Here is a 113,667-nt window from a genome sequence, read left to right as displayed (position 1 = left end):
CGATCCTGTAGCCCGGCTTCAGCTTGTCGCGGATGTCCTGGAGCTTCGGCCAGACCGCGTTGGTCACGTCCGGCGCCTGCACGCCGTCGACGATGTCGGCACGCACGGTGACGACCATGTCGCGGTTGCGCCGCCACAGGATCGGCTCCTCGTGGCCGTAGTCGAGCCGCGCCACCTGGGACAAGGGCACCACCACGCCGTTGCGCGAGACGATGCTGAGATCGGCGATGCGGCCGAGATCCAGCCGCTCCTCCGGCACGATGCGCGCCACCACGTCGACCTTCTCGATGCCGTCGCGCACGGTGGTGACGGTCGCCCCGGAGATCAGCGTCTGCAGGGCCTGCGCCATGTCCTGTGGCGTCAGCCCGAGCGCCCGAGCGCGCTCCTGGTCGATCTCCAGCTTGACGTTCGGCGTCTGCTCGTTCCAGTCGAGGTGGGGATCGAGCACCTTGTCGTTGGCGCGCATCACGTCGCGCACCTCGTAGGCGATCTTGCGGACTTCGCCGGTGTCCGGGCCGATCACCCGGAACTGCACGGGGAAGCCCACCGGCGGCCCGAAGTTGAAGCGGTCGACGCGCACGCGCGCCTCCGAGATGGCCCCGTCGGCGATGGCCTTCTCCAGCCGCGCCTTGATCCGCTCGCGCCCCTCCACGTCCTTGGCGACGATGACGATCTCGGCGAAGGCCTCGTTCGGCAGCTGCGGGTTGAGGCCCAGCCAGAAGCGCGGGCTGCCCTGGCCGATGTAGGCGGTGAAGGTGGCGATGTCCTTGTCGCCCTCCAGCAGCTTCTCGCCCTTCTTGGCCGCCGCCGTGGTGGCGCCGATGCCGGTGCCTTCGGGCAGCCGCATCTGGAAGAACAGCTCCGGCCGCTCCGACAGCGGGAAGAACTGCTGCTGGACGTGGCCGAAGCCGACGATGGACAGCGCGAAGATGGCGACGGTGGAGACGACCACGACGATCCGATGGCGCACGCACCAGGTGACGACGGCGCGCAGGCCCCGGTACAGCCGGGTCTCGTAGATGGCATGCGGATCGCCGTGGGCGTGCGCCTTGGCCAGGTTCGGCAACAGCTTCACGCCGAGGTAGGGCGTGAAGGTCACGGCCACGATCCACGACGCCACCAGCGCGATGGCGACCACCCAGAAGATGCCGCCGGCGTATTCGCCGGTGGCCGAGTTGTTGAAGCCGATCGGCAGGAAGCCTGCCGCCGTCACCAGCGTGCCGGTGAGCATGGGGAAGGCGGTCGACGTCCAGGCGAAGGCGGCCGCTTTCATGCGGTCCATGCCCTGCTCCATCTTCACCACCATCATCTCGACGGCGATGATGGCGTCGTCGACCAGCAGCCCCAGCGCGATGATCAGCGCGCCGAGCGTGATGCGGTGCAGGTCGAGCCCCATGGCGCCCATGACGATGAAGACGATGGCGAGCACCAGCGGTACCGAGAGGGCGACGACGATGCCGGTGCGCCAGCCCAGCGAGATGAAGCTCACGACGAGCACGATGCCGAGCGCTTCCATGAAGGAGCGCACGAACTCGCCGACCGCATGGTCCACGACGAGCGGTTGATCGGCCACCTGCTCGATGTCGATGCCCTGCGGCACGGCGGCCATGAACTCCTCGGTCGCGGCCGCCACCTCCTTGCCGAGCTCGATGATGTTGGCGCCCTTGGCCATGACCACGCCGATGCCCAGCGCCGGCTGCTCGCGCTGGCGCACCACGTAGTCGGTCGGATCCTTGAAGCCGCGCGTGACGGTGGCGATGTCGCCGAGGCGGAAGACGCGGCCGTTCGCCTCTACCGGCGTCTCCGCCACCGCCTTGGCGCCGTCGAAGGCGCCGCTCACCCGCAGCGGGACGCGCTGGGCGTCGGTCTCGACCACGCCGGCGGGCACCACCGCGTTCTGCTTGGCCAGGCTGTCGAACAGCGCCTGCGGCGTGATGCCGAGCGTCGCCAGCTTGGCGTGCGAGAACTCGACGAAGATCTTCTGATCCTGGACGCCGTAGAGGTTGACCTTGGTGACGTCGGGCACCTTGAGCAGGCGTTGGCGCAGGCCTTCGGCCACCTTCTTCAGCTGGGCGTAGTCGGCGCCGCCGCCGGTGAGCATGTAGAGGATGGAATCGACGTCGCCGTATTCGTCGTTGACGTTGGGCCCGATCAGGTTCGTCGGCAGGCTGGCGCGGACGTCGTCCAGCTTCTTGCGCAGCTGGTAGAACAGCTCCGGCACCTCCTTGGGTGGCGTCGTGTCCTTGAACGACATCTGCATGGCCGTGAACGACGGCTTCACGTAGGTGACGACCTTGTCGAAGTAGGGCAGCTCCTGCAGCTTCTTCTCGATCGGGTCGGCGACCTGGTCCTGCATCTCCTGCGCCGTGGCGCCGGGCCACATGGCGGTGACGACCACCACCTTGATGGTGAAGGACGGGTCCTCGGCGCGGCCGAGGCGCTGATACGAGATCAGGCCGCCCACGCCCAGGATGACGATCAGGAAGAGGATGAGCGCCTGATGGCGGACCGCCCAGGCGGAGAGGTTGAAGCTCTTCATGGCCCCGCCTCAGAAGGAGAGGGCGTCGACGACCCGGACCTTCTGGACCGGATCGAGCTTCTGCACCCCGACGGCGACCACCTTGTCGCCCTCCTCGACGCCTGACGTGACGACCACGTCGCGGCTGTCGTAGCTCTTGACCGTGACCGGCTTCAGCGCCAGGGCGCCGGTCGCCGGATCGACGACGTAGACCGAAGGCCCGCCGTTCTGGTTGAACAGCGCCGAGAGCGGCAGGCGGGCGACGCGGGCGGACTTGGCGTCGACCAGCGACAGCGTGCCGGTCATGCCGATCTCGGCATCGTTGCCGACATTGGGCAGCGAGAACTTGGCGAGGAAGGTCCGCGTCGTCGCATCGGCCGTCGGCGACAGCTCGCGCAGCTTGGCCTCGTAGCTCTTGCCCGGCTTCGACCACAGCACCAGCGTCGCCTTGCCGGTGCGCGCCCGGTCGATCATCGTCTCGGGCACGGCGACGACCGCCTCCTTCTCGCCGGTGCGGGCGACGCGGATGGCGGTCTGGCCGGCCGAGACGACCTGCCCGGGCTCGATCAGGGTGGCGGTGACGATGCCCGGCGCGTCGGCTGTGAGCTTGGCGTAGGAGAAGCTGTTCTTGGTGAGCTCGACTGCGCGGTCGGCACGGGTGACGCGGCCGCGGGCCTCGTCCGCCGCCGCATGGCTCGAGTCGAGCGCGGCGTCGGTCGACCAGCCCTTCTTGCGCAGCTCCAGCGAGCGCTGTTCGGCAGCGGTGGCCTGGGTCAAGGCGCCTTTCGCCGCCCGCTGCTCGGCTTCCGCCTGCTCGGCCTGGAGCCTGAGGTCGACGTCGTCGAGCACCGCGAGCGTCTGGCCGGCGGCCACGCGGTCGCCCACTTCCACCAGGCGCTTGGCCACCTTGCCGTTCACCCGGAAGCCGATGTCGCTCTCGATGCGCGGGCGGATGGTGGCCACCAGCGTCCGCGACGGCGTCTCGCTCTCGTAGCGGACCGGCGCCACCAGGACGGGCCGGTTCTGCTTGGCCTCGGCAGGCGCTTTCTCGTTGCAGGCGGCGAGCGGCAGGGTCGCGGCGAGCGTGAGAATCGCCAGCGCGCGGGCAGGATATGTGACGGCAACGCGAGGTTGGCGCATGGGCCCGATGTCTCCGCTCGATCAACGGTACGGCGCCGCTGCCCCCGCCCGGCGTTTTCCCTGCGGCACAACGTATGTGACGACTGACGAATGTCAACTTTCGTCAGTTGCCGAATCGTAAGCAAGATCAAATGGTCATCGGACGCTCACCGTCGGGCCGTTCTGCACAGGGCACAGGGCCGCCGCGAGTTGACGACCTTCCCCAAGTGTCCGTACAGATGGATGGATTGGGGTTGCATGAGCCGATGCTCGGGTGTCCGTCAGGGTGCCCGCGGCCCCGGGGGGAGATGACATGACGATCAGCCGGAGGCAGTTTGTCGCGGGCGGTTCGGTGATGGCGGCGGCGGGTTTCGCCGCGCCGGCGCTCGCCCAGCAGGACCAGTCGGCTGTTTATTTCTCAGGCGAGGTCCCCGACAACGGCCAATACTACCGCAAGACGAACTTCACCAAGATCGACCCGGCGTGGCGCCGGCAGCTGGTGAAATACTACTCCGAGGAGCCGCAGGGCACCGTCGTCATCGATACGCGCAACCACTTCATGTACATCATCTTCGAGAACAAGACGGCGTTGCGCTATGGTGTCGGTGTCGGCAAGGAAGGCTTCCAGTGGTTCGGCCGGGCCCAGATCGACCGCAAGCAGATCTGGCCGAGCTGGGTGCCGCCGCCGGAGATGCTGAAGCGGCGACCGGACCTGCCGACCTTCATGGCCGGCGGCCCCGACAATCCGCTCGGACCGCGCGCGTTGTACCTCTACCGCGACGGTCGCGACCTGGGCTATCGGCTGCACGGCACCACGGAGCCGTGGTCGATCGGCGGTGACGTCTCCAGCGGCTGCATCCGCATGTTCCCGGAGGACGTGGTCGATCTCTATCAGCGCTGCCCGATGGGAACCAAGGTGCTCGTCCTGAAGCACCTGGGCTCGGGCGACGCGACCTGAGGCTTGAGCGCTTGGCGATCGGGCCCGCTCGCCCGATCGCCAAGAAGCGCTCGAGGTGGCGCGGCGCTGGAGAGGTTCGCTCCCGCGCCGCGTGCAATGCCAGTGAACGATAATCGGCGAACTCCAAGAATGTGATCGGCCGCTCGACCCGGATCGGGTCCCGCGTGGCGGACATCGAGTGCGGGGGCATTCATGCGTATCGGCAATTGGGCGGCCAAGGCGGCGCTGCTTGCGGCCGCCCTGGTCTTGGCGGGCTGCGCGAGCGAGACCGTGCGGGCTCCGAGCCCCAACGTGACCAACGCGCCCGTGGGCAGTGGCGCCGACGTGCCTCCCGGCAGCAACGAGGACTTCATCGTCAACGTCGGCCGGCGCGTGTTCTTCAAGGATGGCTCGGCCGAGCTCGACGATACCGCCAAGGTGACGCTCGACGGCCAGGCGGCGTGGCTCGCCAAATATCCGCGCTGGAACGCCAAGGTCCAGGGCTTCGCCGACGACTCCGGCTCCGACGAGCAGAACCGGGCGCTGGGTCTGCGTCGCGCCGATGCCGTCAAGGCCTATCTGGTGGCTCACGGCGTATCGGCTGGTCGTCTGCGGACCAAGACCTACGGGCGAGAGAAGGAGCGCATCGTCCGCGACTGCTCTGACATCTCCTGCAAGGCGCAGAACCGCCGCGTCATCACCAACCTGGAAGGCGACCGCGACCTCTGAGGGGGCGTCGCGGCCGCGCCAGGGAACGATAGGGCGCCACAGGCATTAGGCAGTGTCCCCGGCCGAACGGCCGCGGCAACGCCTCCTTTGCCTGTGATGATGCGCCCATGAAGCTCTTCGAATGCCAGCACTGCGGCCAGCCGCTCTATTTCGAGAACAGTTCCTGCGAAAGCTGCGGCCGTAGGCTGGGCTACGTCGCCACGAGCGGCGAGCTCTCGGCGCTCGAGCCGGCGGGCCAGGGCTGGACCGCACTCGCCGAGCCGAGCCGCCCCTACCGCTTCTGCGCCAACGCGGTCTACGGCAGCTGCAACTGGCTGGTCCCTTCCGACAGCGCCGACGGCTATTGCGCGGCCTGCCGGCACAACCGCACCATTCCGGACCTCTCCGGTCACGCCAACCTGGAGCGCTGGCGGCGCATCGAGATCGCCAAGCACCGGCTGTTCTACACCCTGCTGCGGCTGCGCCTGCCGCTTCAGACGCGGGCGGAAGGGCCCGAAGGGCTGGCCTTCGACTTCCTGGCCGACCCGAGCGAGCCGTCGCAGCCGACCGTTCTCACCGGCCACGACAGGGGCCTGATCACCATCAATCTGGCCGAGGCCGACGATGTCGAGCGCGAGCGCCGGCGCCACGACATGGGCGAGGCCTACCGCACGCTGCTCGGCCACTTCCGTCACGAGGTCGGGCACTATTTCTGGGACCGGCTGGTCGCCGACGGTGGCTTCCTCGAGCCGTTCCGGCAGATTTTCGGTGACGAGCGCGACGACTACGGCGAGGCGCTGAAGCGGCACTATGCCAACGGCGCGCCCGCGGACTGGCAGGAGCGGTTCGTCACGCCCTACGCCAGTTCCCACCCCTGGGAGGACTTCGCCGAGACCTGGGCGCACTACCTGCACATCATCGATACGCTCGAGACGGCGGGCGCCTTCGGCCTCAAGGTCGGGCCGCACCGCCGGGGGGCGCCGGGGCTGGTGGCAAGCGTGGATTTCGATCCGCACGAGGCCGTCGACATGGAGCGGCTGATCGCGGCCTGGCTGCCGTTGACCTTCGCCGTCAACTCGCTGAACCGCAGCATGGGCCAGCCCGACCTCTACCCCTTCGTGCTGTCGCCGGCGGCCATCGTGAAGGTGTCGTTCGTGCACGACATGGTGCGCCCAAACCGCTGATTGCCCTCCATAGCCGCCGATAACCGCCGACACTACGCTGGCGCCAAGAGCGGAGGTAGGCGTGGCAAAAGGCGTAGCAACGGCTGCGCTGGGCGGTGAAAAGTTCGAATCGCTTCGGGATGGAATAGTGGATTTTGGTCCCGGCCGACGTTGTGGTGTCAACTTCAGGGCAACAGACCCGGCACGTCCGGCTTTACCCCGGCGGGCGTCTGATCGCCGACCATTCAACTGCCCCTGGAAGACCGACGTCGAAGGACCCGCCAGCGGTCGGAGAGGTCATGATGAACGATTGGAGCAACGAAAAAAAACGATCGGAATCTCCGCCACGCCCGATCATCTCGCCTCTCGGTCCAAGGCATTTTGACACCGCTAGATTCTTTTATGACTCCGCCTTCGTTGCTGGTGATGACCGAAACTGCGGGATTGGCATTGGCCCTGTGAGCATCGTCAAGCAAAACGGGGCCGCATTCGCGGCCTCGTCCTGCGCTTTCGAATACGGAGCCTTAGCTCACTCTAACCACCGGCGCGGGCTTCCAGCTCCCATCAATAATCGAAGGCGAAGTCTCCGATGGATAGTACATCCGCATCATGAGAAGGAAGTCGCCTTTCGGAGCGGGCAGCCAATTCGACTCCTTGTCGGCGCCGGGTGACTCGTTTTGGAAGTAGAGCGTCGTTGAACCGTCAGAGTTGGCCTTTAGCTTGTCTCGGGTACTGACGGTAAACTTGTTCAGGGGATTGGGGGTGAACCACCAACCCTTGTCGATCATATACATCGTGATTGACCAGAACCCCTCGACGGGGGGCATCTCGCCCTTTGCGAAGGTCACGGTGTATTTGTTTGAACCTGTCAGTTTTTGGCCCGAAGTATCGATGTCCGTGATGGGATAGACCGCGTCTTTTTCCTGGTTTGCTGGCCAACCAAACGCAGCAACCGTCGCGCGTTTCAAATAGTCACCAGGGCCATAAGTGCCGAGTCCCTTCGAGATCGCCCACCCGTTCACAATAGAGCCAAGGTTATCCTTGTTGGCCTCGATCTTCTTCAGCGCTGTCTGCGGGATATCCTTCAGCGCCGCCTGAACTTCTGGGTCGAGGTTGCTCTGTACGAACGCTTTGCCGGGCTCGACGCCGATTTTGGCCATACGGGCGAGGATTGGCCCGTCTGTCGGGGCCGGTGGTGCATCCGCCGCCATCAGCTTGGCCAGGAGGTTGAAGTAGCCCTCGGTTCCCATAGCGAGAATGACCGATTGGGGCGCATCAGTCATGCTGAAGCCAGGGTTTGGATTCACCGGCGCGGCCACAGGAGTGTAGGGTTTACCCCATGCGGACAGCGGTGTGATCTTGTTCTGGGCCTGCAACGCATTGACGGTTTTGTAATCCTGCTCACTCCCGTCGGCGTAGATGCGGCCTGCAATGATCATGTAGCGCGTTGCAGACGGAAAGTGCTTCATCCCTGCTGGAACTTCGCCTTTCCATCCCGGCGCGGTGAACAGGTAGTTGGCCGCCTTCCCATCGGCCGTGCGCGGGCTCGGCGAAGACTCCGAGTCCGACATCCAAAGATCGACGACCTCGAAGATATAGTAGCGGTCACCCATATCGGGGTGACTGAACACTTGCGGTTCAGCGAGGTCGAGCCATGCAAATGAATAGAGGGTGTCGGCGTTGGGCGCCGAAATGAGGCGAAAGTCGGCGGGAGGATACTTCTCGACATTACCAAACTGGCCGAGTGGCGCCTTTATCCCATCAGGCTTGGCGCGGTTGGTGCTCTGTACGCACGTGATCTCGGACGTGATGAGCGAGTAGCCGTAAATGTAGGCATCCTCAGCGATTTGCCGCGCCTCCGATGGCGAGATCGATTGAGCATTTGCAGGCATCAGCGCGGATATGCTAGCGGCCACACCGGCGCTCAAGCCACCTAAGGTAACCGCACGACGGGTAATCTTCATCAATTCTCTCCAATGCGATTGCTAATTTTGCTTGGCCGTATCATCCTGTGGATGCCGAGATCGCCGATGACGATCATATCGCCGAGCCGCTCTTCTATTACTACTTAGGTCTGGAAGGCGCTTCAGTTGATCGGATCATCGAGCATAACAAGGGGCTCCCCTCCACATGAGCAAGCACTTCAAGAAATCGTTTCTGTCCCCCGCGATTGTCCCCCAATCAGCGGGACGAAACTTGCCATTTTGCGCCAATCATCGCGCGGCTTTTTAGGAACGGGTCGACGAACGGGCCTTCACGCGCCCTATCCGCCTTTGGGGAAAAGGAAAGTCAGCGTCGTTTGCAAGCCCCATCGCGGCACGCCGTCGGGTGCAGTGAGGTTGTAAATTCCGCCCATCTGGAGCTGTATCGGCTGATTACCAACGTTGAAGAGCTTCGCGACGCCAACGTTCAGCGGCACCGTCCATTTATGCGTATTCCAGTCATATGATGTCTGCGACGTGGCTGAGACGGACCAACCGTCTTGCAGTTCGTAGGTCGCCCAAGGCTGGATGAAGCTCTTGTTGATGTCGTTGCCGTCGAAGGTCCACATCTGATTGGCGAGTGCACCAATTGTCCAGGAACCTTTCTGTACGAGTGCCACCGCAGTCGGACCGGCGCCCCATTTGCGTGTTCCTAGAAGCGGATCCGTTGCGGTTGGAATGTTGATGACTGTTCCGGCGCCCCAGATAAGCCCGCCGGGGCCCGCTTTCTCCGGTGACAGAAAGAGGCTCATTTGCGTATCGCCAAGGCCGCGCGCGTCACCCAGACCATTCAGAATGTTGTTGGTCGCGGCGATCGGGAGGATGGTCCGCGTGATCAAATTCCAATCGTCGTTCAGCTTGATCGGAATAACGGGCTGGACATCGAGGACCGATATGGTCCCTTTCTTGTCACGGCCCGCGCCGAACAGCATGTTGTACTGGATCGGCAGGCTGGCGAGATTGGCGATCGGATTGGCGAGCTGCTGCGACAACGAGGGTTTTTCATCGTCTGCTGAGGCTTGTACGCAGCCCATGACCGATGCCGCCGCAGCGGCGGCGCATAAAGTCACTACCGTCGAAAACCTTGTCACCGGGCGTTCCTTTGGTCATTCTTATTGATGGCGTCCTGCGGGGCGCGGTGCTTTCCGACCCCGTGTCGCTCCCCACGCAATCCGGCCATCTGCTGCCTTCGATAAACAGCCGGCTGGATTTTCATCCAACGCATGAAGGAGCGGCTGAAGCTGCTTGGGCCGCTATATCCGAGCCGATTGGCGATGGCTGCGAGGCTCAGATCGGATTGGGTGAGTAGATGACAGGCCGTGTCGAGCCGAACCTCCGCGACCATCTCGCTGAAGTTTGTGCCACTGGCGGTAAGTTGGCGCTGCAGCGAGCGAGGGCTCACCCCGAGCTGCCGCGCGGCCCGCGGCAGGGACGCGTCGCCATCGCGCATCAATGTTGCAATCGTCTCGCGCACCGAGAATGGCGACGGAACGGGAACGGTCTTCATCATCGACGTATGACGCTAAAGCTCCTGTTGCTTCAGGCATATAAGCGGATCGGCGGAAATTCTTGCCAAAAGCCGCCAAAGAGGGGCAGATGGGCGATCGCGCGGCGCGACAACGTAACGCATTTGCTAAGACAGGAGATCAGAGCATCTCGGGAACCGGCCTGAGAAATTCTTCGGTCTCAATCGTAGGGACAAAAGCAACATTCCGCAGGATGTCGCACCTGATGCAGGCGACGATTTGCGGATAGGATTTCTCTAATGAGTGGCCTTTCTTTAACGCGTTGCCAGTTCGTCATCCCCTTCACGGACATTCTCGACCAGATTGGGGCCCCGACAGGCACTCTTCTGTCCAGGCTTAGACTTCCCACGTCGTTGGTCGAGAAGGCCGATAGCTACGTACCAATTCTTCCAGCAATCCGCTTTGTGGGGGCCGCCCAGCGAGCGCAGGGCATTGTCGATTTCGGGTTCCATGCTGCGAGAGATCTGCATTTTGAGCACCTGAGCGAGAAAGTACGGACTGTGATCGGCCACTCGCCGACGCTGCTCGTGGCGCTTCGGCAGGCCTGCAAGTGGGCTTCCGTCGAAGATACGAACTTGCGCATGTGGCTTGAACGCTGCGGCGATCAGGTGCGGATTTGCAGCAAGCTTACCGGAACGCAGAGGCTCTCGCACCTCGAGCATTCGCAGTGGTTGCAGCTCATCTTCCCGATCCATATCGTTCGGCGGTTTACCGGATCGCATTGGAATCCGGCGACGATAGCCTTCGAAGCCCACTATACGCCCAGCCTTGACACCCAATCCTTCTGGCCACACTCGCGCTTCCTGTCGGGTCAGCACGCTTCGTGGATTGATGTGCCGGTCTCGCATTTGAGCATCCCCAATCGCCCGAACGCCATTCCGGCTCCTTTGCTCGCTGACGATGATGGCACCTCGGACTATGAAATCGTTGGACTGATCAAGATGATGTTGCCGTCCTACCTGGATGATGGAACTCCACGTCTTGCTGAAGTCGCGGAGATGGCCGGCCTCAGCTCACGAAGTCTTCAACGCAAGCTTTCGCACGCTGGCCTCAGTTATTCGGATATCGTCGGTGCAGCCCGCTTCGAGAACGCCAGCAAGCTTTTGCGCGACACAAACGCGAGAATTGTCGAAATCGCGCAGTCGTCCGGCTACGCCGACCACGCGCACTTTACGCGAGCCTTTCGGAAAATGGCGGGTGTGAGTCCCAGACGGTTTCGCGAGCAGGTCCGGCAGGAACCGGAGCGTTCGACGATCGGCCCGACCTGATTCGAAGCCGCATCGCGTGAGTTCGCTCCCTGTTTGGTCGCGGCCTTGAACTGCCCCAGATCGAAGATTGCTGCTTCCCGGCTCGTTGGTGCGAAATGACAATTATCAGGCTGAGCCTGCCTTTATCATTTTAATCGAGCTTCAGCCATTCGGCTGACGATGCACCGCCAACGGAGCGCTCCTGATCGTGTGGAAAATCCAAACGGAGAACTCGCAGGCCAATGCCGTTACCAGCGGGCAGCGAACCTCGGTTTTTGCAAACAGAGGGCCTTAGAGGACTATGGAGTAGACATAGTTCTCATCATCACCCGAGACGGTGCACCAGGTGACCGGACGGGCGCGCGAGCAGGCCAGCGGTAGTGAGGCGCTGAGGGCCGTGATCGCCGGCCTGCGCAACCACTATGCGGCGGCGCCGGGCCGGTGACGGCAGGCGGCGTCAGTCGACGCCGGCGTCCGGGTTGGTCGGCCGCTTGGGCTTGATGCGCTTGATCGTGGCGGAGAAGCTCAGTACCGGCTGCCCACCGGTGGTCAGCAGGCCGCGCACGAAGATCATCGAGGCGCCGGCCCGTACGACCTCGCCGGTCGCCTCGATCAGGTCACCTGCGGCGCATGCGCCGACGAACTCGCTGTTCAGGGTCACGGTGACCGACGGCACGCCTTCGATCTCGCGCGAGGCGATCATGAAGATGGCATGATCGGCGAAGGTGAGGAGAGCGCCGCCGTGCACCATGCCCAGCCCGTTCAGGTGGCGCTTGTCGGCGCGGAAGGCGCAGCGCATCGAGCCGTCGGGGTCGCGGCGGTGGTAATACGGGCCCGAGCGCGCGTCGAAGGTGTCCCGGTCCGGCGTGCGCCAGCCCGCGAACTCGCCGTCTTCCACGATGCGCGCCCGGCGCGGCTTCGGCTCCTCCGTCACGCTCCGCCTCCTCGTCTCATGCGTCGATCTCTCCATCCGCGAATCGGGGGGTGCGATCAAGAGTCTATCAGGGCTTGTTGGCGAGGCCGCCGTCGATGGTCAGGATGGTCCCCGTGGTGAAGGCGGAACGGTCGCTCGCCAGGAACGCCACGGCGGCGGCGATCTCCTCGGGCTTGCCCGGGCGGCCGAACGGCATGCCTGCCGTCAGCTCGCGCCAGCGGTCGGCATCGCCCAGCGTCTGTGCCGCCTGGGTCCTGAGCCGCGTCTCCATGCGGTCGGTGGCGATCGGCCCGGGGTTGATGCCGACGACACGCACGCCGTGGGCCGGGCTCGCCCCGCCCAGTGCCCGGGTGAAGGCCATGAGGGCGGCGTTGCCGGCGGCCCCGGCGATGTAGGCGGCGTCGACCTTCTCGCCGCCCATGCCGATGATGTTGACGACGACGCCGGCGCGGCGCGCCGCCATGAGGGCGTAAAACGCGCGCGTCACCCCGATGAAGCCGAAGACCTTGAGGTCCCAGGCCTCGCGCCACCGCGCCTGGTCGACGCTGGCGATGTCGCCCAGCGGAATGGCGCCGGCATTGTTGACGAGGACGTCGGCGTCGCCGTGGGCGGCCGCCAGCGCGCCGGCCGATTCGTCGCGCGAGACATCCACGGCATCGATGGCGACGTCGGCGCCGGTGACCTCCGCCAGAATCGCGCCCCGTGCGACTTCGAGCCGGTCACGGTCCCGCGACACCAGGACGACCCGGCAGCCCTCCTGCGCCAGCAGCTTGGCGGCGGCAAAGCCGATGCCCTTCGAGGCGCCCGTCACCAGGGCCTTGCGGCCCGCCAGTCCCAAATCCATGGCTGTCCCTCCGCGCGGTATGAAGGGCTCGGCGCCGCGGCCGGTCAAGCCCGGGGGGGCGGAGCAGCCTATCGGGGCCCGGGCCACGCCGCGAGGAGCGTGCGCAGGGAGGAGACGAACGCCAACGGCTGGTCGACCATGATGTGGTGGTGGGCTTCGGCGATCATCATGATGGGCGTGCCGGGCGGGGCGATGGAGCGCGTGTAGTCGACGATGCCATCCGCCAGGAACGAGGATTTCGCACCGTACATCATCGCCACCGGGCAGCGGACGCCGGGCAGATCGATGGTCGGGTTGCCGCTGCGGTAGTCCTTCCACATGAACGGATCGAAGCGCCAGCTGTAGCCGCCGCATGGCTGCTGCCGAAGCGACGTCCGGCCGATGTGGTCGGCAATGTAGAGGTGCTCGCACGGCTGCGACGGCTGGAAGCGGAAGCGCGTGAGCGCCGCCTCCAGCGTCGGATAGATCTGGTGGTCGCGCGGCTCACGCGGCTCGCCGCGACGGGCGCGCCGCTCGCGCCGCACCTCGGGCGACATGATCGGCGTATCCACCACCACCGCCGCCTTCAGGCGCTCGCCGTGCCGTGCCGCGCAAGCGATCAGCGGCGTGCCGCCGAAGGAGTGGCCGACGACGATCGGCGCCCCGTGGTCGAACAGCCCGGCCGCCTGCGCGACCTCGAGAATTTCTTGGACGAACAGATCGAGGGTGTAGTGCGGCCGCCGGTCGGAGCCGCCCATGCCGGACCACGACATGGCCGCGACGCGGTAGTCGTCGGCGAAGAAGGGCGCGATGAAGCTCCACCAGTCCGCGTGGGCGCCGTTGCCGTGCAGGAACAGCAGGCCGGGCCGGTCGCGCTCGCCCCAGATCAGCGTCTCGATGCGGGCGCCGGCGACCGGCACGAGGACGCGCTCGGGCGTCCGTGCCAGGGCCGCCGCGAACCAATCCGGTGCGGGTGGCCTGGCGCCGCCGAGATCGGCAAGCGGGCCCCGCGGCTTCTCAAGCTCCATGATGCGGCCTTCAGACAAACAAGCGCTAGGTTGATAATCTCGACGTTCCAGAGCAAGGAGCTTGTGTCAAGCGCTGGAGGCCGTAGGTTGCTGCTGACGAGGCGCCGCCTGGGCAGGTGGCCCACGGCTCGGCTGGGGCGTCGGCAGGCGCTGGCCCGGATCGGCCGGCGGCGCATCCGAGATAAAAAATTTGGTTCTCAGGGCGCGTGCGGCCTGATAACCGTGTCGCCAACATCGATCAAAGGCGCGCCTCGCCCCAGGGCTCGAGGTGCCACTAATGTGACCGAGGAGAGGAAAGCGATCATGGACTTCACCACATCCGAACGGCAGAAGTATTGGCGCGATCGCGTCCGCAAGTTCATGGACGACAACGTCTATCCGGCCGAGGCGGCCTATGCCGAAGAGATGAACGTGGTCGGCGAGGAGCGCTGGAAGGTTATCAAGGTCCTCGAGGATCTCAAGGCCAAGGCCAAGGCTGAAGGCCTGTGGAACCTCTTCCTGGCGCCGAACGCCGAGCACGACGAGGACGACTACCGCGGCGCCGGCCTGACCAACCTCGAATACGCCATGTGCGCCGAGGAGATGGGCAAGGTCACCTTCGGCTCCGAGGCGTTCAACTGCTCCGCGCCCGATACCGGCAACATGGAAGTGCTGCACCGCTACGGCACGCGCAAGCAGAAGGATCAGTGGCTGCGTCCGCTGATGGCGGGCGAGATCCGCTCGGTCTTCCTGATGACGGAGCCGCTGGTCGCCTCCTCCGACGCCACCAATATCGAGACCTCGATCCGCCGCGAGGGCGATCACTACGTCATCAACGGCCGCAAGTGGTGGTCGTCCGGCGTCGGCGATCCGCGCTGCAAGATCGGCATCCTGATGGGCAAGACCGACCCTGAGGCGGCCCGCCACCAGCAGCAGTCGCAGATCCTGGTGCCGCTCGACACGCCCGGCGTGAAGATCCTGCGCATGCTGCCGGTATTCGGCTTCGACGACGCCCCCCATGGCCACGGCGAAGTTCTGTTCGAGAATGTCCGCGTGCCGGCCGACAACCTCATCCTCGGCGAGGGCCGCGGCTTCGAGATCGCCCAGGGCCGCCTGGGCCCGGGCCGCATCCATCATTGCATGCGCACGGTCGGCGTCGCCGAGCGGGCGCTGGAGAAGATGGTGAAGCGGCTCCAGTCCCGCACTGCCTTCGGCAAGAAGGTCGCCGAGCAGTCGATCTGGGAGCAGCGCGTGGCCGAGGCGCGCACCGACATCGAGATGACCCGGCTGCTCTGCCTCAAGGCCGCCGACATGATGGACAAGGTCGGCAACAAGGCGGCTCAGCTCGAGATCGCCATGATCAAGGTGGCGGGCCCGCGCATCGCGCTGAAGATCATCGACGACGCCATCCAGGCGCACGGCGGCGGCGGCGTCACCACCGATTTCGGCCTGGCCAAGATGTATGCGGGGATTCGCAGCCTGCGCATCGCCGACGGCCCGGACGAGGTTCACAACCGGGCGATCGCGCGCCTGGAGTTCGCCCGTTACTCGAACGCGGAGCATCGCGCCCAGTGAGTGCAGAGAGCGCAAGCGCGGAGGAGATCTTCGCCGGTACCAAGCCCGTCGAGGAGCGCCATCGGTTCGACCAGGCGCTTCTCGAAGGCTGGATGAAGGACAATGTCGAGGGCTACAAGGGCCCTCTGACGGTCGAGCAGTTCAAGGGCGGTCAGTCGAACCCGACCTACTGCCTGCGGACGCCGGCGCAGTCCTACGTCCTGCGGCGGAAGCCTCCGGGCAAGCTCTTGCCGTCTGCTCACGCGGTCGACCGCGAGTTCAAGGTGATCTCGGCGCTTCACGGCGCCGGGTTCCCCGTCGCGCGGCCTTACGGCTTGTGCATGGACGAGAGCATCATCGGCACGATCTTCTACATCATGTCGATGGAGGAAGGCCGGGTGCTGTGGGACGGCGGCTTGCCCTCGCTCAGCAAGGAAGATCGCGGCCGCCTCTACCGCTCGGAGATCGAGACGCTGGCGCAACTGCACCAGTTCGATCCGCAGGCCATCGGCCTCGGCGACTTCGGCCGCCCGGGCAACTACTTCTCCCGGCAGATCGACCGCTGGACCAAGCAGTACCGGGCGTCCGAGACGCGCCGCATGGAGGCGGTCGAGAACCTGATCGAGTGGCTGCCGCGCACGGTGCCGGAGCAGACACGCACCTCCGTCGTGCATGGCGACTACCGCCTCGACAACATCATGTTCCACAAGACGGAGCCGCGCGTGCTCGCGGTGCTGGATTGGGAGCTGTCGACGCTCGGTGACCCGCTGGCGGACTTCACCTATGTGATCCAGGGCTGGGTCATGCCCTACGACGGGCGCGCCTCGCTCGGCGGCATCGACTTCAAGGCGCTGGGCATTCCCGACGTCGACGAGGTCATCGACATCTACTGCAAGGCCACCGGCCGCGACGGCATCCCCGACGTGAACTGGTACTTCGCCTACAACCTGTTCCGGTTGTCGGCGATCTCCCAGGGCATCGCCGGGCGCGTCCGTGACGGCACCGCGGCCAGCCCGCGGGCGATCGAGGCCGGCGAGCGGGCCGAGCCGCTGGCGGTCATGGCCTGGGATTACGCCAAGAAGGCTGGGGCCTGACGCTGGCCCGAGCGCGATCGGCAGTGGCCGGGCCACTGCCGTCGCCGATGTACGCAAGAAGCAACGCAGGCGAGGGAATCAGCGCGATGTCCACACTGTTCGATCTGACAGGCAAGGTTGCGATCGTCACCGGTTCGTCCCGCGGCATCGGCCGGGCGATCGCCGAGCGCATGGCGGAGCATGGCGCCAAGGTCGTCATCTCGTCGCGCAAGGCAGGGCCCTGCGAGGAGGTGGCCAAGGTCATCAACGACCGGCACGGCGAGGAGCGTGCCATCGTGGCGCCGGCCAACATCTCCGAGAAGGAGGATCTGCAGCGCCTCGTCGACACCACCATGGCCAAATGGGGCCGGGTCGACAGCCTCGTCTGCAACGCGGCATCGAACCCCTATTACGGGCCGATGGCCGGCATCAAGGACGACCAGTTCCGCAAGATCCTCGACAACAACATCGTCTCCAACCATTGGCTGATCAGCATGGTGGCGCCGCAGATGCTGGAGCGGAAGGACGGCTCCATCACCATCGTGTCGTCCATCGGCGGCCTGCGCGCCTCGACGGTGATAGGCGCCTATTGCATTTCCAAGGCCGCCGACCTGCAGCTGGCCCGCAACCTGGCGGCCGAGTTCGGGCCGAGCAACGTGCGCGTCAACTGCATCGCGCCCGGCCTGATCAAGACCGATTTCGCCAAGGCGCTGTGGGACGATCCCGCCACGCTGGAGCGCAGCACATCGACGGCGCCGCTCAAGCGTATCGGCACGCCGGACGAGATCGCGGGCGCAGCGGTGTTCCTGGCTTCCCCTGCAGGCAACTTCATGACCGGCCAGGTGATGGTCATCGACGGCGGCGTGACCATCAATTAGCGCATGGCGGGACACCCATAGCTTCCAACGTCGTAGCCGGGCTCGACCTGGCCACGACGCGGCAGGTCCGGAACGGGATCTGGTCCAACAATAGCGAACGGATACGGAGCGGCGCACATGAAGGCGATCTTGAGCAAGGCGGTCGGCGGACCGGAGACCCTCGTTCTGGAGGAGGTCGCCGATCCGAAGCCGGGCCCGGGCAAGGTGCTGCTCAACATCAAGGCGTGCGGCGTCAACTATCCCGACACGCTGATGATCGTCGACAAGTACCAGTTCAAGCCCGAGCGTCCCTACTCGCCGGGCGGCGAGGTCGCCGGCATCGTCGAGGCGGTCGGCGACAACGTAACCAAGGTCAAGGTCGGCGACCGCGTCATCGGCTCGACCGGCCATGGCGGCATGGCCGAGAAGGTCGTCGTCGACGAGTTCCGCTGCATTCCCATGCCGGACAGCATGCCGTTCGACGAGGCCTCCGCCTTCATCCTCACCTACGGCACCTCGCACTACGCGCTCAAGGAGCGCGGTGAGCTCAAGCCCGGTGAGACGTTGCTGGTGCTGGGTGCGGCCGGCGGCGTCGGCCTGGCGGCGGTCGAGCTCGGCAAGGCCATGGGCGCCCGCGTCATCGCCGGCGTGTCGTCCCAGGACAAGGCCGACTTCGTCAGGAAGCACGGCGCCGACGACGTCGTCGTCTATCCGCGCGGGCCGTTCGACAAGGACGGCAAGAAGGCGCTGGCCGACCTGTTCAAGCAGGCATGCGGCGAAAAGGGCGCCGACGTGGTCTACGACGGCGTCGGCGGCGACTATGCCGAGGCGTCGCTTCGGGCGATCGGCTGGGAGGGCCGCTTCCTGGTGGTGGGCTTCCCCGCCGGCATCCCCGCCATTCCGCTCAATCTCACGCTGCTCAAGTCGTGCCAGATCGTCGGCGTGTTCTGGGGGGCCTGGGTGGCGCGCAACAACAAGGGCTTCGGCGAAAGCATCGCCGAGCTGATGGACTTCTACAAGAAGGGACTGGTCAAGCCGCACGTCTCCGAGCGCTTTCCCCTGGCCAGGGCCGGCGACGCCATCGCCCATCTCGCCGCCCGCAAGGCCATGGGCAAGGTCGTGGTGACGATGGACTGACGGCCGGCCGGGCGGCACGCCCGGCCCATGAGACGACGTGGAGGGAGGGGACGATGGCCGATCTGGACAAATTCCGCACCGAGACCCGGGCCTGGCTCGAAGCCAATTGTCCCGCCGACATGCGCACGCCGACGGAGGACGAGGACGACGTCGTCTGGGGCGGCCGCCATCCGAGCTACAAGTCGGACGGGCAGCGCCTCTGGCTCGAGCGGATGGCTGCCAAGGGCTGGACCACGCCGGAATGGCCGACCGAATACGGCGGCGGCGGGCTCTCGCGCGAGGAGGCCAAGATCCTGGCGGCCGAGATGCGGGCGCTCGGCTGCCGCTCGCCGCTCTCGTCCTTCGGCATCTGGATGCTCGGGCCGGCGCTGCTGAAGTACGGCAGCGACGAACAGAAGCGCCGCTTCCTGCCCGAGATCGTGCGGGGCGAGATCCGCTGGTGCCAGGGCTATTCGGAGCCGGGGTCCGGATCGGACCTGGCCTCGCTGCAGACCAAGGCCGAGGACAAGGGCGACCACTACCTCGTCAACGGCGCCAAGATCTGGACGAGCTACGCCGACAAGGCCGATTGGATCTTCTGCCTGGTCCGCACCGACCTGACGGCGCCCAAGCACGAAGGCATCAGCTTCCTGCTCTTCGACATGGCCTCGCCCGGGGTCTCGACCAAGCCGATCCTGCTGATCTCCGGCAAGTCGCCGTTCTGCCAGACCTTCTTCGACGACGTGAAGGTGCCCAAGGAGCAACTCGTCGGCACCCTCAACAAGGGCTGGGAGATCGCCAAGTATTTGCTGACGCACGAGCGCAACTCGATCAGCAGCATGGGCGGCCGGGCTCACCGCCCGGTGCATCAGGTCGCCGCCGACAGCGTCGGCCTCGACGATCGCGGCGAGCTGGCCGACCCGCTGCTGCGGGGCGAGGTCGCCAACCTGGAGATCGACGAGATCGCCTTCGAGCTGGCCATGGAGCGCGCGGGCGATCTCGCCAAGCGCCGGCAGATCCACCCAGCCTATTCGTCGGTGCTCAAATATTACGGCTCCGAGCTCAACAAGCGCCGCCACGAGGTGCTGATGTCGGCCGGCGGCTCCGACGCCCTGGAGTGGGAGAGCGAGCGGTCCGACCATGGTGCGGCGGCGCGCGCGTGGCTGCGCACCAAGGCCAACTCGATCGAGGGCGGCACCTCGGAGGTGCAGCTCAACATCGTGGCCAAGCGCATCCTGGAGCTGCCGGGCGCCTGAGGCAGCACCTCTGCCCGGACGCACCCAGGCTTTGAGAACGTGGGGCATGTCCACCCGCTCGGATCATCGCATCCGATCGGGGCATGCCCAGCCCTTCACCCCTTCGTCGGGACCCGATCATGCCGCTCGTGCTGAATGACGAACAAGCCATGCTGCGCGACAGCGCGCGCAGCTTCATCAGTGAACAGGCGCCGATCGCCTATCTGCGCCGGCTGCGCGACGGCCGCGACGAGACGGGCTTCTCGCGCGACCTGTGGAAGCAGTTCGCCGAAATGGGATTTGCCGGCATCCTGGTGCCGGAGGCCCATGGCGGCCTGGGGCTCGGCCACGTCGAGGCCGGGATCGTCGCCGAAGAGATCGGCCGCACGCTCGCTCCGACGCCGTTCCTGTCGACGGCCGTGCTCGCGGCGACCGCGCTCGCCCGCGGCGGCAACGACGAGCAGAAGGGCGCCTATCTGCCGAAGATCGCGGCGGGCGAACTGATCGCCACGCTCGCCGTGGACGAGGGCCCCAAGCACGGGCCGGCCAGGATCGCGCTCACCGCCACGCGCGCCGGCAACGGCTTCCGGCTCAAGGGTGCCAAGACCTTCGTGCTCGACGGCCACGTCGCCGATCTCCTGATCGTCGCGGCCCGCACCGCAGGCAGCGCCGGCGCGCCTGACGGCATCACGCTGTTCCTGGTGAAGCCGGGCGCCAAGGGGCTGGCGACCGAGCGGACCGTCATGGTCGACAGCCACAACGCCGCCCGCATCGATTTCGACGACGTCGAGGTCGACGCCGATTCGGTGCTCGGGGAGATCGACGGCGGCTACGGCCTGCTGGAGACCACGCTCAACGTCGGCCGCGCCGTGGTGGCGGCCGAGCTCGTCGGCGTCGGCGAAGAGGCGTTCACGCGCACCATGGGCTACCTCAAGGAACGCAAGCAGTTCGGCAAGTTCATCGGCGAGTTCCAGGGGCTGCAGCATCGCGCCGCGCACCTGTTCAGCGAGCTGGAGGTCACCAAGGCGGCCGTGCTCAAGGCGCTGCAGGTGCTCGATGAGAATGTCGACGGCGCCGGTCAGATCGTCTCCGTGGCGAAGGCGCGCGCCGGCTCGAGCGCCGGCCTCGCGGTCCGCGAGGCGGTCCAGATGCACGGCGGCATGGGCATGACCGACGAGTTCGATCTCGGCTTGTTCATGAAGCGCGCGCGCGTCGGCCAGGAGCTGTTCGGCGACGCCAATTTCCACGCCGACCGGCTCGCCCGCCGCAACGCCTATTGACCCGGCCGTGCCGTCCGGCGGGAGCGGCGATTCGAAACGAGAGGACTGAGCGATGAAGATCGCGGACAAGGTCATCGTGGTCACCGGCGGCGCCGACGGCATCGGCCGCGCGCTCGCCGAGCGCTTCCTGAAGGAGGGCGCCAAGGCGGTGGTGATCGCCGACATCGACAAGCCCAAGGTGGAGGGCGTCGGCAAGGCCATCGGCGCCACGGCCTTCGGCTGCGACGTGTCCAAAGAGGAAGAGGTCATCGGCCTCATCGACAAGACCGAGGCCCTGCACGGGCCGATCGACCTGTTCTGCTCCAATGCCGGCATCGGCGACTTCACCGGCTCCGATCCGAACTTCGTCGGCGCCGCGGCCAACGCCGTCTGGCAGCGCAGCTGGGACGTCAACGTCATGGCGCACGTCTACGCGGCGCGGGCGCTGGTGCCGCGCATGGCGGCGCGCGGCGGCGGCTACTTCCTCAACACGGCATCCGCCGCCGGCCTGCTGTCGCAGATCGGCAGCGCCGTCTATGCCACCACCAAGCACGCGGCCGTGGGCTTCGCCGAAATCCTGGCGATCACCCACCGCGACCAGGGCATCCGCGTGTCGGTGCTGGCGCCCCAGGCGGTGGACACGCCGATGCTGCGCGCGGGCGGCGAAGGACCGCAGCACGTCGACGGCGTGCTGACGCCGGCCCAGCTGGCCGAGGTCGTGGTTGAGGGGCTGGACAAGGAGACCTTCCTGATCCTGCCGCACCCGCAAGTCGCCGGCTATATGAAGAAGAAGACCGACAATTACGACCGCTGGATCGGCGGCATGGCCAAGTTCAGACGGTCGTTCGCCGGCAGCGCCTGAAGCATACGCACCTGCGGAGCCTTGCGCGCCGGCGCTAGAGCGGGATGATTTATCTTCGAATCATCATCCCGCTCTAAGTCTTTGTTTTGAGCATGATCTTATCCAAAAACCGGCGTCCACTTTTTGGGATCATGCTCTAGCCGATCACCCCCGATCGGGAAAGGCCTTGGGACCGAGCTGCTCGACCGGCGGCGATGCGGCTATGATCCGGGCGAGCGGCAGGCGGATGGTGCAGCGCAGCCCGTCCGCCGCATAGTCCAGGGCGATCTCCGCCGCCAGTTCGCGGCGCAAGCCGCGCTCCAGCAGCTTCGAGCCGAAGCCCTGCCGCGACGGCGGGGCGACCGTGGGGCCGCCGCTTTCGCGCCAGTCGATCACCAGCGTCGATCCCGCTTCGCCTTCGACCTCGCGCCAGGAGACCTCGACGCGGCCTGCCGGCACCGAGAGCGCGCCGTACTTCGCTGCGTTGGTCGCAAGCTCATGGACGCAGAGGCCGAGGGTCAGCGTCGCCCGCGCGTTGAGGCGCGTCGGATCGCCCTTGAGGGTGACGCGCGTGCGATTCACGTCCTGGTAGGGGTCGAGCTCGTTGGCGAAGACGCTGGCCAGCGAGGCGCCGTTCCAGCTTTCCGCGGTGAGCAGGTCGTGGGTCTTGGCGAGCCCGATCAGCCGTCGCTCGAAGGCGTCCCAGACGTCCTCGCTCTTGTCGTCCGAGCGTCTGGTCAGCAGGGCGATGGACTGCACCGTCGCGAGCGAATTCTTGACGCGGTGATTGAGCTCGCGGACCAGCAGCTGCTGGCGGTTCTCGGCGGTCTTGCGCTCGGTGATGTTCTGCACCATGCCGATCAGCAGCGGCGGCACGTCGCCACGCGCCACCGGCAGCCCTCTGACGTCGACCCAGTGCACGCTCCGGTCCGGCCACACCACCCGCAAGTCCATGGCGAACGAGCGGCCCGAGACCGTGGCCCGCTCGATGGCCGCCTGCAGCCGGTCGCGATCATCCGGGTGGGCGACGGCAATCAGGTCCGCCAGCGTCAGGCCGGTATCGACGGGCAGGCCGATGATGGCCCGCGCGCGGTCCGAGCCCGTCAGCACGCCGTGGCGGGGATCGTAGGCCCACGTCCCGAGCTCTCCCGCCTCCAGGGCGAATTCGAGCCGTTGCTCGTTCTCGCGCAACAGGCCGAGCACGCGGTCACGCTCCGCATTGCGCATATGCAGCTGGCCGGCCGTGTCGGCGAAGGCCCGCTGGACCGCGTCGAACTCGACGACGCCGGTCGGTTTGAGCACCGCCTGCATGCCGGTCCCCAGCGCGCCGGCCGTCCCCTGCAGCCGACGGACGGATCCCAGGAGCGAGTGCAGCAGGACAGCCGCGTAGGCGAGCCCGAGGCCGATCGCCAGGGCGAGGGCCCCGAACCAGGCGAGTGACCGCAGCAGCGAGCCGCTCAGCTCGGAGAGCGGATAGCCGACGACGAAGTACCAGCCGTAGCGGGGAGTGCGGCTGAAGAAGGACCGTACCGGCACGCCATCCAGGGTCGTTGAGCTCACCGCGCCCTCCGGCGCCGATTTGAGCGCGAGGCTGAGCGAGGCGGATGCCTGCTGGCCGACGAAGTCTTCGCCCCCGCGCGAGCGCATGACCACCCGGCCGGTGTCGTCGAGGACGGCGGCGACCCAACTGCTCTGATAGAGGCCCTGCTCGCCCATCAGCCGTTCGAACGTCTGCGGTGGAATGAGGGCGGAGAGGATATAGGCGACCTTGCCGTGCGCCAGGACGGGAAGGTGGACCTTGACGATCCACAGTCCCGGGGTCGGCGACAGCTGGCCGAAGGCTAGGTCGGTCGCCTGCGTGCGGGCCAGGGTGGCGGCCTCGCCTGCGCTCAGGTCGGGCGGCACGGCCTCGCCGAAAGGTTGCTTGGAGCTGAGCAGCGGAGTGCCTGCCGGATCGGACAGGACGAGCCAGGAGCCTTCCAGCGGAGCCGCCTTCGCGGCGAGATCGTGAAAGGCGCGGAGATCGCCGTCGACGAGTTGCCGCGACAGCGCCAGCGTCCTGAGCGACGCCTCGGCGACCGCCAGATCCCGGTCGACGCTGAGCGCCAGGGCACGGGTGGTGCGTGTCAGCAGCGTCTCGGTGGCCCGCCGCTGGGTGATGTAGGCCGAATAGAAGCCGCCCGCCGCCAAGGCCAGTGCCGGGGCCGTGAGTGCCAGGACGAGCAGCAGGACGCGTCGCCGGAACGACGCGCTCTTGCGCGACCGTTGCGCACCCCACAGGTGCGAGAACCGCCGGGGGCTATGGCGATCAAGTCCGGCAGAAGGACCCGGCTGGGGTTCGTTCACACAGCACCTTCGTGACCCGGTGGGCGTCCCGGTCGAGCCGGCTCCGTCCGGCTGGGCCGATCAAGTTCGCGTCCGCAGCCATAGCATAGGCGACGCCAGGCGCCCCGTGGCAACACCGGGCCGGCCCGCCGCGGCTTGGCGGATTGTCCGGTCCGATGTGATCATGCGATCGGGTCGAAACGCCGAAATGTCTTGAAGCTGAGGCGCTTCCCTCCGATCGGTCGATTCCCGTCGATCGGACGGAGGCGCTCAGGTCAGCTTGCGGAAGGAGCCTGCGTGGATAGGGCCAATGCAGCGACGCTCAAGTCCCCCGAGGCGCACGTCCTCCTCGTCGAGGACGACGACGGCATGCGTATGCTCGTCAGCCGGGCGCTGCGCGAAAGCGGCTACCGGGTGACGGGTTGTCGCAGTGGCGCCGAGATGTGGAGCCTCTTTCCCGAGGCGGGGGTCGACCTCGTCCTACTCGACGTGATGTTGCCGGGAGCGTCGGGGCTCGAGCTGCTGAGGGCGATTCGGACGACGAGCACGGTTCCCGTCATCATGCTCAGCGCACGCAACGAGGAAGCCGATCGGGTGCTCGGTCTCGAGCTGGGCGCCGACGACTACATCGCAAAGCCCTTCGGCCGCCCGGAGCTGCTGGCGCGCATCCGGGCCGTGCTGCGGCGCGCCTTTATCGCGCCCCAGCCCGGCGCCGCATCGCGCTCCGAGGTGTTGACCTTCTCGGGCTGGCGGCTGGAGCTGCGCGCCCGCACGCTGCTCGACCCGGAGGGAGCCAGCGTTGACTTGTCCGGCGCGGAGTATGACCTCCTCCTGGTCTTCCTCGAACATCCCGGGCGCGTGCTTGGCCGGGAGCAGATCCTCGAGATGAGCCGTGCGCGGATGGGATCGCCATCCGACCGTAGCGTCGACACCCTCGTCAGCCGCCTGCGGCGGAAGCTCGAGCCGCCGGAAGGGTCGCCTGCCGTGATCAAGACGGTGCGCGGCTCCGGCTATATGCTGGCCGCCAAGGTCGAGCGGGCATGAAACGCCTGGCCATCCTGGCGCGCAGCTTGGAAGGCCGTACCGTTGCGGTTCTCCTGCTGGCCGTCCTCGTCATCCATGCCGGCGCGTTGCTGCTGTACCGCCAGTCGGCCGTAGCGGCCTCCGACGAGGCGTTCGCCCATCAGGTCGCGACGCAGCTCGTTCTCGCCCGGGAAGCCGTGCTGCGGCGCGCCCCCGCCGAGCGCGGCGCCGAGGCGCGGGCGCTGTCGTCGCCACATTTCGAAATCAGTTGGGCCAACACATCCCCCCTCCGTGAGCGCGGCGACCCGGCGTTGTGGGCCTTGCGCAGCCGCGTCCTGGCCCTCGAGCCAGGCCTCGGCGTCGGGCTCGCTCTCTCCATGGAAGGGCCGGCCGATCCGCTGCACCAGCAGGACCTGCGCGGCGCCCTTCCCCTACCGGACGGCAGCTTTCTGACGTTCCGGTCCGCTCACGCGCCGAGCCTCGCCCTGCTGGTGCCATGGGCGCTCCTGTCGACGTTGATGACCATGCTCGTCGGGCTTGCCGCGGTCGTGCTGATGCATCGCATTGCGGGGCCACTGCGCGAACTCAATCTCGCCACCGATCGGATCGGACGCAGCGACATGGTGCCCGTCCCCGAGATCGGTCCCGACGAGACGCGCAACATCGGGCGCTCGCTCAACGCGATGCAGGAGCGCATCCAGCGCCTGGTCGTCGAGCGCACGCAGGCCCTGGCAGCCGTCTCTCACGACCTGCGCACGCCGCTGGCGCGCCTGCGGCTCCAGCTCGACAGCCTGACGGACGAGGAGCAGCGCAGAGCACTGGTCGGCGACCTCGACGACATGCAGACAATGGTCGATTCGACGTTGGCCTATCTGCGCGGCGACGCCGATCCCGAGCCGCGCCGCGTCACCAACGTCGCCAGTCTCCTCATGAGCGTGGCAGATGCAGCCGCCGATGACGGCAAGGACGCGGCCTACAGGGGGCCTGACCGTGCGCTGGCCACGGTGCGGCCGGTGGCCCTGCGGCGAGCCGTGGAGAACCTGGTCGACAATGCGGTCCGCTACGGCGCGAGGGCGCGTCTTTCGCTCGAGATTTGCGGTTCCATGTTGATGATCAGGGTGGACGACGGCGGCGCGGGCATCGCGCCCGCAGATATCGATCGCGTCTTCGAGCCGTTCGTGCGCCTCGACGCCTCGCGCAACCGCGGCACGGGGGGCACCGGCCTCGGGCTGACCATCGCCCGCCGGGCCATCGAGGCGGAAGGCGGCACGCTCGGCCTGGCCAACCGGCCGGGGGGCGGGCTGCGGGCGGAGTTTTCGCTGCCCCGCGCCGGCACGGCCACCGGCTGACACACTTCGTCACAAACGCGGCGTCCACGCGACAAACAGCTTCGATATCTCGTGCTCCGACGCGGCCGTCGGCCGCCAAGCGCAGGAGCCGGATTGATGAAGCGAACATTCGCCGTCGCACTTGCCGCCAGCATGCTCGCCGCGACGGCCGCTCCGGCGCTGGCCAACGACGGGCACGGCAACACCTCGACCCCCACCCTCGAGGTTCCCAACGATGGGGACATTGCCGGCGGGCCGCTGCATCGCAACGACCCACGCGTCCGGGAAGCGCAGGAGGTCGGCCGCGACGGCAAGCCCGCCCATTACGAGAACGATGGTCATGCTCACGGCCACAGCCTCGGCAAGAAGCTGTGAGCCCATGAGCGGATCGACGCCGCTTTCGCGGGCTGGCCGATGCCGACACTGCCGCTCCTCTTCATCTTCGTCGTGCTAGAGCGCTTTGCGATTGGGTGGACTCACCCGATCGCAAAAAAGCGCTCCAGATTCAAAACACTATGAGCATTTCTCTGCCATTGGATGGGTCCATCCAATGGCGAAATGCTCTAGCGGCCGCCATCGGCTTCGGGCTCGGATAGCCGTCAGCGGTCATCGCACTCACCGCCCTTCGCGGTGCGATTACGGCCCCCTTCGCACCGTGACTTGCCCGCTCCGGACCTCCAGCCGGAGCGGGCAACCGCTTGGCCCCGGTCGCGCGGGGCCGCGCCCCGTCATCCCCACGACCAGGCCGCCGTCGCGACGCCCCGAGCGCTCGGGGTCCGTTGCCTGCGTGAGTTCGATTCCATGCGATTCCTCATTGTTCTTTTCCTGGTGGTCACCGTTGCCGCCGCGTCGGCTGACAATGCCTGGGCGCACGCCTCCTCCGCCAAAGCTCCTGCCCCCGCCGCCGTGGGATCCCCCGTGGCGGACACGCCCGGGCCGACGAGCGCGGAGACGGGCACCGGCGCCGCAACCGGCGGGCATGGGGCGGCGCCCGCACCCGACGGCGGCCACGCCCACTCGGAGGCAGAAGGCGAGGAAGGACATATCAAGATGACCGCCGAGCAGGTGGCCAGCGAGGGGATCGTGGTTGCCCGCGTGGAAGGGGGGGCCATCGACCGGCATATCCAGGTGCCGGGCACCGTCACGCCGGATGCCGACCGGATCGCGCGGGTGCCGGCACGGGTCGTCGGCACGGTCGCCGACATGCGCAAGCGCCTCGGGGATCGTGTCGAGAAGGGCGAGATCGTCGCCGTGCTCGACAGCCGCGAGGTCGCCGATGCCAAGAGCGAATACCTGACGGCGTCGGTGAAGGCCGACCTGGAAAAGACGAACTTCGATCGCCAGCAGGCGCTCTGGGACAAGCGCATCGCGGCGGAGTCCACCCTCCTCAACGCCAGGGCGGTCTACTTCGAAGCCAAGCTGCGTCAGGACCTGGCGCGGCAGAAGCTGTCGGCGCTCGGGCTCGATGCCAACACGGTGGCGAGGCTGGCAAAGCAGGACGAGGCGACGCCGAACACGTCCACCCTGCGCCAGTATGAGCTGCGCTCGCCGCTCTCCGGGCGAATCGTCGAGCGGAAGGTCGACGTCGGGACCGCGGTCGGCAAGGAAGGCGATCCGCCCGACATCTACACCGTCGCCGACCTGTCGACCGTCTGGGTCGAGCTCGCGGTGCCGACGGCGGATCTCGGCAAGGTCAAGGAGGGCGCACGCGTCGTCGTCACCCCGAGCCAGGGCGACGACGAGGGCAGGCGCGCGGAAGGCAAGGTCGTTTTCGTCAGCCCGCTCCTGAACGCCGAAACCCGCTCGGCCCGCGTGATCGTGGCGCTGCCCAACCCGGATTTCGCCTGGCGCCCGGGGACCTTCGTCACCGCCGAAGTACAAACCGGCACGGACAGGGTGAAGGCGCGCGTGCCCAGGCAGGCGCTCCAGACCGTCGGGGGCAAGAAGGTCGCCTTCGTCCGCACCGATACGGGCTTCGAGATGCGGGAGGTCCAACCGGGCAAGGCCGATGACGGCACCGTCGAGGTTGCCGCCGGACTGAAGCCCGGGGAAGAGATCGCGGTGGCCAACACCTTCCTGCTCAAGGCCGAGCTCGGCAAGAGCGAAGCCGAGCATGCACACTGAGCGGGTGGCACCGACATGATCTCGCGCGTCATCGCCTTCTCGGTGGAACAGCGTTGGCTTGTTCTGCTCCTGTCGCTGCTGGCGGCCGCCTTCGGCCTCTATGCGCTGACCAGGTTGCCCATCGACGCGGTCCCGGACATCACCAACAACCAGGTGCAGATCAATACGCTCGCGCCCTCCCTCTCGCCCTTCGACATCGAGAAGCAGGTCACCTATCCGATCGAGATGGCGCTCGCGGGCATCAAGGGGCTCGAGTACACGCGCTCGCTGTCGCGCAACGGCTTCTCGCAGGTCACGGCGGTCTTCGACGAGAAGCTCGACATCTATTTCGCACGCCAGCAGGTCGCCGAGCGGCTGCAGAACGCCAAGGCATCGATGCCGCCGGGTGTCGAGCCGCATATGGGCCCGATCTCGACGGGCCTGGGCGAGATCTACATGTGGTCGGTGCGCTACGCCGGCCGTGACCCTGACGCCAAGGGCGAGGACGGGCAGCCGGGCTGGCAGTCGAACGGCAGCTACCTGACGCCGGAGGGGCAGCTGCTGCGCACCGGGCTCGAGCAGACGGCCTATCTGCGCACGATCGAGGACTGGATCATCAATCCGCAGATCCGCACCGTACCCGGCATCGCCAGCGTCGACACCATCGGCGGCTACGAGAAGCAATACCACGTCCAGCCCAACCCGGCGACGCTGGCCTCCCTCGACCTGTCGTTCGGCGACATCGCCCGTGCGCTCGAAGCCAACAATGCCAATCAGGGCGCCCGCTATCTCGAGGACAACGGCGAAGGTTACGTCGTGCGCTCGCCCGGGCGCCTGGAGAGCATGGACGAGATCGGCAACGTCGTCGTCGCGACGAGGGGCGGCGTGCCGGTGCGCGTCAAGGATGTGGCCGAGGTCCGCATCGGGCGGGACCTGCGGACCGGCGCGGCCAGCGAGAACGGCAAGGAGGCGGTCATCGGCACCGCCCTGATGCTGATCGGCTCGAACAGCCGCACCGTCGCGGCGGCGGTCGACGCCAAGATGAACGAGATCCGCAAGTCGCTGCCGCCCGGCATCGAAGTCCAGACGTTGCTCGACCGCACCCGCCTCGTCGAGGCGACGGTGAAGACGGTGGCCAAGAATCTGATCGAGGGCGCGGCCCTCGTCATCCTGATCCTCTTCCTCCTCCTCGGGAATATCCGTGCGGCGATCATCACCGCGATGGTCATCCCCCTGGCCATGCTGATGACCATGACCGGCATGGTGGAGGCGCAGATCTCCGCCAACCTGATGAGCCTCGGCGCCCTCGATTTCGGCCTCATCGTCGACGGTGCCGTCATCATCGCCGAGAACTCGCTTCGCCACCTGGCGGAGAAGCAGCAGGAGCTCGGGCGAAGACTGGACGACGAGGAGCGGCTGTGGACGGTCAGAGCCTCCGCCGAGGAGATGATCAAGCCATCGCTCTACGGACAGGCCATCATCATCCTGGTCTACGTGCCGCTCCTCACCTTCACGGGCGTCGAGGGCAAGATGTTCCAGCCGATGGCGCTGACCGTCATCATCGCGCTGGCGGCTGCCTTCATCCTGTCGCTGACCTTCGTGCCGGCGGCCATCGCCATCGTCATCACGGGGCGCGTGGACGAGAAGGACAACCTGTTCGTGCGCGCCCTCAAGGCCGCTTACCGGCCGGCCCTGACGCGCGCCGTCACCTCGCCCGTGAGCTTCATCCTTGCGGCGATCCTCCTCCTCGTCGGGGCCGGCTGGCTGTCCACCCGCCTCGGGGCGGAGTTCATTCCGACGCTGGACGAAAAGAACATCGCGATGAACGCGCTGCGCATCCCCTCCACATCGCTGTCCCAGTCGACGACGATGCAGCTCAAGGTCGAGCAGGCGATCGCCAAGTTCCCGCAGGTCGCCCACGTCTTCTCCAAGACCGGCACGGCCGAGGTTGCGTCCGACCCGATGCCTCCCAACGCGTCCGACACCTTCGTTATCCTCAAGCCGCAGGAGGAGTGGCCGGACCCCAAGCTGACCAAGGCCGACCTGCAGGAGCAGATCGAAGCCACCGTCTCGAAGCTCTCCGGCAACGTCTTCGAGTTCTCTCAGCCGATCCAGCTGCGCTTCAACGAGCTCATCGCGGGATCGCGCGGCGACCTCGCCGTGAAGGTGTTCGGCGACGAATTCGAGCCCATGCTGAAGGCCGCCAACCAGGTCGCCGCGATCCTTCGCGGCATCGAGGGGGCGGAAGACGTCAAGGTCGAGCAGACCTCGGGCCTGCCTTTCCTGGAGATCAAGCTCAACAAGGTCGAGGCGGCGCGGCTGGGGCTGAGCACGGCGGCGATCCAGGAGGTCATCGGGGCGGCCATCGGCGGCCGGGAGGCCGGCGTCGTGTTCGAGGGTGATCGACGGTTCCCGATCGTCGTACGCCTGAACGACCAGGTGCGCGAGAGCCGCGAGGAGCTCGAGAATATCCCCGTCCCCCTGCCGCCCGGGCCCAGCGGACGTGCCGCCTCCGTGCCGCTGAAGCAGGTGGCGAGCTTCGTGGTAGCGGAGGGCCCCAACCAGATCAGCCGGGAGAACGGCAGGCGGCGCGTGGTCGTCACCGCCAACGTCCGCGGCGGCCGCGATATCGGCTCCCTGGTCGCCGAGGCCCAGGCCAAGACGGCGGAGCAGGTGAAGCTGCCGCCCGGCTACTTCCTCTCCTGGGGTGGGCAGTTCGAGAACCTCGCATCCGCCCGCCAGCGGCTCATGATCGTGGTGCCGGTCTGCTTCTTCCTGATCTTCTTGCTGCTCTACTCCGCCCTCGGCTCGCCGCGGGACGCGCTGCTCGTGTTCAGCGCGGTGCCGCTGGCGCTGACCGGCGGCATCGCCGCGCTGTGGCTGCGCGACATGCCGATGTCGGTCCCGGCCGCCGTCGGCTTCATCGCGCTCTCGGGCGTGGCGGTGCTCAACGGCCTCGTCATGCTGACCTTCATCAAGCAGCTCCTCGCCGAAGGCAGATCCAAACGGGAGGCGATCTTCGAGGGCGCCATGACCAGGTTGAGGCCGGTGGCGATGACCGCCCTGGTGGCCTCGCTCGGCTTCGTGCCGATGGCCCTGGCGACGGCGACGGGCGCCGAGGTGCAGCGGCCACTGGCGACCGTCGTCATCGGCGGCCTGATCAGCGCAACGCTGCTGACCCTCCTGGTGCTGCCCGCTCTCTACGTGCGGTTCGGCAAGGCCGAGGTCTCGAAGCCGGTCGCCCGCCGGTTGGAGGCGGCACCCCGCTCGCTCGGGGCAGCCGAATAGACGCCCGGGCTTACGGTGATGCAGGCTTCGACGAGCAGGCGGAGCCGCCTCATCAGCCCGATCCGATGCTCGGGAGTGGGTTTCGATCAAACGAGGAGTTTCAAGATTGACCGAAAAGCTCCGCCTGGACATTCCGATCCTGCTGCCGGAGGTCGCCGACGCGGCCGATGGCTGCGTGGCGCGGCTGATCACCGAGCTGCGCGGCCGCGACGGCATCGGCGAGGTCCATGTCGCCGCCGCCGGCGCCGGCGAGCCGGCACAATTGTGCGTTCACTACGATCCCGCGGTCGTGTCGCTCGCGCGCATCCGTGCGCTCGCCGTAAGCGCCGGGGCCGGGCTCACCGAGCGCTTCGGACATGCGCTGTGGCAGGTCGATCGGATCACCCATGAACGCCGCGCACGCGCGGTCGCCGGGCGCCTCCGGGCACTGCCGGGCGTCCTGGAAGCCGAGGCCAGCGCCGCCGGGCTGGTGCGCGTGGAGTTCGATCGCGCGCGTGGGTCCGAGCGGGCGATCCGCGATGCGCTCTCCCAGATGGGCATCACGTCGGTCGAGGCCGTTGCCGAGCCGCGAGCGGTGGCGAAAGACGACCATGGCTCCCGCGACCGCGTCAGCCGCGAGCCCGGGCACGTCGGCGAGGACGAGGATCACGACCACGCCCATGGCGGCATCCTCGGACCCAACACCGAGTTGATCTTCTCGCTTGCCTGCGGTGGGATGCTGGCGATCGGCGTCGCCATCGAACAATTGTTCGCGGCAGCGCCCGGCTGGCTGCCGACGGCGTGCTTCATCACGGCGTATGTCTTCGGCGGCTTCTACACGGTGCGCGAGGCGATCGACAACCTCCGCCTCAGGACGTTCGAGATCGACACGCTGATGCTGGTCGCCGCCGCCGGCGCTGCATCCCTCGGCGCCTGGGCGGAAGGCGCTCTGCTCCTCTTCCTGTTCAGCCTCGGCCACGCTCTGGAGCACTACGCGATGGGCCGCGCCCGCCAGGCCATTGCGGCCCTGGCGGAGCTCGCCCCGCGCACCGCCACGGTGCGCCGTGACGGCGAGACCAGGGAGGTGCCGGTCGAAGAGCTGCGCATCGGCGACATCGTCGTCGTGCGCCCCAACGAGCGGCTGTCTGCCGACGGCTTTCTGGTGAAGGGTGCATCCAGCATCAATCAGGCGCCGGTCACCGGCGAGAGCATTCCCGTCGACAAGCGCCCGGTCGCGGACGTGACGGGCGCGCGCGCCAGGCCTGATGCGGTCGATGCCGCCTCGCGCGTCTTTGCCGGGACCATCAACGGCGCCGGTGCGATCGAGGTGGAGGTGACGCGCCTCTCCATCGACTCCGCGCTCGCCAAGGTCGTGAAGATGGTGAGCGAGGCCGAGACCCAGAAATCCCCGACGCAGCGCTTCACCGACAGGTTCGAGCGCCTTTTCGTGCCCGCCGTGCTGGCGCTTGCCGTCGTGATGCTGTTCGCCTGGGTGGTGGTCGACGAGCCGTTCAGCGCCAGCTTCTACCGCGCCATGGCGGTGCTGGTGGCGGCCAGCCCCTGTGCGCTCGCCATCGCGACCCCAAGCGCCGTGCTGTCCGGCGTGGCGCGGGCAGCGCGCGGCGGCGTGCTGGTCAAAGGCGGCGCGCCGCTCGAGAATCTGGGCTCGTTGAGCGCCATTGCCTTCGACAAGACGGGCACGCTGACGGAAGGCCGTCCGCGCATCACCGATGTCGTGCCGGCCGAAGGGGTGACCGAGCAGGAATTGCTCGCCGTGGCCGTCGCCGTGGAAGCGCTCAGCGATCATCCGCTGGCCGCGGCCATCGCACGCGACGGCCGCCAGCGGCTGGGCGGCGGCGACGTTGCCGAGGCTAGCGACCTCCAGAGCCTGACCGGGCGCGGCGTGACCGCGACGCTCGCCGGCGAGACGGTCTGGATCGGCAAGGCCGAGATGTTCGGCACCGACGGCATCGCGCCGCTGGGGCAGGCAACCGCGACGGCGATCGAGACACTGCGTGAGGGCGGCCGGACGACGATGGTGGTGCGCCGCGGCCAGCAGGATCTCGGCGCCATCGGCTTGATGGACACGCCGCGCGCAGCGGCGCGCGAAGCGCTCCAGCGACTGCGCGGGCTCGGCATCACGCGCATGACCATGATCTCCGGCGATCACCAGAAGGTGGCCGACGCGATCGCCAGGGACGTCGGCCTCGACGAGGCCTGGGGCGACCTGATGCCCGAGGACAAGGTGGCGGCGATCAGGACGCTGCGGGACCAGGACAAGGTCGCCATGGTTGGCGACGGCGTGAACGACGCCCCCGCCATGGCCAACGCCACGGTCGGCATCGCCATGGGCGCGGCGGGCTCCGACGTCGCGCTGGAGACCGCAGATGTCGCACTCATGGCGGATGATTTGAGGCATTTGCCTTTCGCCGTAGGCCTCAGCCGGAGTACCCGCTCGATCATCCTCCAGAACGTGTTCGTCAGCCTCGGCGTGGTCGCGTTGCTGGTGCCGGCCACGATCCTGGGCTTGGGCATCGGGCCTGCGGTCGCGGTGCATGAAGGCTCGACGTTGATCGTCGTCTTCAACGCGCTGCGCCTGCTCGCCTACCGCGACCGCGTATGATTCGCAGGGACCTGTCGTGCGCCCTCCATGCGACTTGTTCCAGGCGCCGCGAGGCTCCGAGGGAGGGCGCCCAAACGCCTCCCGTGCGCGGCAGGGCCATACAATACGAGTGCATGCCCAGATGAAGGATCTCGAATTGACGCCAGTGCAGTGTAGAGCCGCTCGTGTGCTTCTGGGCCGCAGTCAGGATGCAGTGGCGCGAGCAGCCGGCGTATCTCTCCGGACGCTGATCGATTTCGAGCGTGGGCTGCGAAAGCCTCATCGATCGACGTTGAAAGCGATCCGGTCGGCGTTCGGTCGCTTGGGCGTCGAGATCATTGACGAGAACGGGGGAGGTGTGGGCGTTCGCCTCATGCTGCCTGGGACGGAACATGTCCCCAAGCCGCGTCGCTTGAGGTGAAAGGATTATCGCCTTCGATTGCTCTTGCGCGGTTGGATCGCTCAGAGCGCTTTGCGATTGGGTGGACTCATCCAATGGCAGAGAAATGCTCAGAACCTTTTGAAACTGGAGCGCTTTTCTGCGATTGGGTGAGTCCACCCAATCGTAAAGCGCTCTAGGACACGCCGTCGATGATCGTGTCGGTGGAGAGGGCCAGGATCCGCGGATCCGGCGGGAATTCCACGAATTCGGCACGCCGAAGGTAGAAATTCTGGGCATCGTCGTCAGTGGCCTGCACCAGGATGCCGCGAGCATTCGTGAGCCTCGATGCGGCTGCCAACTGTACCAACGCATAGGCCAGCAGGTCCGATCCAAGCCCGTTTCTCCTGGAGGTCTCGCAGACCGCAAGGCGTGCTATCAGCAGGACGGGAACTTGCTCCGGGGATCGGTGAGCAAGCTTGGATCTCAAATGAATGTGCCTTACGGCCCCTGTCGAGAGCGTATAGTAGCCGACGACACGGTGGCCTGAGGTAACGACATACGTCCGAGTGCTGCCGCCCATGTTGGACATGGCTTTTGTTCGTAGCCATTCATTTAGAAATGGCTTCCCGCAGTCAAAACGAGAGGTGTCGTGATGTTCGTTGATGGGGACGGGCACCGAGCATATGAGCCCTGGCGCGGTGTGGCTTACTCGTCCCATCTCGGCGCGCGTCTCATCAGCCTCTTCAGCCGCGGGCCCGCAGGCGGTGGTTTGTCGAGAGCATCGATGAATCTCTCGAATTGAACGCTTTGCGCAGTAAATAGTCGTTGATCCAATAGCACGTTCACAGCCTCTCTGCTGGCACTTTCAATCACAAACGATGTAACGGTCTTGCCAGCCACTTGAGCAGCTCTCGTGATAAGTTCGCGCTCCTCATTGGTCGTGCGGAGATTCAGATTAGTTTCGCGGGTACGTGTTATGGGGAGCTCATCGGGCGTGACCATACAATAAGCCTCTCAAGGCTCGGCGAGCCGATAACCGGTGTACAACGAAAAATCTATCAAGTCGGGGCGCTTCTATAGCTCATATCTACACAAATATCAAATTGGCATAGTATATATGCATATATACAATATATATGTATATATTGCACATACGTTGGATATGTAGCGAATTGGTGACAGAAATGTTCCTGATATTTCAGTGCTATATCTCATACTTTGTGTCGATATGTAGTTGTGTATCGATCGATTTGTGTGATATTTATTCAACATGTAGCTTATTTGGCCGATTTTGACGCGATGATCGTGTTGACCAAAATCGTCATGCGCGCCTAGCTTGCGGCGCTTTCAACAACGCACGGGGATCACGGTGACATACGCGAGAGCAATTCTGCTTGGAACAGCGGCAAGCCTATCAATGACAGCAGGCGCGAACGCTGCAGACTTGCCCATGACAAAGGCTGCGCCCGTGGAATACGTGCGGGTCTGCACCGCCTATGGACCAGGGTTCTTCTACATCCCCGGCACCGATACCTGCATCCGGGTCGGCGGCCGCGCCCGCTTCGAATACCAGTACACGGCGCCGCTGAAGAACGTCGGCTCCGACGCGTCGGGCTATCGCGGCCTCGGCCGCCTGCAGGTCGACGCCCGCACCGCCTCCGAATGGGGTGTGGTGCGCACCTTCGTGCGCTTCGAGATCGCCAGCCGCACCGGCGGCTGGCCGCTGCGCTCCGGCACTGCCGAGCGCCAGGCGCAGGCGTTCTCAGCCACCGGCATCGACACCTTCGGCCGCGCCCAGAAGTATGTCGAGGCCGACAAGGCCTTCATCCAGTTCGCCGGTCTCACCGCCGGCCGCTTCAGCTCGTTCTATGACTTCTACGGCCACGAACTGGAGTTCATCGGCCAAACCGCCAGCTCCGAGGTGCAGAGCACCAACGGCCTTGCCTACACCGCCAAGCTCGGCGGCGGCTTCTCGGCGACGCTGGCGGCGGAAGACCCGACCTTCCGGCGGCAGCCGATCTACACCGCCGGCGGCATCTATCCCAACAACCCCACGGCCAACTCGACCCTGCCGAGCAGCCTGCGCAATCTGCCCTACAACGGCACCACCTTCCCCGGCGGTGTCGGCCTGACCTTCGATCCGGTGACCGGGCTGCCGACGTCCTACTCCTATCTCGACATCGCCCAGCGCAACCAGCTGCCCGACTTCGTGGGCGTGCTGCGCTACGACGGCGGCTGGGGCTCGGCCCAGCTGTCGGCCGCCACGCACCAGATCAGCCTGGGCTCGTTCGTCCAGAACAGCATCTCCGGCGTCCGCGCCACCCAGCGCCCCGACGCCGCCTACGGCTACGCGGTCCAGGGTGGCGTGAAGGTCAAGCTGGACATGATCGCGCCCGGCGATCAGCTCTGGCTGCAAGCGGCGTTTGCAAAAGGCGCCATGTCCTACACCGGCATTACCGCCCTGTGCAGCGGCGCGAATCGCACCTGCCAGAGCTGGGGCCGGATGAACCTCGACACGTTCGACGGCTACATCAACGCTTACGGCGACATCAAGCTGACGGACAGCTGGTCGGTCATGGCGTCGTACCTCCACTATTGGACGCCGTCCGTTCGCCAGGCCATCTTCGGCAGCTACGCCGGGGTCAGCTACGGCAGCGGCGCCCGCAGCGCGCAAGGTCCGCTCTACGCCGGCCTCGGCGGCACGCTCATCCCTGCCAACCTGAACTTCACCCCGTCGCAGGCCGTCGCCTATGCCTACTCGCCGGCCCTGAAGGACTACAATCTCTTCGTCGTCGGCTCCAATCTGGTGTGGTCGCCGGTCAAGGGGCTCGATATCGGCGCCGAGGTGCTCTACGCCCAGAAGAACACGTCGGGTCGCGTCATAGATACGAACAAGCCGATCTCCTACACGATCAACGGCGTGACCTATCCCAAGACGACCAGCATGGACTACATCTGGGAAACGCGCCTGCGCATTCAGCGCGACTTTTGATCGATTTCAGCTGACCCGTCACACGGTCAAAAGAGGAGCGATGTGCCGGCGCGCCAACGCGCGCCGGCGGGCCGAACAGAACACCATCGAGCTCAACAAGGCCGATGGCGGCGCGATCGGGGCGGCGCACGGCGGCGGTCCCGGATCCGCCCGCCAGCGACTCATGATCGTGGTTCAATGTTGGATCATGGGCCGCGGTGTCGGGCCGGAGGCGAAGAGGGTCGCGACGCCGCACCAGCCGAGCACGCCCGCGAGGAGATAGGGCACCAGATAGCCGCCGCTGGCGTCGTACAGCAGGCCGACGATCAGCGGCCCGGCGGCGACGCCCAGCACCGAGATCAACTGACCGGTCGCATAGATGCGGCCATAGTCACGCGTGCCGAAGGCCTCGGCGAGCAGCAGCGGCTGCATCATCAGCAGGTTGCCGACGGGCAGGCCGAGGAGCGCGATCGCGATCAGCATCAGCACCGGATTCTGTGCGAAGGCGAGGATCATCAGCGCCGCGGCATGGAAGACCATCCAGAACAGCGCATAGCTGCGGCTCTTGACCTTGAGCAGAATCCAGCCGCCGCTCAGCCGTCCGGTAATGCTGGCCAGGGCGAGAACCGAAACGCCGAGCGCCGCGATGTCCGGACCGTTGCGCGTCGTGACCAGCCGGAACAGATGGGCCAGCGCGCCGACCTGCGCGGCCATGGTGAAGACGTAGGCGATGGACACGGCGATGAAGAAGCGGCTGCGCCTTGCCTCTTCGTAGGGCGTGCCGCCGCGCAGCGATGGGCCGGACTGGGTCGCCGGCCGGACGTCCCCGTCCGGGGTGAGGCCCTTCGATTCGGGCGTCGGATACAGCAGCAGGAGCGTGGCCGGCACCACGCCGAGAAAGAACGTTGCCCCGAGCCAAGGCCCGGCGCCCGCCAGCCCCACCTGCCGGATCGCCCAGGCGGTCACCGGGGTGATGAGCGCCCCGCCGAGGGACAACCCGGTCATCGCGATCGAGAGGGCGAGCGCCCGCCTCCGGTCGAACCAGCGCGCCAGGATGGTCATGGCCGGCACCAGGCCGCAGCCGCCGTAGGCGAGGCCGAAGATGATGTGGAAGGCGTAGAGGTGCCACAGTTTCTCGACCAGGCCGATCGCCGACAGCGCCAGCGCGCTAAGCACGGCGCTGGTGACGATGATGATGCGGCCGTCGATGCGGTCGAGAAGGCGCCCGGCGACCAGTCCGGCCAGGCCCGACGAAATGAAGAAGGCGGCAGTGGCGCCGCTCGCGGCTGCCACCGGGAAGCGCCGCTCGGCGACGAAGGCCTCCAGCAGCACCGATAGATTGTAGAACGCCAAGCCGCCCGTCGTCGCCAGGACGAGCACCATAGCGCCGACGATGTACCAGCCGTAGAAGGTCTTGGCGCCCTGGGCAGGCGCACGCATGGGCGCTTCCGTCACCCACCGTGCATAGCTCCAGTTGCCGAGGACTCCTAGCTCGCACGACGCATTCTCAGGCATGCGGCCCCGCGCCCGGCACATGCCGGCGATGCGGCGCCCGCGCCGCCCGGGGGCTGAACATCAGAAAGGCCCCGGCGAACCGGGGCCTTTTCGCGTTCAGCTCGTTGGCCCAAGCCGCGACGCAGGCTTGGGGTCAGCGAGTCTTGGGGTCAGCGAGTTTGGGATCAGAAGTCGCGCTGGACGCGCAGGCGCGTCTCCCAGACGTAATCCATGCTGGTGGTCTTCGGCGTCGGCACGCCGTTGATCGTGTAGGTGACCGGCTTGTTCTGGTCGACCACGCGGCTCGACGGGGTGTTCTGGGCGTAGCTCACCTCGGCGCCGATATCGAGGTCCTTGACCGGGGACCAGACCACATTGGTGCCGACGTAGAAGAGGTTGTAGTCCTTCAGGGCCGGCGAGTAGGCGTAAGCGACGGCCTGCGCCGGGGTGAAGTTCAGGTTGGCGGGAATCAGCGAGCCGCCGAGGCCGGCATAGAGCGGACCCAGCGGGCCGCGAGCACCCTTGCCGTAGTCGACGCCGGCATAGCTGGCGAACACCGCCTGCCGGACGGTCGGGGTCCAGTAGTGCAGGTACGAGGCCAGCACCGACCAGCTCTGGGTGAGCTTGATGTCGCCATAGGCGTCGACGTAGCCGTCGAAGGTGTCGGTGGAGAAGCGACCCCAGCTGATGCAGGTGCGGTTCTGGCCGCTGCAAGGGGTCAGGATGCCCGTGTAGGACAGGGCGCCCTTGCCGATGGCCGCCTGCAGCCACAACTGGTCGCCGGGCGAGATCATGTCCAGCTTGACCTTCACGCCACCCTGGACCGCGTAGCCGTAGGCGGCGTCGGGGCGCTGGGTGGCGCGGACGCCGGAGATGCTGTTCTGGACGAACGAGCCCAGGCTGATCTGGTGCGTGGCGGCCGACAGCTGGGCCGAGCCCCAGCCGCCGTCGTAGCGCAGCACGCCCACGAAGTCGGGCACGCTGTTGCGCTGGGCGATGTCGATAGAGGCGTACGAGGTCGGCAGCCCGGTCACCGGGTCGAAGGTCAGGCCGACGCCGCCGGGGAAGGTGGTGCCGTTGTAGGGCAGGTTGCGCAGGCTGCTCGGCAGGGTCGAGTTGGCCGTGGGGTTGTTGGGATAGATGCCGCCGGCGGTGTAGATCGGCTGGCGCCGGGCCGTCGGATCCTCGATCGACAGGGTGGCGGTGAAGCCGCCGCCGAGCTTGGCGGTGTAGGCGAGGCCGTTGGTGCTCTGCACCTCGGAGCTGGAGGAGTTGCCGATCAGCTCCAGTTCGTGGCCGTAGAAATCGTAGAACGAGCTGAAGCGACCGGCCGTGAGGCCGGCGAACTGGATGAAGGCCTTGTCGGCCTCGACGTACTTCTGGGCACGGCCGAAGGTGTCGATGCCGGTGGCGTAGAAGGCCTGCGCCGTCCGCTCGGTGGTGCCGGAGCGCAGCGGCCAGCCGCCGGTGCGGCTGGCGATCTCGAAGCGCACGAAGGTGCGCACCACACCCCATTCGGAGGCGGTGCGGGCGTCGACCTGCAGGCGGCCGAGGCCGCGATAGCTCGACACGTCCGAACCGATGTTCTTCAGCGGCGCGCTGTACTGGTACTCGAAGCGGGCGCGGCCGCCGATCTTGATGCAGGTATCGGTGCCGGGGATGTAGAAGAAGCCAGGCCCATAGGCGGTGCAGACCCGCACGTACTCAACTGGCGCAGCTTTCGTCATCGGCAAGTCCGCTGCTTCGGCCCCCGTCAGCATCGACAGGCTCGCCGCCGAGCCGAGCGCAATACCCTTCAGCGTATTCAAGATCGCCCCCGCAATTTCGCTATATCCATATGTATATAACGGTAGCGAGGTTGCTCCCGACTGTCACGTTGTTGTCATGATTGGCGGCCGCGGAAAGCCCTGCTGTGTCGCCAAGGACACAGTTGGGTCGTCCCGCCTCAGCTTATGGCGCACGGCGGGTGGTCATTGGACGTCAAACGCAAAAAGGCCCCGGAGAACCGGGGCCTCTCGCTTGGATCAGCCGAAGCTGAGCGTGGGATCAGAAGTCGCGCTGGATGCGCAGGCGCGTTTCCCAGACGTAGTCCATGCTGGTGGTCTTCGGCGTCGGCACGCCGTTGATCGTGTAGGTGACCGGCTTGTTCATGTCGACCACGCGGCCAGACGGGGTGTTCTGGGCGTAGCTGACCTCGGCGCCGATATCGAGGTCCTTGACCGGCGACCACACGACGTTGGTGCCGACGTAGAAGAGGTTGTAGTCCTTCATGGCCGGCGAGTAGGCGTAAGCGATGGCCTGCGCCGGGGTGAAGTTCAGGTTGGCGGGGATGAGCGAGCCGCCGACGCCGGCGTAGAGCGGGCCCAGCGGACCGCGGGCGCCCTTGCCGTATTCGACGCCAGCATAGCTGCCGAAGATGGCCTGACGGACGGTCGGGGTCCAGTAGTGCAGGTACGAAGCGACGAACGACCAGCTCTGGGTGAGCTTGATGTCGCCGTAGGCGTTCAGGTAGCCGTCGAAGGTGTCGGTGTTGAAGCGACCCCAGCTCTGGCAGGTACGGTTCTCGCCGCCGCACAGCGCGGTGACGCCGGTGTAGGAGAGGGCGCCCTTGCCGTAGGCCGCCTGCAGCCACAGCTGATCGCCGGGCGAGATCATGTCCAGCTTGAACTTCACACCACCCTGGATCGCGTAGCCGTAGGCGGCGTCGGGACGCTGGGTCGTGTAGAGGTTCCCCGGGGTGTTGGCGATGCTGTTCTGGACGATCGTCCCGACGCTGATCTGGTGCGTCGCCGCCGACAACTGGGCCGAACCCCAGCCGCCGTCGTAGCGCAGCACGCCGACGAAGTCAGGCAGCTGGTTGCGCTGGGCGATGTCGACCAGCGAGTACGAGGTCGGCAGGCCGGTGGCCGGGTTGAAGGTCAGGCCGATGCCGCTGGTGAAGGTGGTGCCGTTGTAGGGCAGGTTGCGCAGGCTGCTCGGCAGGGTCGAGTTGGCCGTGGCGTTGTTGGGGTAGATGCCGCCGGAGGTGTACAGCGGCTGCCGGCGGGCGGTCGGATCCTCGATCGACAGGGTGGCGGTGAAGCCGCCGCCGAGCTTGGCGGTGTAGGCGATGCCGTTGGTGCTCTGCACCTCGGAGCTGGCCGAGTTGCCGATCAGCTCGAGCTCGTGACCGTAGAAGTCATAGAACGAGCTGTAGCGGCCGGCGGTGAGACCGGCGAACTGGATGAAGGCCTTATCGACCTCGACGTACTTCTGGGCGCGACCGAAGGTGTCGATGCCGGTGGCGTAGAAGGCCTGAGCCTGACGCTCGGAGGTGCCCGAACGGAGCGGCCAGCCGCCGGTGCGGCTTGCGATCTCAAAGCGCACGAAGGTGCGCACCACGCCCCATTCGGAGGCCGTGCGGGCATCGACCTGCAGGCGGCCGAGGCCGCGATAGCTCGACACGTCCGAGCCGATGTTCTTCAGCGGCGCCGTGTACTGGTATTCGAAGCGGGCACGGCCGCCGATCTTGATGCAGGTATCGGTGCCGGGGATGTAGAAGAACCCTGGCCCATAGGCGGTGCAGACCCGCACGTATTCAACTGGCGCAGCTTTCGTCATCGGCAAGTCCGCGGCTTCGGCGCCCGTCAGCATCGACAAGCTTGCAGCGGAGCCGAGCAGGATTGCTCTCACGATGTTCACGATCAACCTCCAGAGTCTAAAAGATGGACACCCCTGCCACCCGGCAAGGTGTTCAAAGTGCGACCAAATTTTGTTCTTGTGCGATGCGTCACATGCCTAGCGGCGCATCATGACAGTGGCGTTACGGGCTGCGGCCCCCACGCTGCCCAGGAAAATCGCAGTCAGCACCTCGTCAGCCGTGCCGCCGCGTCAATTCTCCAACGACAGGAACGTGTTCGAAGCACCTCCGCCTAGAGCGGAACCTAGGCGCCGGGTCCGCGCACGGTCAATGCGGGTGTCGCGTATGACACACCTCGAAGGGCCCAGTGTGGTCTTGCCGCCACAGCTTTCGGGGGCAAAATTGCGGTTTCTGGACGCTCTTTCCCTGTCCTGAGGGATGCGCGAGCCACAAATGGCTGTCACATAAGTGTCGTAATTTCGTCGGCTTTCAAATACTCGACTTCGCTGTTCCAGCGGTCGGGGCAGTTAATTCTCTCGTTCGTGCAGTCGAGAGAAGATTGATCGCGAATCACGTCGATCTGCCGGACGCGGGCCACGCGCTGGCGGCAGAGCTGCGATGGCTCGCATGGCCTTGTCTGCCGGGTTCACCTTCGCTCAAAGTCCCGCAGATAATCGATTGGGGAGGCCCGTGTTTCCATGGCGGCAGCGACATCGGCCGAGGCGAGAGCGATCCTGACGGCGCCCGGCGCACCCTACGAAGTCGACGAAGCCGTCATCCGCGGCCTTCGCACACGCATATGGAAGAACGCGGCGCCCCATCTTCGGTCCTTCCTCGACAGCAGCCGCCGCTACGGCGATGCCGTCTATATCGTCCACGAGGATGAGCGGCTGACCTACGCGGAGCATTTCCGCGCCTGCGCCAGGCTGGCCCAGGAGCTCTCGTCGCGTTTCGGCGTCCGCAAGGGCGACCGCGTCGCCGTGGCCATGCGCAACTACCCGGAATGGTCGGTGGCCTTCTGGGCCACCGTCGCCATCGGCGCCATCGTGGTGCCCCTCAACGCCTGGATGAGCGGCCCGGAGCTGGAGTACTGCCTCGCCGATTCCGGCTCGGTCGTGTTCATCGCCGATGGCGAGCGTCTGGAGCGGATCGCTCCGTACCTGGATGGCCTGGGGCTGCGCGGCCTCGTGGTGACCCGTGCCGGCGGGCCGTTGCCGGACGGCGCCTGGGCCTGGACCGATCTCGTCACCGCCGAGCAGGAGCTCGAGCTTCCGGCCGTCCGGCTGGCGCCGGACGACGACGCCACGATCTTCTACACCTCCGGCACGACGGGTAAGCCCAAGGGCGCGCTCGGCACCCATCGCAACATCTGCACCAACCAGTGGACGATCGCTTACAACCGGGCGAAGACGGCGCTCGTCGCCGGCGTTGCGCTGCCCGATCCGGCGACTGCGCCGCAGCGGGCCTTCCTGCTGCCGGTGCCGCTGTTCCACGTCACCGGCTGCCACTCCGGCATGCTGCCCACTTTCGCCGCCGGGAATACGCTGGTGCTGATGTACCGCTGGGACCCGGCCCGCGGCTTGCAGCTGATCGAGCGGGAGAAGGTCAGCGCCTTCACCGGCGTGCCCGCCATCGCCTGGCAGATCATGGAGCACCCGGACTTCGACAAGTACGACCTGTCGAGCCTGGAGGGCGTGAGCTATGGCGGTGCGCCGGCCTCGGCCGAGCTGTTGCGGCGGGTGAAGAGCACCTTTCCGGCCGCCGTGGCAGGCAACGGCTACGGCCTGACCGAGACCTCGTCTGTGGTGGCGCAGAATCAGGGACCGGAATACGTCGAGCGGCCCGACAGCGTCGGCCAGCCGATTCCCGTCTGCGACATCCGCGTCGTCGATCCGGACGGGCGCGACCTGCCGGCCGGCGAGATCGGCGAGCTCTGGGTGAAGGGCCCCAACGTGGTGAAGGGCTATTGGAACAAGCCCGAGGAGACCGCCAAGAGCTTCACCGAGGGCTGGCTGCACACGGGCGACGTCGTGCGCCGCGATGCCGACGGCTACATCTATATCCTCGACCGGGCCAAGGACATGCTGATCCGCGGCGGCGAGAACATCTACTGCACCGAGGTCGAGGACGCCTTGTACAGCCATCCCGCCGTCATGGATGCGGCCGTCGTCGGCATTCCGCATCGGGTGCTCGGCGAGGAGGTCGGCGCCGTCGTCCAGGTCAAGCCGGGGTTCGAGCTCGACGAGGACGAGCTGAAGCGGCACGTGGCCGGGCGCCTTGCCGCCTTCAAGGTGCCGATCCGTATCGACATCCGCCGCGAGCCGTTGCCACGCAATGCCAACGGCAAGATCCTGAAGCGCGATCTGCGAAGTCTATTCGCTGGCTAAGTTCGGTCCTCGCAGGCGCACGATGCACATGGCTCAGCGGCCTGACGAAGCCGTTGCCGGCTCGTCGAGCATGCTGACGAGCCCGGCGCTGAGCAGTGCGGCCAATCCGGCAGCCGCAATCGGCAGCGCGTAGCTGCCGCTGACGTCGAAGGCGTATCCGGCGAGCGGCGGGCCGAGCAGGGTGCCCAGGGCGCCTGCGGTGTAGGCCAGCCCGATGATGCCGCTGGCGTTGCGCGGCCCGAAATAGTCGACCAGCAGGGCGGGGGCGAGCGCCACGTAACCGCCGTAGCAGACGCCGAACACCAGCGCGAAGACCGCCAGCCCGAGGGCGCTGCCGGCGACCAGCCACCAGCCCATCATCACCGCGATGCCGGCGAACATCATCATCAGCGACCGCTTGCGGCCGAGGCGGTCGGCGACGCCGCCGATCAGGAACCGGCCCGCCGTCGAGCCGACGCCGATCAGCGCGAAGAGCGTCACCGCGGTCGAGTGCTCGACGCCGCGATCCTCGGCCGACGGCGTCAGATGCACGAAGGGCATGAACAGGCCGATCGAGGCCAGGACAGACGCGATATAGAGCAGGCGGAAGGGCTTGGAGCGCAGGGCCTGCCCGACGCTCAGGCCCGGCAATTCGCCTCGCGCCGGCGGCGCGCCGGCCAGCACGCCGCCGTCGGGCAGGAGGCCGCGCCGCTCGGGCGAGTTGTCGACGAAGAGGGAGGCGAGCCCGCCACCGGCGAGGGCGAGGAGACCGAGCGTCAGATAGGCGCCACGCCACCCCAGGTGATCGATGAGCGCCTCGGCGATCTTGGGCATCACCAGCGTGCCGACGCCGATGCCGGAGACGGCGATGCCTGAGGCGAAGCCGCGGCGCAGCACGAACCACCGCTGCACGGCGCTGATGGCCGGCACGTAGGAGAAGCCGACGCCGAGGCCGACCCCCAGCCCGATGCCGAGGTAGAGCACCCACAGGCTGGCCGCCTGCGCCGCGACGATGAGGCCCGCGCCGACCAGGAGCATGCCCGTGAACACCACCCAGCGCGCGCCGAACCGATCCGTCAGCGGCCCGCTCAAGGCGCCGACGGCGAAATAGATCGCCACGCCGAACGAGAAGGCCCAGGAGAGCGCCGCGCGCGGCGCGCCGAACTCCTGCTGCAAGGACGCGAAGAAGGCAGGGAACGTGTACGTGCTGCCGAGACCGATGAACATCACCGTGAAGGCGGCGGCGACGACGATCCAGCCCCATCTGGCCGATTCGCGTCGTCTGGCGGCGTCGACCAGCGCCGTCATGGTCGCGATGCTCCGCGCATGATCACTCCTCGGCCCGCTCCAGGGGGCTCCCGGCAGGCTCTCTCAGCGTTTCCGTCCCGTATTGGCGGCTCATCGTTCCCGAACGCGCGATCGGGTGGCCACCGCCCCGTGACCACCATCTCTTGATTTGGCGCGCGAGGAAAGGCCCGCCGGCTCACCCGTCAGGCGACGCCGTAGGTCTTGAACCAGGCGAGCATGCGCTGCCAGCCGTCTTCCGCCGCCTGCTTGTTGTAGCTCGGGCGATAGTCGGCGTGGAAGGCGTGCCCCGCCTCGGGGTAAATGACGATCTCGACGGTCTTGCCCGCGGCTTTGGCCTTGTCGCGCTGGGCTTCCACCGCCGCCACCGGGATGCCGGGGTCCGCGCCGCCGTAGAGGCCGAGCACCGGCGCCTTGATGTCGGCGGCCACGTCGGCCGCGGTCTTGGGCTGGATCGGCGTCGGCTGGCCGCCGAGCGGCCCGTACCAGGCGACGGCGGCCTTCACGTCCGGGTTGTGGGCGGCGTAGAGCCACACCGCCCGGCCGCCGCGGCAGAAGCCGGTGATGGCGAGCCGCTTGGGGTCGCCCTTGCTGTCGGTCACGGCCCATTTGGCGGTCGCGTCGAGATCGGAGAGCACCTCCGCGTCCGGGGTCTTGGCGATGAAGTCGCGCAGGATCACCTGCACGTCGCTGACCTTGGAGATGTCGCCGCGGCGGGCGTAGAGCTCGGGCGCGACGGCAAGGTAGCCTTGCTTGGCCAAGCGCCGGCAGACGTCCGCGATGTATTCGTGCACGCCGAAGATCTCCTCGACCACGAGCACGATGGGGAACGGCCCGGCGCCTTCCGGCATGGCGCGGTAGGCCGGCATCTCGCCGTCGGCGACCTTGATCTTCACCTCGCCGGCGACGAGCCCGGCGGCCGGCGTGTTGATCGTCTGGCCGGGCTGGGCATGGGCGGTGGCGACGGTGAAGCCGCTCATCAGCGCGGTCATGACGAAGCCGCGGCGGGACAGCGGCTCGTTGATGAGGCCTCGGAGGCCTTCGAGATCGTCCATTTGCGTCATCTTTGCTCCCTTCCCGTCGCCCGCCCCGATTTCCAGCTCACGCGACAGCTCACCTGGCCGCCTGGCGCCAATCATATAGGCGTGAGCGCGGACGGTGCACGCCCGAGTCCTGCCAAGGCTGCGTGACAACCGTAGAACGAGCATCCCTGGCTTGCCGCGTCCGCCTTGCAGGGCCGGGGAGCGAACGCTAGATAGGGCGCCAATCATTCCCCTAGAGCGCTTCGCGATCGGGCGGAATCACCCGATCGTGAAAAAGGCGCTCCAGAATTCAAAACCTGGAGCATTTCCCGGTCAGATGATCCCATCCGATCGGGAATTGTTCTGGCGGCCGGTGGCGCCATCCGGCGTGCCGATCCTGAGCACCCAAACCGGGTGGAGCCCGTTTCATGTCCCGTCAATTCATCTACCACATGCGCGGCCTGACCAAGGCCTACGCCGGCGGCAAGAAGATCCTCGACGACGTCAACCTGTCCTTCTACCCGGACGCCAAGATCGGCGTTCTCGGCGTCAACGGCGCGGGCAAGTCGACGCTGCTCAAGATCATGGCCGGCATCGACAAGGACTGGAGCGGCGACGGCTGGGTCGCGGAAGGCGCGCGCGTGGGCTACCTGGCGCAGGAGCCGCAGCTCGATGCCGCCAAGACCGTGCGTGAGAACGTCCTCGACGGCGTGGCGGAGAAGAAGGCGATCCTCGACCGCTACAACGAGCTCGCCATGAACTACTCGGACGAGACCGCCGACGAGATGACCAAGCTGCAGGACCAGATCGAGGCCAAGGGCCTGTGGGATCTGGACAGCCAGGTGGATCAGGCCATGGAGGCGCTCGGCTGCCCGCCCGACGATTGGGACGTAGGCCGCCTCTCCGGCGGCGAGAAGCGCCGCGTCGCGCTCTGCCGCCTGCTGCTCGAGCAGCCGGAGCTGCTGCTGCTCGACGAGCCGACCAACCACCTGGATGCCGAGACCGTCAACTGGCTGGAAGGCCATCTGCGCACCTACCCCGGCGCGATCCTGATCGTCACCCACGACCGCTACTTCCTCGACAACGTCACCGGCTGGATCCTCGAGCTCGACCGTGGCCGCGGCATCCCCTACGAGGGCAACTACTCCTCCTGGCTGGTGCAGAAGCAGAAGCGTCTGAAGCAGGAGGGCCGCGAGGAGGAGTCGCGCCAGCGCGCGCTGGACCGCGAGCAGGAGTGGATCGCCGCCTCGCCCAAGGCGCGCCAGACCAAGAGCAAGGCGCGCATCCAGCGCTACGAGGAACTGGTCGCCAAGCAGGCGGACAAGTCGCCGCAGACCGCGCAGATCATCATTCCGGTGGCCGAGCGCCTGGGCAACAAGGTCATCGAGTTCGAGGGCATCAAGAAGGGCTTCGGCGACAAGCTGCTCATCGACGACCTGTCGTTCAAGCTGCCGCCGGGCGGCATCGTCGGCGTCATCGGTCCCAACGGCGCCGGCAAGACCACGCTGTTCCGCATGATCGCCGGCCAGGACAAGCCCGACGAGGGCCATATCGAGATCGCCGATGCGGTCTCGCTCGGCTACGTCGACCAGTCTCGCGATGCGCTCGACGCCGGCAAGACGGTCTGGGAGGAGATCTCCGAGGGCGCCGAGGTCATCTACCTCGGCAAGAAGGAGATCAACAGTCGCGCCTATTGCGGCGCCTTCAACTTCAAGGGCGGCGATCAGCAGAAGAAGGTCGGCAGCCTGTCGGGCGGTGAGCGCAACCGCGTGCACCTGGCCAAGATGCTGAAGTCGGGCGCCAACGTGCTGCTGCTCGACGAGCCGACCAACGACCTCGACATCGACACGCTGCGCGCGCTGGAAGAGGCGCTCGAGGATTACGCGGGCTGCGCCGTCATCATCAGCCACGATCGCATGTTCCTGGACCGCATCGCCACCCACATGCTGGCCTTCGAGGGCGACAGCCACGTCGAATGGTTCGAAGGCAACTTCCAGGATTACGAGAACGACAAGAAGCGGCGCCTCGGCATCGATTCGGTCATCCCCAAGCGTATCCAGTACAAGAAGTTCTCGCGCTGACATCTCGACGCGATTCGTCTTGTGAATAGATGGATGGCCGGGTCAAGCCCGGCCATGACGTTGGAGGAAACTGCCACGTCGTCATGGCCGGGCTTGACCCGGCCATCCATCCACTAGAAATGACTTTCCTTTCTATCCCAGGGCGCGCGCGGCATGCATCAGCCGGGCGCTGGCGTTGGCCCGCGCCACGATCTGGCCGTCGCCATCCATCAACCGCGCCTCCATGAAGGCGATGGTGCGGCCGAGCTGGACGACGGCGCCTTCACCGAAGAGCGGACCGGGACGGGCGGGCGCCAGGAAGCTCACATTCATGTCGATGGTCGCGGTGTACTGCTCGCCGCCGGTCTTGATCCACACGGCAGGTCCCATGGTGTCGTCCAGCATCGCCGTCTGGATGCCGCCCTGGATCAGGCCGGCCGGGTTGAGGAACGCACGTTTGCCGTCGAAGCCGATCCTGATCCAGCCGCGGGCGGGGTCCGCCGCTACGATGTGCCAGCCCAGCAACTGCGCGCTCGGCGGCATCGGGATGCTGCCCAGGAGGGCCGAGGCCGCGGTCGTGTCTGCTGCCAGTGTGTTCATCATGGCCTGCTCCTGCTGGCTCGTTGCCGTAGGCGAGCTGCAGGATTACGCTTCTGCTCCTGACAGCATGGCGTCAGGAGACAGTTCGATGAACCCGTGCGCCGCGCCGACCGCCTGATCGAGCTCATCGGCCATCTCCGGGGGGAGAAGCTGGTGACCGCCGATGCGCTCGCCCGGCGGCTTGAGGTTTCCGTGCGCACGGTCTACCGCGACATCGTCTCGCTGCAGGCGCAGGGGTTCCCGATCGATGGCCAGGCCGGCGTCGGCTATCTGCTGCGCGGCCCGGTCGACCTGCCGCCGCTGACCTTCGACCATGACCAACTCGAGGCCCTGGCGCTCGGTCTGGCCTACGTGACGCAGGTCGGCGACCCGGCCCTGGCGGCGGCTGCCCGCGCGGCCAGGGTCAAGATCGATACGGTCTGGACCGGCCAATCGGCGCCTGGGGTGGAGGACCAGCGGCTGCGCGCCTCCCAGCGGCCGGAACGGCGGGCGCCGGCGTTCGCGGCGGCGCTGCGGGGCGCGCTGCGCGCCCGCAAGCTCGTCGCCTTCCGCTACACCGATGCCGAAGGCAAGGCGAGCGAGCGCGAGGTCCGGCCGCTGGCGCTCACCGCCTTTTCGGAGGGCTGGCTGCTGATCGCCTGGTGCGGGCTGAGGCGTGACTTTCGCGTGTTCCGCCTCGACCGCGTGCGGGAGCCCGTGGTGTCGCAGACGTCCTTCACCGACGAGCCGGGCCGCGATCTCGCGACCTATCTGGCGCAGGTCGCGGCGAGCCTCGATGAGCGGCCGCGGCGGCAGGCCTTCTGACGGACCGCCGTGTCACTCGAGCACTCTCCAGTAGTCCGCCACGAAGCCGCGCGGGTCGACGGTGCGCACCGCGCCTTCGTTCCGGGGTGTGGTGCCGTCGCAACTCCATTTGAAGATCGTGTCGCGGCCGGTGACCGCGCTCGGGATCGAGGCGCTGCCCGGATGGGACTGGCAGAAGGCGGAGGAATCGGACGTCGCCATCACCTGGGTGTCGGCGCGGCCGCAATAGCGCTCGCCGCCCGGGACGCAGGCCACCACCTTGCCGGCCATGCAGCGCCAGATCGGCGACTTGCCGCCGCTCTCGGCAACGGCCTCGGCGCCGAAGGCAGCAGTCACCTTGCCCATCAGGCCCTGGGTCACGGGCCGGAACTCGTTGTCGGATCCGACGCGGCGGCAGAGCTTGGTCGGCGTTTCCGCGCGCACCAGCGAGGCGGCCATCAAGCCCGCCACCGCCAGGCCCAGCACCACGAGCCCGGCGAAAAAGATTCGGATCATGCTCTGCCCTGGCGCCCTGCCGCTACCCCCAACGTCCGTGATGGCGTACTTCAGACGCCCTGCGCAAGACAACGCCGCCGCGGCCGATTCGACCGCAACATGATCCGAGGTGCCGACGTGCGCATGACGTTTGCGATCGTATTTGTCCTGGCCCTGGGGACGGGGGCCTGGTGCCGGCCTGCCGCTGCGGCCGAGTTTCCGGATTTCATCGCCTCGCTCAGGCCGCAGGCGCAGGCGCTCGGCGTCTCCCCAGCCACCTTCGACACGGTGACCGCCGGCCTGACGCCGGATCTGTCGCTGCCCAACCTGGACCGGGGGCAGGGCGGCCCGACCAATGCCGGCCAGGCGGAGTTCACGGCCACGCCGGCCCAGTACCTGTCCGACAAGGCGATCGGCGGTGCCGCCGGCAAGGGGCGGGCGCTGTACGCCAGCCTGCGGCCGCAGCTCGCCGAGATCGAGCGCCGCTTCGGCGTGCCGGGGCCGATCGTGCTCGCCATCTTCGGTCGCGAGACGGGCTACGGCACGCAGGTCGGCAAGTACGACGCGGTCCGGACGCTGGCGACGCAGGCCTGGGCCGGGCGGCGGCGCGACGAGTACCGTGACGAGTTCCTGTACGCGCTGAAGCTGCTGCAGGACGGGGTCGTGTCCCGCGCCGCGCTGAAGAGCTCGTGGGCCGGCGCCGTCGGCATGACGCAGATGCTGCCGTCGCAGTACTACAAATATGCGGTCGATCTCGACGGGTCGGGCCGGCCCGATATCTGGCGCTCGATTCCCGATGCGCTCGCGTCCATCGCCAACCATCTCAAGGGTGAAGGCTGGCGTCCGGGCGAGCCGTGGGCGCTGGAGGTGGTGCCGCCGCGCGGCGTCGACTGCACGCTGGGCAACCCGGACCAGCCCCAGGGCTACGGCCAATGGCTCGCCGCCGGCTTCAGGCCGGTCGACGGCGACGGGGCCGCGCCCGGCTCCGCCAAATTCGCCCTGCTGCTGCCGGCCGGCCCGTACGGCCCCGGCTTTCTCATCGGCACCAACTATTTCGTGCTCAAGGCCTACAATTTCTCCGACCTCTACGTGCTGTACGTCGGGCATTTGGCCGACCGGATCGCTGGCGGGGGCAGCTTCGCCACGCCCTGGTCGCCGGTGACACAGCCGTCGGCGAGCGCGCTCGCCGCCATGCAACGCAAGCTCGCCGCACTCGGCGTCTATGCGGACAAGATCGACGGCAAGGCGGGCATGAAGACGCGGCTCGCCGTGGGCGCCTTCCAGAAGGCGCGCGGGCTTCCCGTCGATTGCTGGCCCAATGCGGCGACGCTGCGCCAGATCGCAGCCGAATAGGAGATGGCCCGCCATGGCGGATTGGAGTGCAAGCCAGTACCTGCTGTTTGCGGACGAGCGGACGCGGGCGGCACGCGACCTGCTGGCGCAGGTGCCGCCGGGGCCGCGGCTCAAGGTCATCGACCTCGGCTGCGGGCCTGGCAATTCGACCGAGCTGCTGGTCGAGCGCTTCCCCGAGGCCGAGGTCTCGGGCGTCGACAGCTCGCCCGACATGCTGCGGCAGGCGCGCAAGCAACTGCCGGCACTGCGTTTCGAGGCGGCGGACCTCACCACCTACGCGCCGCCGCCCGGGACCGATCTGCTGTTCGCCAACGCCGTCTTCCAATGGGTGCCGGACCACCTCGAGGTGCTGGCCCGGCTGCTCGACGCGCTTCCGCCGGACGGCGTGCTGGCCGTGCAGATGCCCGACAACCTGGCCGAGCCGTCGCACCGGCTGATGCGCGAGATCGCAGCGGCGCAGCCGTTCGCCGACAAGCTCGCCGGGGCGATCGCCCTGCGTGACCGGCTGGCGTCTCCGAACGTCGTCTACGACCGGCTGAAGCCGCACTGCAGCCGCGTCGACGTCTGGCACACGATCTACAATTTCGTTCTGGCCGGGCCTGATGCGGTCGTCGAATGGGTCAAGGGCACGGGGCTGCGCCCCTTCCTGGCGCCCCTCGACGACCACGAGCGCGAGACCTACTTGGCGGCCTACCGGGCCGCCGTCGCCGGCGCCTATCCACTCCAAACGGACGGCAAGCTGCTGCTCAGGTTCCCGCGCTTCTTCCTGGTGGCGGTGAAATGAGCCCGGCCGCGGTTGCTCCGCGGCGTCGCGGCCGCAAGGCGGCCGCGCGGGACGACGATCGATGAAGGTGCCGAAGCCCGGCGGCCGCGACGGACGGCGGCCGGTCGGTGCCTCCCATGTGGGCCAGGCGCCGCGCCCGCGCCCCCTATGGCTGCGGGTGCTGCGGGCGCGTATCCGCACGAGCATCGCCTTTACCGTGATGGTGGCGACGTTCCTGGTCACGGCCGGGCTGTTCGACCTGCTCGCCACGCGTATCCTGGTGGCGTGGAATGCGGGGGCCATCCTCTGGCTCGTCCTCGCCTTCCAGATGATGGCCAGCTCCAACGTCAGCCGCATGCGTCATCGCGCCGTGGAGCAGGACGAGGGGGCGGCCGTCATCCTCATCGTCTGTTGCGCGGCTGCCGTCGCCAGCATCGTCGCCATCGGCTTCGTGCTGAGCGGTGTCAAGGACAAGACGCCCGATGCGCGCGCGCTGGCGCTGGCGCTGGCCGGGTGCACGATCCTGAGCTCTTGGTTCTTCATGCACACAGCGTTCACGCTGCACTACGCGCATGAGTACTACAACGATGACAGCCAGGTCGGCCTCACGTTTCCCGGCGTGAACGCGCGGCCGGACTACTGGGACTTCGCCTATTTCGCCGTCAACCTCGGCGCGGCCAGCCAGACATCGGATGTGCAGATCACGTCGGCGCGGATCCGCCGGGTGGTGCTCGCCCACAGCGTGCTGGCGTTCTTCTTCAACACGACGATTCTGGCCTTCGCCATCAACGTCGCCGCCGGGCTGCTTTAAGTCGTTGTTTTGAGCATGATCTTGCCCAAAGACCGGTGTCCACTTTTTGGGATCATGCTCTGACCGGCAGGGTGGCGAGCCAGCCTATATGGCGCCCGACGTGTGCATCTGCGTGAACGAGGCTCTGACGATTTCGTCGGCCAGGATCCGCGCCATGCAGGCGTGGCCGCGATCGCTCATGTGGAAGCCGTCACCGGACAGCATCGCCTTGAGCGTCTCGGACGATTCCTCGCCCCATTCCTTCATGAGAGCGTAGCGCCCGAAGACGCAGGCTCGCTTCTTCATCCCCGCATCCTTGACGATCTGCACGAAGCGCTCATAGCGGGCCTTGCGGCGCAGCGACGGGAAGAACTGCTGATCGAGCAGGATCAGATCGGCGCCGGCCGCCGTGCTGGCGGCGATGCCGCGCTCGACCAGCGAGCGGAAATCGTCCTCGCGCACGTCCGAAAGGGCATCGTTGGTGCCGACCTGCCAGATCACCAGATCGGGCTTGGACGCGGCGACCTCGCGCTCGAGCCGGGTGATGGTCTGCACCGCAGTCTCGCCGCCGACGCCCGAAACGGTGATGACGACGTCGACATTGGGCAATCGGCGCTCGATTTCCGCTTCCAGCCGTGCCGGATAGGCGGCGGTCGGCGACGAGGTGCCGACGCCCGCGGTGGTCGATGAGCCGATGGCGAGGATGGAGAGCTTGCCGCCGGCGGCGAGCCGCTCGGCGGTGCGGGTCAGGTCGCCGGTGGTGGCCAGCGCCGGCCGGGCCGCGACGCACTCGGGCGCGACGAGTTTCGGCGATGTCGTCTTGGGGAGAGACATATCCGGGGCCGTCAATTGAGGCAGGCCCGACGAAGCGGGCCTGTTCAAGCCTTGCTCGTCGGCCCATGACGGGGCGACGGCCACACAGGTGAGGGCCGCCGCGGCGACGAGCGCCGATCGGACGAAGGCGAGGCTGCCGACCATTCCAGGATGCTCGCGAGGGCTATCAGCCCCAGAATTCCCGTGAGCACGAATATCACACCGACCAGCGGTGAGTCATCGGAAATGGCGAGCAGGATCTGGCCGAGCGCGCTGGCCAGCGATCCGGCCGCGAACACGCCGAGGCCGTTGCGGCCGAGCAGCGTGAGCTTGTCCGCTCCGGGGAGCCGCAGCATCGCATTGCCGAGCCGCAGCTGGGACACCAGGTAGGCCAGCGCCAGGAAGTGGATGAGCCGGGTGAGGCCGAGGTCGGTCTTCGTCAGGTCGAGATAGTGGCGGGCCGCGTCGTAGAGACCGGGCGACTGGCCGAGCGCGTTCGTCACCACGGCGAAGCTCGCCCACACCACGACCAGCGCTCCGATGAATGCGGTGCGCGAATAGGGTATCGGGCGGGAGCGCCACTCGATGCCGCAGACCAGGCCGATGGTGAAGATCAGCTGCCAGGAGAACGGGTCGAAGAACCACCGCCCCTGGATCGGCCAGGTCGGGAGGGCGAAGTCGAACCAGCGCGAGGCCAGGTAGAGCAGGGCCGATGCCGCTAGCGCCAGCAGGGTGTGGATGCGCGCCGCCAGCAGCAGCAGCGGCGCCATCAGCATCAGCGCCACGTAGAGTGGCAGGATGTTGAAATAGCCGAGCTGGTGGCTCATCAGCGCCAGCCCGACGAGGGCGCGCACCGGCTCCGTGAAGCTGATGTCGCGGCCGTGGTCGACCACGAGCGACGGGATGCGCGTCGCCAGGAAAGCCTGGCCGAACAGCACGAGGGCCGCGAGCGTGATGAGGATGTGCACGCTGTAGAGCTTGACCGCCCTTTGCAGGCAGCGCCGCGCGGCACCCAGAAGATCCCCTGCGACGACCTTGGGAAAATAGGCGTAGGACACCGCGAGGCCCGAGACGAACACGAACGCCTCGGCCGAATCGGAAAAGCCGTAATTGCGCAGCGTCAGGTGCTCGAGCGGATTACCGGGGATGTGGTTGATGAAGATCATGACGAGGACAAGGCCCCGCCACAGATCGATGGTTTCGACGCGTTGACCCGGCATGCGATTCCTCGCAACAGGCAGCGCCCCCACCCCCGCTTCGTCTAGGGGAACGCCGATCGTTGTGCAATGCCAGAGAATTAGCCCGTTAGGGTTAGGCAATCGTGAACACGAGCGTTGTCAGATAGTTCGGCCAAATTGCCGCACATCGGGGCGGCTATGCGCGTGGCGCATGCGGCCCCGATGGGGGGCACTCGATGTTTGCGATGCACAACTGTCAGGATTCTGCTCTACAGTCAGCCAGTCCCCGAACATGGGCCGACGATTGACCTGACCGGATGCATGTCCCGCCGCGGCGGACCTGCGGCTCGGCCGGGATCGACGGCGAGTCCGCAATTCACATCGCCTCGGCTCCATGCTGAGGGGGCCGCGGCTTTCGAGCCGCAGATTGTTCGGATTCGAAGTGGCTGCGCGCGGGAGCCCGCGGCCACGGGTTTCGGGTCCATCCCTCTGGCTGGCGAGACGTATGCGTTCCCGGGACTTTCTGCTGTTCGTGGCCATCTGCGTGGCTTGGGCCTTCAGCACGGTGGTCAGCAAGGTCGTCGTATCCGACCTCCAGGTCCCGCCGCTGTTCTACGCGACCGTCCGTTTCGCCCTGGTCGGCCTGATCTGCCTGCCCTGGCTGTGGCCCATGCCCAAGCCGTGGTGGCGCACCATCGCGGTGGCGTTGTGCATGGGCGCCGGCAGCTTCGGCCTGGTGTTCAAGGGGCTCGAGACGGCCACGCCCTCGGCAACCGCCATCGTCACCCAGCTCGGCGTGCCCATGACGACCATCCTCTCGGTCATCGTGCTCGGCGAACGGATCGGCTGGCGCCGCCGCTTCGGCATCGCGCTGGCGTTCCTCGGCACCATGCTGGTGATGTGGGATCCAAACGGCGTCTCGGCCACGGTCGGGCTGATCTACGTGGCGGCCTCGGCACTGGCGGCCTCCGTCGGCGCCATCCTGATGAAGCAGATGCACGGGGTGCGGCCGCTGCAGTTCCAGGCCTGGGTCGGCGTCGCCAGCTTCGTCCCCATGGCGCTGACCTCGGCCCTGCTGGAGCAGGATCCGATCGCGCGCGGCATTGCCGGCGGCTGGGTGTTCGTGTTCGCGGTGCTGTTCGCCGCCATCGTCGTGTCCGTCTTCGCCCACACCGCCTATTACGGGCTGATCCATCGCTACGAGGCCAATCTGGTGGCGCCACTGACGCTGATGACGCCGCTGATCACCATCGCGCTCGGCATCATCATCACCGGGGACCGGCTCGACCTGCGCACAGTCGCGGGCACCGGCATCGCCCTCGTCGGCGTGCTGATCATCGCCGTGCGGCGCAACCGCATGCTGCCGCTCACCCACCTGCTGCGCGAACGGCAGTAGCGTCGGGCCAAGCCGGCCGCCCCGGCGGCTCCATTGTCTCGAAACGGTGGATGGACCGGGTCAGCCCGGCCATGACGATGTCCGAAGGTCGAGGTCGTTCCCCCTTCATATGGTTATGGTCGGGCTTTGCCGCGGCGCTCCATCCGCCCCCGAAATCGCTTGCCGCCGCTCTGCGAACGATATAAACATATCTTTATATCGTTACATGGAGCGCCCGGATCCGATGAAGCCGCCGTCCCCCACTCGGTTCGAGCCGTTGCTCGAGGCGCTCAAGGCGGCTGGCGAGGAGACGCGGCTGCGCATCCTGGCGCTGCTCGCCGCCGGCGAATTCAACGTCTCCGATCTCACCGAGACACTGGGCCAGTCGCAGCCCCGCATCTCCCGCCACCTCAAGCTGCTCACCGAGGCGGGCCTGGTCGAGCGCCATCGCGAGGGGGCATGGGCCTTCTTCCGGCTGGCCGACGGCCCGGGCGCCCCGCAACTGCTGCGGACGGTCCTGGCGGCGCTCGACCGGAGCGATCCGCTGCTCGCCAGCGATCAGGAGCGGCTGGCCCAGGTGCGGGCCGAACGGTCGCGGGCGGCGGAGAGCTTCTTCGCCAGGCTGGCGCCGGATTGGGACCGCCTGCGGTCGCTGCACGTGTCCGAGGCGGCGGTCGAGGCGGCCATCCTGGACATTATCGGCGACCGGCCGGTCCAGGCGCTGCTCGATCTCGGCACCGGCACCGGGCGCATGCTGCAGCTCCTGGCGCCGCTGGCGGACCGGGCGGTCGGCGTGGATGCCAGCCCCGCCATGCTCGCCGTGGCGCGCGCCAAGCTGGAGACGGCCGGCCTCGCCCGCGTCGAGCTGCGCCAGGGCGATATCCACGCGCTGCCGGTCGAGCGCGGCGGCTTCGATCTCGTGGTGCTGCACCAGGTGCTGCACTTCCTCGACGATCCGGTCCGCGCCTTGCGCGAGGCGGCGGCAGCGCTGGTCCCCGGCGGCCGGCTGCTGGTGGTCGACTTCGCGCCGCACGAGCATGAGTTCCTGCGCGAACAGCATCAGCATCGCCGACTGGGCTTCGGCCACGAGCAGCTGGAGGCCTGGTTCGACGAGGCCGGGCTCGACCTGCGGGCTCAGCGGGACCTCGCCACCGGCGACGAGGCGCATCTGACGGTGACCCTCTCGCTCGGGCGGGACCGGCGGATCACCGGCGACTGGCCCATGCGGGCCCAACAATCGGAGGTGGCGTGATGACGAGCCATGGCTTTCGGCCGAGCCGCGACGGTGCGCGGTTGCCCAGCGTCTCGTTCGAGTTCTTTCCGCCCAAGACAGCGGCCATGGAGGAGACGCTCTGGGCCTCGATCCGCCGTCTCGAGCCGCTCGGGCCGCACTTCGTCTCGGTGACCTACGGCGCCGGCGGCTCGACCCGGGAGCGCACCCACGCCACCGTCAAGCGGTTGGTGGAGGAGACGAGCCTGAGGCCCGCCGCGCACCTGACCTGCGTGTCGGCGACCTGCGCGGAGGTCGACGAGGTCGTGCGCGACTACTGGGCTGCCGGCGTGCGCCACATCGTGGCGCTGCGGGGCGATGCGCCGGAGGGGGTCGGTGCCGCCTACCGGCCGCACCCGGAGGGCTACCAGTCGTCGCCCGATCTGGTCGCGGCGATCAAGACGATCGGCGATTTCGAGGTCAGCGTCTCGGCCTATCCCGAAAAGCATCCGGAGAGCAGCAGCATCGATGCCGACATCGACATGCTCAAGCGCAAGGTCGATGCCGGCGCCACCCGCGCGGTGACGCAGTTCTTCTTCGACAACGATCTCTATTTCCGTTTCCTCGACCGGGTGCGGGCCCGAGGCATCGCCATCCCGATCGTACCAGGCATCCTGCCGGTGCAGAACTTCAAGCAGGCGGCAGGCTTTGCCGCGCGCGCCGGCGCTTCGGTGCCGGCCTGGCTCGCCCATCGCTTCGAGGGGCTCGACGACGACGTCGAGACCCGTCGTCTCATCGCCTCGGCGATCGCCGCCGAGCAGGCGTTCGACCTGGTCGACCGCGGCATCACCGATCTCCATTTCTACACGATGAACCGTGCCGACCTGGTCTACGCGGTCTGCCACCTGCTGGGGCTCAGGGCGCCCCAGGGGGCCGCGCCGACGGCGGCGCAGGCGGCGGCGTAGAGCCGCGCGGCGGGTGGCCCGGTCGCGCCCGGCCATCCGGCACATGCCCCGGCCATCCTGACTTGGCCACCCTGATTTGGTCCGACAACTCCGGCACACGGGACGCTCATCATGACGGATCTTCCGGCCATCACGCCCGCCGACGGCAACGACGTCCGGGCTGCGCTCACGGCGGCAGCGCGCGAGCGCATCCTGGTGCTCGACGGCGCCATGGGCACGATGATCCAGAGCCTGAAGTTCTCCGAGCAGGACTTCCGCCGCGAGCGCTTCGAGGATCATTCCAAGGATCTGCGCGGCAACAACGACCTGCTGATCCTGACCCAGCCGGATGCGATCCGCGACATCCACCTGCAATACTTCCTGGCCGGCGCCGACATCGTCGAGACCAACACCTTCTCCGGCACGTCCATCGCCCAGGCCGACTATGGGCTGGAGCCGATCGTCTACGAGCTCAACCGCGAGGGCGCACGGCTGGCGCGGGAGGCGGCCGAGCTCGCCCGCCGCCAGGACGGCCGGCGCCGCTTCGTCGCCGGCGCCATCGGGCCGACCAACCGGACGCTCTCGATCTCGCCCGACGTCAACAATCCGGGCTTCCGGGCCGTCACCTTCGACGAGGTGCGCGAGGCCTACGCCGAGCAGGTGCGCGGCCTGATCGACGGCGGCTCCGAGATCATCCTGATCGAGACCATCTTCGATACGCTCAACGCCAAGGCGGCGGTGGTCGCCACGCAGACGGTGTTCGCCGAGCGCGGCGTCGCATTGCCGATCATGATCTCCGGCACCATCACCGATTTGTCCGGGCGCACCCTGTCGGGGCAGACGCCGACCGCGTTCTGGCATTCGCTGCGCCACGCCAGGCCCTTCTCCATCGGGCTCAACTGCGCGCTGGGCGCCCGCGAGATGCGCGCCCACATCCAGGAGATCGGTAAGGTCGCCGACACCTTCGTCTGCGCCTATCCCAACGCCGGGCTGCCCAACGAATTCGGCCTCTATGACGAGAGCCCGGAGGCCATGGGCGCGCTGGTCGGCGAGTTCGCGGCGGCGGGGCTGGTCAACGTCGCCGGCGGCTGCTGCGGCACCACACCCGGCCACATCCGCGCCATCGCCGAGGCAGTGGCGGGCAAGGCCCCGCGCGCCCTGCCGGAGATTGCGCCGCTGCTGCGGCTCTCCGGGCTGGAGCCGTTTGTGCTCACGCCGGACATCCCGTTCGTCAACATCGGCGAGCGCACCAACGTCACGGGATCGGCCCGGTTTCGCAAGCTGATCACCGCCGGCGACTACGCGGCGGCGCTCGACGTGGCGCGCGACCAGGTGGCGAACGGCGCCCAGGTGATCGACGTCAACATGGACGAGGGCCTGCTCGACTCCAAGAAGGCGATGGTCGACTTTCTCAACCTCGTCGCCGCCGAGCCCGATATCGCCCGGGTGCCGGTCATGGTCGACAGCTCCAAGTTCGAGGTCATCGAGGCCGGCCTCAAGTGCCTGCAGGGCAAGGGCATCGTCAATTCCATCTCGCTCAAGGAAGGCGAGGCCAAGTTCCTGGCCGAGGCGCGCATCGTGCGCGCCTATGGAGCGGCGGTGGTGGTCATGGCGTTCGACGAGAAGGGCCAGGCGGATACCCAGGCGCGCAAGGTCGAGATCTGCACCCGCGCCTACAAGCTGCTGACCGGGACGCTCGACTTCCCGCCTGAGGACATCATCTTCGATCCCAACATCTTCGCGGTGGCGACGGGCATCGAGGAGCACAACAACTACGGCGTCGACTTCATCGAGGCGACGCGCGAGATCCGCGCCACCCTGCCGCACGCCCATGTCTCCGGCGGCGTCTCGAACTTCTCGTTCTCGTTCCGCGGCAACGAGCCGGTGCGCGAGGCGATGCACGCCGTGTTCCTCTACCACACCATCAAGGCCGGCATGGACATGGGCATCGTCAATGCGGGCCAGCTCGCCCTCTACGACGAGATCGATCCGGCGCTGCGCGAGGCCTGCGAGGACGTGGTGCTGAACCGGCGCGAGGACGGCACCGAGCGGCTGATGGAGGCGGCGGAAAAGTTCAAGGGCGGCGCCGGCAAGCAGGCACGCGAGGCTGACCTGACCTGGCGTACCTGGCCGGTCGAGAAGCGGCTCGAGCATGCCCTGGTCAACGGCATCACCGAGTACATCGAGGCCGACACCGAAGCGGCGCGCACGACCGTCGAGCGGCCGCTGCACGTCATCGAGGGGCCGCTGATGGCCGGCATGAGCGTCGTGGGCGATCTGTTCGGCTCCGGCAAGATGTTCCTGCCGCAGGTGGTGAAGTCGGCCCGCGTGATGAAGCAGGCGGTCGCCTATCTGATGCCGTTCATGGAGGCCGAGAAGCAGGCGGGCGGCGAAGGCGCCGGCCGGCGGGCGGCCGGCAAGGTGCTGATGGCGACCGTCAAGGGCGACGTGCACGATATCGGCAAGAACATCGTCGGCGTCGTCCTGGCCTGCAACAATTACGACGTCATCGACCTCGGCGTCATGGTGCCGGCGCACAAGATCCTGGAGACAGCGCGCCAGGAGAAGGTCGACATCATCGGCCTGTCGGGGCTGATCACGCCGTCACTCGACGAGATGGTCAACGTGGCGAGCGAGATGGAGCGGGAGGGCTTCGACATCCCGCTGCTGATCGGCGGGGCCACCACCAGCCGCGTGCACACGGCGGTGAAGATCCATCCCAACTATTCCAAGGGGCAGACGGTGTACGTCACCGACGCCAGCCGCGCCGTCGGCGTGGTGTCGAGCCTGCTCTCCAAGGAGCAGGTCGGCTCCTACGTGGAGGGCGTCAAGGCCGAATACGCCAAGGTTGCCGGCGCCCACGCCCGGGCCGAGGCCGACAAGCAGCGGCTGCCGCTCGCCAAGGCGCGGGCCAACGCCTTCAAGATCGATTGGGATGCCTACGCGCCGCCCAAGCCGAGCTTCCTCGGCACCCGGGTCTTCGGCAGCTATGACGTGGCCGAGCTCGTCAAGTACATCGACTGGACGCCGTTCTTCCAGACCTGGGAGCTCAAGGGCCGCTTCCCGGCGCTCTTGGAGGACGAGAAGCAGGGCGCCGTCGCTCGCCAGCTCTACGACGATGCGCAGGCGATGCTGAAGCAGATCATCGACGGGCGCTGGTTCAACCCCAAGGCGGTGATCGGCTTCTGGCCGGCCAACGCGGTCGGCGACGACATCAGGCTGTTCACCGGCGAGAGCCGCGGCGAGGAGCTCGCCACCTTCTTCACCTTGCGCCAGCAGCTCAGCAAGCGCGACGGCCGGCCCAACCTGGCGCTGGCCGATTTCGTCGCGCCGCTGGAGACCGGCAAGGCGGACTACGTCGGCGGCTTCGTCGTCACCGCCGGCGCGCAGGAAGACCGCATCTCCAAGCGCTTCGCCGGGGCCAACGACGACTACGCCTCGATCATGGTCAAGGCGCTGGCCGACCGTATTGCGGAAGCCTTCGCCGAGCGCATGCACCAGCGCGTGCGCCAGGAGCTCTGGGGCTATGCGGCCGACGAGGCGATCTCCAACGACCAGCTGATCGACGAGGCCTACCGCGGCATCCGCCCGGCGCCCGGCTATCCGGCGCAGCCCGACCATACGGAAAAGGCGACGCTGTTCGGGTTGCTCGCGGCCGAGAGCCGTATCGGCGTCAAGCTCACAGAGAGCTTCGCCATGTGGCCGGGCTCGTCCGTGTCGGGGCTCTACCTCGCCCACCCGGACGCCCATTACTTCGGCGTCGCCAAGGTGGAGCGCGACCAGGTGGAGGACTACGCCCGCCGCAAGGGCATGCCCATCGCCGAGGTGGAGCGGTGGCTGGGGCCGGTGCTCAACTACGAGCCGTCCGCCTATGCGCAGGAAGCGGCATAAGCGGCGGTCTGGAGGGGAGTTCGGCCTTACTCGGCCGCGGCGTGGGTCAACGGTACCAGCGAGACCGGAGCGGTGCCGCCCATGCCGAGGGCCCGGGCGGAGCCGCTGGAGAGGTCGATGACGCGGCCATGCCCGAAGGGGCCACGGTCATTGATGCGCACGACGACGGAACGTCCGCTGCGCTCGTTGGTCACCCGCACCCGCGTGCCGAAGGGCAGGGTGCGGTGGGCCGCCGTCATGGCGCCCGCGTTGAACCGCTCGCCGCTGGCCGTGCGCCGGCCATGGAAGCCCGGGCCGTAGTAGCTGGCCAGGCCGCGCTGGGCGCCATGGACGCGGCCCTGCTTATGGGCCGCAAGTGCCGCTGATGTGGTCGTCCCGGCGATGAGCAGGGTGGCGAAGGCGAGCGCCATCCGTCGGTGAGTCAATGAACCATCCTTCGTTGTTGAGGGAGCCGCGCATGAAAAGGCTGGAGATGGCGAGAATATGTCGCCAGCCCAGCTCACGCTTGGCCTCTGGCGCGGATCTATATTCCGCACGAGCCAAATCATTCGGCGAGAACAACTCACCGCCGAACAGATCTTCCGAAAGGTGATGGACGCAACCGGCCTGCGTTTACGCAGTGCAGTGGCCGACGCACGCCGCGTTGCCACGCGCGGCGTCAGCGAATCAGGCACTATGCCTGGCAACTGGCACGATGGTCCGCTCGGGCCGCGGTGTCCATTGCCCGGGCGACGATCGGTGCAGGTGCAGCGACATGGGCGCGTGCGATCCCGAGCGCAGGGGGGCGCGCATCTTTCCAGCATCAGACGCCCCGGAGGCCGGCGGCCGGGAAGAGGAGGGGGAGGCGTCGCGGTCGAAGGGACAAGACGTCAGCGTGCCCTCGGTAATGGCGAAGCCGGATCTTGCATCGCCTCGAGCAGAGGCTGTCGAGTTTGCGACGAGAATGGTAAATATTCTGTTAATATAGCAGTCTATAGCAGCTTTTGCCTCTGAATGCTGGGGCTGTGCGGGGGCAGGAACTACGGATCCGCCGCCGCACCGAGACGTCCACAAGCCCGGCCATATCGGACCGCCGCAGGCGGCGTGCGCACGAGAGCCGGGACGCACCGCCTAGTGTGGTGGATCTGAAGTTCCCGAACATGGATGCCATGTGGGGAGCAGGAACTTCAGATCCACCACACTAGGGCGGGACGAGCTCGTGTTCGACCCATTCGCTGCGCGGAACCGGTGCCCCCAGGGTGTGCCGAAACTCCACGATATCCAGCCCGTCGGGCGTCGTGGTGCAGACATAGGACAGGTGGTACCAGATGCCCTTGCTTCGGACCGCCGCGCCGCTCGCCGAGATGGTATGCTCGCGGATCTCGGGAGGGGCGTAGGCGTACGCGACGAGCTCGTCGGGACGCATGCCTTCATGGGTCCGGCCGACTTCACCTATCCCTCGGGCGTCGCAGCGCTGTTCGAGGCGCGTGGTGGGCTCGAGCCTCAACATCTGCCGGTCGTGCATCTGCTTGTGCCCGTCGGCTGCGCCGGCAGCCGATGCTCCAACCAGCGCAATGGTCAAAACGCCCAGTCTCATCATGCCCCTGTTCGGATGTCCCGGAACCGCGGGCTAGAGGTTGATTGGGGCAGCAGGGCGGCAGTCCCATGAGCCGGAGCGGCCGGATGGCCATGAGGGATCGGCACGGGCGGGGCTCGGGCCCGCCCCCGTCGTCGTTGGAGCGCCGCCGACGCGGACCCGGAAGGTGCGGTCGCCACGGCTCACGCACGGCGAAAGCGGTGCCGCATTCGGCCGATGCCCTCGATCGTGCTCACCAACTCGTCGGCCGCCGAGATGAACCGCTTCGGCGAGCGGGCCCAGCCGACGCCGCTCGGCGTGCCGGTGAAGATCAGGTCGCCCGGCAGCAGCCTCAGCACGGACGACAGGTGCGCCACGATGGCGGGGATCGAGAAGATCAGATCGCCCGTGCGCGAGTGCTGCATCACCTCGCCGGAGAGGGTGCAGGAGATGTCGAGATCGTCCGGGTCGGCGAATTCGTCGGGGGTGACCAGAACCGGGCCGATCGGGGCAAACCCTTCATAGGATTTGGCAAGGCTGAACTGCTGTGGCACGGGCGGCGCGATCTGCATGTCCCGTTCGGACAGATCCTGCCCTGCCGTCAGGCCGGCGATGTGCGACCAGGCCTCCTCCTTCGCCACGTGCCGCGCCTCCCGGCCGATCACGGCGACGAGCTCGACCTCCCAGTCGACCGAGCCGGCGGGCAGTTCGATGACGTTGAACGGTCCGGTGACGGCGCTGGGAAACTTGGTGAAGACCATCGGCGTCTTCGGCAGCTCCGCGCCGCTTTCCGCTGCGTGGGCGCGGTAGTTCAGCCCCACTGCGAAGACCTGCGGCGGACGTGGCACGGGCGGGCCGATCCGCTCGCCCTCCAGGTTCGGCGCCGGGGCCGTGGCTCCTTCGCGGTACGCGGTGGCCCAGGCGCGAAACTCCGCCCAGCGGTCATAGATCTTCTGGATGTCGGGCTCGAAGCGGCCCTTGCTGGCCTCGGCCACGTCGATCACGCCATCGGCAGTGATTATATTTATCCGGCTATCAATATTGGCGATGCGCATCGCTCGGCTCCCGCTAGAGCGCTCCGACCGAACCGGAGCTGCTGCTCTGTCTCTCTGTCCGGGCGCCGGGTTTCTCCAAGCGCCGGCACCTGCTGTTGGGACGCGCCGCTCTACCGCAGCTGCGGCAACGGATCGGGCACGAATGCCCCGGCCCGCACGCGCTGCCTGAGCTGCGAAAACGGCTCGCCGGCCCGGTGGGCAGCGAGGACCTGGGAGGGGTCGAAGAACACGCCGATGGGATTCTGCTGGAAATCGGCCGAGTGGCGCATGTAGTCCGTCGATCGGGCCCAATCGTCGAAATTGTCGACCTGTAGCTCGACACCGTTGCCGTCGGGGTCGAAGTAGTAGAGCGACGTGGTGAGCCCGTGGTCCAGGCAGAAGCCCGGCTCGATGCCATGCGTCTTCAGCCGGGCGAAGGTGGCCATCAGCTCGTCGAAGGAGGCGTATTCGAAGGCCGTGTGGTGCAGGCCGGTGTGCTGCTCCCGCCCCGGAGCGTCATGCAGCCCGGGCAGGGACAGCAGCGCCAGGCGGTGATTGGCGCCGTCGTTGGAAAGCCAGGCCGCCCCGTCATTGCGAAAATTGACCTCGGCTCCGACGACGAGACGATACCAGTCGATCATCTCGTCCAGGCGCGTGGTCTTCAGGTTGACGTGGTGCAGGCTCGGTCTGACGATCACCTCGGGCGAGGCCTCGCTGTCCGCGGCGTCGATCGGCATCTGGTCCTCCTCCCATGCAGCTTGTTGCGCTGCTTGCGTGCATTCGGCTCGATCTATGTAACCAACTAGTTGATCTATTTTCAAGCCCGGAGCGGCGGCCGCCGATCATGCCGTCAGCCGAAGGTGGCGGATCGGGCGGCCGGGAGCGATCGCTTCGGCAGCCGCGATGATGCCCTGGGCGTCGATGCCGTTGTGCCGGTAGAGGTCGCCGATGGTGCCGGTCTGGCCGAAGCGCTCGACCCCCAGCGCATTCACCCGGTGGCCGGCGACGGCGCCGAGCCAGGCGAGCGTGGCGGGGTGGCCGTCGAGCACCGTCACCAGGCCGCAGTGGCGCGGCAGGCCCTGCAACAATCTGTCGATGTGCGAGGGCACTGCCGCGCGCCCGTGGTGCTGCGCCGTCCAGCCCCGGTGCAATCGGCCCGGAGAGGTCACGGCGAGCAGGCCGACGTCGCGGCGGTCCTCGCTCATCAGGCCGACCGCCTCGATCGCCTCGGGGGTCACGGTTCCACAGCAGGCGACGACGATCTCGGCGTTGGGGCCCGGGCGCCGCAGCCAATAGGCGCCGGCCAGGATGTCCTCGGCCAGCTGAGCGTCCATGGCGCGGGCCGGCTGCTCGACCGTGCGCGTCGACAGCCGCAGATAGACCGAGCCGCCGTCGCCGTCGGTCTTCGGGTCGCGCTGCATATAGTCGAAGGCAAACCGCATGATGACGGCCAGCTCGTCGACGAACGCCGGCTCGAAGCCGAGGAGGCCGTCCTGCGACATGCCGATCAGCGGCGTGTTGATCGACTGGTGCGCGCCGCCTTCCGGCGCCAGGGTGACGCCCGAGGGCGTCGCCACCAGCAGGAAGCGGGCGTCCTGGTAGCAGGCGTAATTCAGCCCATCGAGGCAGCGGGCGATGAAAGGGTCGTACAGCGTGCCGATCGGCAGCAGCCGCTGGCCGAACAGGGTGTGCGACAGCCCCAGCGCGCCGAGCAGCGTCACCAGGTTCATCTCGGCGATGCCGAGCTCGATGTGCTGGCCGCGCGGCGAAAAGTCCCAGGTGTAGGTCGAGGGGATGCGCTCGCGCTTGAAGGTGTCGCTCTGGGCCTCGTGGGCGAACAGGCCGCGGCGGTTCACCCAGGGGCCGAGGTTGGTGGAGACGGTGACGTCGGCCGAAGTGGTCACGATCCGGTCCGCCAGCGGCGCGTCGCTGCGGGCGATCTCGTTCAGGATGAGGCCGAAACCCTGCTGGGTCGACATGGCGGCCTGGCGCGGCGCCGTCAACAGGTCCGGGACGGGGATGCGGTCGGCCGTCAGCCGCCGTGGCCCGCGGGCGTTGAACGGCACGCGCGCGAGGATCCGATCGAGCTCCGTCTCGCTCAGCGACAGTCCCTCGGCCCGGTCCCATTCATGGCCGGGCCGCACGCTCATCTGCGTGCGGAAGGTCTCCATCTGCGCCTGCGTCATCAGGCCGGCGTGGTTGTCCTTGTGCCCGGCCAGCGGCAGGCCGAAGCCCTTGATGGTGTAGGCCAGGAACACCGTCGGCTGGTCGTCGTCGATCGCCGCGAACGTGGCGAGCAGCGAGGGCAGGTCGTGGCCGCCCAGATTGGTCATCAGCGCGGCGAGCTCCGCGTCGCTGCGCCGCTCGATCAGCGCCGACACCGCGCCCTGGTCGGCGATGTCGTCCATCAGGCGCTTGCGCCAGGCGGCCCCGCCCTGGAACGTCAGCGCCGCGTAGAGCTGGTTGGGGCAGCCGTCGATCCAGGTGCGCAGCCGCTCGCCCCCCGGCTCGGCAAATGCCGCCTCCAGCAGGGCGCCGTACTTCAGCGTGACCACGCGCCAGCCGAAGGCGTGATAGACGGCCTCGAGCCGGGCGTAGAGCCCCTCGCGCACGACAGCATCGAGGCTCTGGCGGTTGTAGTCGATGATCCACCAGGTGTTGCGCAGGCCCTGCTTCCAGCCCTCGAGCAGGGCCTCGTAGATGTTGCCCTCGTCCATCTCGGCATCGCCCAGGAGGGCGATCATGCGTCCGTCGGCGCGATCGGAGGCCCAGCCGTGGGCCTTGACGTAGTCCTGGGCGAGGCTGGCGAACAGTGTCTGCGCCACGCCGAGCCCGACCGAGCCGGTGGAGAAGTCGACGTCGTCGGTGTCCTTGGTGCGCGACGGATACGACTGCGCGCCGCCGAAGCCGCGGAAGTTCTCGAGCTTTTCGCGGGTCTGGTTGCCCAGGAGATACTGGATGGCGTGGAACACCGGGCTCGCATGGGGCTTCACCGCCACCCGGTCCTCGGGGCGCAGCACGGCGAAATAGAGCGCCGTCATGATCGTCGCCAGCGACGCCGAGGAGGCCTGGTGCCCGCCGACCTTCAGCCCGTCTGGGTTCGGCCTCACGTGATTGGCATGGTGGATCGTCCAGGCGGAGATCCAGCGCACCTTCCGCTCGAGCTCGGCCAGTTCCGACAATTGTTCGCGCATCGCATCCTCCAGCGGCCAATCTAGCAAGTGGCGATCGGCAAGAGTTGCCAAACATGGCGAAGGCGGCGAATAGATTGGCAATTCTTTCCAATTATGGACCGATATGAGCCGCGCCGCACGTAAACTCGACAAGATCGATCGACACATCATCGCGCTGCTGCAGCGCGACGGCCGCATCCCCATCCAGAGCCTGGCGGAGCAGGTCGGGCTCACCACCTCGCCCTGCCTGCGGCGCGTCCGGATGCTGGAGGAGGCGGGCGTCATCCGCGGCTACGTCGCCATCGTCGATCAGGACGCGGTGGGCCTGCCGATCAGCGTCTTCGCCTCGGTCAGGCTCGAGCGGCAGCGCGAGGAGGAGCTCGACCGCTTCAACGCGGCGGTGGCGAAGTGGCCCGAGGTGGTCGAGTGCTACCTGATGACCGGGGTTCAGGATTATCTGCTGCGCATCGTGGTGGCGAGCCTCGAGGACTACGAGATGTTCCTCAAGACCAAGCTCACCCGGCTCGACGGCGTCGGCTCCATCCAGTCGAGCTTCGCCTTGGGCCAAGTCAAGTACACCAACGTCCTGCCGGTGGCGTGACGCGGACGTCAGGCCGGCTGGAGCATGTCTTGAACCTGCAGCGCCTCGTGATTGGGCGAGCCCGCTCGATCACGAGGCGCTCTCGCGCCGGCGCGGGCCGATGACGAGGGCCTCGACGAGCACGACGGCGTAGAACAGCGCGACGCCGAGGATCGACATCGCCACGATGCAGGAAAAGGCCATGACGGTGAGCAACTGGCTCGCCGCATATTGCGACAGGTAGCCGATGCCCTCCTGTCCGGCGATCATCTCGCCGACGATGACGCCGATGGTGGCGAGCGTGATGCCGAGCTTGAGGCCGGCGAAGATGCTGGGCAGGGCGGCCGGCAGCCGGATGTGCCAGAAGATGCGCAGGCGGTCGCCGCCCATGATCCGTCCGAGCTTGACCAGGTCCGGGTCGAGCTGCCGCAAGCCCAGCGTGGTGTTGATGACGATGGGGAAGATCGCCACGAGAACCGCCAGGATGATGTTGGTCTTCTGGCCGAAGCCGAACCAGATCAGGAACAGCGGCGCGATCGCGACCTTGGGTATGGAGTTGGTCACCACCAGCACCGGCATGAGCAGCTTGGCCAGCGGTTGCGAGAACGCGATGGCCAGCGCGACCGGGACGCCGATGAGGACGGAGAGGGCGAAGCCGATGGCGATCTCGCGCAGGGTGACGAGGCTGTGCGTCGCCAGCAGCGCGCGCTGCTGCACCATGTCGGCGGCGACGGCGGCCGGCGACGGCAGCAGCACCTCCGGGTAGTTGCCGATCGATACCAGCGCCTGCCAGCCGACGAGGACGATGGCAAAGCCGGCCCAGCTCCACAGGCTGCGGCGCGTCGGCAGCAGGCGGGGCAGGACGGGCTGCCTACGGCGGGCCGTCGACGGGGTCAGGTCAGACAACGACGTCATCATAGGCTCCCGCCTGGCGCAGCGCCGCGAACGCCCGATCGATGTAGGGCGTGAACACCGAGGCGCCGCGCGGCCATTCGCGGCGCGGCCGCGGGACATCGACGTCGATGCGGCCGGCAAGCCGCCCCGGCCGCGCCGACAGCACGAAGACCACGTCGCCCAGAAACACCGCCTCCTCCAGGCTGTGGGTGACGAAGATCACGGTCTTGCGCGCATTCGCCGTCACGCGTTCCAGGTCGATGGCGACCGTCTCGCGGGTGATCGCGTCGAGCGCCCCGAACGGCTCGTCCATCAGCAGCAATTCGGGCTCGTGGACGAGGGCCCGGCACAGCGCGACGCGCTGGCGCATGCCGCCCGAAAGCTGGTGGGGATAGGCGCCGAGGAAGGCGCCGAGGCCGACGCGATCGAGCAGATGCGCGGCGCGGTCCCGGTGCGGCCGCGCTGGCTCACCCCGCATGGTGAACTGGAAGAGGACGTTGTCGAGCGCGGTCTTCCAGTCGAGCAGCAGGTCCTTCTGGAACACCATGCCGGCCTGGCTGTTGGGCGCGTCGAGGGCCCTGCCGTTCACCTGGATCGTGCCGGATGTCGCCTGGTCCAGCCCGGCGATGAGCGCGAGCAGCGTGCTCTTGCCGCACCCGGATGGGCCGAGCAGGCTGACGAAGGTCCCCTTCGGCACGTCGAGGTTGATATCGTCCAGGACTTGCGTCGCGCCGAAGCGCTTGGTGACGTGGCTCAGGGATATCATCGGGGCGATCTCACTGCGGGCATTTGACCGTCGAGACCGGATCGGCGCCGTCGAAGAACTCGTTGGTGTAGAGCTCGTCCGCTTTGAGCGGGGAGCTGATCAGCCCCACCTTGCGGTAGAGCGCGATGGCCGTGTCCCAGGCCGCCGCCGACGGCTTGCCGACGACCGTCTGCCCCTCCGCGCATTGGTAGGGCATCCAGCGCTCGTAGTCGGGGATGGCGCGCTCCGCCTGGGCGCCGGGCACCGACTTGACGTACGGCTCGACCATGGCGGAGCGGTTGGCGTTGATTATGCCGGTGGCCGCATAGGTGGCCGTCAGGAACTTGCGGATCTGGTCCTTCTTGCGGGCGAGGGTTTCCGGCCGCACCACCCAGACGTAGAGCGGCTCCGGGTCGCCCACGTCGGCGAAGGGGATGTAGGCCGAGGGCCGCGCGGCCTCGACGCCCGAGTAGGCGAAGGGAATGACGGTGAGCACCGCGTCCGCCTGCCTGCCGACGTAGGCGTTGAGCATCGCGGCCGGCTGCGGAATGGTGACGTACTTGACCTTGTCGGGGTTGCCGCCCTGCGTGGCGATCAGCGCTCGCAGCAGCGCCTCGTAGCTGCCGGCCGGCAGGATGACGGTGTGCCCCTCCAGGTCGGTCAGCTTGCCGATGCCGGTGTCCTTGGCGGCGACCACCCCGAAGGCGTTGCGCCCGTACATGTTGCCGACCGCGACCAGCCGCTGCCCCTTGTCGGCGGTCAGGATCTGGTTGATGGCCAGCACGAAGCCGATGTCCGCCGTCCCGGCATTCACGGCGTTGACCGTGTCCTGCGACAGCCGGCCCGGCTGGATGGCGACGTCGAGGCCCGCCTTGGCATACAGGCCGGCGTCCTTGGCGACGAAGGGAGCCGCACCGGCCGGCGTCGCCAGCGAACCGAACTGCATCCTGAACGGCGCCAGCTCTTCGGCGCCCGCACCCGCCGGCGCCGCGGGCACGGCCGCCATCGCCAGGATGGCCAGCAGGCCCGCGCGCGTGTATTTCTTGGGCATGCGGCGGCGCGGCGCCTGCCGCGCCGGCTCGGACATATCCGTGCGAGCGTGAACCATCCGAGCGTCTCCCTCTGGCAATTGATCAACCATCCAGTTGGTTGTGACGGTAGCGTGCGGCGGCGATCACTGTCAATTCCGGCCCGGCGCGCCTCGGCACGCCGCAGTTCGCCACGGCCGCGAAAAGAGATCCGCCCCGGCGGCGGGGCGGGTCGAGTTTGGGAGGCCCCCGGGATCTCGAAGGGGCTTGCTCCGGTTCAGAAGGTGCGGTCGATGCGCAGCCGCGTCATCCAGTTGTCCTGGGAGCTCGTCGTCGCGCCGGTGGCCGCGCCGCCCTTGTTGTTGTCGTAGACGCGGCCGGCGACCTCGATGCGCTGGTAGAGAACCTCGACGCCGAGATCGAGGTCCTTGACCGGCGACCAGACGAGGTTGGCCAGGGCCTGCCATTCGTTCCAGTTCTTGAAGGCGGCGTTGTAGGCGCCGGCCGCCGCCGCCGCCGGCGTGATGAGGCCGGAGGCGTTGGCGTAGACGTTGCCGAGCGGCCCGGTCATGCGGGCGCTGCCGGGATTGGTCAGCTGGCCGTAGCTGAACACGAAGCCGGACCGCCATTGCGGCGCCCAGTAGTGCAGGAACGCCGCGGCCATGGACCAGGACGTGGTGAGCTTGATGTCGCCGCTGGTGGGGTCGACATAGCCCTCGAGCTTGTAGACGTTGAAGCTGGCGCCCGTACCGATGCCGCCCGCGGTCGGGGATTCGCGGCCGAGCGGGCTGTCGACGCCGGTGTAGGACATGGCGCCCTTGGCGTAGGCCACCTGCAGCCACAGCGCGTCGCCTGGGGCCAGGAACGGCAGGTTGAACTTGACGCCGCCCTGGACGGCGTAGCCCCACGCGGCATCGGAGCGCGGCGCCGCGCCGAGCCCGGCGACCTGGCTGGGCGTCAGGGCCACGCCGGCGCTGCTGTAGGCGGTGCCGGCGACGTACTGGCCGATGGAGACCTGGTGCACCGCCGCCGAGATCTGCGCCGAGCCCCAGGACTGGTCGACGCGCAGGTTGGCGACGAAATCGGGCACCTGCTGGCGCTGGGCGATGTCGACGAAGGCGGAGCCGACGCGCTGGCCGGCGGCGTTGACGAAGTAGACCGGCGTGCCGAAGGTGCAGCCGTTGACCCCGCTGTTGCAGATCGGATTGAGCGTCGTCGTCAGGCCCGCGCTCGCCTGGAAGCCGGTGTTGGGCACGCCCGTCAGCGTTTCCGAGAACAGCGGCGTGCGGCGGAACGACGGATCCTCCGCCGCCACCGTGGCGCTGAAGCCGTTGCCGAACTGGGCCGTGTAGGCGAGCAGGTTGGTCGACGATACGTTCGAGGTGATCGAGTTGTTGGAGAGCTCGATGTCGGTGACGTAGAAGTCGTAGAACGACGAGGCGCGGCCGGCGGTCAGGCCGGCGAACTGGATGAAGGCCTTGTCGGGCTCGACCCACTTGTAGGCGCGATTGTAGGTGTCGATGCCGGTGGCGTTGAAGGCGACGGGGCCGAAATTGCGGATGGTCGCCGAGGCGCCGTAGTAGGCGCCCGTGCGGCTGGCGATGTCGAAGCGCACGAAGGTGCGCAGCGTGCCCCAGGCAGTCGCGGTGCGCGCATCGATCTGGATGCGCCCGGCGCCGACGAAGGCCGAGCGGTCGCCGCCGTTCAGCGTGGGGTGCTGGGTGAAGATGTACTGGAACTGCGCCCGTCCGCCGATCTTGATGCAGGTATCGGTGCCCGGAATGTAGAAGAAGCCGACGCCGTGCGTGGCGCAGACCTTGACGTATTCGACCGACGCCGCCTTGGTCGTCGGCAGATCGGCGGCGTGCGCGCTCGCCCCGACCGACAGGGCCGCCGCTGACCCGAGCAGCAGGCGCTTTGATAGTCTCATTGTAACCCCCCTCTCGCTTTTCGCATGACCGGCCGCCCCGCCGCCGGCGGTTGAGTGCGCGTCCGTGTTGGTCCTGGCCGATGTGCCGGGGCGATGTGGTGCCGTCCTCGGCGGGCAGCTTCAGTATGTGCCGGTCAGGATTCGACCGCCGTGTTGTCTCACGGTCGAATTATTTTTGACTATGACCACGATTTGCTTTGTCATTTTATTTCATAGCGCGTGTTGCGCTTTTGATACGCAAATACTGCTTCGACAATTATTATCACCCGCCGATCTGGAACGTCCGGCGATCGACGATCTGCTCCAGCGGCATGCCGGCGTTCAGGCAGCGGCGCAGCGTCGTATAGGGCACGCCGCACGTCTGCGCCCATTCGCGCAGGGACATGGTCTGTCCCATGGCGCTCAGCAGCTTCGGCCGCCGGCCCGGGCGGGCCCGGTCCGCCCAGCGGCAGTTCTGCGGGCGATAGCCCGTGTGGAGATCGATCAGCTCGAGGGTGGCGGAGGGGCTGGGCTTGCGCCCTACGGCCTCCAGAAACGCGCCGAACGAGCGCTGCCATTCGGGGCAGATGGTGATGCCTGCGCCGCCGTAGTTGCGGAAGCCGCGATAGTTGGGGTCGCCACACCGGCGCTTGATGAGGCACCAGGTGCGGTATTCCGGGCTCGCGTGCATGCCGTGGCATTCGCGTCCGCGGTTGAGGCCCTCCAACCGGGCGCAGCCGCAGGAGCGCGAGTGCCCCGACCGCAGCGCCCATTGGTAGACCGTCGCGTCACGGCCGCAGTCACACCGGCACTGCCATCGCCGCTTGCCATGCGCCCGCGGCGCCGCCGCGATGACGGTGAGCTTGGCAAAGCGCTCGCCGATCACGGCGGCGTCCGCGGGCCGTCGCGCCGGGCGCCTGCGCCACCAGGGACCATGCGAGCCTCCCCTCTGCATTTATCAACCATCTAGTTGGTTGTAATGACGCTAACGTGGCGCCCTGGCGGCTGTCAATTCCGCCATCGTCACCGCTGCTGCTCAGCGCGGCGGGTCGGCGTCGCGCCCGGAAACCGCCATGCTGCTGTAGTGGCCGAGGGCGGCCGCGCGGCTGATGTAGCCGGCCTCGATATCGGCGCTGATGGCGCGGGGATCGCGCTCTGTCGGATGGCCGAAGCCGCCGCCGCCGCCGGAATAGACCTCCAGCCGGTCGTCGGTGTCGAGGGCGATCACCCCGCGGCTGACCTCGACCGGCGGCTGTCCGGCGCGGATCAGCAGCGTCAGGGGCGAGGCCCCGTCATGGCCGCCGAACAGGCCCCACGGCGGCGTGCGACGGCGGTCCTGCGCCACGGCCACCTGGCAGGGCGCCTTGGCCACGAACACCTTGACCACGCCGAGCCCGCCGCGGTGCTTGCCGGCGCCGCCGGAATCGGGCCGCAGCGCATAGGTTTCGATGCGCAGGGGATAGAGCAGCTCCTGCGCCTCCACCGGCACGTCCAGGGTATCGCCGTGCACCATGGTCTTGAACGGTCCGCCGCCGTCCCGGTCGGACGTCGCGCCCCAGCCGCCGAGCGTCGTGTCGAGGTTCTGGTAGAGCTCTCCGGTGTGCGGATCGGTGCCGATGAAGAGGTGGACCCCGAAGGCGCCGTGATGGCCGGCCGCCACCCGGTCGGGGAGCGCCTGCGCCAGCGCCCGCTGGATGGTGTCGACCACGGTCGGCAGCGGCAGGCTGTAGTGGTTCATCGGCGCGGTGGCGCCGGCGCTGACGAAGGTGCCGTCGCGGACCTTGACCTTGAGCGGACGGAAGGCGCCCTCGTTGGCCGGTTCGTACGGCTCCACCAGGTACTTGAAGGCGATGCGGGCGCTCGCCACCGCGCCGCCCTCCCGGCCGGAGTTGATCGGCCCCGTCACCTGGTCGTCGCAGCCCGACAGGTCGATCTCCATGGCGTCGCCGGCGATGCGCACGACGGCCGCCACCCGCACCGGCACCTCGCCGTCGGCGCCGTTGTTGTCGAGCTGGGCTTCGGCGCGATACTCGCCGTCCGGGATGGCCCGGATGGCGGCGCGGGACGCGGCCTCGGCGCGGTCCCACATGCGCGCGACGGCAGCCCGCGCGGTCGCCAGGCCATACTTGTCCACCACGTCGGCGACCAGGGCGGCGCCCTTGAGGCAGCCGGCGAGCTGGGCCTCGAAGTCTCCCATGAGCTCCCGCGGGAAGCGGGTGTTGCTCTCGATCGTGCGGTAGACGCCGCGGTCGGGCGTGCCGGCGCGCCAGAGCTTCAGCCCTCGGTACTGCACGCCCTCCTGGAAGATGTCCCTGGCGAACGGGCCGGTGGCGCCCGTCCCGCCCACGTCCAGCCAATGCACGAGCACGGCCATGAAGCCGAACAGGTCGGTCTGTCCGGGCCCGACGAACACCGGCGCATACATCACGACGTTGTTGAGATGCTGGCCGAGCGTGCCGGCGTGGTTGGTGAGGACGACGTCGCCGGGCGCAAAGCCGTCGGCGCCGTACATGGCAAGCCCGTCGGCGACGGCGACGCCGAGCGCGTTGGCGACGAATATGGGCAGCGCGCCCTGCGACTGCGACAGCAGCCGCCCGGCGTGGTCGACCACCCCCACCGCATAGTCCTTGTACTCGTAGACCAGCGGGCTGTAGGCGGTGCGTACGATGTTGGCGTCGATCTGGCCGGGGATGGCCGTCAACGCATGCCGGAAGATCTCGGCGGTGATGGGGTCGAGCGACGGTTCCGACGGGCTGGCTGTGGTCACGGTTGAACCTCGATGATGAGCTCGCCCAGCCGGCCGACCTCGAGCCGATCGTGCGGGCCGATGATGGTCGACGAGCCGTATTCCTCCACCACCAGGGGGCCCTCGTGGCGGTCGCCGGCGGCGAGCGCGTCTCGCGCGACGACGCGCGTGCTCAGGCGGCGCTGCGCCTGCTTGAAGAAGACCTCGCGCCTCCGGTCCTCGCCCGTGGGCCGTGATGCCCGCGTCGGCGCGATCGACGTGGGCGTCAGCTCGCCGATCGGACGGGCGACGGCGACGCCGAGCGCCACGAACTCCAACGGCGCGTCGGCATCGGCGTGGCCGAAGCGGGCGCGATAGGCGGCGGTGAAGGCGTCGCGCACCGCGGCCGGGGTCGCCGCGGCGCCGATCGGCGCCTTCAGCGCGTGCCGCTGGCCCTTGAAGCGCATCTCGGCGTAGCGCTCCGCCAAGGGCGGGGGCGCGTCGGCGGCGGCCTCCGGCAGCCGGCCCGCGGCCGACGCCTCCATCTCGGCAAAGGCCGCCAGCATCGCCGGCATCGTGGGCTCCACCAAGGGCTGCAGGAAGGTGCGGCTGTCGTCGATGCGGGCCTCGGCGAGCAGCATGCCCACGGCGGAAAAGACGCCGGGGTGGGGCGGTACGATGACCCGCGGAATGCCGATCTGCCGGGCCAGGTCCACGCCATGGACGGGGCCGCCGCCGCCGAAGACGAAGAGGGAGAAGTCGCGCGGATCGAGGCCGCGCTCGGTGGTGATCTTGGCGATGGCGCTGCTCATGGTCAGCGCGGCGATGTCGAGGATGCCCTGCGCCACGTGGTCGAGCCGGTCCGCGCCATAGCCGAGCGGCGCGGCCACGCGGCCGGCGAGCGCGGCCTCCGCCGCGGCGCGGTCGAGGCTGATCTCGCCGTTCAGGAACGACGTCTCGCCGATGCGTCCCAGCACCACGTTGGCATCGGTGATCGTCGGCTCCTGCCCGCCCAGGCCGTAGCAGGCCGGGCCCGGCGTGGATCCGGCGCTCATCGGCCCCACCGTCAGCCGCTGCTGGCCGTCGACCTTGGCGATCGAGCCGCCGCCGGCGCCCACCTCGACGATGTCGATGACCGCGCCGCGGACCGGAAAGCCATGCTCCACACCGCCGACGTAATAGGGGTTGCGCGTCTCGAAGCCGCCGTTCTCGATCAGGGCGCACTTGGCCGTGGTGCCGCCCATGTCGAAGGCGATCACCTTGGCCAGGCCCAGGCTGCGGGCGTAGGCGGCGGCGCCGATGCAGCCGCCGACCGGGCCCGATTCCACCAGTTGCACCGGTTTGCGTCGCGCCTCGTCGAGCGAGAACACCCCGCCGTTGGAGGCCATGAGATAGACGGAGCGGGTGAACCCGGCCGGCCGCAGCGTCGCCTCCATCCGGTCCAGGAAGCGGTCCAGGGCGGGGCCGACATAGGCGTTCGCGGCGGCAGTCGAGGCCCGTTCGTACTCGTACCATTCCCGGGTCAGGTCGGTCCCGGTGGTCACGAAAGCGCCCGGCAGGCGCTCGCGCAGAATGGCCGCGGCGGCCCGCTCGTGGGCGGCATTGAGGTAGGCGTTGACGAACGACACGGCGACCGCCTCCACGCCGTCCGCCGCGAGCTGGTCGGCGATTGCCTCCACCTCGGCCGGATCGAGCGGGCGCACGACCTCGCCGGCGGCGTCGATCCGTTCGCCCACCTCGTGGCGCCGCTCGCGCGGCACCAGCACGGGATCACGGGCGTAGCGCACGTCGAAGGGGAAGGCCCGGTTGCCGCGCCGGATCTCCAGCGTGTCGCGGAAGCCGCTGGTGCAGAGCATCGCCGTGCGGGCGCCGCGGCGTTGCAGGAAGGCGTTGATGACGAGGGTCGTGCCGAACTTCAGCGAATCGGCGCGCGCCGGGTCCACGTCGGCGCGGGCGATGCACTCCATCAGCCCGCGCATGGGGGCGTCGTAGGTGGTGAGGGCCTTGGCGACGCGCAGCGTGGTGCCGTCGGCGGCGAGCGTCACGAGGTCGGTGAAGGTGCCGCCGGTGTCGGCGGCGATCGGCCTCAGCATCCATGTCTCCCCGATGAAGCGATCAATCCGGAATCAATCAACTTGTTGGTTGACAAGAGGCTAGGGGACGGGCACTGCCGGTGTCAAGGCTTCCCTCGGCCGGCGCCGGCCTATACGCCCGTTGCGAAGCGGCGTCCGGCCGGGTGAGACTGCCCGCGGCCGCGGGACCTGGGATGGGAGGCATGGCATGGCGAAAGCCGCGAAGGCGCGGGTCCAGGCGGAGACCGGCACGGCCGAGGCTCAGCCCACCCGCGAGCGCCTGATCGACGCGGCGACGGCCGAGTTCTCGCGGTCAGGCTACGAGGGCGCCCGGGTCGACGAGATCGCGCGCCGCGCCGGCATCAACAAGCAGCTGGTCTACCATTATTTCGGCAGCAAGGACGGCCTATATACGGCGGTTCTGGAGCGAGCGTACCTGCGCTTTCGCGGCGACGACAAGATGATCCGGGCCGCGACCGAGGAGCCGGACCCGGAGTTGGCGTTGAAGAAGCTGGCGACCTACCTCTATTCGCGTTCGTCGGCCACGAACAGCTTCCAGCGCCTGATCCAGGACCTGAACGTGCCGAGCAACAACCGGCATCTGAAGTCGCTGGTCGGTGTGCGCGAGGCGTATGCGCGCCTGATCGAGGCCGTGGCCGACATCCTGGAGCGGGGCGTGCGGTCAGGCCATTTCCGGCCGGGGATCGATCCCAAGGAGTTCTATATTTCGCTCGCCGGCGTCTATTCGGTCCGCATTTCCAATGCAGCGACCCTGTCGTTCGTTCTGGGCGTCGACCTGACGAGCAAGGCCGGCGCCAGCCGCTCGCACGAGCAGGCGTTCGCGCTGCTGGTCGAAGGCATTCGCGCCAAGCCCTGACGCGCGGCCCGGTCGGCGGGCCCGGCGCGACGATCATGCGCTCTGACCGATAAAGGCGAGCCGGCCGCAGGTGGCGGGCGGCATTGACTCGCCTCGATCCTAATCTTACCAATCGGTCATATAGAATCCGACTGATCGGACATGAGCGATAACGGACCCGCCGCGCGGGCCGCCCCGGGGGAAACAGATGTCTGTCTTGAAGCTGGCGGCGTCGGCCGCCGTCGCCTGCCTGTTCGCCGCATCCGTCCACGCCCAGACGGCCGGCAACGCGCTCTCGGACAATGTCGTCAAGATCGGCGTGCTCAACGACCAGGCCGGTCCGAGCGCCGACGTCACCGGCATCGGCTCGCTACACGCGGCACGGCTGGCGGTCGAGGATTTCGGTCCCACGGTGCGCGGCGCCAGGATCGAGCTGGTGGTCGGTGATCATCAGAACAAAGCCGACATCGGCGCCGGCATCGCGCGCCGCTGGTATGAGACCGAACAGGTCGACATGATCACCGATATCGGCAATTCGGCCGTATCGCTCGCGGTCCAGGCGCTGGCCCGCGAGCAGAAGAAGATCATCATGCACGTGGGCTCGGCGACCGACCGGATCTACGGGGCGGACTGCTCGCCCACCGGCTTCCTGTGGCTCTACGACACCTATGCGATCGCCCGCGCCGTCGCGAAGGCCAACATCGCGCTCGGCGGCGACACCTGGTACATCCTGGCCGCCGACTATGCCTTCGGCCATTCCATGGAAGGCCAGCTGAAGAGCGTCGTCCAGGCCTCCGGCGGCAAGGTGCTCGGCTCCGCCCGTCATCCGCTCTACGCCACCGATTTCTCGTCGTTCGTGCTGCAGGCCCAGACGTCGCAGGCGAAGATCATCGCGCTCGCGAATGCCGGCCCGGATACGATCAACGTCATCAAGCAGGGCGCCGAGTTCGGCCTGATCAAGGGTGGTCAGAAGATCGCCGCGACGACCTTCTACATCACCAATGTTCATGGCCTGGGACTGGAAACCGCGCAGGGACTGCGCGTGGTGACCGGGTTCTATTGGGACCGCAACGACGCCACCCGCGCCTTCACCGAACGGTTCAAGAAGCTCTCCGGCGGCCGCGTGCCGACGCAAGTGCACGCCGGCGTGTACAGCGCCGTGCTGGCCTACCTGCGTGCCATCGACGCGATCGGCACCGACGACGGCCCCAAGGTATCGCAGCAGCTCAAGACGGCGCCCGTCGACGACATGTTCGCCGAAGGAGCCCGGGTCCGCTCGGACGGGCGGCTGATGAACGACCTGTTCCTGGCCGAGGTGAAGGCGCCGAGCGAGAGCAAGGGCCCCTGGGACTACTACAGGATCGAGTTCCGGGTGCCGGCAGCCGAGATCGTCCGTCCGCTCGGCGAGGGCGGGTGCGCGCCGTAGGCGGCCAGAGCGCTCCGCGATCGGGCGGACACAGCCAGCCGCAAGAGAAGCGCTCCAGATTCAAAAGGTTATGAGCATTTCTCGGCCATTGGACGATCCCATCCCATGGCGAAATGCTGTCAAGCGCTTCTTTGCAATCGGCGCAGACGCCCGATTGCAGAGCGCGGGAACGGCAGCCGCCCTCGACGCAAGGTGCGTCCTGTTCATGAGGTGAAGGCAGCGCTCGACAAACGGCGCCACGAGGTGTCACGATCAGCCCCGTGTTCGGACGCATTCCACAGGCGCGGGCCACCACGGCCGGGGCGCGCGCCAAGGTCGTTTTTTGGCTGCCCCGCCCCAGGGGGCGGCTGCGCCGCAGCGTGAGGCGGGCCGAGGTCGACGGGCTCGCCTTCGCCTTCCGGGCGCGGACGGCCGCGATCATCGTCGTGGCGCTGTGGCTCATGATCATCGTGCCATGGCCGCGCGATGCCTATTATGCCGCCATCGCGTTCGCCTTCTTCATCCTCGGCTTCATTCCCTACCGCCTGAGGCGCCACCGGTGGGGGGAGTGGATCAAGCTCGGCTTCATCGTGCTCGACGTGGCGCTGATCACGGCCGCCATCCTCGTTCAGCCGCCGGTCGGGCTCGGCGCCGACTGGCCGGTGCAGACGCGGCTGCGCGGGCAGGAGTTCCTGTACCTGCTGTTGCTGCTCGCCGAGGCGGCGCTCACCTTTTCGCCGCTGCTCGTGCTCTGGACCGGCGCCACCATCGCGGCGATCTGGTCGGTCGGGTTCCGGATCCTTTACGAGCTGCCGACCACGGCGCGCTATGTCGATGCGGCGGCGGACGGCCCGGTGGCCACCGCCGATGCGCTCCGGCTGTTCTTCGACCCGACCTTCGTCGGCTTGACGCAGTGGTGGACGCAACTCATCGCCACGGGCCTGTTCACCGCAATCCTGGCGGTCGCCGTGTGGCGCAGCCGGCTGCTGCTGCTGGCGCAGGTGGAGGCGGAGGTCGTGCGGGCCGACCTCGCACGGTACGTGTCGCCGGACGTGGCTGACGCGCTCGCCGCGCAAGCCTCACACGGCTTCGGGGAGCCGGCCACGCGCACCGTCGCGGTGCTCTTCGCCGATATCGTCGGCTTCACCACGCTGACGGAGCGCTTTTCGCCGGAGCAGACCTTCGCGCTCCTGCGGTCGTTCCAGGAGCGCTGCTGTCGGGTCGTGTTCGCCCACGACGGCACGCTCGACAAGTATCTCGGGGACGGCTTCATGGCGACCTTCGGCGGTCTGGACGAGCGCCCGGAGGCCGCCGCCAGCGCGCTCGCCTGTGCCTTTGCGTTGCGCGAGGAAGTCGCGCGGTGGAGCGAGAAACGCGTGGCCCGCGGCGCCGATCCGGTCGTGATCTCGGTGGGCGTGCATTGCGGGCGGGTGATGATCGGCAACCTGGGCGCTGATCGCCGCATCGAGTTCACCGTCGTCGGCGACGTCGTCAACGTCGCCAGCCGGCTCGAGGAGGCGACGCGGGATCTCGGTGCCGCCGTTGCCGCGTCCGATGCCTGCGTTCAAGCAGCAGCGGACGGTTGGGCGGACCGCTTCGACGAGGTCGTCGACTGGCAGCCGCGGGGACGGCAGCAACCGATTCGCGCCTATATTGCCCGTCGCGGCCCGGCGCTCAGCCCGGCACCTCGTCTACAAAGCTGAGCCAATCCCGCACCCGCCGGTCCGGATCGGAGTTCTGCGTCACGTCGCTGACGACGGCGATCGAATCGGCGCCGGCGGCGAAGACGCCTGGCGCACGCTCCAGCGTGATGCCGCCGATGGCCACGAGCGGGACGGAGCCCACCCGCCGCTTCCATTGGCCGATCCGATCCAGGCCCTGCGGGGCGAAGCGCATGGCCTTGAGCGTGGTCGGGTAGATCGGCCCCAGCGCCACATAGTCGGGATCGACCGCGAGCGCTGTCTCCAGCTCCGCCTCGTCGTGGGTGGAGAGGCCGAGCGTCAGGCCCGCCTTGCGGATGGCGGCGACGTCGGCGACCGCCAGGTCCTCCTGGCCCAGATGTACGTGCCGGGCGCCGGCATCGATCGCCGCCTGCCAGTAGTCGTTGACGATGAGCTCGGTCGGCGTGCCGGCCGTCGCCGCCAGAGCCGCCTTGACCAGGGCGACGGCCTCGGTGGGACCGAGATCCTTGGTCCTGAGCTGCGCCGTGCGCACGCCGGCGCGCGCCAGGCGCTCGACCCAGGCCACGGTGTCGACGATGGGGTAGAAGCGATCAGGATGTTGCGGCATGCCAGAACGGGGTGCCCACGACGGGGGTGGAGGGGGAGGCGAAGTCGCGCGGCGCCATCAGCCCCGCTTCGTAGGCGGTGCGCCCGGCCTCGATGGCGAGCCGGAAGGCGCCGGCCATGGCGACCGGGTCGCCCGCCTTGGCGATGGCCGTGTTGAGCAGGACGGCGTCGTAGCCCAGCTCCATCGCCTGGGCGGCGTGCGAAGGGGCGCCGATGCCGGCGTCGATCACCATCGGCACCTCGGGAAAGCGGGCGCGCAGCAGCGCCAGCGGCGCCGGATTGACGATGCCCTTGGCGCTGCCGATCGGCGCGGCCCAGGGCATCACCACCTCGCAGCCGGCGTCGATCAGCCGGCTCGCGACCGTCAGGTCCTCGGTGCAATAGGGGAAGACGTTGAAGCCCTCCCGCGTCAGGATCGCCGCCGCTTCCACCAGGCCGACCACGTCGGGCTGCAGCGTCTCGTCGTCGCCGACCACCTCCAGCTTGATCCAGGGCGTGTCGAACAGCTCGCGCGCCAGCTCGGCCGTCGTCACCGCTTCGCGCACGGTGCGGCAGCCGGCGGTGTTCGGCAGGATCCGGGCGCCGGTGTCGCGGATCAGCGACCAGAAGGCATCGCCCGCCTTGCCGCCGCCGGCCTCCCGCCGCAACGACACGGTCACGATCGCTGCGCCGGATGCCTCGACCGCCTGCTGCATGACGGCGGGGGAGGGATAGAGCGCCGTGCCGATGAGCAGGCGCGAGGCGATCTCCTGGCCGTAGAACGTGAGCATCGTGTTTTTCCTAGCCGCCCTGCCGCGGCGAGACGATCTCGACGGCGTCGCCGTCCTTGAGCACCGGCTCGTCCCAGCGACGCCGCGGCAGCACGTTGTAGTTGATGGCGACCGCGACGAACTCGGTCTCGTACTCGAGCTCGCCGAGCAGGCTGCGCACCGTGGCGGAGCGCGCCTCGCGCCGCTCGCCGTTGACCGTCAGCATCATGACACCACCTCTCCGGGCGCGCGTGCCCGCGCATCTGCGCCGCCATGGATCACCTCGGGGTCGCGCCGTCCGTCGACAACAAAGGCCGTGGTGAGCTCCGCCAGCGCCGGCGCCAGCAGGAAGCCGTGCCGGTAGAGGCCGTTGACGCGGACGATGCGGCCATCGACCGTCACCCGCGGCGCATGGTCGGGGAAGGCGGGGCGCAAGCCGGCACCGATCTCGACGATGCGCGCCTCGCCGAAGGCCGGGTGCAGCGCATAGGCGGCGGTCATCAGCTCGAGCGCGGAGCGGACGCTGACGCGGTCGTCGTCGCTTTCGATCGAGGTCGCGCCGATGAGGAAGCGGCCCTCCTCGCGCGGGATGACGTAGAGCGGCCAGCGCGGGTGCAGCAGCCGCACCGGGCGCGTCAGCGCCACCTCCCGCGTCTCCACGATGACGACCTCGCCCTTGACGCCACGCAGATGGGGCAGGGCGTCGTGCGCTGCGAGCCCCCGGCAGTCGATGACGGTGCCGGGGAGGTCGTCGGGCGCGACCTCCTCCCCGAAGCGCAGGGTGACGCCGAGCTCGGCCAGCCGCTGGTAGAGCAGGGGCAGCACGCGCCGCGGCTCCACGTGGCCCTCGGCGCCGTAGAACAGCCCCTCGCGGAAGCGGCCCTCGAGCGCGGGCTCCAGTGCCGCGACGCCGGCGGCGTCAAGCCGGGCGTGGCCGGGCGTCAGGCGGGCGAAACGCTCGAAGTCCGCCCGGTCACGAGCGTGCGCGACCACGAGCGAGCCTTCGAAAGTCGTGGCCGGCAGCGCCTCGCGCCACAGCGCGAGCGAGCGGTGGCCGAGGCGCGAGACGAGCGGTTCGGAGACCTCCGCCTCGCAGTCCGGCGCCAGCATGCCGCCCGCCCAATAGCTGGTGGCGCCGAGCAGGTTGCCGCCGTGCCGCTCGTACAGGGTGACGGTGCAGCCGGCCTCGGCGAGCTTCAGCGCCTGCCATGTGCCGGCGACTCCAGCACCGACGACGCTGACCGCAAGCCGGCGTGAAACTGTGTCTGAATGGGTTTCGGATGGCGCCATCCCGTCCCTCCGCCGATACGAATCGGATCAGGTTCAAAGGATTCGGCATCGTCTGCCGTCTCAGCCCTCGCCGGTGAGGGCACTCCTCGGATGCCAACTACATAAGCCGGCGCAGGGGGCGACGCAACCTGGCTGGCTCCAAGGGGCCGGCGGCGCTGGGTCCGTTCATGCTGTACCAAAAAAATGCTAGATTTAGGTATCGCAGGGCGGAGGTTGCCATGGGTCGGAACACGTCAGTTGCGCTGGGAGATCACTTCATCAACTTCATCGACCAGCAAGTGAGGACGGGGCGCTACGGCTCTGCGAGCGATGTTGTCAGGGCCGGATTGCGCCTGCTTGAGGAGCACGAGGCGAAGGTCAAGGCCATGCAGGATGCCTTGATCGCGGGCGAAGAATCCGGGGAGCCCACACCGCTCGACGAACAAGCGTTCCTTGAGCGCATGCGACGCAAACATGCGCGATAGGGTCGGACAGAGACGCGCATATCGACGTCATCCGCATCTTGCATCAGCAGATGGATGTGAAGCGACCTCTCTGAGGGGCTGCTAGCCCATCGACTACCGTCCGCGCAGGCGCCCGACGATGCCCGTCGGGAAGAAGTAGACGCTGAGGATGAACAGCACGCCGAGCCAGAGCAGCCAGCGGTCCGGATGGAACAGCTGCGGCAGGATCGGCAGCCCGGCGGTGGCGGCGCTGAGCAGGCCCATCAGCGATTGCAGGTAGCTCTCCGCCAGCAGGAACAGGGTGGCGCCGATCACCGCGCCATAGAGCGTGCCCATGCCGCCGATGACCACGATCAGCAGGATGTCGAGCATGATATCGAAGCTGAGCGTGGTGCCGGGGCCGGTGTAGCGCAGCCACAGCGCGCACAGCACGCCGGCGAGCGTCGCCATGGCGGCGGCGATGCAATTGATGACGACCCGGTAGATCACCGTGCGATAGCCGATCGCCTCGGCCCGGAAGTCGTTCTCGCGGATCGCCTGCAGCACACTGCCGAAGGGCGAGTGGACGATGCGCAGCATGGCCAGGAACAGCAGCACCATGCTGGCGTAGACCAAATAGTAGGCGGCGATGCGGCCATTGATCTGAACGCCGAACAGGGTGCCGTCCATGAACCTGGTGCCGGGGCGCAGCAGCTCGGGCACGCGGAAGGTGCGGCCGTCCTCGCCGCCCGTGAGCCAGCCCAGCTGGGAGGCCAGGATGGCGAAGGCGCTCGCCACGGCGAGCGTGATCATGGCGAAGAAGATGGCGCGCACGCGCAGCGAGAACAGCCCGATCGCCAGCGCCAGCAGCACCGAGACGACGAGCGCCGCAAGCGTGCCGATGGCGAGCGACGACCAGTCCGGCGCCAGCGAATAGAGGCCGATGGCGGCGCCGTAGCCGCCGATGCCGAAGAACATCGTGTGCGCGAACGAGACGATGCCGGTGTAGCCGAGCAGCAGGTCGAAGCTCGCGGCCAGCACGATGAAGTAGCAGATCTTGGCGGCGACGTTCAGCGATTGCGAGCCGGGGAAGATGAAGGGGGCCAGCGCCAGGCCGACGAAGATGACGGCCAGCACGGCGGTGAGCAGGCGGCTCCGCAGCGTCGACGGTCGCGGCGCGGCGGTGGCCCCGATCGGGGCTGTGGTGGGAGGTGCGGCGGTCATGCGCGCTTCGCCACCGGAAAGAGGCCCTGCGAGCGCCAGAGCAGGATCGCCACCATGAGGATGATGTTGGAGCCGAGCGCCAGCTTGGGGGCGAGGAAGCTGGTGTAGTTGGCCGTGAGCGCCACGAGCAGGGCGCCGATGAAGCAGCCGCCGACCGAGCCGAGGCCGCCGATGATGACGACGATGAAGATCATCACCATCACCTCTAGGCCCATGCCCGGGGTCAGCGTCTCGCGGTAGAAGCCCCACATCACGCCGCCGAGACCGGCGAGCATCGAGCCGGCGACGAAGACGCCGACGAACAGGCGGCGGATACGGTAACCCAGCGCCTCGACCATCTCGCGGTTCTCCACGCCGGCACGGATCAGCAGGCCGAGCTTGGTCCTGGTCAGGACGAGCTGCATGGCCACGAAGATGATGAGGCCGAGGGCGACGGCGGTGAGCCGGTATTTCTCGACGGCGACGTCGCCGAAGAAGAAGGCGCCGCGCAGCGCCTGGGGCACCGCGAGCGGGATCTGCACCGGGCCCCACAGCACGATGACCAGCTGCTGGATCACGATCAGCCCGCCCATGGTGACCAGGATCTGCTTCAGGTGCTGGCCGTAGACCGGCATGACGATGACGCGCTCGAAGGCGTAGCCGACGACCCCGGTGACGGCCATGGCGACGAGGATGGTGGCGGCGAGGGCGGCGGCGTTGACGGCGAGCTGATCGGAGGCGAGCCAGCCGGCCAGCGGCACCGCCGCGATGAGGCCGGCGTAGGCGCCGACGGTGATGAAGGCGCCGTGGCCGAAGTTGAGCACGTCCATCAGCCCGAATACCAGCGTGAGCCCGGACGCCATGATGAAGATCATCATGCCCATGGCGAGGCCGGCGATGGTCAGCGTCGTCCAGGTGGAGGGTGAGCCGACCAGCGGCAGGGCGGCCAGGGCCAGGACCGGGACCAGCGCGAGGGGCGCCCAATCGATCTTGCGGCCGGGCAGCGCCGCAGGGGCGGGTGGCACGGTGTCGTTGGCTTTGGCGACGCTCATTGATGCATGTCCAGGCTGAGGCCGAGCAGCCGCTGCTGCAGGTCCCGGTCTTCGGCGAGCTCGGCCATGGCGCCCGCGTGGACGATGCGCCCATCCTCCATCACCGCGACGCTGTCGCCCAGCGCCTTGGCGACCATGAAGTTCTGCTCGACCAGCAGGATGGTCGTGTCGGTCGCCTTCAGCTCCCGGAACGCCGTGACCATGTTGGCGATGATCGACGGCGCCAGCCCCTTGGTCGGCTCGTCGACGAGAATGAGCTGGCGCGGCTCGATGATGGCGCGGGCAATGGACAGCATCTGCTTCTGGCCGCCCGACAGCGTGCCGGCCGGCAGCAGCCAGAAGCGCTCCAGCGCCGGGAACAGGCCGAAGATCCAGCGCAGGCGGCCGGTATCCATGGCGCCTTCACGGGCTGCCAGGATGAGGTTCTCGCGCACCGTCAGATCGCCGAAGATGCCCATGGTCTCAGGCACATAGGCGATGCCGGCGCGAGCGATGTCGGACGTCGGCAGGGCGGCGATCGGGCGGCCGTCGAAGTCGATGCGACCGGCCGACGCCCGCCACAGGCCCATGACGGTGCGCAGCGTCGTGGTCTTGCCGGCGCCGTTGCGGCCGAGCAGCATGGTCAGCCCACCGCGCGGCACCGCGAGGTCGACGCCGTGCAGGATGTGGTACGGGCCGATGTGGGTGTGGACGCCGTCGAGCCCGAGCAGGGGGGCGGCGCCGGCCGATCCGGGCGCAGCCTCAGGCATGCTCGATCGTCCCGCCGAGATAGGCCTCCTGCACGATCGGCGAGGCGATCACCTCCGCCGGCTCGCCGTCGGCGACCAGGCTGCCGTTGTGCAGCACGATGATGCGGTCGGCGAGCTGGCGCACCACGTCCATCTTGTGCTCGACCAGCAGCACGGTCTTGTCGGTGGCCTCCTTGATGCGCCGGATCAGGTTGAGGATGGTCGGCACCTCGTCGACGCTCATGCCGGCGGTCGGCTCGTCGAACATGAAGACGTCCGGCTCCAGCGCGGCGAGCATGGCCACCTCGAGCTTGCGCTGATCGCCGTGCGGAAGCGCGCCGGCGATGTCGTTGCGGCGCTCGGCCAGGGACATGCGGGCGAGGATGGCCTCGGCCTCCTCGCCGAGCTCCGTGCGGCTCGCCGCGCGGGTGAACAGATCCATGCCGGCGCCTCTGCGGCTCTGCACCACGAGGCGGACGTTCTCGCGCACGGTCAGGCCCGGAAACAGGTTGGTGAGCTGGAAGGCGCGGCCGAGGCCGCGCCGCGTGCGGGCCGCCGCGGTCAGGCCGGTCACGTCCTCGCCTGCCACCAGCACCTGGCCCGCGCTGGGCCTGAGCTGGCCGGAGATCAGGTTGAAGTAGGTGGTCTTGCCGGCCCCGTTCGGCCCGACGATGGCGGTGAGCGTGCCCGGGTGGAAGGCGCAGCTCACCGCATCGACGGCCACGTGGCCGCCGAACCGGATGGTGAGATCGCGGGTCTCGAGCGCGGGCCGCGCGAGGGAAGAGACGGACGCCACGCGCGTGCGGTCAGCGCTTGTTGCGGATCGGCACCGGCAGATCGGCGGCCGGGATCTCGCGCACCAGGTCGAGCAGGTCCCATTCCGACTTGCCGTCCGCCTTCACACGGAAGGCGTACATCGCCTGCATGGCCTGATGGTCCTCCTTGCGGAAGGTCATCTTGCCCTTGGGCGTATCGAACTCCATGCCTTCCATGGCTGCGATCAGCTTCTCGGTGTCGGTCGAGCCGGCCTTCTTGACCGCCTCGACGACGGCTGCCGCCGCCGCCATGCCGCCGGCGGTGAAGAAGTCGGGCGGCATGTTGAAGCGCTTGGTGTGCTCGGCCACCAGCCAGTCGTTCATGGGGTTCTTGGGGAAGCCCCAGTAGTAGTAGACGGCGCCTTCGATGCCCGGGAAGGGCTTGTAGGTCTTCATGACCGGCAGGATGTTGCCGCCGGGCGCGACCTCGATCTTGAAGCGATCGGGCTTGAGATCCATGATCTTGGTGAACGGGCTCGGCCCCGCCCAGATGATGACCAGGAACCGGCGGCCGGGCTTGTCCTTCAGCGCCTCGAAGATGCGCTCGGCAGAGGCGGTGAAGTCGGTGGCATTCTGCGGCGCATACTCCTCGAAAACGACCTTGCCCTTGCTCTTGGTGGCTTCCAGCGCCGCTTTGACGGCGGCGACGCCGTCGCGGCCGAAGGCATAGTCCTGGGCCAGCGTGGCGATCGAGGCTTCACCGTCGCCGAGCGCCACGGCCGCGGCCAGCGCATCCTGGCTGGAGTTGCGGGCGGTGCGGAAGATATAGCGGTTCCACTTGTCGCCGGTGATGGCGTCGGCGACGGCGGGCTCGACGATCAGCACCTTCTTGGCATCCTCCGCCACCGGCAGCATGGCAAGGGCTGCACCGGACGACGTGGTGCCGACGGCGAGATCGACATTGTCGTCCATATAGGCCTGCTCGAGCATCGACTTGGCGAGGTCGGGCTTGCCCTGGTCATCCTTGGAGATGACGACGATCTTGCGGCCGTTCACCGTCATGGTGCCGCCGGTCAGATATTCGAGGCCGAGGTTGAAGCCGGTCTCGGTCTGCTTGGCGTAGGCTTCCAGCGGGCCGGTCTTGCTGGAGATCAGCGCGACCTTGAGGTCCTCGGCGGCGGCCGGCGCCTGCGTCCAGAGCCCCGCTGCGGCAAGAATGAGACCGAAGGTCGCCAAAGGCTTCATGTGTTTCCCCCCGATGCGAGCCATTCGTACGGGCCGCGAGCAAAGTGTGTAGCGGTACTTTTGACCGACCGGCGCCGCAATTGGCATGGGCATTTAGTCGAATGTCCGCATTAAAGAGCGAGAGCGGGCAGCTTCGAGGTCATCGAAGCTGCCCGCTCTCATCGGGTGATGCCATCCCGCAGGGACGCGCGAGGCGCCGACGAGGCGGACAGCCGGGGCCGTCCGCCATCGCCACCCGGCGTCAGCGCGAGAGGATGACGTAGTCGATGCGCCGGTTCTGGGCGCGTCCCTCGGCGGTGTCGTTGCTGGCCACCGGCTTGGTGTCGCCGAAGCCCTTGGCGGTGAACGAGTCCTTGTTCACGCCGTCCTTGACCAGGAGATCGAGCACGGCCTTGGCGCGATCCAGCGACAGCGGCTCGTTGATGGCTGCCGTGCCCTGGTTGTCCGTGTGGCCCTGGATCTCGACGCGCATGGTGCCGGGCAGCTTCTTGAAGAACTCGGCCGCCTTGGCGAGGACGCGCCTGTCGTCGGCCGGCACGTCGGCGCTGTTGGTCGCGAATTCGATCGTCATCAGCGACAAGGTCTTGGTCAGGTCGTCGATGTTGAGGTTGTCGGGCGACATGCTGTCGAGCGCGGCCATGACGGTGTTGCTGTCGAGCGAGGCGCCAGGCCCGGTCGGCGCGGGCTTCGCAGCCGTTCCTCCCGCAGCCGCGGTGGCGGCGGCGGGCGTCGCCTTCGAGCCGTCGGGCAGCGTGATCGACAGGCCGCCGAGCAGGCTGCCCAGGCCAGCCATCAGCTTGGAGGCGTCGAAGCCCTGCGGCAGCGAGCCGAGCTTGAGGTCCGGCCCGTTCAGGTTCAGCGCGAAATTGCCTTTGCCGCCGCTGTTCTTGAACAGATCCATCATCTTGCCGAACCAGGTGAACCAGGGCGCCCAGCCCACCTTGGGATCGACAGTGATGGTGCCGCTCACGTTGTCCTTGCCGAACGCGGTGTTCAGCGCGCCCATCAGGGCGGCACGGGTGCCGCTGTTCGACACGGTGCCGGAGACGGTGACCTTGCCGTTCTCATCGCGGCTCAGGTTCAGTGTCGGCGGCGGCTCGGGCTGCGGCGCGGTCGCGGTGGCTGCGGCCGGGCTCGACGTCGGAGCCGCCGCGGGAGCGGCGCTTCCGGTAGGGGCCGGCGCGGCCTTGCTGCCGTCGGGCAGCGTGATCGCCAGGCCGCCCAGCAGCCCGCCGAGGCCGGCCATCAGCTTGGACCCGTCCAAGCCCTGCGGAAGCGAGCCGAGCTTCAGGTCGGGCCCGTTTAGGTTGAAGGCGAAGTTGCCTTTGCCGTTGCTCTTGAACAGGTCGAACAGCTTGCCGAGCCAGGTGAGCCAGGGCGCCGGGCCGACCTTCGGGTCGACGTTGAGGTTGCCGCTCACGTTGTCCTTGCCGAAGGCCGTCTCGAGCGCGGCGAGGATGCCCGTGCGCGTGCCGGCGTCGGCCACGGTGCCGGCGTAGGTGACCTTGCCGTTTTCGTCGCGGCGCAGGTCGAGCGTCGGCAGCGTCGAAGCCGCGGTGGCGCCGGCCGCCGGGGCCCCGGCGCCTGCCGTCGTGGTCGCGGCGCCGGCCGCGGGCGTTCCCGACGCGGCGGTCCCTGTCGCCGGCGCGCCGGCCGTCGCCGGGGCGGCCGGCTTGGCGCCGCTGTCGGTGCTCGGCGGCGTCGACGGGGCCTGGGCGATGTTGCCGGGCTTGCTGAGATTGTAGGCCAGCCACCACAGGGCGGCGATGATGGCGGCGAGGATGATGCCGCGCAGCGCCCAGCTGCCCACCGCTTCGCGCGTGCTCAGGCGGGCGCCGCCGGCGAGTGCCGGCGCGAGCGCCAGGACCGAGGCCGGCAGCGCGGCCGGCAGCGTGCCGCCCGGGGACAGCTGGCCGATCAGGCGCGGGATGGTCTCGCCAATGGCAGCCGCGGTACGGTCCGCCGGCAGGTGCAGCCGGCCGGCGATCGCCTCGACGACCGAGGTGCCGAACAGGCGCCGGCTCTGCTCGCCGGTGATGGGCGGGGCGTCGGCGCGACCGAGCCACTCGGAGGCGGAGCCGATGATGCCGAGCGTGCGGGCGCGGTCGAGCAGGCCCCGCGCGCCGTCGACTTGGGAGGTCAGCAGGCGGATCGCTTCACCGATCAGCTTCTTCGATTGATCCGGCGTGAGCCCGATCGTGTGCGCAAGTGTGTCGACAATCCTCTCGAACATCCGTCGCTCCCCCTTCACACGTCGGCTCATGAAGCCAGCGTTCCACATGGCACGACACTGTGACAGAGCTATTGCCGAGGCAAGCCCATGCCGGACATTTGGCCTAAAACGCTTCTTTTCTGATCGGATGGCACTAGCCGATCAGAAAGAAGCGGCCCAGATTCAAGGACCTGGAGCCTTTCCCGAGCAGCTGAGTCCCATCTGATCGGGAGAGGCTCTAGTCGCGCCGCAGGGCCTCGATGGGGTCGAGACGGGCGGCTCGGCGGGCGGGGTAGAAGCCGAAAAAGATGCCGACAAGGCCGGAAAAGGCGACGGCGATGACGATGGCCTCCGGCGAGATGCGCGTCGGCCAGCCGAAGGCGAAGGCGACGCCCGCGGCCGCGACGATGCCGAGCACGACGCCGGCAGCGCCGCCGATCGTCGCGAGCGTGGTCGCCTCGATGAGGAATTGCCAGAGGATGTCGCGCGGCCGGGCCCCGACCGCCAGCCTCAGTCCGATTTCCCGGGTCCGCTCCGTTACCGACACGAGCATGATGTTCATGATGCCGATGCCGCCGACGAGCAGGGATACGCCCGCGACGGCGGCGAGCAGCAGCGACAGCGTGCCGGCGCTGGCCGACGCCGCCTCGGCGATCTCGGTCAGGTTGCGGACCGTGAAATCATCGTCGGCGTCGGCGGCGAGGCGATGACGCTGCCGCAGCAGCTGGGTGATCTGCTCGATGGCCGGGTTGATGTCGTCGCCGTTCTCGAACTTCACGAAGATCGAGCTGACCGACCTCGACTTCGCCAGGTTGCGGCCGATGACGCGGGTGCGGCCGGCGTCCAGGGGCACGAAGATGACGTCGTCCTGATCCTGGCCGAAGCTCGACTGCCCCTTGCTGGCCATAATGCCGACGACGCGGAAGGGCACGTTCTTGACGCGGATGGTCTCGCCGATCGGGCTGATGTCTCCGAACAGGTTCCGGGCGACGGTGGTGCCGACCAGCGCGACGATGTCGCCGCGGCGGATCTCCTCGGGCTCGAAGCCGCGTCCCTCGGCCACCTCCCATTCGCGTGCGGCGAAATAGCCGTCGTCGACGGCGTAGAGCGGTGCCCCCCAATTGTTGCCGGCGTAGACCATCTGGGCGTTGCTGCGCACGAACGGCGCCGCCGCCACCACGCCGTCGATTTCGCGGATGATCGCCTGCGCATCCTCGTCGGTGAGCGTCGAGGAGGCGCCGGCGCCCATGCGCACGCCGCCGGTGGTCACGTTGCCCGGCGTGATGATGGCGAGGTTGCCGCCCAGGCTCTTGATCTGGCTGGTGACGACGTCGCGCGCGCCGGAGCCGATGGCCACCATGGCGATCACGGCCATGACGCCGATGACGATGCCGAGCATGGTGAGCGCGCTGCGCAGGGAATTGGCCACGATCGCGGCCAGCGCCGCGCGGACCGCCTCGGCGATGCTCATGCCGCGGCCTCGCCCGGCCCGCCGTCCTGGCGCTCGAGGGCTGCGGCCGCGTCGAGGGCGGCCTGCCGCACGTCGTCGATCACGTGGCCGTCCTTGAAGCGGACGACACGCCGGGCATGCCGCGCCACCTCCGGATCGTGGGTCACGACGATCATCGTCACGCCTTCGCGGTTCAGCTCCTGGAACAGCGCCAGGATCTCGATCGCCGTGCGGCTGTCGAGGGCGCCGGTGGGCTCGTCGGCCATGAGCAACTGCGGGCTGTTGACGATGGCCCGCGCGATGGCGACGCGCTGCTGCTGGCCGCCGGACAGCTGGCTGGGCCGGTGGTGCCAGCGCTCGGCCAGGCCGACGCGGCCGAGCGCGGCCATGGCCCGCTCGTGCCGGTGTTTGCGCTCGATCCCCGCGTAGACCATCGGCAGCTCGACGTTGGCCAGGGCGGTCAGCCGCGGCAGCAGGTTGAACTGCTGGAAGACGAAGCCGATCTTGCGGTTGCGCAAGGCGGCGAGCCCATCGGCGTCCAGCGTCTCGACCGCGACGCCGTCGAGGCGATAGTGGCCCTCGCTCGGCCGGTCGAGGCAGCCGATCAGGTTCATGAACGTCGACTTGCCCGAGCCCGACGGGCCCATGACGGCCACGAAGTCGCCCTCGGCGACGGCAAGCGAGATGTGGTCGAGGGCCACCACCCGGGTGTCGCCCAGCTGATAGCCGCGCGTGAGCCCGTCCACCTCCACGACGGGCCGGCTCGGGGCGCCCGCAGCCGGGGCCGCAGCGGAGGGGGGCGGTCCTGTGGGGGCGCGACCATCAGAACAGCCGGGGGCCGCGCGGGCCGCCCATCGGCGTAGGCCTGGCCGGTGGGCTGACCGCCAGCCGGGCGCCGCCGCCGATGATGACGCTGTCGCCGTCCTTGAGGTCGCCCCGGAGCACTTCGGTGAAGCTGCCGTCGGCGATGCCGAGGCGCACGCTGACCGGCTTGGGCTCGCCGCCCGCCGGGTCGAGGATCCACACCCGGCCGGTGGCGCCGTGGCCCTGGGCGCGCGCCGCCTGGGCTCGCTGCACCATGGCCTCGAAGGCCTTGCGCCGCTCGGGGTCGAGCGAGGTCGAAATGCGCTGGACCATGGTCTGGCGCAGCGCCTGGAAGGCGGCCCGCCGCTCCTCCTGCGTCAGCGCCGGATCGCGGACCGTCGGTGACGTCCGCACCTCGGCGATGGCCTCGTCCACGGCCTGCACCTGGGTCGGCGTCGGCTTGAGCTCGGTGACGATCTCCTCTCTGATCTGAGCCAGCACGCGGCCGCCCGAGCGCTCGCCCGCAGGCGCCGCGGCAGGCGCGGGCGGCGCGCCTGCCGCCGGACCGGCCGCGCCGGGCGGCCGGAAGCGCAGCGCCGCGTTGGGGATGCGCAGCACGTTCTGGCGCTCGTCGGCGATGATCTGCAGGTTCGCCGTCATGCCGGGCAGCAGCGTCAGGTCGCTGTTGGCGACGCGCACGACGGTCGTATAGGTCACCACGTTGGAGATGGTCTGGGCCGCGAGCCTGATCTGGCGCACCAGCCCCTCGTAAGTCCGGTTGGGATAGGCGTTGACCGTGAACTTGACGAGCTGCCCCTCCCTGACCCGGCCGACGTCGCTTTCGTCGACGTTGGCCCAGATGTCGATGTCGTGCAGGTCCTGGGCGATGGTGAAGAGCGTCGGCGTGCTCAACGATGCGGCGACGGTTTGGCCGAGGTCGACCTGGCGCTGCACGACGACGCCGTTGACCGGCGAGCGGATCTCGGTGTGGTCGAGGTCGATCTCGGCGACCTGCAGCTGCGCTTCGCCGGCCGTGATCTGAGCCTTCATCGACTCGACCTGGCCGCGCGCCAGGACGATGTCCGCATCGAGGCCGGAGAGGTCGGCGGTGGCGGCGGCGATCTGTGCGGCGACGGAGGCGACCGTCGCGCTCTGGACGGCGAGCTGGGTCCGCGCGGTGTCGTAGGCCTGCTCGGCGCCCGTGCCGCGTTCGAACAGGCTCCTCTGCCGATCGTGGGTGCGGCCGGCGTCGGCCGCCTGGGCGGCGGCCCGGTCACGCTGGGCGGCCAGGTCCTTCAGCGTCGCATCGGCCTTCACGCGCGCGGCCTTGGCCTTGTCGAGCTGCGCATGGCGCTGGTCGAGCTGAGCCCTGAGATCGCTGAGGTTCGCCGCGGCGGCGTCGCGGCGGGCGCGGACCTGTTCCGAGAACAGGCGCGCCACCACCTGGCCTTGCTTCACCGTCGAATTGTAGTCGGCAAGGATCTCGACGATCTGCCCCGAGAGCTGCGAGCCCACGAGGACGTTGGTCAGCGGGTTGAGCGTGCCCGTGGCGCGGACGCTTGCGACGATGTCGCCGCGGTCGACCGGGCCGACGCGGTAGGCGGCATCGACGTCGCCGCCGCGGCCCAACACCGCCCACAGGCCGCCGCCCGCGGCGGCCAGCAGGGCTGCGGCAGCGAGGCTCACCAGCCAGCGCTTCGGTCTCTTCTGTTCCGGCACCGGTTCCGTTCCCCTCGCGACGCCATCGCCTGCGTTCGGCAGGTCATTCGGCGCAGCCGCATGCCCTGGAAGATGGTCGAGAGTGCGGGCAAACCCAGGCGAAGTTAAGTGAAATTGCCGTAACCCGGGCGCGGCGCGCCGACCCTACGCGAGCAGCGGGCCGGGCCGCGAGCCGATCAGGTCGTGCAGCGTGCTGATCGTCGACGCGTCGGCGATGCCGTCGACGCGCTCGGGGCGGAAATGGCGCTGGAAGGCCGTCACCACCGCCTCGGTCTGACGGTCGTAGACGCCGGTGATGTCGATCCCGTAGCCGTAGAGCGCCAGCATCGCCTGCAAGGCCTCGATCGGGGCGCCGCTCTCGCCGGGGCTGAAGAAGCGCCCGCTGCGGATAGGGGCGGGCGCGACCCAATGGCCGACGCCGGAGTCGGCCAGCCGCCGCCATGGGAACAGCTCGCCCGGATCGTCCTTGCGCTCGGGCGCGACGTCGGAATGGCCGAGCACCAGATCGGCGCGGATGCCGCGGCGCTGCACGATGTCCTGGCAGAGGTGGACCACCGCGGCGGTCTGCGCCTCGGGGAACGGCGGCAGCCCGCCGGCGTGACCGGGATTGGCGATCTCGATGCCGATCGAAGCGGAGTTGATGTCGGTTTCGCCGGCCCATCGCGACAGGCCCGCGTGCCAGGCGCGGCGGGCCTCAGGCACGAGCTGCAGCACGTGTCCGTTCTCGAACACGAAATAGTGAGAGGACACTTTCGACGCGGCGCTGCAGAGGCGCTGCAAGGCGTCCGCTGCCTGCGGCATGCCGGTGTAGTGGAGGATGAGCATGCGCGGCGCTTGCCCGCCCGCCCGCTCGCCGTGGTTGGGGGAGGGGAAGACCTTGGCCGCGGCGGGGCTGTCGGGGACCAGCTTCGTCATCGTCATGTCGGCGCCCACGCGCCGTCCTCCATCGTCAAGTCCGCCGCGCGCGTCAAGCTAGAGCATGATCCCAAAAAGTGGACACCGGCTTTTTGGAGAAGATCATGCTCAAGACAAAGTCGTAGAACCGGATGATTCGGAGAAATCATCCCGTTCTACGCCGCCCGCTCGCGGCGGATGCGTTCCCAGGCGGCGTTGATCGCCGCGGTTCGATCGGTGGCGATGGTCACGGCTTCGGCCGGCAGGCCGGCCGCGATCAGCCGGTCGGGATGGCTTTCGCTGACCAGGCGGCGATAGTGGGCGCGCAGCTCCGCGCCGCTCATGCCGCGGTCCGCGCCCAGGACGACATAGGGATCGACGATGTCGGGATCATCGTCGCGCGTCACGTGGCGGGCCTCGATGCGGCGGTAGTCCGCCTCGTCGAGCCCCAGGGCGAGCGTGACGTGCTCGAGGTAGGCGGTCTCCGCTTCGTGGATGGCGTGGTCCGCCTTGGCGATCTCGAACAGCCCGTCGACGACGCTCTCGAGCAGCGCCTGGTCGTGCCGGAAGCGGTCGCCGAGCTGGCGGGCATAGGCCTCGTAGCCGGCGGTGGTCTGGCGGGCGAGGTCGAACAGCCGCTCGACGCGCGGCAGTTCCGCGGCCGGCACGTCGATGATGCGGCGGAACGCCAGTATCTCGTTCTCGGTGACGACGCCGTCGGCTTTGGCCATCTTGGCGCACAGCGCCACCAGCCCGGTGGCGAAGACCACGTCTGCCGGGGCCTGGCCAAACAGCAGGCGATCGAACAGGGCATGACCGGCGGCGCCCCCCACCAGCGCACCAAGCGGGCCGCCGATGAGGGCGCCAAGTCCAGCGCCACCCAGTTTTCCCCATACGCTCATGATTCGGATCCGCTTACGCCCCCGCTCCTGATACGAAAAAGCGGCTGCAATACGCAAAAATCCCGCCGACTGGCGTCGGCGGGATCTCGCATGTCCCGATCACTTCGAGCGCAGGACGGTTCGTCCCGGGCGGTCGATCCCTGAGGAGACGTCAGCGCGGTCCGTCGGCCGCGCGCGACGGGCTCAGTAGCACTCCTGATAGCGCCGGCCGGCGTAATAGTAGTAGCGGCAGTTGGCGGGAGCAGTCGCAGCGCCCACCATGGCCCCGCCGACGGCGCCGATCGCCGCACCGGCCAGCGCACCGCCGCCGGTGCCCGTCGCCGCTCCGCCGATCGCTGCACCCGCCAGACCGCCAATGGCCGCACCACCGATGGCGCGATCCTGCGGCGTGTAGCAAGCCGAGACGGTCACCGCCACGAACCCGATGGCTAACCACTTTTTCATGCGTGAGCTCCCTGTCGCCGTTGCGAGACGTGTGCTGCGCGTTGCACGGGAAATAGGCGCGCGGCGCTGGCCAATTCCCTACCAGCAAAGCCGAAGAAGGCCAAGCTGCGGCAACAGGTGACCGCCCGCCGGCCGCTGCTACAGTAATAGTCCAGCAAAGACAGATGTATGGCAGCTCCGCCCGGATGCAGATCAGCCCTGCACCAGCTGTCAACTTTCTGGCGGTAGAATGGCGCCGGGCTCACACGATTGCCGTATTTGGCGTCAGGGTGTAGCTCTGGAGCCAACCTGGCGGGAGACGATCATCGTGGCAAGACCGACACCGATCACGGCGGCGTTACTTTATGCTGCCGCGTCGGTTCTCGTGCCGGGCCTCGCTTCGGCGCAGGAGTCGGCCAAGCCGGCGCTGCCATCGACGGTTTCTTCCACCAGCGGATCGCCCTGGCCGGATACCCTGAAGTCGGCCAGCCCTGCATCCGCGCACAAGCCTGCGTCCGCGCAAAAACCTGCGCCTGCGCACAAGACTGCGCCGGCGAGCGAGGCCGCGTCGGCCAAGCCGGCGAAGGCTGGTGCCGCGGCCGCCAAAACATCTGCCAAAACGCCTGCCAAGGCGGCGGACGAGACGGCGAGCGCGCCCCTGCCGCCCGTCCGTGAGCCGTCGGCCCAATCCGCCGAGGATAAGAAGCCGGCAAAGGCCGCCGACGCCAAGAAGAGCGGGCGTACCGCGGCGAGGCACACCAACGGCAAGGCGCGCGCCGAGCCGGAGCCGCCAGCCGACGGCAACGCCGCCGGCGCCGATGCGGACTCCGCCAGGGATCTTGCCAAATCGGCTGCCGAGCAGGCCAAAAGCGAGCAGGCCAAAAGCGAGCAGGCTAAGAGCGAGCCGGCGAAGGGCCGGATCGCGACGGCGCGCATGGCGCGTTGGGAGGCCAAGGCGCGGCGGCGGGCGCAACGGAAAGCCGCCGCCGAGGCCGCGGACATGCAGTCCGGAGGCGACCAGGCCGGCGCCGCGGCGCCGGTGGTGCAGGCGTCGGCCGCGCCGCAAGCGTCCTCCGGCGGTTTCGACATCGTCAAGTTCCTGTCGGGTCAACCGCAGCAGAGCCAGCCGATGGGCCAGGCGGCGCCCGCCGCCGCTGCGCCGGAGGAGTTGCCGGAGCAGGGCCGCCGCGGGCGCTGGCACAACCGCGATCGCGACCGGGCGGCGCGCGCCGCCGTCGCCGACCTGATCGCCAAGCACGCCCGCAGCTACGGCATCCCGGTCGGCCTCGCCGACGCCGTGGTTCGCGTCGAGAGCCGCTACAATCCCAACGCCCGCAACGGCCCCTACGTGGGACTCTGCCAGATCCACCCGGCGACCGCCCGCTCGGTCGGCTATACCGGCTCGGTGAGCGGCCTCTACGACGCCGACACCAACCTGCGCTACGGGCTCAAGTACCTCGCCATGGCCTATCAGCTGGCCGACGGCGATACCTGCCGGACCATTCTGAAATACCAGGCGGGACATCGGGCCATTAGCATGACCCGGGCCGCGGCTCAGTATTGCGCCCGCGTGCGCACGATGATGGCCTCGCACTGATGGCGATGGCCTGCTGCGGCAGGTCTTGGCCTCGGCTCCATCCACGCCCTTGACCGCGCGGCGTCGCTGGCTCACATCAGGCCTGCCAGTCGGCCGGACGGCCGCTGTCGCATGCGACAGAGGAAAGTCCGGGCTCCACGGAAACACGGTGCCGGATAACGTCCGGCGGGGGTGACCCCAGGGAAAGTGCCACAGAGAGCAGTCCGCCTCCGGTCCGCCGGAGGTCAGGGTGAAAGGGTGCGGTAAGAGCGCACCGCGTCGCCGGCAACGGGGACGGCACGGCAAACCCCACCGGGAGCAAAACCAAATAGGGGCGGCGCACGCGCAAGCGTAGGCTCGTTTCCTGCCTAGTCGCCCGGGTTGGTTGCTTGAGGCGGTCGGTAACGACCGTCCCAGAGGAATGGTCGTCACGTCCCGAACGGCGTTCGGGGCCCTACAGAACCCGGCTTACAGGCCGGCTGGCATCTTCCCCCTCATCGCCGGCGCCGCTGTCCACGCGGCCCCGCTGCGCCTGTCGCGCGGCGCCGCCCGGAGCCGCGCCGCTAGAGCATTTCGCCATTGGGTGGACCCATCCAATGGCGAAATACTCTAGCCGGCTGCCCGTGGCGGCGGCTGGACTGGACGTCGGCATGCGGCGATGCCGGTGCCGCACCTCAGAGAATCTCCACAAGCCATTGAATACATTTCGTTAACCTTAACGTGGCGTGATCATGCCTGCGGCGGGCAACCCACGCCGGAACCATCTGATTCCATTGACGCCCATATGGTCCCATGATATCCCAAATCATCCAGTCAACACCCGCCCCGGCGGGACGGACCGGGAGGGCCCTGAACCGGCCCGCCCGACGGCTGGACGTATCGCTCGGCGCGTGCGGTCCGGGCACACGCTTCGGCATTCCGATCGTCGGGATGCGGGGCATGGGAGCTGGATCGGTCGGGGGCGATGGACCGTTTTGTGTCCAACTTCACCAACCGGCTCGATTCCAAGGGCCGGGTCTCGATCCCGGCGCCGTTCCGGGCGGTGCTGGCGCGCGACGGGTTCGAGGGCCTCTACGTTCATCCGGGGCTGGATGCGCCGGCGCTGGATGCGGGCGGCAACGCTTTGCTGGGCGAGATCGACGCGCTGCTCGCGTCCCTCTCACCCTATTCGGAGGAACGGGACCATCTATCGACCGCCCTGCTGGGCACGAGCGAGGTCTTGAAGATCGATCCGGAAGGCCGGGTCATCTTGACCGACAGTTTGAAGGCCCACGCGGGCATCACGGATACGGTGACCTTGGTGGGGCATGGCCACAAGTTTCAGGTCTGGGAGCCGGAACGTTTCCGGCAGCACCTCGACGAGGCGCGCGCCCGGGTCCGGGACCTGAAGAAGACCCTCGGCGCGCGGCTCGCGGCGCGCCCGGGAAGCTCTCCACCCCCAGGGGTTCCGGGGACATGACGGGCCGCGGCGACGGTGAAGCCGGCGCCGCTGGCGGACCGGCCCGTCACGTCCCGGTGCTCCTGGGGGAGGTGCTCGCCGCCCTTGCGCTCGAGCGCGGCGGTCGCTTCCTGGACGGCACCTTCGGCGCCGGCGGCTACGCCTCGGCGATCCTCAAGGCCAACAGGGCCGTGCGGCTGCTGGCGCTCGATCGTGATCCCACGGCGGTCATGGCCGGCGAGAAGCTGGTGCGGTCGTCGCTCGGCCGCCTGACGCTGATCGAGGCCCGCTTCGGCGATCTCGACACGGTCGCGGCCGGCGAGGCTTTCCTCCCCCTCGACGGCGTCGTCCTCGACATCGGCGTGTCGTCCATGCAGCTCGACGAAGGCGAACGGGGTTTCTCGTTCCGTCTCGACGGCCCGCTCGACATGCGCATGGGCGCCGACGGCGACAGCGCCGCCGACATCGTCAACGAGGCGAGCGAGGCGCGGCTGGCCGACATCATCTACCACTACGGCGAGGAGCGGCGCGCCCGCGCCGTGGCGCACGCCTTGATCGAAGCGCGGCGCAAGGCGCCGATCCGCACCACGCGCGAGCTGGCGGACATCGTCTCGAGCATCGTGCGGGCCGAGCCGAACGGGCCGCACCCAGCGACCCGCACGTTCCAGGCCCTGCGCATCGCCGTCAACGACGAGCTCGGCGAGCTGGTGCGGGCGCTGCACGCCGCCGAGCGCGCCCTCGCCCCCGGCGGCCGCCTCGTCGTGGTCACCTTCCATTCCCTGGAAGACCGCATCGTCAAGCAGTTCCTCGCCAAGCGCGAAGGCAAAGGGGGCAGCTCGCGCCATCTGCCCGGGCTGGCGCCGGCGGCGCCGACGTTCGCCGCAGTGACGCGCGGGCCGGTGCTGCCGGGGGAGGCGGAGGTGCGGAGCAATCCGCGGGCCCGCTCCGCCAAGCTCAGAGCGGCCGAGCGCACCGCCGCGCCGGCGCGTGACGAGGACGGCTCGGTTGCCGCCCTTGCCGCGCTTCCCGCAGCTTCTTCCTCCCGAGGAGGGCGCGCTTGATCCGGCTCCTGCACATCATGGCCATCGGCGCGCTCATCGCGTCCGCCGTCTACGCCTATTCCATCAAGTACGACACGATCTACCTGTCCGAGCAGGTCGCCAAGCTGAAGCGGCGCGTGCAGAAGGAGAAGGAGACGATCGCGGTGCTGCAGGCCGAGTGGCAGCGGCTGAACCGGCCGGAGCGCCTGCAGGCGCTGGCCGAGCGCCATCTGGACCTGAAGCCGCTCGACATCGATCAGATCGTGCGCACGGCGGATCTGCCCCAGCGCCAGGCCAGGGTCGACACGATCGGGCGCAAGCTCGAGGACCTGGGGCTGGCCGCGCCCACCGCCACCCCCCAGGGCAGTGATCCGGGCGAGGCGCGGACGCCCGCGTCCGGCAAGACCCCGGCGAGGTAGCGATGCTCGACCCGACCCCCGTCGAACCCGCCGCGATCCGCACCGCAGAACAGGGCGCCACGCCGGCCGGCGGCGCGATCTGGCGAGGGCGTCTTTGGCACTACGTCAAGGACGTCTTTCGCATGCGCGCCGAGAAGAGCCGGGCGCGCATTCTGGTGCTCGTGCTCGCCTTCATCGTCGTGTTCGGCGCAGTGACCGCGCGTCTGGTCTCCTTCGCCATCGTGCCGCAGCATCCGTCCGAGCGGATCGGCGGCGGCGTCATCGCCGCGGCCCGCCCGGATATCGTCGACCGCAACGGCGAAGTGCTCGCCACCGACATCAAGACCTATTCGGCCTTCGCCGAGCCGCGCAACATCATCGACCCGGACGAGGCGACGGAACTGATCACCGCCGTGCTGCCGGACATCAACGCGCGGGATCTGCGCGAGAAGCTGTCCACCAAGCGCGGCTTCGTCTGGGTCAAGCGGGAGCTGACCCCCAGCCAGCGCAACGAGGTGCATCGCCTCGGCATCCCGGGCGTCGGCTTCCTGGCCGAGAACAAGCGCGTCTACCCGAATGGCCCAGCCGGCGCCCACGTTCTCGGCTTTGCCAACGTCGACAACGAGGGCATCGCCGGCATCGAGAAATACATCGACAGCCAAGGGCTCAAGGACCTGGCGGGCGCCGGCTTCGCCGCCAGCGCCGCCGACCTCAAGCCCGTGCAGCTGTCGCTCGACCTGCGGGCCGAGCACGCCGTGCGCGACGAGCTGGTCAAGGGCATGGCGCACTTCAAGGCGAAGGCCGGCGCCGCCCTGATCCTCGAGGTCAACACCGGCGAGGTGATCTCGCTGGTCTCCCTGCCGGACTTCGACCCCAACAACCCGGTCGATGCGCTGGAGAAGGACCGCATCAACCGCATGGCGGTCGGCGTCTACGAGATGGGCTCTACCTTCAAGGCGATCACCACCGCCATGGCGCTCGACAGCGGCAAGGTGTCGATCAACTCCAGCTTCGACACCCGCGGCGGGCTGCGCTACGGCAAGTTCACCATCAAGGACTACCACGGCACCAACCGCGTGCTCACGGTGCCGGAGATCTTCCTGCATTCCTCCAACATCGGTACGGCGCGCATGGCGCTCGCCGTCGGTGTCGATGGCCACAAGGCCTTCCTCAAGAAGATGGGCCAGCTCGACCGGCTGAGGACGGAACTGCCGGAGAATGCCGAGCCCATCGTGCCGTCCCGCTGGGGCGAGCTCAATACGATGACCATCGCCTTCGGGCATGGCCTCGCGGTCGCGCCGTTGCAGGCCGCGGCGGCCGTCGGCGCGCTGGTCAACGGCGGCAACTGGATCACGCCGACCTTCCTGAAGCGCAGCGACGAGGACGCCAGGAACGTCTATCGCCGCGTCATCAAGCCCGAGACCAGCGAGGCGTTGCGCTACATCATGCGGCTCAACGGCACCAAGGGCTCCGCCAGGAAGGCGTTGGTGCCAGGCTATTTCGTCGGCGGCAAGACCGGCACCGCCGAAAAGGTGATCGGCGGCCGCTACGCCCACAACCGGCTGTTCACCACCTTCATGGCCATCGCGCCGGCGGACAAGCCCAAGTACCTGTTCGTGACCGTGTACGACGAGCCGCAGGGCCTGCCGGAATCGGGCGGCTACGCGACCGCGGCCTGGAACGCCGGCGTGACGACCGGCAAGATCATCGAGCGCGTGGCGCCGCTGCTGGGCCTGCCGCCGCGCTTCGAGGCCCCGGCCATGCCCTTCCCGACCATGGTGCGCCTTGGCGCCTGGGGGGCGCGCTGAGGCCGCGACCATGGCCTTCGCACCCGGCGGCCTCGCGATTGTCGTGGTCTTGCGCTATCGATCGGCCTGAGCGGTCCGCCCGCAGCGCCGCGGCTCTCGAAGCTTGTCCCGGTCGGGCCTGCCGATCTGATCGGATAGGTATGTTCCGGCGGCGCGTTCGCAGAATGGCCATCGTTGCGCGGCAGAGGGCGGCGCGCCTCCTCGGCCGGCCGGTGGCATGGGCCGGTTTTGGGATGGCGCGGGATGCGTTGGGAGAAATGACCTCGAGATGAAGCTCGGCCAGCTGTTTCCGGGAAGCTTTCCGGCCGACGAGGCCTCGCGGCCGATCGCGGGCGTGGCGCTCGACTCGCGCAAGGTGCAGCCGGGCTACGCCTTCGTCGCCGTGCCGGGCAGCAAGCTCGACGGGCTGAGCTTCGCGCCGGACGCGCTGGCGCGGGGCGCCGTGGCCGTCGTCGCCGAGCGGGAGCGGCCGGGGGATCTGCCGCCGGAGGTCGCGTTCGGCCGTGTCGAGGACGTCCGCCGCGCGCTCGCCGTCGCCGCGTCGAAACTCAACCCCAGGCAGCCGCAGACGGTGGTGGCGGTGACCGGCACGGCCGGCAAGAGCTCGGTCGCCGACTTCGTGCGCCAGATCTTCACCGCGTGCGGGCGTCAGGCGGCCTCGCTCGGAACCATCGGCGTCATGGCGCCGTCCGGGGCCGTCTACGGGTCGCTGACCACGCCGGATCCGATCACGCTGCACGAGCTCCTGGCAAAGCTTGCCGGCGAGGGCGTCACCCACCTCGCCATGGAGGCATCGTCCCACGGCCTGGAGCAGCGCCGGCTGGATGGGGTGCGCCTGCGCGCCGCAGGTTTCACCAACCTGGGCCGCGACCACCTCGATTATCACCCCAACCTGGATGCCTATTTCGAGGCCAAGCTGCGGTTGTTCACGGAGGTGCTGCCGCTGGGCGGCGCCGCGGTCGTGAACGTCGATTCGGGCCACGGCCAGGAAGTCCTGGTGGCGGCCGCGACGCGCGGTCTCGACACGCTGAGCGTCGGCGAGGGCGGCGAGGACATCCAGATCACCGAGATCAAGCCGGACGGCTTCGCCCAGCGGCTGGGTGTCAAGGTGGAGGGAACCGCCTATAAGGTCCGCCTGCCGCTGGTCGGGCAGTTTCAGGCCGCTAATGCGCTGGTGGCGGCGGGCCTCTGCATCGCCGCCGGCGAGGAGGCCGACCAGGTGATCGCGGCGCTCGAGGGGCTGACCGGCGTGCCGGGCCGCATGGAGCGGGTCGCCGAGGTCAATGGCGCGCTGGTGATCGTCGATTACGCGCACAAGCCGGACGCGCTGCGCGAGGTGCTGGCGGCGCTGCGGCCCTACGCGTCGGGCCGGCTGGTCTGCATCGTCGGTGCCGGCGGAGACCGCGATCCCGGCAAGCGCCCGCTGATGGGGCAGGCGGCCGCGGAGGGCGCCGACGCGGTCATCGTCACCGACGACAACCCGCGCTCGGAGGACCCGGCGGCGATCCGCGCCGCCATCCTCGAAGGCGCGCCGTCGGCGCAGGAGATCGGCGATCGCGGCACCGCCATCCGTACCGCGGTGCATGGTTTGAACACCGGCGACATCCTGGTTGTCGCCGGCAAGGGGCATGAAACGGGGCAGATCGTCGGTTCCACCACCTTGCCGTTCTCGGACCACGAGGCGGTGCGGGCCGCTGTTTCGGAGATCACGACATGACGACGGAGACCACCGGCCCGCTGTGGACCGGGCTAGAACTGATGGTGGCGATGCATGCCCGGGCTCATGGCGGCCTGCCTGAAGCCGTGGCCGGCGTATCGATCGACACCCGCACCCTGATGCCCGGCGACGTGTTCTTCGCCATCGCGGGGGATGCGCGCGATGGCCACGACTTCGTCGAGGCGGCGCTCGCCAAGGGGGCCGCCGCGGCGGTGGTGGACGAGGCCCATGCGCCGGACATGGGCCAGCTCGGGCCGCTTCTCGTCGTCGACGACGTGCTGGCCGCCCTGGTCGCGGCGGGCCGCGCCAGCCGGGCACGCTCGCGGGCGCGGATCATCGCCGTCACCGGCTCGGTCGGCAAGACGAGCACCAAGGAGGCGCTGCGGCAGACGCTGATGGGCCAGGGGCGCACCCACGCCTCCGTCGCCTCCTACAACAACCACTGGGGCGTGCCGTTGACGCTCGCCCGCATGCCGCGGGAGACCGAGTTCGGCATCTTCGAGATCGGCATGAGCGCGCCCGGCGAGATCGCGCCGCTGGTGGCCATGGTGCAGCCCGACGTCGCCGTGGTGACGACGGTCGCACCGGTGCATCTGGCATTCTTCCCGTCGGTGGAGGCGATCGCGGACGCCAAGGGCGAGATCTTCTCAGGGCTGAAGCCCGGCGGCACGGCGATCATCAACCGCGACAGCCCGCACTTCGAGCGGCTGAAGCAGCACGCCCTGGCCTCGGCTGCCGGCCGTATCGTCTCCTTCGGAGAGCGTGACGACGCCGACGTGAAGCTGGTGCGCGCCATCACCAAGCCCGACATGTCCGTGGTCGAAGCGGACGTGATGGGCACGCTGGTGGCCTATCGCCTGGGCACGCCGGGCCGCCATCTGGTGCTCAACAGCCTGGCCGTGCTGGCGGCCATCCAGGCCATCGGCGGCGACCTGTGTCTCGCCGCTCTCCGCTTCGCCGATCTGGCGCCGCCGGAGGGACGTGGCGCACGCAGCGAGCTCGCCGTGCCGGGCGGCAGCTTCCTGCTGGTCGACGAAAGCTACAACGCCAATCCGGCCTCGATGCAGGCCGCGCTGCACGCCTTGGGACAGGCCGCGGTCTCCCTGCGCGGCCGCCGCATCGCCGTTCTCGCGGACATGCTCGAGCTCGGCGTGCACGCGGAGAAGCTGCACACGGAGCTTGTCCGGGATGTGGTGGACAACGATGTGCAACTCGTATTTGCAGCCGGGCCGCAGATGCTCAATCTGTGGCACGCTCTTCCCATCGAGCGCCGGGCCCATTATGCCGACGAGCCGGGTGGACTGGAGACGCACCTGATCAGCACGATTCGCGCCGGCGACGTCGTGATGGTCAAGGGGTCGAACGGGACGCGGATTTCCCGCCTGGTCGCAGCCCTGAAGGCTCGGTTTCCCAGCGTCCACGTCGACGAGGCCATCGGGGCCTGATCAGGAGGCTGTCGCCGCCCATGCTGTACTGGCTTGCCGACCTCTCGACGACGTTCAGCGCGCTCAACGTCTTCCGGTACATCACGTTCCGGACGGGCGGAGCGACGGCGACGGCGCTGTTCTTCGTCTTCATGTTCGGCCCGGGCATCATCTCGATGCTCCGGATCCGCCAGGGCAAGGGGCAACCCATCCGCGAGGACGGGCCGAAGTCGCACATCCTCACCAAGAAGGGCACGCCCACCATGGGCGGCCTGATGATCCTGTCGGGCATCATCGTTTCCACCCTGATCTGGGCGAATCTGACCAACCCCTACGTCTGGATCGTCATGCTGGTGACCATCGGCTTCGGCGCCATCGGCTTCTATGACGACTACCTCAAGGTCACCAAGCAGTCCCACGCCGGGTTCTCCGGACGGGCGCGGCTCGGCGTCGAGGCGATGATCGCCGCGGCCGCCTGCTTCGCCATCGTCACCGTCAGCCGCGGCGCCGCAGGCGCCAACGCGGTCATGGCGACGTCGCTCGCCGTGCCCTTCATCAAGGGCTTCCTCATCGACATGGGCTGGTTCTTCGTCGTCTTCGGCGCCTTCGTCGTCGTGGCGGCCGGCAACGCCGTGAACCTGACCGACGGTCTCGACGGCCTGGCCATCGTGCCGGTGATGATCGCCTCCGCCGCCTTCGGCGTGATCGTGTACCTGGCCGGCAACGCGGTGTTCGCCAATTACCTCCAGATCAACTTCGTGCCCGGATCGGGCGAGCTCGCGGTGATCTGCGGCGCCGTCATCGGCGCCGGCATCGGCTTTCTCTGGTTCAACGCGCCGCCGGCCCAGATCTTCATGGGCGATACCGGCTCGCTGGCGCTCGGCGGGCTGCTCGGCACCATGGCGGTGGCCGCCAAGCACGAGATCGTGCTCGCCATCATCGGCGGCCTGTTCGTGCTGGAGGCAGTGTCCGTCATCATCCAGGTCGCCTCCTTCAAGCTCACCGGCAAGCGCGTGTTCCGCATGGCGCCGATCCATCACCACTTCGAGCAGCTCGGCTGGACCGAGCCGCAGGTGGTCATCCGCTTCTGGATCGTCTCGGTGGTGCTGGCGCTGATCGGGCTGTCGACGCTGAAGCTGCGTTGAGCACCATGGGGACCGAGGGCGCCAGCATGATCCCCGTCTCGACCTTCGCCGGCCGGCGTGTCGCCCTCTTCGGCCTCGGCGGCTCCGGCCTTGCCACCGCCGAAGCGCTGGCTGCCGGCGGCGCCATGGTCACGGCCTTCGACGATGCCGCCGCCTCGTGCGAACGCGCCCGCGCCAAGGGCATCGTCGTCGCCGACCTGCGCGCGGCCGACTGGTCCGCGTTCACCGCGCTGGTGCTGTCGCCCGGGGTGCCGCTCACCCACCCGGCTCCGCACTGGACGGTGGAACGGGCCGCCGCCGCCGGCATTCCGGTGATCGGCGATATCGAGCTGTTCTGCCGGGAGCGGCGCACCCGGGCGCCGAAATCGCCGTTCGTGGCGATCACCGGCACCAACGGCAAATCCACCACGACCGCCCTCATCGCCCATCTGCTGCGCGAGGCAGGCCGCGACGTGGCGCTCGGCGGCAATATCGGTACCGCCATTCTGTCGCTCGAGCCGCCGGCGCCCGATCGCGTCCATGTCGTCGAATGCTCGTCCTACCAGATCGACCTGGCGCCGTCGCTGGATCCGTCCGTGGGCGTGCTGCTCAACGTCACGCCGGACCATCTCGACCGCCACGGCACCATGGAGCACTACGCCGCGATCAAGGCGCGCCTGGTCGAAGGCGCCGACCAGGCCGTCATCGCCGTCGAGGACGATTGGACGCGGGCCATCGCCGCGCGGCTTGCCGGCGAAGGCCGGGCGCCGATCACCGTCCGCTCCGACGGCAGCGATCCCGTCGGCTACGGCGCCGACGGGCCGCGGCTGCGGCGCGACGGCGAGACCTTCGCCGACCTGGCCGGCGTCGCCGCGCTGCGTGGCCGCCACAACGCGCAGAACGCGCTCGCCGCAGCGGCTGCCGTGGCCGCGCTCGGGGTCTCCCACGAGGTCATCGCCCGGGGGCTTGCCACCTTCCCGGGCCTCGCCCACCGCATGGAGCCCATCGGCACCTTCCGCAACGTCGCCTTCGTCAACGACTCCAAGGCGACCAACGCCGATTCGACCGACAAGGCGCTCTCGGCCTTCAAGGACGGAATCTTCTGGATCCTCGGCGGCAAGCAAAAAGAGGGCGGCATCGCCTCCCTTAACGGATTCTTTGCCAAGATCGACAAAGCCTATCTCATCGGCGACGCCACGGAGGCGTTCGCCGCGACGCTCGAGGGACGGGTCCCCTATATCCGCTGCGGCACCCTCGATCGGGCGGTCGCGGCGGCGGCGAACGATGCACTGGCCTCCAACGCGGCGGAAGCAGTCGTGCTGCTGTCGCCCGCCTGCGCGTCGTTCGACCAGTACCCGAACTTCGAGGCGCGCGGCGAGCATTTCCGCAAGCTGGTGGCCGCGTGGCTGGCGGAGCACGGCGCCGGCGCACGCTGATGCAGCCGGCCGTCGCGGCCGGTTTCCGCTCGTAGGGCGGGAACGAGCTTTGCGGAGATGAGATGGCCTCGCGCGCGGAACGCACCTTCGTCGGCCAGTGGTGGTGGACGGTCGACCGTACCCTGCTTGCCACCGTAGCGGCCGTCATGGTCGCCGGCCTCGTCCTGCTGATGGCGGGCGGCCCGCCCGTGGCCGAGCGGCTCGGGCTGTCGACCTTCCACTTCGTCAACCGCCAGGTCGTCTTCCTGATCCCGGCGGTCGCCGTCATGATCGGCGCTTCGTTCCTCAGCCCCCGGCACGTCAGGCGCCTGTCGCTGGTGCTCTACGTGCTGTTCATGGGCCTCATCGTCGCCACCCTGCACTTCGGCCCGGAGGTGAAGGGCGCGCATCGCTGGCTGGCGTTCGGCGGCATCTCGATCCAGCCGTCCGAGTTCATGAAGCCGGCCTTCGTCATCCTGGCCGCATGGGCGTTTTCGGAAGGGGCGCGGCGCAGCGACGTGCCCGGCACCTTGCTTGCCGTGCTGATCCTGCCGGCCACCATCGTGCCGCTGATCATGCAGCCGGACTTCGGCCAGACCATGCTGGTCACCATGGTCTGGGCCGGGTTGTTCTTCGTCGCCGGGCTGCACTGGTTCTGGGTGGTGGGCCTCGGCGGCGTCGGCGCCTTGGGCATCGGTATCGCCTACCAGTTCGTTCCGCACGTCCGCGCCCGTCTGGAGCGGTTCATGGACAAGTCGTCGGGCGACACCTTCCAGGTCGATACGGCCCTGGAATCCTTCGCCCAGGGCGGCTGGCTGGGGAAAGGCCCGGGCGAGGGCACGGTCAAGCGCATCCTGCCCGACGCCCACACCGACTTCATCTTCGCGGTCACGGCGGAGGAGTTCGGCATCATCGTCTGCATCGCGCTGGTGCTGCTGTTCGTGCTGATCGTCGTGCGCGGGCTGCTGCTCGCCCGCCGCAACGAGGAGCCGTTCTGCCGCTTCGCCGCGGTCGGACTGGTGATGCTGTTCGGCATCCAGGCGTGCATCAACATGGCGGTGAACGTGCACCTGATGCCGGCCAAGGGCATGACGCTGCCCTTCATCAGCTACGGCGGCTCCTCGCTGATCTCGCTCGCCCTCGGCATGGGATTCCTGATCTCGGTCACCCGCAAGCGGCCGCGCGCCGAGATCCTCGACCGCATCAACCCGGCGCGCCGCGCCCGTACAGGACTTTAGCACATGCAGAGCGGCGGCATCGTCGTGCTGGCGGCCGGCGGCACCGGCGGCCACCTGTTTCCGGCCCAGGCCCTGGCCGAGGCGCTGGCGGCGCGCGGCATCCGCGTCGCGCTGGCGACCGATACGCGCGTCTCCGGCCACGTCGCCGCCTTTCCCGCCGAGGCGATCTACGAGATCCCGTCGGCGACGCCGTCACGCCAGTCGCTGCCGGTGATGGCCAAGGCGGCGCTGACGCTCGGCCGCGGCATCTGGACGGCACGCGGCCTGATGCGGCGGATCCGCCCGGCGCTGGTCGTCGGCTTCGGCGGCTATCCGAGCGTGCCGCCGCTGCTGGCCGCCACCATGGTCGGCGCCCCCACCATCATCCATGAGCAGAACGCGGTGCTCGGCCGCGCCAACCGCTTCCTGGCCGGCCG

The 113,667-nt window shown here is 68.2% G+C and carries 93 protein-coding genes, 1 other RNA gene and 1 riboswitch (2 of these 95 cut by a window edge); of the genes, 46 read left to right on the top strand and 48 right to left on the bottom strand.

Features of this window, described 5'->3' with window-relative positions; genetic code table 11:
- Both ACZ5PO_RS38865 and ACZ5PO_RS38860 read right to left on the bottom strand, forming a co-directional pair.
- Nucleotides 1-2,539, bottom strand: the 5' portion of a protein-coding gene (locus tag ACZ5PO_RS38865; protein ID WP_464188657.1) for an efflux RND transporter permease subunit. Its footprint begins 605 nt before the window's first position; only the first 2,539 of its 3,144 coding nucleotides appear in the window; its start codon is at nucleotides 2,537-2,539; its stop codon lies beyond the left edge, outside the window.
- 9 nt (nucleotides 2,540-2,548) lie between these two features.
- Nucleotides 2,549-3,658 carry an efflux RND transporter periplasmic adaptor subunit gene (locus ACZ5PO_RS38860; RefSeq protein ID WP_464188655.1) on the bottom strand — a complete coding sequence of 370 codons (1,110 nt, stop codon included), beginning with the start codon at nucleotides 3,656-3,658 and terminating at the stop codon, nucleotides 2,549-2,551.
- Between the two features lie 292 nt (nucleotides 3,659-3,950).
- Here ACZ5PO_RS38860 and ACZ5PO_RS38855 point away from each other — a divergent pair, with 292 nt between their 5' ends.
- The 3 genes from ACZ5PO_RS38855 (at nucleotide 3,951) to ACZ5PO_RS38845 (ending at nucleotide 6,466) form a co-directional block, all read left to right on the top strand.
- Nucleotides 3,951-4,595, top strand: a complete 645-nt coding sequence (locus ACZ5PO_RS38855; protein ID WP_464188653.1) for a L,D-transpeptidase — start codon at nucleotides 3,951-3,953, stop codon at nucleotides 4,593-4,595.
- Nucleotides 4,596-4,787: 192 nt separating this feature from the next.
- On the top strand, nucleotides 4,788-5,303 hold the full coding sequence (locus tag ACZ5PO_RS38850; RefSeq protein WP_464188651.1) for an OmpA family protein: 516 nt from the start codon (nucleotides 4,788-4,790) through the stop codon (nucleotides 5,301-5,303).
- Between the two features lie 107 nt (nucleotides 5,304-5,410).
- Nucleotides 5,411-6,466 carry a zinc-binding metallopeptidase family protein gene (locus tag ACZ5PO_RS38845; protein ID WP_464188649.1) on the top strand — a complete coding sequence of 352 codons (1,056 nt, stop codon included), beginning with the start codon at nucleotides 5,411-5,413 and terminating at the stop codon, nucleotides 6,464-6,466.
- Between the two features lie 503 nt (nucleotides 6,467-6,969).
- On the opposite strand, the gene ACZ5PO_RS38840 is transcribed toward ACZ5PO_RS38845, so the two are convergent.
- The 3 genes from ACZ5PO_RS38840 to ACZ5PO_RS38830 all read right to left on the bottom strand — a co-directional run bounded on the left by ACZ5PO_RS38840 (nucleotide 6,970) and on the right by ACZ5PO_RS38830 (nucleotide 9,937).
- Nucleotides 6,970-8,409 (bottom strand): DUF1254 domain-containing protein, encoded by a 1,440-nt coding sequence (locus ACZ5PO_RS38840; RefSeq protein WP_464188647.1) that lies wholly within the window; start codon nucleotides 8,407-8,409, stop codon nucleotides 6,970-6,972.
- Nucleotides 8,410-8,708: 299 nt separating this feature from the next.
- A complete protein-coding gene (locus tag ACZ5PO_RS38835; protein WP_464188645.1) occupies nucleotides 8,709-9,518 on the bottom strand; it encodes a transporter in 810 nt (269 codons plus the stop codon).
- Entirely contained in the window at nucleotides 9,515-9,937 is a 423-nt protein-coding gene (locus tag ACZ5PO_RS38830; protein WP_464188643.1) for a helix-turn-helix domain-containing protein, read from the bottom strand. Before ACZ5PO_RS38830 ends, ACZ5PO_RS38835 begins: the two co-directional genes overlap by 4 nt.
- Before the next feature lie 255 nt (nucleotides 9,938-10,192).
- On the opposite strand from ACZ5PO_RS38830, the gene ACZ5PO_RS38825 reads away from it, so the two are divergent.
- Nucleotides 10,193-11,221, top strand: coding sequence for a helix-turn-helix domain-containing protein (locus ACZ5PO_RS38825; RefSeq protein WP_464188641.1), 1,029 nt, complete (start codon nucleotides 10,193-10,195; stop codon nucleotides 11,219-11,221).
- 436 nt (nucleotides 11,222-11,657) lie between these two features.
- Here ACZ5PO_RS38825 and ACZ5PO_RS38820 read toward each other — a convergent pair whose 3' ends face one another.
- The 3 genes from ACZ5PO_RS38820 to ACZ5PO_RS38810 all read right to left on the bottom strand — a co-directional run bounded on the left by ACZ5PO_RS38820 (nucleotide 11,658) and on the right by ACZ5PO_RS38810 (nucleotide 13,985).
- Nucleotides 11,658-12,170 (bottom strand): PaaI family thioesterase, encoded by a 513-nt coding sequence (locus ACZ5PO_RS38820; protein WP_464188639.1) that lies wholly within the window; start codon nucleotides 12,168-12,170, stop codon nucleotides 11,658-11,660.
- A gap of 31 nt (nucleotides 12,171-12,201) precedes the next feature.
- Nucleotides 12,202-12,978, bottom strand: a complete 777-nt coding sequence (locus ACZ5PO_RS38815) for a short-chain dehydrogenase/reductase (RefSeq protein WP_464188637.1) — start codon at nucleotides 12,976-12,978, stop codon at nucleotides 12,202-12,204.
- A 68-nt stretch (nucleotides 12,979-13,046) separates the two neighbouring features.
- A complete protein-coding gene (locus ACZ5PO_RS38810; RefSeq protein WP_464188635.1) occupies nucleotides 13,047-13,985 on the bottom strand; it encodes an alpha/beta fold hydrolase in 939 nt (312 codons plus the stop codon).
- Nucleotides 13,986-14,288: 303 nt separating this feature from the next.
- On the opposite strand from ACZ5PO_RS38810, the gene ACZ5PO_RS38805 reads away from it, so the two are divergent.
- The 7 genes from ACZ5PO_RS38805 to ACZ5PO_RS38775 all read left to right on the top strand — a co-directional run bounded on the left by ACZ5PO_RS38805 (nucleotide 14,289) and on the right by ACZ5PO_RS38775 (nucleotide 21,920).
- On the top strand, nucleotides 14,289-15,539 hold the full coding sequence (locus tag ACZ5PO_RS38805) for an acyl-CoA dehydrogenase family protein (protein WP_464188633.1): 1,251 nt from the start codon (nucleotides 14,289-14,291) through the stop codon (nucleotides 15,537-15,539).
- Nucleotides 15,536-16,612 carry a phosphotransferase family protein gene (locus ACZ5PO_RS38800; protein ID WP_464188631.1) on the top strand — a complete coding sequence of 359 codons (1,077 nt, stop codon included), beginning with the start codon at nucleotides 15,536-15,538 and terminating at the stop codon, nucleotides 16,610-16,612. The genes ACZ5PO_RS38805 and ACZ5PO_RS38800 overlap by 4 nt, the downstream gene beginning before the upstream one ends.
- An 86-nt stretch (nucleotides 16,613-16,698) precedes the next feature.
- Complete coding sequence (locus ACZ5PO_RS38795) at nucleotides 16,699-17,469, top strand: SDR family oxidoreductase (RefSeq protein ID WP_464188629.1); 771 nt, start codon at nucleotides 16,699-16,701, stop codon at nucleotides 17,467-17,469.
- A 117-nt stretch (nucleotides 17,470-17,586) separates the two neighbouring features.
- Nucleotides 17,587-18,585, top strand: a complete 999-nt coding sequence (locus tag ACZ5PO_RS38790) for an NADPH:quinone oxidoreductase family protein (protein ID WP_464188627.1) — start codon at nucleotides 17,587-17,589, stop codon at nucleotides 18,583-18,585.
- 53 nt (nucleotides 18,586-18,638) lie between these two features.
- On the top strand, nucleotides 18,639-19,820 hold the full coding sequence (locus ACZ5PO_RS38785; RefSeq protein WP_464188625.1) for an acyl-CoA dehydrogenase family protein: 1,182 nt from the start codon (nucleotides 18,639-18,641) through the stop codon (nucleotides 19,818-19,820).
- A gap of 119 nt (nucleotides 19,821-19,939) precedes the next feature.
- Nucleotides 19,940-21,079 carry an acyl-CoA dehydrogenase family protein gene (locus tag ACZ5PO_RS38780; protein ID WP_464188623.1) on the top strand — a complete coding sequence of 380 codons (1,140 nt, stop codon included), beginning with the start codon at nucleotides 19,940-19,942 and terminating at the stop codon, nucleotides 21,077-21,079.
- 52 nt (nucleotides 21,080-21,131) lie between these two features.
- Nucleotides 21,132-21,920, top strand: a complete 789-nt coding sequence (locus ACZ5PO_RS38775; RefSeq protein WP_464188621.1) for an SDR family oxidoreductase — start codon at nucleotides 21,132-21,134, stop codon at nucleotides 21,918-21,920.
- A gap of 144 nt (nucleotides 21,921-22,064) precedes the next feature.
- Here the strand turns inward: ACZ5PO_RS38775 and ACZ5PO_RS38770 are convergent, their stop codons facing one another.
- The gene (locus tag ACZ5PO_RS38770; RefSeq protein WP_464188619.1) at nucleotides 22,065-24,245 is read right to left on the bottom strand and encodes a sensor histidine kinase; all 2,181 of its coding nucleotides are present in this window, start codon (nucleotides 24,243-24,245) and stop codon (nucleotides 22,065-22,067) included.
- Nucleotides 24,246-24,521: 276 nt separating this feature from the next.
- Here ACZ5PO_RS38770 and ACZ5PO_RS38765 point away from each other — a divergent pair, with 276 nt between their 5' ends.
- The 7 genes from ACZ5PO_RS38765 to ACZ5PO_RS38735 all read left to right on the top strand — a co-directional run bounded on the left by ACZ5PO_RS38765 (nucleotide 24,522) and on the right by ACZ5PO_RS38735 (nucleotide 34,968).
- Nucleotides 24,522-25,268 (top strand): response regulator transcription factor, encoded by a 747-nt coding sequence (locus ACZ5PO_RS38765; protein ID WP_464197226.1) that lies wholly within the window; start codon nucleotides 24,522-24,524, stop codon nucleotides 25,266-25,268.
- The gene (locus tag ACZ5PO_RS38760) at nucleotides 25,265-26,596 is read left to right on the top strand and encodes an ATP-binding protein (protein ID WP_464188616.1); all 1,332 of its coding nucleotides are present in this window, start codon (nucleotides 25,265-25,267) and stop codon (nucleotides 26,594-26,596) included. Before ACZ5PO_RS38765 ends, ACZ5PO_RS38760 begins: the two co-directional genes overlap by 4 nt.
- 96 nt (nucleotides 26,597-26,692) lie before the next feature.
- The gene (locus ACZ5PO_RS38755; protein ID WP_464188614.1) at nucleotides 26,693-26,950 is read left to right on the top strand and encodes a hypothetical protein; all 258 of its coding nucleotides are present in this window, start codon (nucleotides 26,693-26,695) and stop codon (nucleotides 26,948-26,950) included.
- 426 nt (nucleotides 26,951-27,376) lie between these two features.
- A complete protein-coding gene (locus ACZ5PO_RS38750; protein WP_464188612.1) occupies nucleotides 27,377-28,699 on the top strand; it encodes an efflux RND transporter periplasmic adaptor subunit in 1,323 nt (440 codons plus the stop codon).
- A gap of 15 nt (nucleotides 28,700-28,714) precedes the next feature.
- Nucleotides 28,715-31,966, top strand: coding sequence for an efflux RND transporter permease subunit (locus tag ACZ5PO_RS38745; protein ID WP_464188610.1), 3,252 nt, complete (start codon nucleotides 28,715-28,717; stop codon nucleotides 31,964-31,966).
- Between the two features lie 106 nt (nucleotides 31,967-32,072).
- Nucleotides 32,073-34,568, top strand: a complete 2,496-nt coding sequence (locus ACZ5PO_RS38740; protein ID WP_464188608.1) for a heavy metal translocating P-type ATPase — start codon at nucleotides 32,073-32,075, stop codon at nucleotides 34,566-34,568.
- 121 nt (nucleotides 34,569-34,689) lie between these two features.
- Nucleotides 34,690-34,968 (top strand): helix-turn-helix domain-containing protein, encoded by a 279-nt coding sequence (locus ACZ5PO_RS38735; protein ID WP_464188606.1) that lies wholly within the window; start codon nucleotides 34,690-34,692, stop codon nucleotides 34,966-34,968.
- A 154-nt stretch (nucleotides 34,969-35,122) separates the two neighbouring features.
- On the opposite strand, the gene ACZ5PO_RS38730 is transcribed toward ACZ5PO_RS38735, so the two are convergent.
- Nucleotides 35,123-35,518, bottom strand: a complete 396-nt coding sequence (locus ACZ5PO_RS38730; protein ID WP_464188603.1) for a GNAT family N-acetyltransferase — start codon at nucleotides 35,516-35,518, stop codon at nucleotides 35,123-35,125.
- Between the two features lie 116 nt (nucleotides 35,519-35,634).
- On the bottom strand, nucleotides 35,635-35,931 hold the full coding sequence (locus tag ACZ5PO_RS38725; RefSeq protein ID WP_464188601.1) for a type II toxin-antitoxin system TacA family antitoxin: 297 nt from the start codon (nucleotides 35,929-35,931) through the stop codon (nucleotides 35,635-35,637).
- Nucleotides 35,932-36,379: 448 nt separating this feature from the next.
- On the opposite strand from ACZ5PO_RS38725, the gene ACZ5PO_RS38720 reads away from it, so the two are divergent.
- The gene (locus tag ACZ5PO_RS38720; protein ID WP_464188599.1) at nucleotides 36,380-37,921 is read left to right on the top strand and encodes a porin; all 1,542 of its coding nucleotides are present in this window, start codon (nucleotides 36,380-36,382) and stop codon (nucleotides 37,919-37,921) included.
- A gap of 174 nt (nucleotides 37,922-38,095) precedes the next feature.
- On the opposite strand, the gene ACZ5PO_RS38715 is transcribed toward ACZ5PO_RS38720, so the two are convergent.
- From ACZ5PO_RS38715 to ACZ5PO_RS38705, 3 genes are all read right to left on the bottom strand, one after another.
- A complete protein-coding gene (locus tag ACZ5PO_RS38715) occupies nucleotides 38,096-39,340 on the bottom strand; it encodes an MFS transporter (protein ID WP_464188597.1) in 1,245 nt (414 codons plus the stop codon).
- Between the two features lie 239 nt (nucleotides 39,341-39,579).
- Complete coding sequence (locus ACZ5PO_RS38710; RefSeq protein WP_464188594.1) at nucleotides 39,580-41,202, bottom strand: porin; 1,623 nt, start codon at nucleotides 41,200-41,202, stop codon at nucleotides 39,580-39,582.
- A 238-nt stretch (nucleotides 41,203-41,440) separates the two neighbouring features.
- Complete coding sequence (locus ACZ5PO_RS38705) at nucleotides 41,441-43,075, bottom strand: porin (RefSeq protein ID WP_464188592.1); 1,635 nt, start codon at nucleotides 43,073-43,075, stop codon at nucleotides 41,441-41,443.
- Nucleotides 43,076-43,711: 636 nt separating this feature from the next.
- Between ACZ5PO_RS38705 and ACZ5PO_RS38700 the strand changes: the two genes are divergently transcribed.
- Nucleotides 43,712-45,400 carry a class I adenylate-forming enzyme family protein gene (locus tag ACZ5PO_RS38700; protein ID WP_464188590.1) on the top strand — a complete coding sequence of 563 codons (1,689 nt, stop codon included), beginning with the start codon at nucleotides 43,712-43,714 and terminating at the stop codon, nucleotides 45,398-45,400.
- 33 nt (nucleotides 45,401-45,433) lie between these two features.
- On the opposite strand, the gene ACZ5PO_RS38695 is transcribed toward ACZ5PO_RS38700, so the two are convergent.
- Together ACZ5PO_RS38695 and ACZ5PO_RS38690 are read right to left on the bottom strand one after the other, a co-directional pair.
- Nucleotides 45,434-46,687 (bottom strand): MFS transporter, encoded by a 1,254-nt coding sequence (locus ACZ5PO_RS38695; RefSeq protein ID WP_464188588.1) that lies wholly within the window; start codon nucleotides 46,685-46,687, stop codon nucleotides 45,434-45,436.
- A gap of 182 nt (nucleotides 46,688-46,869) precedes the next feature.
- Complete coding sequence (locus ACZ5PO_RS38690; RefSeq protein WP_464188586.1) at nucleotides 46,870-47,748, bottom strand: dienelactone hydrolase family protein; 879 nt, start codon at nucleotides 47,746-47,748, stop codon at nucleotides 46,870-46,872.
- A 386-nt stretch (nucleotides 47,749-48,134) separates the two neighbouring features.
- Between ACZ5PO_RS38690 and ettA the strand changes: the two genes are divergently transcribed.
- Nucleotides 48,135-49,787 (top strand): energy-dependent translational throttle protein EttA, encoded by a 1,653-nt coding sequence (ettA, locus tag ACZ5PO_RS38685; protein WP_464188584.1) that lies wholly within the window; start codon nucleotides 48,135-48,137, stop codon nucleotides 49,785-49,787.
- 132 nt (nucleotides 49,788-49,919) lie between these two features.
- Here the strand turns inward: ettA and ACZ5PO_RS38680 are convergent, their stop codons facing one another.
- Nucleotides 49,920-50,366: a PaaI family thioesterase gene (locus tag ACZ5PO_RS38680; protein ID WP_464197224.1), complete on the bottom strand. Its 447-nt coding sequence runs from the start codon at nucleotides 50,364-50,366 to the stop codon at nucleotides 49,920-49,922.
- A gap of 96 nt (nucleotides 50,367-50,462) precedes the next feature.
- Between ACZ5PO_RS38680 and ACZ5PO_RS38675 the strand changes: the two genes are divergently transcribed.
- Nucleotides 50,463-51,170, top strand: a complete 708-nt coding sequence (locus tag ACZ5PO_RS38675; RefSeq protein ID WP_464188582.1) for a helix-turn-helix transcriptional regulator — start codon at nucleotides 50,463-50,465, stop codon at nucleotides 51,168-51,170.
- A 12-nt stretch (nucleotides 51,171-51,182) separates the two neighbouring features.
- On the opposite strand, the gene ACZ5PO_RS38670 is transcribed toward ACZ5PO_RS38675, so the two are convergent.
- A complete protein-coding gene (locus ACZ5PO_RS38670) occupies nucleotides 51,183-51,665 on the bottom strand; it encodes a hypothetical protein (protein WP_464188580.1) in 483 nt (160 codons plus the stop codon).
- Between the two features lie 99 nt (nucleotides 51,666-51,764).
- Here ACZ5PO_RS38670 and ACZ5PO_RS38665 point away from each other — a divergent pair, with 99 nt between their 5' ends.
- The 3 genes from ACZ5PO_RS38665 (at nucleotide 51,765) to ACZ5PO_RS38655 (ending at nucleotide 54,571) form a co-directional block, all read left to right on the top strand.
- Nucleotides 51,765-52,997, top strand: coding sequence for a lytic murein transglycosylase (locus ACZ5PO_RS38665; RefSeq protein WP_464188578.1), 1,233 nt, complete (start codon nucleotides 51,765-51,767; stop codon nucleotides 52,995-52,997).
- Nucleotides 52,998-53,010: 13 nt separating this feature from the next.
- Nucleotides 53,011-53,781 carry a trans-aconitate 2-methyltransferase gene (tam, locus tag ACZ5PO_RS38660; protein ID WP_464188576.1) on the top strand — a complete coding sequence of 257 codons (771 nt, stop codon included), beginning with the start codon at nucleotides 53,011-53,013 and terminating at the stop codon, nucleotides 53,779-53,781.
- A 61-nt stretch (nucleotides 53,782-53,842) separates the two neighbouring features.
- Entirely contained in the window at nucleotides 53,843-54,571 is a 729-nt protein-coding gene (locus tag ACZ5PO_RS38655) for a DUF1345 domain-containing protein (RefSeq protein ID WP_464188574.1), read from the top strand.
- An 84-nt stretch (nucleotides 54,572-54,655) separates the two neighbouring features.
- Here the strand turns inward: ACZ5PO_RS38655 and ACZ5PO_RS38650 are convergent, their stop codons facing one another.
- Nucleotides 54,656-55,384, bottom strand: coding sequence for an SGNH/GDSL hydrolase family protein (locus ACZ5PO_RS38650; RefSeq protein WP_464188572.1), 729 nt, complete (start codon nucleotides 55,382-55,384; stop codon nucleotides 54,656-54,658).
- 44 nt (nucleotides 55,385-55,428) lie between these two features.
- Complete coding sequence (locus ACZ5PO_RS38645) at nucleotides 55,429-56,583, bottom strand: OpgC family protein (RefSeq protein WP_464188569.1); 1,155 nt, start codon at nucleotides 56,581-56,583, stop codon at nucleotides 55,429-55,431.
- A 463-nt stretch (nucleotides 56,584-57,046) separates the two neighbouring features.
- Between ACZ5PO_RS38645 and ACZ5PO_RS38640 the strand changes: the two genes are divergently transcribed.
- From ACZ5PO_RS38640 to metH, 4 genes are all read left to right on the top strand, one after another.
- Entirely contained in the window at nucleotides 57,047-57,937 is an 891-nt protein-coding gene (locus tag ACZ5PO_RS38640; protein WP_464188567.1) for a DMT family transporter, read from the top strand.
- 223 nt (nucleotides 57,938-58,160) lie between these two features.
- Nucleotides 58,161-59,168: an ArsR/SmtB family transcription factor gene (locus tag ACZ5PO_RS38635; protein ID WP_464188565.1), complete on the top strand. Its 1,008-nt coding sequence runs from the start codon at nucleotides 58,161-58,163 to the stop codon at nucleotides 59,166-59,168.
- Nucleotides 59,168-60,091: a methylenetetrahydrofolate reductase [NAD(P)H] gene (metF, locus tag ACZ5PO_RS38630; protein WP_464188563.1), complete on the top strand. Its 924-nt coding sequence runs from the start codon at nucleotides 59,168-59,170 to the stop codon at nucleotides 60,089-60,091. Before ACZ5PO_RS38635 ends, metF begins: the two co-directional genes overlap by 1 nt.
- A gap of 111 nt (nucleotides 60,092-60,202) precedes the next feature.
- On the top strand, nucleotides 60,203-63,961 hold the full coding sequence (metH, locus tag ACZ5PO_RS38625; RefSeq protein ID WP_464188561.1) for a methionine synthase: 3,759 nt from the start codon (nucleotides 60,203-60,205) through the stop codon (nucleotides 63,959-63,961).
- 26 nt (nucleotides 63,962-63,987) lie between these two features.
- Here the strand turns inward: metH and ACZ5PO_RS38620 are convergent, their stop codons facing one another.
- From ACZ5PO_RS38620 to ACZ5PO_RS38600, 5 genes are all read right to left on the bottom strand, one after another.
- On the bottom strand, nucleotides 63,988-64,371 hold the full coding sequence (locus ACZ5PO_RS38620; RefSeq protein ID WP_464197222.1) for a septal ring lytic transglycosylase RlpA family protein: 384 nt from the start codon (nucleotides 64,369-64,371) through the stop codon (nucleotides 63,988-63,990).
- Between the two features lie 770 nt (nucleotides 64,372-65,141).
- Nucleotides 65,142-65,522 (bottom strand): DUF930 domain-containing protein, encoded by a 381-nt coding sequence (locus tag ACZ5PO_RS38615; protein ID WP_464188559.1) that lies wholly within the window; start codon nucleotides 65,520-65,522, stop codon nucleotides 65,142-65,144.
- A 197-nt stretch (nucleotides 65,523-65,719) separates the two neighbouring features.
- Entirely contained in the window at nucleotides 65,720-66,571 is an 852-nt protein-coding gene (locus tag ACZ5PO_RS38610) for a fumarylacetoacetate hydrolase family protein (RefSeq protein ID WP_464188557.1), read from the bottom strand.
- 110 nt (nucleotides 66,572-66,681) lie between these two features.
- Entirely contained in the window at nucleotides 66,682-67,287 is a 606-nt protein-coding gene (locus ACZ5PO_RS38605; RefSeq protein ID WP_464188555.1) for a VOC family protein, read from the bottom strand.
- Between the two features lie 105 nt (nucleotides 67,288-67,392).
- Nucleotides 67,393-69,744 (bottom strand): transketolase, encoded by a 2,352-nt coding sequence (locus tag ACZ5PO_RS38600; protein WP_464188553.1) that lies wholly within the window; start codon nucleotides 69,742-69,744, stop codon nucleotides 67,393-67,395.
- Nucleotides 69,745-69,847: 103 nt separating this feature from the next.
- Between ACZ5PO_RS38600 and ACZ5PO_RS38595 the strand changes: the two genes are divergently transcribed.
- Nucleotides 69,848-70,324 carry an Lrp/AsnC family transcriptional regulator gene (locus ACZ5PO_RS38595; protein WP_464188551.1) on the top strand — a complete coding sequence of 159 codons (477 nt, stop codon included), beginning with the start codon at nucleotides 69,848-69,850 and terminating at the stop codon, nucleotides 70,322-70,324.
- Nucleotides 70,325-70,393: 69 nt separating this feature from the next.
- On the opposite strand, the gene ACZ5PO_RS38590 is transcribed toward ACZ5PO_RS38595, so the two are convergent.
- The 7 genes from ACZ5PO_RS38590 to ACZ5PO_RS38560 all read right to left on the bottom strand — a co-directional run bounded on the left by ACZ5PO_RS38590 (nucleotide 70,394) and on the right by ACZ5PO_RS38560 (nucleotide 79,697).
- Nucleotides 70,394-71,218 carry an ABC transporter permease gene (locus ACZ5PO_RS38590; RefSeq protein ID WP_464188549.1) on the bottom strand — a complete coding sequence of 275 codons (825 nt, stop codon included), beginning with the start codon at nucleotides 71,216-71,218 and terminating at the stop codon, nucleotides 70,394-70,396.
- A complete protein-coding gene (locus tag ACZ5PO_RS38585; protein ID WP_464188547.1) occupies nucleotides 71,202-71,963 on the bottom strand; it encodes an ABC transporter ATP-binding protein in 762 nt (253 codons plus the stop codon). The genes ACZ5PO_RS38590 and ACZ5PO_RS38585 overlap by 17 nt, the downstream gene beginning before the upstream one ends.
- Nucleotides 71,964-71,973: 10 nt before the next feature.
- Entirely contained in the window at nucleotides 71,974-73,050 is a 1,077-nt protein-coding gene (locus tag ACZ5PO_RS38580) for an ABC transporter substrate-binding protein (RefSeq protein WP_464188545.1), read from the bottom strand.
- A 197-nt stretch (nucleotides 73,051-73,247) separates the two neighbouring features.
- Nucleotides 73,248-74,900: a porin gene (locus ACZ5PO_RS38575; RefSeq protein WP_464188542.1), complete on the bottom strand. Its 1,653-nt coding sequence runs from the start codon at nucleotides 74,898-74,900 to the stop codon at nucleotides 73,248-73,250.
- A gap of 262 nt (nucleotides 74,901-75,162) precedes the next feature.
- Nucleotides 75,163-75,765 (bottom strand): hypothetical protein, encoded by a 603-nt coding sequence (locus ACZ5PO_RS38570; protein ID WP_464188540.1) that lies wholly within the window; start codon nucleotides 75,763-75,765, stop codon nucleotides 75,163-75,165.
- A 150-nt stretch (nucleotides 75,766-75,915) separates the two neighbouring features.
- Nucleotides 75,916-77,646, bottom strand: coding sequence for a hydantoinase B/oxoprolinase family protein (locus ACZ5PO_RS38565; RefSeq protein ID WP_464188538.1), 1,731 nt, complete (start codon nucleotides 77,644-77,646; stop codon nucleotides 75,916-75,918).
- Nucleotides 77,643-79,697 carry a hydantoinase/oxoprolinase family protein gene (locus ACZ5PO_RS38560; protein ID WP_464188536.1) on the bottom strand — a complete coding sequence of 685 codons (2,055 nt, stop codon included), beginning with the start codon at nucleotides 79,695-79,697 and terminating at the stop codon, nucleotides 77,643-77,645. The genes ACZ5PO_RS38565 and ACZ5PO_RS38560 overlap by 4 nt, the downstream gene beginning before the upstream one ends.
- A 187-nt stretch (nucleotides 79,698-79,884) precedes the next feature.
- Here ACZ5PO_RS38560 and ACZ5PO_RS38555 point away from each other — a divergent pair, with 187 nt between their 5' ends.
- From ACZ5PO_RS38555 to ACZ5PO_RS38545, 3 genes are all read left to right on the top strand, one after another.
- The gene (locus tag ACZ5PO_RS38555; RefSeq protein ID WP_464188534.1) at nucleotides 79,885-80,553 is read left to right on the top strand and encodes a TetR/AcrR family transcriptional regulator; all 669 of its coding nucleotides are present in this window, start codon (nucleotides 79,885-79,887) and stop codon (nucleotides 80,551-80,553) included.
- A 187-nt stretch (nucleotides 80,554-80,740) separates the two neighbouring features.
- On the top strand, nucleotides 80,741-81,958 hold the full coding sequence (locus ACZ5PO_RS38550; RefSeq protein WP_464188532.1) for an ABC transporter substrate-binding protein: 1,218 nt from the start codon (nucleotides 80,741-80,743) through the stop codon (nucleotides 81,956-81,958).
- Nucleotides 81,959-82,218: 260 nt separating this feature from the next.
- The gene (locus ACZ5PO_RS38545) at nucleotides 82,219-83,640 is read left to right on the top strand and encodes an adenylate/guanylate cyclase domain-containing protein (protein WP_464188530.1); all 1,422 of its coding nucleotides are present in this window, start codon (nucleotides 82,219-82,221) and stop codon (nucleotides 83,638-83,640) included.
- Here ACZ5PO_RS38545 and ACZ5PO_RS38540 read toward each other — a convergent pair.
- The 4 genes from ACZ5PO_RS38540 to ACZ5PO_RS38525 form a co-directional block, all read right to left on the bottom strand.
- On the bottom strand, nucleotides 83,612-84,226 hold the full coding sequence (locus ACZ5PO_RS38540) for a thiamine phosphate synthase (protein WP_464188528.1): 615 nt from the start codon (nucleotides 84,224-84,226) through the stop codon (nucleotides 83,612-83,614). The two genes, ACZ5PO_RS38545 and ACZ5PO_RS38540, sit on opposite strands and share 29 nt — an antisense overlap.
- Nucleotides 84,210-84,995: a thiazole synthase gene (locus tag ACZ5PO_RS38535; RefSeq protein WP_464188526.1), complete on the bottom strand. Its 786-nt coding sequence runs from the start codon at nucleotides 84,993-84,995 to the stop codon at nucleotides 84,210-84,212. The genes ACZ5PO_RS38540 and ACZ5PO_RS38535 overlap by 17 nt, the downstream gene beginning before the upstream one ends.
- A 10-nt stretch (nucleotides 84,996-85,005) precedes the next feature.
- On the bottom strand, nucleotides 85,006-85,203 hold the full coding sequence (gene thiS / locus ACZ5PO_RS38530) for a sulfur carrier protein ThiS (RefSeq protein ID WP_464188524.1): 198 nt from the start codon (nucleotides 85,201-85,203) through the stop codon (nucleotides 85,006-85,008).
- Nucleotides 85,200-86,264, bottom strand: coding sequence for an FAD-dependent oxidoreductase (locus ACZ5PO_RS38525; protein WP_464188522.1), 1,065 nt, complete (start codon nucleotides 86,262-86,264; stop codon nucleotides 85,200-85,202). Before ACZ5PO_RS38525 ends, thiS begins: the two co-directional genes overlap by 4 nt.
- Nucleotides 86,252-86,361, bottom strand: a riboswitch (TPP riboswitch). Its footprint overlaps the gene before it by 13 nt.
- A 121-nt stretch (nucleotides 86,362-86,482) precedes the next feature.
- Between ACZ5PO_RS38525 and ACZ5PO_RS38520 the strand changes: the two genes are divergently transcribed.
- On the top strand, nucleotides 86,483-86,728 hold the full coding sequence (locus ACZ5PO_RS38520; RefSeq protein WP_464188520.1) for a type II toxin-antitoxin system ParD family antitoxin: 246 nt from the start codon (nucleotides 86,483-86,485) through the stop codon (nucleotides 86,726-86,728).
- Between the two features lie 93 nt (nucleotides 86,729-86,821).
- On the opposite strand, the gene ACZ5PO_RS38515 is transcribed toward ACZ5PO_RS38520, so the two are convergent.
- The 12 genes from ACZ5PO_RS38515 to ACZ5PO_RS38460 form a co-directional block, all read right to left on the bottom strand.
- Entirely contained in the window at nucleotides 86,822-87,949 is a 1,128-nt protein-coding gene (locus tag ACZ5PO_RS38515) for a branched-chain amino acid ABC transporter permease (protein ID WP_464197220.1), read from the bottom strand.
- Nucleotides 87,907-88,941 (bottom strand): branched-chain amino acid ABC transporter permease, encoded by a 1,035-nt coding sequence (locus tag ACZ5PO_RS38510; protein WP_464188518.1) that lies wholly within the window; start codon nucleotides 88,939-88,941, stop codon nucleotides 87,907-87,909. Before ACZ5PO_RS38510 ends, ACZ5PO_RS38515 begins: the two co-directional genes overlap by 43 nt.
- Nucleotides 88,938-89,690, bottom strand: a complete 753-nt coding sequence (locus tag ACZ5PO_RS38505; protein WP_464188516.1) for an ABC transporter ATP-binding protein — start codon at nucleotides 89,688-89,690, stop codon at nucleotides 88,938-88,940. The genes ACZ5PO_RS38510 and ACZ5PO_RS38505 overlap by 4 nt, the downstream gene beginning before the upstream one ends.
- The gene (locus tag ACZ5PO_RS38500; RefSeq protein ID WP_464188514.1) at nucleotides 89,683-90,465 is read right to left on the bottom strand and encodes an ABC transporter ATP-binding protein; all 783 of its coding nucleotides are present in this window, start codon (nucleotides 90,463-90,465) and stop codon (nucleotides 89,683-89,685) included. The genes ACZ5PO_RS38505 and ACZ5PO_RS38500 overlap by 8 nt, the downstream gene beginning before the upstream one ends.
- A gap of 10 nt (nucleotides 90,466-90,475) precedes the next feature.
- On the bottom strand, nucleotides 90,476-91,669 hold the full coding sequence (locus tag ACZ5PO_RS38495) for a substrate-binding domain-containing protein (RefSeq protein ID WP_464188512.1): 1,194 nt from the start codon (nucleotides 91,667-91,669) through the stop codon (nucleotides 90,476-90,478).
- A gap of 241 nt (nucleotides 91,670-91,910) precedes the next feature.
- Complete coding sequence (locus ACZ5PO_RS38490) at nucleotides 91,911-93,902, bottom strand: OmpA family protein (RefSeq protein WP_464188510.1); 1,992 nt, start codon at nucleotides 93,900-93,902, stop codon at nucleotides 91,911-91,913.
- A 217-nt stretch (nucleotides 93,903-94,119) separates the two neighbouring features.
- Nucleotides 94,120-95,352: an ABC transporter permease gene (locus ACZ5PO_RS38485; RefSeq protein WP_464188508.1), complete on the bottom strand. Its 1,233-nt coding sequence runs from the start codon at nucleotides 95,350-95,352 to the stop codon at nucleotides 94,120-94,122.
- Nucleotides 95,349-96,083: an ABC transporter ATP-binding protein gene (locus tag ACZ5PO_RS38480; protein WP_464188506.1), complete on the bottom strand. Its 735-nt coding sequence runs from the start codon at nucleotides 96,081-96,083 to the stop codon at nucleotides 95,349-95,351. Before ACZ5PO_RS38480 ends, ACZ5PO_RS38485 begins: the two co-directional genes overlap by 4 nt.
- A gap of 70 nt (nucleotides 96,084-96,153) precedes the next feature.
- Nucleotides 96,154-97,854, bottom strand: coding sequence for a hypothetical protein (locus ACZ5PO_RS38475; RefSeq protein ID WP_464188504.1), 1,701 nt, complete (start codon nucleotides 97,852-97,854; stop codon nucleotides 96,154-96,156).
- Between the two features lie 144 nt (nucleotides 97,855-97,998).
- Nucleotides 97,999-98,769: an N-acetylmuramoyl-L-alanine amidase gene (locus ACZ5PO_RS38470; RefSeq protein ID WP_464188502.1), complete on the bottom strand. Its 771-nt coding sequence runs from the start codon at nucleotides 98,767-98,769 to the stop codon at nucleotides 97,999-98,001.
- A gap of 155 nt (nucleotides 98,770-98,924) precedes the next feature.
- On the bottom strand, nucleotides 98,925-99,650 hold the full coding sequence (locus ACZ5PO_RS38465; RefSeq protein ID WP_464188500.1) for a TerB family tellurite resistance protein: 726 nt from the start codon (nucleotides 99,648-99,650) through the stop codon (nucleotides 98,925-98,927).
- A gap of 183 nt (nucleotides 99,651-99,833) precedes the next feature.
- On the bottom strand, nucleotides 99,834-100,094 hold the full coding sequence (locus ACZ5PO_RS38460; protein WP_464188498.1) for a hypothetical protein: 261 nt from the start codon (nucleotides 100,092-100,094) through the stop codon (nucleotides 99,834-99,836).
- 307 nt (nucleotides 100,095-100,401) lie between these two features.
- Between ACZ5PO_RS38460 and ACZ5PO_RS38455 the strand changes: the two genes are divergently transcribed.
- The 12 genes from ACZ5PO_RS38455 to murG form a co-directional block, all read left to right on the top strand.
- Nucleotides 100,402-101,670: a lytic transglycosylase domain-containing protein gene (locus ACZ5PO_RS38455; RefSeq protein ID WP_464188496.1), complete on the top strand. Its 1,269-nt coding sequence runs from the start codon at nucleotides 100,402-100,404 to the stop codon at nucleotides 101,668-101,670.
- An 85-nt stretch (nucleotides 101,671-101,755) separates the two neighbouring features.
- Nucleotides 101,756-102,136, top strand: an RNA gene (gene rnpB / locus ACZ5PO_RS38450) — RNase P RNA component class A.
- A 477-nt stretch (nucleotides 102,137-102,613) separates the two neighbouring features.
- Nucleotides 102,614-103,108 (top strand): division/cell wall cluster transcriptional repressor MraZ, encoded by a 495-nt coding sequence (locus ACZ5PO_RS38445; protein ID WP_464188493.1) that lies wholly within the window; start codon nucleotides 102,614-102,616, stop codon nucleotides 103,106-103,108.
- On the top strand, nucleotides 103,105-104,148 hold the full coding sequence (gene rsmH / locus ACZ5PO_RS38440) for a 16S rRNA (cytosine(1402)-N(4))-methyltransferase RsmH (protein ID WP_464188491.1): 1,044 nt from the start codon (nucleotides 103,105-103,107) through the stop codon (nucleotides 104,146-104,148). Before ACZ5PO_RS38445 ends, rsmH begins: the two co-directional genes overlap by 4 nt.
- On the top strand, nucleotides 104,145-104,546 hold the full coding sequence (gene ftsL, locus ACZ5PO_RS38435) for a cell division protein FtsL (RefSeq protein WP_464188490.1): 402 nt from the start codon (nucleotides 104,145-104,147) through the stop codon (nucleotides 104,544-104,546). Before rsmH ends, ftsL begins: the two co-directional genes overlap by 4 nt.
- Nucleotides 104,547-104,548: 2 nt before the next feature.
- On the top strand, nucleotides 104,549-106,333 hold the full coding sequence (locus ACZ5PO_RS38430; protein WP_464188488.1) for a peptidoglycan D,D-transpeptidase FtsI family protein: 1,785 nt from the start codon (nucleotides 104,549-104,551) through the stop codon (nucleotides 106,331-106,333).
- 268 nt (nucleotides 106,334-106,601) lie between these two features.
- Nucleotides 106,602-108,050, top strand: coding sequence for a UDP-N-acetylmuramoyl-L-alanyl-D-glutamate--2,6-diaminopimelate ligase (locus tag ACZ5PO_RS38425; protein ID WP_464188486.1), 1,449 nt, complete (start codon nucleotides 106,602-106,604; stop codon nucleotides 108,048-108,050).
- Nucleotides 108,047-109,495 carry a UDP-N-acetylmuramoylalanyl-D-glutamyl-2,6-diaminopimelate--D-alanyl-D-alanine ligase gene (locus ACZ5PO_RS38420; RefSeq protein WP_464188484.1) on the top strand — a complete coding sequence of 483 codons (1,449 nt, stop codon included), beginning with the start codon at nucleotides 108,047-108,049 and terminating at the stop codon, nucleotides 109,493-109,495. Before ACZ5PO_RS38425 ends, ACZ5PO_RS38420 begins: the two co-directional genes overlap by 4 nt.
- A 20-nt stretch (nucleotides 109,496-109,515) precedes the next feature.
- Nucleotides 109,516-110,619, top strand: coding sequence for a phospho-N-acetylmuramoyl-pentapeptide-transferase (gene mraY / locus ACZ5PO_RS38415; RefSeq protein ID WP_464188481.1), 1,104 nt, complete (start codon nucleotides 109,516-109,518; stop codon nucleotides 110,617-110,619).
- Nucleotides 110,620-110,645: 26 nt separating this feature from the next.
- On the top strand, nucleotides 110,646-112,034 hold the full coding sequence (gene murD, locus ACZ5PO_RS38410; RefSeq protein ID WP_464188479.1) for a UDP-N-acetylmuramoyl-L-alanine--D-glutamate ligase: 1,389 nt from the start codon (nucleotides 110,646-110,648) through the stop codon (nucleotides 112,032-112,034).
- A gap of 62 nt (nucleotides 112,035-112,096) precedes the next feature.
- Nucleotides 112,097-113,251, top strand: a complete 1,155-nt coding sequence (ftsW, locus tag ACZ5PO_RS38405) for a putative lipid II flippase FtsW (RefSeq protein ID WP_464188477.1) — start codon at nucleotides 112,097-112,099, stop codon at nucleotides 113,249-113,251.
- A 3-nt stretch (nucleotides 113,252-113,254) separates the two neighbouring features.
- Nucleotides 113,255-113,667: the 5' end (the start) of an undecaprenyldiphospho-muramoylpentapeptide beta-N-acetylglucosaminyltransferase gene (gene murG, locus ACZ5PO_RS38400; RefSeq protein ID WP_464188475.1), read on the top strand. 685 nt of this gene lie beyond the right edge of the window; the window shows 413 of its 1,098 coding nt (coding positions 1-413); the start codon lies at nucleotides 113,255-113,257; its stop codon lies off the right edge, out of view.

Source organism: Chelatococcus sp. KU-N122 (genome assembly GCF_055391085.1).
Note: the sequence above shows the minus strand (reverse complement) of the source record. Positions and strands in the feature narration are given on the sequence as shown.

What these genes read in the sequence shown, in the direction of transcription:
- ftsW (WP_464188477.1), top strand. Translation starts at nt 112,097, where the DNA reads ATGGCCTCGCGCGCGGAACGCACCTTCGTCGGCCAGTGGTGGTGGACG.
- ACZ5PO_RS38855 (WP_464188653.1), top strand. Translation starts at nt 3,951, where the DNA reads ATGACGATCAGCCGGAGGCAGTTTGTCGCGGGCGGTTCGGTGATGGCG.
- ACZ5PO_RS38725 (WP_464188601.1), bottom strand. Translation starts at nt 35,931, where the DNA reads ATGGTCACGCCCGATGAGCTCCCCATAACACGTACCCGCGAAACTAAT.
- tam (WP_464188576.1), top strand. Translation starts at nt 53,011, where the DNA reads ATGGCGGATTGGAGTGCAAGCCAGTACCTGCTGTTTGCGGACGAGCGG.
- ACZ5PO_RS38755 (WP_464188614.1), top strand. Translation starts at nt 26,693, where the DNA reads ATGAAGCGAACATTCGCCGTCGCACTTGCCGCCAGCATGCTCGCCGCG.
- ACZ5PO_RS38605 (WP_464188555.1), bottom strand. Translation starts at nt 67,287, where the DNA reads ATGCCGATCGACGCCGCGGACAGCGAGGCCTCGCCCGAGGTGATCGTC.
- ACZ5PO_RS38520 (WP_464188520.1), top strand. Translation starts at nt 86,483, where the DNA reads ATGGGTCGGAACACGTCAGTTGCGCTGGGAGATCACTTCATCAACTTC.
- ACZ5PO_RS38600 (WP_464188553.1), bottom strand. Translation starts at nt 69,744, where the DNA reads ATGCGCGAACAATTGTCGGAACTGGCCGAGCTCGAGCGGAAGGTGCGC.
- ACZ5PO_RS38420 (WP_464188484.1), top strand. Translation starts at nt 108,047, where the DNA reads ATGACGACGGAGACCACCGGCCCGCTGTGGACCGGGCTAGAACTGATG.
- ACZ5PO_RS38640 (WP_464188567.1), top strand. Translation starts at nt 57,047, where the DNA reads ATGCGTTCCCGGGACTTTCTGCTGTTCGTGGCCATCTGCGTGGCTTGG.
- ACZ5PO_RS38775 (WP_464188621.1), top strand. Translation starts at nt 21,132, where the DNA reads ATGAAGATCGCGGACAAGGTCATCGTGGTCACCGGCGGCGCCGACGGC.
- ACZ5PO_RS38820 (WP_464188639.1), bottom strand. Translation starts at nt 12,170, where the DNA reads ATGGAGAGATCGACGCATGAGACGAGGAGGCGGAGCGTGACGGAGGAG.
- ACZ5PO_RS38580 (WP_464188545.1), bottom strand. Translation starts at nt 73,050, where the DNA reads ATGGTTCACGCTCGCACGGATATGTCCGAGCCGGCGCGGCAGGCGCCG.
- ACZ5PO_RS38550 (WP_464188532.1), top strand. Translation starts at nt 80,741, where the DNA reads ATGTCTGTCTTGAAGCTGGCGGCGTCGGCCGCCGTCGCCTGCCTGTTC.
- ACZ5PO_RS38505 (WP_464188516.1), bottom strand. Translation starts at nt 89,690, where the DNA reads ATGCCTGAGGCTGCGCCCGGATCGGCCGGCGCCGCCCCCCTGCTCGGG.
- ACZ5PO_RS38670 (WP_464188580.1), bottom strand. Translation starts at nt 51,665, where the DNA reads ATGATCCGAATCTTTTTCGCCGGGCTCGTGGTGCTGGGCCTGGCGGTG.
- ACZ5PO_RS38840 (WP_464188647.1), bottom strand. Translation starts at nt 8,409, where the DNA reads ATGAAGATTACCCGTCGTGCGGTTACCTTAGGTGGCTTGAGCGCCGGT.
- ACZ5PO_RS38825 (WP_464188641.1), top strand. Translation starts at nt 10,193, where the DNA reads ATGAGTGGCCTTTCTTTAACGCGTTGCCAGTTCGTCATCCCCTTCACG.
- ACZ5PO_RS38620 (WP_464197222.1), bottom strand. Translation starts at nt 64,371, where the DNA reads ATGGCGCTCGCCTTCGCCACCCTGCTCATCGCCGGGACGACCACATCA.
- ACZ5PO_RS38650 (WP_464188572.1), bottom strand. Translation starts at nt 55,384, where the DNA reads ATGTCTCTCCCCAAGACGACATCGCCGAAACTCGTCGCGCCCGAGTGC.
- thiS (WP_464188524.1), bottom strand. Translation starts at nt 85,203, where the DNA reads ATGATGCTGACGGTCAACGGCGAGCGGCGCGAGGCGCGCTCCGCCACG.
- ACZ5PO_RS38430 (WP_464188488.1), top strand. Translation starts at nt 104,549, where the DNA reads ATGCTCGACCCGACCCCCGTCGAACCCGCCGCGATCCGCACCGCAGAA.
- ACZ5PO_RS38490 (WP_464188510.1), bottom strand. Translation starts at nt 93,902, where the DNA reads ATGTTCGAGAGGATTGTCGACACACTTGCGCACACGATCGGGCTCACG.
- ACZ5PO_RS38845 (WP_464188649.1), top strand. Translation starts at nt 5,411, where the DNA reads ATGAAGCTCTTCGAATGCCAGCACTGCGGCCAGCCGCTCTATTTCGAG.
- ACZ5PO_RS38795 (WP_464188629.1), top strand. Translation starts at nt 16,699, where the DNA reads ATGTCCACACTGTTCGATCTGACAGGCAAGGTTGCGATCGTCACCGGT.
- ACZ5PO_RS38635 (WP_464188565.1), top strand. Translation starts at nt 58,161, where the DNA reads ATGAAGCCGCCGTCCCCCACTCGGTTCGAGCCGTTGCTCGAGGCGCTC.
- ACZ5PO_RS38485 (WP_464188508.1), bottom strand. Translation starts at nt 95,352, where the DNA reads ATGAGCATCGCCGAGGCGGTCCGCGCGGCGCTGGCCGCGATCGTGGCC.
- ACZ5PO_RS38750 (WP_464188612.1), top strand. Translation starts at nt 27,377, where the DNA reads ATGCGATTCCTCATTGTTCTTTTCCTGGTGGTCACCGTTGCCGCCGCG.
- ACZ5PO_RS38590 (WP_464188549.1), bottom strand. Translation starts at nt 71,218, where the DNA reads ATGACGTCGTTGTCTGACCTGACCCCGTCGACGGCCCGCCGTAGGCAG.
- ACZ5PO_RS38745 (WP_464188610.1), top strand. Translation starts at nt 28,715, where the DNA reads ATGATCTCGCGCGTCATCGCCTTCTCGGTGGAACAGCGTTGGCTTGTT.
- ACZ5PO_RS38760 (WP_464188616.1), top strand. Translation starts at nt 25,265, where the DNA reads ATGAAACGCCTGGCCATCCTGGCGCGCAGCTTGGAAGGCCGTACCGTT.
- ACZ5PO_RS38555 (WP_464188534.1), top strand. Translation starts at nt 79,885, where the DNA reads ATGGCGAAAGCCGCGAAGGCGCGGGTCCAGGCGGAGACCGGCACGGCC.
- ACZ5PO_RS38645 (WP_464188569.1), bottom strand. Translation starts at nt 56,583, where the DNA reads ATGCCGGGTCAACGCGTCGAAACCATCGATCTGTGGCGGGGCCTTGTC.
- ACZ5PO_RS38665 (WP_464188578.1), top strand. Translation starts at nt 51,765, where the DNA reads ATGATCCGAGGTGCCGACGTGCGCATGACGTTTGCGATCGTATTTGTC.
- ACZ5PO_RS38445 (WP_464188493.1), top strand. Translation starts at nt 102,614, where the DNA reads ATGGACCGTTTTGTGTCCAACTTCACCAACCGGCTCGATTCCAAGGGC.
- ACZ5PO_RS38585 (WP_464188547.1), bottom strand. Translation starts at nt 71,963, where the DNA reads ATGATATCCCTGAGCCACGTCACCAAGCGCTTCGGCGCGACGCAAGTC.
- murD (WP_464188479.1), top strand. Translation starts at nt 110,646, where the DNA reads ATGATCCCCGTCTCGACCTTCGCCGGCCGGCGTGTCGCCCTCTTCGGC.
- ACZ5PO_RS38575 (WP_464188542.1), bottom strand. Translation starts at nt 74,900, where the DNA reads ATGAGACTATCAAAGCGCCTGCTGCTCGGGTCAGCGGCGGCCCTGTCG.
- ACZ5PO_RS38680 (WP_464197224.1), bottom strand. Translation starts at nt 50,366, where the DNA reads ATGAACACACTGGCAGCAGACACGACCGCGGCCTCGGCCCTCCTGGGC.
- ACZ5PO_RS38560 (WP_464188536.1), bottom strand. Translation starts at nt 79,697, where the DNA reads ATGCTGAGGCCGATCGCCGCCGACACCGGCGGCACCTTCACCGACCTC.
- ACZ5PO_RS38695 (WP_464188588.1), bottom strand. Translation starts at nt 46,687, where the DNA reads ATGACGGCGCTGGTCGACGCCGCCAGACGACGCGAATCGGCCAGATGG.
- ACZ5PO_RS38815 (WP_464188637.1), bottom strand. Translation starts at nt 12,978, where the DNA reads ATGGATTTGGGACTGGCGGGCCGCAAGGCCCTGGTGACGGGCGCCTCG.
- ACZ5PO_RS38425 (WP_464188486.1), top strand. Translation starts at nt 106,602, where the DNA reads ATGAAGCTCGGCCAGCTGTTTCCGGGAAGCTTTCCGGCCGACGAGGCC.
- ACZ5PO_RS38715 (WP_464188597.1), bottom strand. Translation starts at nt 39,340, where the DNA reads ATGCGTGCGCCTGCCCAGGGCGCCAAGACCTTCTACGGCTGGTACATC.
- ACZ5PO_RS38470 (WP_464188502.1), bottom strand. Translation starts at nt 98,769, where the DNA reads ATGACGAAGCTGGTCCCCGACAGCCCCGCCGCGGCCAAGGTCTTCCCC.
- ACZ5PO_RS38860 (WP_464188655.1), bottom strand. Translation starts at nt 3,658, where the DNA reads ATGCGCCAACCTCGCGTTGCCGTCACATATCCTGCCCGCGCGCTGGCG.
- ACZ5PO_RS38610 (WP_464188557.1), bottom strand. Translation starts at nt 66,571, where the DNA reads ATGCGCATCGCCAATATTGATAGCCGGATAAATATAATCACTGCCGAT.
- metH (WP_464188561.1), top strand. Translation starts at nt 60,203, where the DNA reads ATGACGGATCTTCCGGCCATCACGCCCGCCGACGGCAACGACGTCCGG.
- rsmH (WP_464188491.1), top strand. Translation starts at nt 103,105, where the DNA reads ATGACGGGCCGCGGCGACGGTGAAGCCGGCGCCGCTGGCGGACCGGCC.
- ACZ5PO_RS38540 (WP_464188528.1), bottom strand. Translation starts at nt 84,226, where the DNA reads ATGCCGCAACATCCTGATCGCTTCTACCCCATCGTCGACACCGTGGCC.
- ACZ5PO_RS38495 (WP_464188512.1), bottom strand. Translation starts at nt 91,669, where the DNA reads ATGAAGCCTTTGGCGACCTTCGGTCTCATTCTTGCCGCAGCGGGGCTC.
- ACZ5PO_RS38690 (WP_464188586.1), bottom strand. Translation starts at nt 47,748, where the DNA reads ATGACGCAAATGGACGATCTCGAAGGCCTCCGAGGCCTCATCAACGAG.
- ACZ5PO_RS38720 (WP_464188599.1), top strand. Translation starts at nt 36,380, where the DNA reads ATGACAAAGGCTGCGCCCGTGGAATACGTGCGGGTCTGCACCGCCTAT.
- ACZ5PO_RS38735 (WP_464188606.1), top strand. Translation starts at nt 34,690, where the DNA reads ATGAAGGATCTCGAATTGACGCCAGTGCAGTGTAGAGCCGCTCGTGTG.
- ACZ5PO_RS38810 (WP_464188635.1), bottom strand. Translation starts at nt 13,985, where the DNA reads ATGGAGCTTGAGAAGCCGCGGGGCCCGCTTGCCGATCTCGGCGGCGCC.
- ACZ5PO_RS38510 (WP_464188518.1), bottom strand. Translation starts at nt 88,941, where the DNA reads ATGAGCGTCGCCAAAGCCAACGACACCGTGCCACCCGCCCCTGCGGCG.
- ACZ5PO_RS38655 (WP_464188574.1), top strand. Translation starts at nt 53,843, where the DNA reads ATGAAGGTGCCGAAGCCCGGCGGCCGCGACGGACGGCGGCCGGTCGGT.
- ACZ5PO_RS38525 (WP_464188522.1), bottom strand. Translation starts at nt 86,264, where the DNA reads ATGGCGCCATCCGAAACCCATTCAGACACAGTTTCACGCCGGCTTGCG.
- ettA (WP_464188584.1), top strand. Translation starts at nt 48,135, where the DNA reads ATGTCCCGTCAATTCATCTACCACATGCGCGGCCTGACCAAGGCCTAC.
- ACZ5PO_RS38700 (WP_464188590.1), top strand. Translation starts at nt 43,712, where the DNA reads ATGGCGGCAGCGACATCGGCCGAGGCGAGAGCGATCCTGACGGCGCCC.
- mraY (WP_464188481.1), top strand. Translation starts at nt 109,516, where the DNA reads ATGCTGTACTGGCTTGCCGACCTCTCGACGACGTTCAGCGCGCTCAAC.
- ACZ5PO_RS38805 (WP_464188633.1), top strand. Translation starts at nt 14,289, where the DNA reads ATGGACTTCACCACATCCGAACGGCAGAAGTATTGGCGCGATCGCGTC.
- ACZ5PO_RS38460 (WP_464188498.1), bottom strand. Translation starts at nt 100,094, where the DNA reads ATGAAAAAGTGGTTAGCCATCGGGTTCGTGGCGGTGACCGTCTCGGCT.
- ACZ5PO_RS38730 (WP_464188603.1), bottom strand. Translation starts at nt 35,518, where the DNA reads ATGTCCAACATGGGCGGCAGCACTCGGACGTATGTCGTTACCTCAGGC.
- ACZ5PO_RS38535 (WP_464188526.1), bottom strand. Translation starts at nt 84,995, where the DNA reads ATGCTCACGTTCTACGGCCAGGAGATCGCCTCGCGCCTGCTCATCGGC.
- ACZ5PO_RS38790 (WP_464188627.1), top strand. Translation starts at nt 17,587, where the DNA reads ATGAAGGCGATCTTGAGCAAGGCGGTCGGCGGACCGGAGACCCTCGTT.
- ACZ5PO_RS38595 (WP_464188551.1), top strand. Translation starts at nt 69,848, where the DNA reads ATGAGCCGCGCCGCACGTAAACTCGACAAGATCGATCGACACATCATC.
- ACZ5PO_RS38780 (WP_464188623.1), top strand. Translation starts at nt 19,940, where the DNA reads ATGCCGCTCGTGCTGAATGACGAACAAGCCATGCTGCGCGACAGCGCG.
- ACZ5PO_RS38785 (WP_464188625.1), top strand. Translation starts at nt 18,639, where the DNA reads ATGGCCGATCTGGACAAATTCCGCACCGAGACCCGGGCCTGGCTCGAA.
- metF (WP_464188563.1), top strand. Translation starts at nt 59,168, where the DNA reads ATGACGAGCCATGGCTTTCGGCCGAGCCGCGACGGTGCGCGGTTGCCC.
- ACZ5PO_RS38465 (WP_464188500.1), bottom strand. Translation starts at nt 99,650, where the DNA reads ATGAGCGTATGGGGAAAACTGGGTGGCGCTGGACTTGGCGCCCTCATC.
- ACZ5PO_RS38850 (WP_464188651.1), top strand. Translation starts at nt 4,788, where the DNA reads ATGCGTATCGGCAATTGGGCGGCCAAGGCGGCGCTGCTTGCGGCCGCC.
- ACZ5PO_RS38830 (WP_464188643.1), bottom strand. Translation starts at nt 9,937, where the DNA reads ATGATGAAGACCGTTCCCGTTCCGTCGCCATTCTCGGTGCGCGAGACG.